The following is a 113276-nucleotide window of genomic DNA, read 5'->3' on the forward strand; positions in this document are numbered from 1 at the left end:
TCGAGGAGTCGTTCGGCATCCACCCGCAGGACTCGCTGTTCCTGCAGCGCGAGGTGTGGGACCTCGAGCACACGCCGGCGTCGCAGCGCCCCCTGCTGCTGCACTTCCACCCGCTCGTGATCTACCGCTTCCAGGTGCTCAAGCAGGCCGACGTCGTGCTGGCGCTGTTCCTGCAGGGCAACCACTTCTCGCCCGAGCAGAAGCTCGCCGACTTCGAGTACTACGACCCGCTGACCACCGGCGACTCGACGCTCTCGGCGGTCGTGCAGTCGATCCTCGCGGCCGAGGTCGGCTACCAGGACCTGGCGCGGGAGTACTTCGAGCACGCGCTCTACGTGGACCTCGCCGATCTGCACAACAACACCTCCGACGGCGTGCACGTGGCCTCGGCGGGCGGCGTGTGGACCGCGCTCGTGTGCGGCTTCGGCGGCATGCGCGATCACTTCGGCGAGCTCTCGTTCGACCCGCGCCTGCCCGTCGACTGGCCCGAGCTGTCGTTCCCGCTGCTGTGGCACGGCGCGCAGCTGCGCGTGACCGTCCGGCGCGACATCCTGCGGGTCGAGCACCAGCACGGTGACGAGGTCGAGTTCCGCGTGCGCGGCACGCTGTACTCGGTCTCGGCGGGCGAGGCCGTCGATGTCGCGCTGAACGGGCAGGGACCCGTGCGGCACGGCCGGCCCACGCTGCGCAAGTTCGAGGGGTTGCGCCGCGAGGACGGCACGGCGCTCGAGCCGGTCGTGCCCGCGGGCAACCAGGACCCCGTGCCGGTGATCACCACGGCGATCCCGGTGATCGTCGATCCCTCGCACGAGCGCATCAGCTGAGCGGCGGGCGCGGCGCCCGCCGCTCGGTCGCAATGTCGGTGGCACGCCGTAGGCTGGACGGGTGACCACAGCCCTCTACCGCCGCTACCGGCCCGAGACCTTCGCGGAGATGATCGGGCAGTCGCAGGTCACCGAGCCGCTCATGACGGCGCTGCGCGGCGATCGGATCGGCCACGCGTACCTGTTCTCGGGTCCGCGCGGCTGCGGCAAGACCACGTCGGCCCGCATCCTCGCGCGCTGCCTGAACTGCGCCGAGGGCCCCACCGACACCCCGTGCGGCGTGTGCGACAGCTGCGTCGAGCTCTCGCGCGCGGGCGGCGGATCGCTCGACGTCATCGAGATCGACGCCGCCAGCCACAACGGCGTCGACGACGCCCGCGACCTGCGCGAGCGGGCGATCTTCGCGCCCTCGCGCGATCGCTTCAAGATCTTCATCCTCGACGAGGCCCACATGGTCACGCCGCAGGGCTTCAACGCGCTGCTCAAGCTCGTGGAGGAGCCGCCGGCGCACGTGAAGTTCATCTTCGCGACGACCGAGCCCGACAAGGTGATCGGCACCATCCGCTCGCGCACGCACCACTACCCGTTCCGGCTCGTGCCGCCGGGGCCGATGCTCGAGTACATCGAGAAGCTCTGCGCCCAGGAGGGTGTGCAGGTCGAGCCGGGCGTGCTGCCGCTCGTCGTGCGCGCGGGCGGCGGTTCGCCCCGCGACACGCTGTCCATCCTCGACCAGCTGATCGCCGGCTCCGAGGAGGGCCACGTCGGCTACGAGCGGGCCGTGGCGCTGCTCGGCTACACGCACGGCGAGCTGCTCGACGGCGTCATCGACGCCTTCGCGGCGGGCGATGCCGCCGCGGCGTTCGGCGCCGTCGACCGCGTCGTGCAGACGGGCCAGGATCCGCGGCGCTTCGTCGACGACCTGCTCGAGCGGCTGCGCGACCTCATCGTGATCGCGGCCACGGGCCCGGCGGCCTCCGCCGTGCTGCGCGGCGTGCCGGCCGACGAGCTGGAGCGCATGGCCGCGCAGGCCGATCGCTTCGGCTCCGACCGCCTCTCGCGCACCGCCGACGTGGTCAGCGCCGCACTCGACGAGATGTCGGGAGCCACCTCGCCGCGCCTGCACCTCGAACTGCTCATCGCCCGCGTGCTCACGGTCGGCCGGGCCCCCGCCGCGGCCCCGACGACCGCGCCCGCGTCGGCCCCCGCGCGCCCGGCCGCGGCGGCTCCGGCCGCCTCGCAGGCTGCCGCGCCCGCGGCTTCTCCCGTTGCGGCGCCGGCGGCTGCTCCCGCTGCGGCGCCCGCCGCTTCTCCGGCCGCGGCGGCGCCGATTGCTTCTCCGGCCGCTGCGGCGCCGGCCGCGATGCCGGTTGCCCCGCCCGCCGCGCCCTCGGCGCCGATGCCCGCCGCCGAGCCGGCCGCGCCGTCCGCCCCGATGCCGTCGCCGGTGGCCGCCCCGGGCGCCCCCGCGCGCACCGAGGCCCCGGCCGCGCCGGCCCCCGCCGACGACGTGCCGGGCGCCGGCTGGGCCACGGTTGCCCCCGGCTCCGCCCCCGCGTCGCCGGCCGAGCTCGCAACGCCGGCCGAGCCCGCACCGCTCGTCGAGCGGAGCGGCGAAGCCGCGGAGTCGAGGCCGTCCGCCCCCGCACCCGCCCCCGCACCCACCCCCGCACCCGCCGCCCCCGCCCCCGAGTCGGAGGCCCCGGCGCCCGCGCCGCTGACGCTGTCGGCCCTGCGGTCGGCGTGGCCGCAGATCCTCGAGCGCCTGCGCGCGGACGCGCCGCAGAGCGCGCCGATCGTCGAGGCATCGCGCGTGGCCGAGGTGCAGCCGGGCGACGTGCTGATGATGTCGTTCCCGAACCAGGCGGCGATGGGCGCGTTCCGCGGCGCGGCGAGCGACGACCTGCGCTCGGCGATCCTCGGCGTGCTGGGCGTGCGCGTGAAGTACCGTGCCCGCGTCGACCCGCCGCGCACCGACGACGTGCCGCCGGCGCCGGACGACGACCCCGACCCGGGCCCGGACGACCCCGGCCCGCGCGACCCCGCCCCGGGCACCGATTCGTCCCGGGCGCAGCCGCCGCGCCAGATGGCGTACGCGGCGGCGACGGTGTCGGAGTGGGCGGTGGCCCCGATCCCGGGCGCCGCGGTGGCCCCTGCGGCCCCGATGGCGCCGCCGTCGCTCGCCGTCGACGACGACCCCGAGGAGGCCGTGGTCCCGCCCACCGCGCGGGTGCCCACGCTCGAGCGCGAAGGCGCGGTCCTGCCCACCGACGTGCCGGTCGACGAGGAGGAGCCGGACGAGCCCGCGGTCGTCCCGGAGCGCCCCACGGTGCAGCGGCGCCAGGTCGTCGTGCCCGACGGCGTCGAGCGCCGCGGCGAGGCCGTGGTGCGGCAGATCCTCGGCGCCCGTTTCCTGCACGAAGAGCCCTACGAGTCGCCGACTCGTTTCGCCTGATCAGAAGGATGATCCCGAAGAATGTATGACGGCATCGTCCAGGAGCTGATCGACGAGCTCGGCCGCCTTCCGGGCATCGGCCCCAAGTCGGCCCAGCGCATCGCGTTCCACATCCTGCAGACGCCCACGTTCGACGTCTCTCGCCTGTCGCAGCTGCTGGGCGAGGTGCGCGAGCGGGTGAAGTTCTGCGAGATCTGCGGCAACGTCTCGGAGCAGGAGCGGTGCGCGATCTGCCGCGACCCGCGGCGCAACCCCGAGATCATCTGCGTGGTCGAGGATGCCAAGGACGTCTCGGCGATCGAGCGGACCCGCGAGTTCCGCGGCCTGTATCACGTGCTCGGCGGCGCGATCAGCCCGATCGGCGGCGTCGGCCCCGACGACCTGCGCATCGCCCAGCTGATGCAGCGCCTCGCCGACGGCACGGTGCAGGAGGTCATCCTCGCCACCAACCCGAACCTCGAGGGAGAGGCCACCGCCGCGTACCTCAGCCGGCTGCTCACGACGATGCAGATCACCGTCTCGCGCCTCGCGTCGGGTCTGCCCGTCGGCGGCGATCTCGAGTACGCTGACGAGGTCACCCTCGGCCGCGCGTTCGAGGGTCGCCGCCGCCTCTAGCGCGACGGCGCGAGGGTCAGGACGCGCCGCCGTCGCCGCCGGTGATGCCGCCGAAGCCGCGCGACGCGTCGTTGGCCCGCAGCGACTCCATCCGCATCAGCTCGTGCCGGCGGCGGTCCTGCTCGGCGGTGCGCTCGTCGGCGCGAGAACCGGTGCGGCGGGCGAAGAAGGCCACCGCGACGAGGGCCGCGATGACGATGACCGCGATGACGATGAGCGTGTCCATGACGTCTCCTCCCGCTCGCTCCTCACCGTAGCGGCCGCGCCGACCGAGTGTCAGCACCGGGGCGGAACGCGCCTGACCCGGATCCTCATCACGATGACCGAATCCCGCCGTCGAATGTCGGTGGCCCGTGACACGATCGATCCCGTGTCAACCTCCGGTCCCATCACGGCCAAGGGCTGGGCGCTGTTCGCGGTGCTCTCCCTGCTGTGGGGCATCCCGTACCTGTTCATCGCCGAGGCCGTGCAGTCGCTGTCGCCGCCGGCCGTCGTCGCGATCCGCACGCTCGGCGCCGCGATCCTGCTGCTGCCGTTCGCGCTCCGGCAGAAGGCCCTGCGGCCCGCGCTCAAGAAGTGGCCGTGGGTGCTGGCGTTCGGCGCGGTCGAGATGGCCGGCCCGTTCGTGCTGCTCGCGCACGCGGAGCAGACCCTCGCCTCCGGCCTGACCGGCCTGCTCGTGGCTACGGTGCCGCTGTTCGCCACGATCATCGCGGTCGCGCGCGGCGACCGCGCCGCGCTCAAGCCGTCGCGCGCCATCGGGCTCGGTCTCGGCTTCGCGGGCGTGGCGATCGTGGCCATCGGCAGCGGGGGACTGCGCGGCGACGCGAACCCGCTCGCGATCGGCGAGGTCCTGCTGGTCGCGGTGCTCTACGCGATCGCGCCGTTCATCGTCGCCCGCCACCTCGGCGCGGTGCCGGCGCTCGGCGTGAGCACGCTCGCGCTCGGCGCCGTGGGGCTCGCGTACACACCCGTGGCGCTGTCGACGCCGTCGGAGCCGCCGACCGCCCGCAGCCTCATCGCCGTCGGGCTGCTCACGGTGTTCTGCACCGCGGTGGCCTTCATCGCGTTCTTCGCCCTCGTGGCCGAGGTCGGTCCCGTGCGGGCGCCGCTGATGACGTACGTGCATCCGGTGGTTGCGGTCGCCCTGGGCGTGATCGTGCGGGGCGAGCCGCTCACGCTGGGCCTGCTGATCGGCTTCCCGGTCGTGCTGCTGGGCTGCCTGCTGGCCGCCGGCGTGTTCACGCGCGCCGTCCGGCCGTCCGAGAGCCTGCCCGTGCACCCCTAGGATGGACGATCAGGCGCACCCGTCCGCGCCGGATCACCGGGAGTTACACGTGGCCCTGATCGTGCAGAAATTCGGCGGCTCGTCGGTCGCCGACGCCGAGAGCATCAAGCGCGTCGCCAAGCGCATCGTCGACACGCGCCGCGCGGGTCACGACGTGGTCGTCGCCGTGAGCGCGATGGGCGACACCACCGACGAGCTGCTCGACCTGGCCGGCCAGGTCGCGCCGGTGCCCGCGCCGCGCGAGCTCGACATGCTGCTCTCCAGCGGCGAGCGCATCTCGATGGCGCTGCTGGCGATGGCGATCCACTCGATGGGCTACGAGGCGCGCTCGTTCACGGGGAGCCAGGCCGGCATGATCACCACGGCCGACCACGGCTCGGCGCGCATCGTCGACGTCACGCCCGTGCGCCTGCGCGAGGCCCTCGACGACGGCGCCATCGTCATCGTCGCCGGCTTCCAGGGCTTCAACCGCGACACCCGCGACATCACCACGCTCGGCCGCGGGGGATCCGACACCACCGCCGTGGCTCTCGCCGCGGCGCTCGACGCCGACGTGTGCGAGATCTACAGCGACGTCGACGGCATCTTCACCGCCGACCCGCGCGTCGTCCCGCTGGCGCGCAAGCTCGAGCGCATCTCGGCCGAGGAGATGCTCGAGCTCGCCGCCAACGGCGCCAAGGTGCTCTACATCCGCGCCGTCGAGTACGCCCGTCGCCACGGCGTGCTCATCCACGCCCGGTCGACCTTCACCTCGAACGACGGCACCTACGTGCTGGGCGAGGGCATGACCGACCCCCGCCAGAACTCCGAAGGAGCAGAGATGTCCGACGCCATCGGCATGGAAGAGCCCGTCGTCGCCGGTGTGGCGATCGATCGCAGCCAGGCCAAGGTCGCGGTCGTCGGCGTGCCCGACGTCCCGGGCTCGGCCGCCGCGATCTTCACGCTCGTGGCCCGCACGGGCGCGAACATCGACATGATCGTCCAGAACGCCCAGTCGGCCCAGCCCGGCCGCACCGACATCTCGTTCACGCTGCCCAAGCAGGAGGCGGTCGAGGTCGTCAAGGTGCTCGCCGCCGAGCAGGAGTCGATCGGCTTCGAGAACCTCGTGCACGACGACCAGGTCGGCAAGCTCTCGGTCGTCGGCGCCGGCATGCGCACGCACTCGGGCGTCTCGGTGACGCTCTTCGAGGCGCTGAGCAAGAACGGCATCAACATCGACATGATCTCGACCAGCGAGATCCGCATCTCGGTGATCGTCGGCGAGAACGACCTCGACGAGGCCGCCCGCGCCGTGCACACCGCCTACGGTCTGGACGGCGACGTCGAGGCGACGGTCTACGCCGGCACCGGCCGCTGAGGATCGCCTGTCAGGGATCGCTCCGATCCTGCCAAGGTGCGTCACATCGCGCTGAGGGCCCTCGAGCCGTCGGTACAATCGACCAACCCCACCCGCCGCACCGAGGAATCGCCATGACCCGCATCTCCGACTCTGGTCTCTCCGTCGCCGTCGTCGGCGCCACCGGTCAGGTGGGCGGTGTGATGCGCCGGATCCTCGCCGAGCGCGCCTTCCCGATCCGCGAGCTGCGCTTCTTCGCCTCGCCGCGTTCGGCCGGCACGCCGCTGGAGTGGAACGGCCACACGATCGTGGTGGAGGACATCCACACCGACGACCTCACGGGCATCGACATCGCCCTGTTCTCGGCCGGCGGTGCCGCCTCGAAGGAGCACGCGCCGCGATTCGCGGCGGCGGGCGCGATCGTGATCGACAACTCCAGCGCGTGGCGCATGGACCCCGAGGTGCCGCTCGTGGTGGCCGAGGTCAACCCGCACGCGATCGCCGAGACGCCCAAGGGCATCATCGCCAACCCCAACTGCACCACCATGGCCGCCATGCCGGTGCTCAAGCCCCTCGCCGTCGAGGCCGGGCTGGAGCGTCTCGTCGTCACCACGTTCCAGGCCGTCTCCGGCTCGGGACTGGCCGGCGCGCAGGAGCTGCTCGGGCAGGCCGAGGCGGTGCTCGCGCAGGGCAACGCCATCGATCTCGTGCACGACGGCTCCGCGGTCGACTTCCCGGAGCCCGAGAAGTACGTCGCGCCGATCGCCTTCGACGTCGTGCCCCTGGCCGGGAGCGTCGTCGACGACGGCCTGAACGAGACCGACGAGGAGAAGAAGCTCCGCAACGAGAGCCGCAAGATCCTCGAGCTGCCCGAGCTGCGCGTGGCGGGCACGTGCGTGCGGGTGCCGGTGTTCACGGGCCACTCGCTGAGCATCAACGCGGAGTTCGCGCGCGAGCTCACGCCCGACCGCGCCCGCGAGATCCTCGCCTCGGCCCCCGGCGTCGTGCTCGAGGAGGTGCCGACCCCGCTGCAGGCCGCCGGTAACGACCCCAGCTACGTCGGTCGCATCCGCGCCGACCAGTCGGCGCCGGAGGGCAAGGGCCTCGTGCTGTTCGTCTCGAACGACAACCTCCGCAAGGGCGCCGCGCTCAACGCCGTGCAGATCGCGGAGCTCGTCGCCGAGCGCCTCGGCGTCGCGGCCTGACGCCCGCGGAGGCCCGGATCCGGAAGGAACCGCGCTTCTTTCGCTCAGGCGGTGGTCAGGCGCCGTCTTCCGACGGATCTAGGATTGTCGGGTGAGCGAAACGTACGATGTCGTGCTCATCGGCGGCGGAGTCATGTCCGCCACCCTGGGCACTCTCCTGAAGGAACTGCAGCCGGACTGGAAGGTCGCCGCGTTCGAGCGGCTGGGTGAGGTCGCGCAGGAGAGCTCCAACCCCTGGAACAACGCCGGCACCGGCCACGCCGCGCTGTGCGAGCTCAACTACATGCCCGACCCGGCGGATCCCGCCAAGGCGGTCAGCATCAACGAGCAGTTCCAGCTGAGCCGTCAGCTCTGGGCCTCGCTCGTGGAGCGCGGCATCCTCGACGCGCCGTCGACGTTCATCAACGCCACCCCGCACATGACCTTCGTGCAGGGCGAGAAGGACGTCGCCTACCTCAAGGCTCGCTACGAGACGCTCAAGGACCAGCCGCTGTTCGCCGGCATCGAGTACTCCGAGGACTCGCGCGTCATCCACCAGTGGGCGCCGCTGCTCATGGAGAAGCGCAAGAAGGGCGAGCCCTTCGCCGCCACGCGCGTGCCGTCGGGCACCGACGTCGACTTCGGCGCCGTCACCCGGCAGCTCTTCGACCACCTCGTCGAGGGCGGGCTCAACCTGCGCCTCGACACGGAGGTCCGGAAGCTCAAGCGGGGCAAGGACGGGCTGTGGGAGGTGCGCTACCGCAACCGCGTGGGCAAGACCCCCGGTGCGGTCAAGGCGCGCTTCGTGTTCGTCGGCGCCGGCGGCTGGGCGATCAAGGTGCTGCAGTCCTCGGGCATCAAGGAGATCCAGGGCTACGGCGTCTTCCCGATCGGCGGCCAGTTCCTGCGCACGACCAACCCGGCGCTCGTCGCCAAGCACAAGGCCAAGGTGTACTCGCAGGCCGCCGTGGGCGCCCCACCGATGTCGGTGCCGCACCTCGACGCGCGCATGGTCGACGGCGAGGGATCGGTCATGTTCGGCCCCTTCGCCACCTTCAGCCCGAAGTTCCTCAAGACCGGCAGCCTGCTCGACATCGTCACGCAGGTCCGCCTCAGCAACATCGGGTCGATGCTCAAGGTCGCGGTGACGAACCTCGACCTCGTGAAGTACCTCGTGGGCGAGCTGCTCAAGAGCCGCGCCAAGAAGATCGACGGGCTGCGTCAGTTCGTCCCCGACGTGGACGGCGCCGACTGGGAGCTCATCCAGGCCGGTCAGCGCGCCCAGGTGATGAAGGGCGGCAAGCTCCAGTTCGGCACCGAGGTCGTGGCCTCGGCCGACGGGTCGATCGCGGGCCTGCTCGGCGCCTCGCCGGGCGCCTCGACCGCCGCACCGATCATGCTCGACGTGCTGCAGAAGTGCTTCCCCCAGCAGTTCGACGCCTGGAAGCCGCGCCTGCAGGAGCTCATGCCCACGTTCGGCACGAAGCTGAACGGCGACCCGCAGGCCGCCGCCGCCGCGATCGCCACCACGTCGCAGAAGCTCGGCCTCTCCGCCTGACAACGGAGCCCGGGTTGAACCCCGGCGCTCTCGACTCCGCTTCGCTCCGCTCGAGCCGTCTCGGCTCCCTTCGGTCGCTCGACGAGCCCGTGTGGTGACGGCTCGTCGACCGGAGTCGAGACCAGGCGCGCGCTTACGCCGCGCGGCGGGCGGCCTGGGCGCGGGGGTCCGGCACGGGCGCGGCGTCGAGCAGGCGCCGCGTGTACTCCTGCTCGGGCGCCGACAGCACGCGGCGCCGATCGCCGCGCTCGACGATCCGCCCGCGGTGCATCACGGCGATCTCGTCGGCCAGCGCGTCGACCACCGCCAGGTCGTGGCTGATGAACAGGCACGCGAACGACAGCTCCCGCTGCAGCCGCCGCAGCAGCTCCAGCACGGTGGCCTGCACCGACACGTCGAGCGCGCTGGTGGGCTCGTCGGCGATGAGCAGCCGCGGCTCGAGCGCGATCGCGCGGGCGATCGAGATGCGCTGACGCTGGCCGCCCGACAGCTCGTGCGGGAAGCGGCCCCGCCAGTCGCCCGGCAGGTGCACCGCATCCAGCAGCTCGCGCACGCGCGCGTCGAGCGCCGCGCCCCGCAGCCCGCCGTGCACGCGCAGGGGCTCGGCGATCGCGTCGCCCACGCTCCAGCGGGGGTTGAGGGCGCCGCCCGGGTTCTGGAAGACGAAGCCGACGCGCCGGCGCACCTCGCGCAGCGCCTGCCGCGACGCGGTCGTCGTCTCGACGCCGTCCACGGCGATGCGGCCCGCCGACGCCTTCACGAGACCTACCACGGCGCGTCCGATCGTGGACTTGCCCGACCCGGACTCGCCCACGAGGGCCAGCATGCGGCCCTCCGCGACCGTGAGGTCGACGCCCTCGACCGCGCGGACGACATGCCCGCGGCGGCGATAGACCACGTCGAGCCCGGCGACCTCCAGCACGGGCGCCGTCGCCGGACGCTCGGGCCGGGCCTCGGCGGTGAGGCGGGGGACCGCGGCGAGGAGCTCGCGGGTGTAGGCGGCGGAGGGGCGATCGAACAGATCGACGACCGGCTGATCCTCCTGCACCGCGCCGCCGCGCATGACGACCACCCGATCGGCGATGTCGGCGACCACGCCCATGTCGTGCGTGATGAAGAGCACGCCCATGCCCGTGCGGTCGCGCAGGGAACGCAGCACGTCGAGGATGTCGCGCTGCACCGTCACGTCGAGCGCGGTGGTGGGCTCGTCGGCGATGAGCAGCTGCGGATCGCACGCGAGGGCCATGGCGATGACGACGCGCTGCGCCTGCCCGCCCGAGAGCTGGTGCGGGTAGGCGGCCACCCGCTGCTCGGGGTCGGGCATCTCGACCAGCCGCAGCAGCTCGACCGCGCGCTCGCGGCGCTCGGCGGCCGACATCTGCGGCCGGTGCCGGCGCAGCACCTCGCGGATCTGGTACCCGACGGTGAACACCGGGTCGAGGGCGCCGAACGGGTCCTGGAACACCATGGCGGCGGTCTCGCCGCGCACGGCCGACAGCTCGCGCTCGTCGGCGCCGAGCACCTCGCGGCCCGCGAGGCGGATCGATCCCGTCGCCACCGCGTTGGGCGGCAGCAGGCCGAGCACGCTCATGGCGGTGACGGACTTGCCCGATCCTGACTCGCCGACGACGGCCACGATCTCGCCGGGGTGCACGGCGAGCGAGACGCCGGCGACGGCGGGGATCACGCGCCGATCGGACGTGTGGAAGTCGACCCGCAGGTCCTCGATCTGCAGTACGGGGGTCATCCGTCCTCCTCCTCGGCGAAGGCGCTGTCGCGGTAGGCCCGCCAGTCCTCGACCATCTTGCGGTGGTAGTCGCCCAGCCAGAGCATGTAGCGCCGGCCGTTCTCCAGGCGCGCGCGGGTGCGCGGGTGGGTGCCGGCGGCCAGCGCGAGGCCGCCGTCCATCACGTCGAGCATGCGCCGCAGGTAATTTCGCTCGCCCTGCAGGAACGCGCCCCAGACGTCGTCCTCGGTGCGGAAGTAGTGCCGGCGGTCGCCGGGCAGCGTCACCCGCGTGATGAACCCGACCTCGGCCAGCGCGCGCGTCGACGTCGAGACCGCGCCGGTGCTCGCCGTCAGCAGCCGCGCGATGTCGGACGCCGCCAGGTGCGGCTCCTGCGTGATCATGAGCAGCGCCAGCACGCGGCCGTCCATGCGCTTGCCCTGTTGCGCCTCCCACGCGGTGGCGAACTTCTCGATCCAGGCCTGGGCCTCGGGATCGAGCGGGGGGTGCGAGGTCTCGGCGCTCATGGGGCTATTCTGTCGGTCCGCTCAGGCGCCGAGGAACGGCACGTGGGGTCGCGTCAGGTCGAAGCGATCGATCGGCCACGCCGTCATCGCCCCCAGCCGGATGCTCTCGATCGCGCCGTCCGCGCCGCGGGTGACGGTGACGGGCTCGCCGGCCTCCGCGAAGCTCGGCTCCTCCTCGAGGACGAGCCGGCCGTCGCGCGGGACCAGGCGGCTGGCGCCGCTGAACGGGTCGGGGGCCCGCAGGCTCAGCGCGTGCAGCGTGCCGCCCAGGTCGACGATGTCATACGCGCCCCAGGCGCCGGCGAAGCGGCCGGTGAAGCGCAGCTCGTCGGGCGTCTTCTCGCCCGCGTCCGCCGCGCGGGTGGCCAGCGTGATCAGCTGGAGCACACCCGCGGCGAGCGGGCCGGCGAGGCCGTCGAGGTCGTTGGTCAGCACCGTGACGACGAGCCCGTCGATCGGGTCGATCCAGGTGCGGGTGATGTGCCCGGGGTAGCCGCCCGAGTGCCCGACCACCTCGCGGTCGGCGATCTTCGACAGGTCCAGGCCGAGCCCGTACCGCGCCTCGGGGCGGTCGCGCGGCGTGAAGCGCGATTCCTCGCGCTGCAGCACGCGCTTGGACGCGTCGCTGAGCAGCGTCTCGTCGCCGAACACATGCGCGCCGCCGTAGCGGACGAGGTCGCGGGCGTTGGCGTACCAGCCCGTCGCCGAGGCCAGGGCGCGGGTGTCTACGTGGGGGATGACGGCCCGGGGCTGACCGGCCGCGAGGCGGGCCGTGTGCCCGGCGGCGTAGTCCGCCGCGCGCGCCGGGTCGTACTCGCTGCCCGTGTCGCTCAGGCCGAGCGGCTCGACGATGAGGCGGCGCGTGGCGGCGTCGTAGCTCTCGCCCGTGACGGCCTCGATGATGAGCCCGAGCAGCCCGTACCCGATGTTCGAGTACTTGAAGTGCTGGTTCGCCGCGAAGACGCGGCCCTCCTCGCGCAGGATGCGCAGCAGCTCCGCGCGATCCGGGAACGGAAAGGCGTGCTGCCAGAAGTCGCCGTCGGAGGAGTCGCGGATCGTGCCGGCCTGGTGGCCGAGCAGCTCCCGCACGGTGGCGGTGCCGATCGGCGTCCCGGCGAGCTCCGGCACGTGCGCGGCCGCGCGATCGTCGAGCCGCAGCTCGCCGCTTTCGACGAGCTGCATGATCGCCACGGCGGTGAACGTCTTGGAGTGCGAGGCGATGCGGAACAGATGATCGGTCGTGAGCGCCTCGCCGGTCTCGACGTTCGCCAGCCCCCACGCGTGCTCCCACACGAGCTCGCCGCGATAGCCGACGGCCACCTGCACGCCCGTGGCGCCGCGGCTGAGCGCCTGCCCCTCGATCCAGCGCACGATCGGCTCGCGCAGCGTGGTGAGCAGCTCGAGTCGGGAGGGGGGAGCGGAGGTCATGAGCGTCCTTTCGGATCGAGGGCGTCGCGCAGGATGTCGCCAGGGTGATGAGCGACACCACGGTGATGGTGAGGAAGAGGGCGGGGAAGAAGAGCATGTGGGGCGCGGTCTGGAAGAAGCTCTGGGCGCTGGCCAGCTGCAGGCCCCACGAGATGGAGGGCTGGACGAGGCCGACGCCGAGGTAGGTGAGGGTCGACTCGGCCACGATCACGGAGCCGACCATCGTCGTCGCGATCGCGAGCACCGGCCCCAGGTGTTGGGGAGCACGTGCGTGAGCACGATCCGGCCGTGGGTGAGGCCCATGGCGGTCGCGGCCTGCACGAACTCGCTGTCGCGCACGGCACGGACCGAGCCGCGCACGATGCGCGCCATGGTCGGCCACGAGAACAGGGCCAGCCGAGCAGAGAGCACGAGCGGCGAGCGGTCGGGCACGCTGTTGAGCACGACGATGGCCGCCAGCGGAACGGGAAGCCGAGGAACACATCGGTCAGGCGCGCGAATGAGCGCGTCGGCCCAGCCGCCTGTAGTAAGCCCGCGATCGTGCCGAGCACGAGGGCGATCGTCAGGCACACGACCGTCGTCATGAGCCCGATGAACAGCGAGGTTCCCGTGCCGAACAGCACGCCGCCAGACGTCGCAGCCCTGCACGTCGGTGCCGAAAAGGATGGCTGCCGCCGGGCGGCCTGGCGGCCCGGCGGCGAGGTCGCAGGCGCGGGGATCGGGATGCCCGAACAGCGCGGCGATCGGACCGGGCGCGACCGAGACGAGCACGAGCAGCAGGAGCATCGTGACCGACGACCAGAACAGCGGGCGGCGGCGCAGGGCGGGCCAGACCCCGCGGCGGGTGGGCCGGGCGGCCGGCAGCTCCATGCCCTGGGCGCGACGAACTGAGTCATGGGGTGCGCCTCACTCTCGGCGGATGCGCGGGTCGAGGAGCGAGGCGAGCACGTCGACGACCACGCTCGTGACGAGGAAGATCAGGATCAGCATCGTCGAGATGCCGACGATCGTCGGGCCCTCGTGCGTGCGGATCGCGTTGAACAGGAGCTGCCCGATGCCCGGCAGGTTGAAGATGCCCTCGATCACCACGGTCCCGCCGAGCAGGTAGCCGAGGTCGATCGCGAGGAAGGTCAGCACGGGGCCGGCGGCGTTGCGCAGGACGTGGATGCCGACGATGTCGCGGCGGGGGCATGCCTTGGCCACGAGGGTGCGGACGAAGTCGCTGCGCATGGTGTCGATGACGTTGCCGCGCATGAGCCGCGACGCTGGCCAGCCCGAACAGCGCGATGATCAGCGACGGCAGCAGATAGGCCAGCGGCCACCCGGCGCCGGTCCCGGCGATCGGCAGCCAGCCGAGCCACAGCCCGAAGATCAGCTGCAGCGAGACGCCCAGCACGAACACCGGGATGCTCGTGGCGAGATCGTGCCGGCCAGCACCGTGCGGTCGAACAGCCGGCCCTGACGCAGGCCGGCGAACAGGCCGAGCGCGACGCCGATGACGACCTCCATCGCCCAGGCGGTCAGCGCGAGCGTGATCGTGGCCGGCCAGCGGACGCCCATGCGGTCGCCAACCGCGCGCCCGTCGAAGGTCGTGCCGAGGTCGCCGGAGCACGCCGCCGATGTAGTGGAGGTACTGCACGATGAGCGGCTCGTCGAGCAGGTACTGCTCGCGCAGCTGCGCCACGACGTTGTCGGGAAGCGGGCGGTTGGCGCCGCCGAGCGAGGCGATCGGATCGCCCGGCAGCGCGAATACGCAGGCGTAGATGATGAAGGTGACGCCGAAGAAGACGAGCACGAGCTCGGCGCCGCGGCGCAGGAGGTAGCGCGTCATGCCACGGGCTCCCGCCGCCGCGCCAGCGCGGTGTGCGAGGCGGCCAGCACGGTGCCGAGTTGCACGCCCACGAGCTTCTCGATGGGGATGACCCGCAGCTCGCGCTGCGCCGCGCGCGCGGCCGCGTACCAGTCCTCGAGGTGGGGCTCGAGCTCGGCCAGCGCCTCGCGCACGGCGGGGGCGGCCGTGCCGGCGGTGACCTCGGCGCGCAGCGTGCGGGCGAGCATCGACCCGAACCGGAGCTGGAACATGCGCACGTGGTCCTCGTTCGAGAACACCTCGGCCACCGTGGCCTCGCGCGCGCTGGAGTCGAGCGCGGCCCGCTGGCGCGCCTCGTCGCCGGAGCCGGCCAGGAACCGGGCGAACGCGATCGAGGCGCGGCGCAGCTGCGATTCGATCGTCAGGTGCGGCTCGGCGCGCTCCACCGCGCGCAGCAGGACGGCCCCGACCGCGTCCAGGGCGTCGGCCTTGCGGCGCAGCACCTCGGCGTAGTCGACGCCGCCCGGGCTCGTGTCGTCGGCGGCCGGGTGCGCCCAGTACGGCAGCTCGGCGACGAAGGCGCTCGCCCCGAGGACGCGCGCGTAGTCGCCCGTGCCGCCGGCGGTGACGTGCGGGGCGGGGTCGATGCCCTCGGCCCGCAGCACGTCGATCATGTCGCTCGCCGTGAGCGCCCGGAACACCGCCTCGCCGAGCGGCTCGATCCCGGCGAACTCCGGCTCGCCCAGGTCGAGCGGCAGCCCCAGGTGCGCGGGGATCGCGTGCAGGGCGGGGATCGCCTCGGCGAGGTCGGGCGTGGCGTAGTAGTACACGCCGCCCAGCTCCGCGTTGTGCAGGCCGACGACGAGCGCCGGCCGCGTGGCGTCCATCAGCGACATGAGCGCGCGCGTCTCGGGGATGGGGGTGTCCCACACGATGCCGCCGTGGTCGAGCGGGAACGACCACTCCACCTGCTCGAGCGGCGCGGGGCGGTAGAACGCACGTCCGTACGAGACGCGGTCGCCCGGCTCGGCGAACCACCCCTCGTTGAGGCGGGTGCCGTCGGGATCGATGCACGGCACGATGTGCCAGCGGGCGCCGATCCCCGCCGCGGGGCCCCGCCCGTGGGCGAGGTCCCGCAGCAGCTCGAGCGCGGTGTGGAACCCGATCGGCTCGTTCGGGTGCACACCTCCGATGACCAGGATCGCGGGGCCCTCGCCGATCGCGTAGTCGACGATCTCCTCACCGAGGCGGCTGGTGCCGATCACGGTGCGGGCGATCGCCGCCGCGTGGTCGGCAGCGAGGCGATCGGCGGTGGCCCGGATCTCGTCGACGCCGGGGAACGCGTGCAGCGGGTCCAGGGCGTCGACGCGGTCGAGGATCTGCTCGAGCAGGGGATGGGTCACTCGGAGATCACGACCTCGTGCAGGATCGGGCTGCCGGCTGCGGCGGGCATCTCGGCGACGCGCTGCGACGTGACGTAGGGGTACGCCTCGCTGAACAGCGGCGGGACCGGGAAGTTGTCCTGGATGATCTCCTGCACCGCGGCGTAGGCGCTGCCGTCGGTCGACGGATTGGCGTCGGCCTCCTGCAGCCCCGCGGCCACCTCGTCCGAGTACCAGGCGACGCAGTTGTCGCAGCCGCCGGTCTCGAGGTACAGCTCGCGCATCGTGGCCTGCTGGCTCGGGTAGAGCGCGCCCCAGCGCGAGAAGAACGCGCCGGAGATGTCGCCCGCGGTGCGGCGCTCCGCGAACTCCGCCCAGTCGGCCGTGGGCGTCGCGACCGCGTCGATGCCGAGGTTCTGGCGCAGGTTGTTCGCGATCGCGTTGTACAGCTCGTCGAGCCCCGAGCCGCCGGGGTAGACGATCTCCAGCGGGCCCTCGAAGCCGCCCGCCTCCTCGAGCAGCGCGGCGGCCGCCTCGGGGTCGTACTCGCAGAACTCGCCGCACAGACCCTCGGGCGTGCCCGCCTCGACGACCGGCGTCCAGGCCGTCGCCGGTGTGTAGATGCCGGCGTAGAGCTGCTCGTTGATCGTCTCGCGATCGATCGCCATCGACAGCGCCTGACGCACGCGCACGTCCGAGAAGCGTTCCTCCCACAGCGAGAGGCCGAGGAAGGAGATGCCGGGGGCGTCGAACGCCATGAAGTGGTCGCCGAAGTCGGCCTCGGCCTGCGCCAGCCGGCTGGCCGGCACGAACACGATGTCGAGGTTGCCGGCCTGCACGTCGGTGTAGGCGGTGGCGGTGTCGACGTAGGGCACGAAGTCGATCTCGTCGACCGTGGGCTCCTCGCCGGCGAAGTCGTCGTACGCGGTGACGGTGACGGTCTCGGCCTCGACGTAGTCGGCCGCCATCTCGAACGGGCCGTTGCCGATCGGGTGGGCGTTGTACGCGTCCATGTCGTCGAAGGCGCTCGCCGGCATGGGGAAGGTCGCGGTCTGGCCCTGGCTCAGCTGGATCGGGAACTGCGAGTCGGGGACCTTGAGCGTGACCTCGAACGTGAGGTCGTCGATCACCTTCAGGCCCGACATGGTCTCGGCCGTGGGCTCCGGCGCGTTCACCTCGTCGAAGCCCTGGATGCCGACGAGCTGGCCGGAGTTCTCGGCCGCGTTCGGGCCGTAGGCGACCCAGTTCCACGAGTCGACGTAGTCCTGGGCGGTCACGGGGGTGCCGTCGTGGAAGGTCCAGCCGTCGCGGAGCGTGATCGTCCAGGTCTGCTGATCGTCGCTCTCGACGGACTCCGCCTGGACGTAGTCGAGGGTGCCGTCGTCGTGGATGAACGTGAGCGGCGACCACACCACGCCCGCGAACTCGAACGCGATGGTCTGGCGCCCGGGGATGAGGATGCCCGGGTCGGTGACGGCGATGCTGACGCTGGTGTCGCCGTCGGACGAGCCGGACGGCGAGGTGTCGTCGCCCCCGGCAGAGCAGCCGGCGAGGACGGTGATGCCGAGGGTCGCGAGCGCGGCGCCGGAGAGGAGGCTGCGTCGCAGGCGGGACGGGGTCATGTGATCTCCTTGGGAAGGGGGGAGGAGCGTTGCTCGAGGAAACCGCATCCGCCCACTCTCAGACAAGGGCTTAGACTCAGAAGTTTCACGAAGTAATGAAACTTTGATCTTTCTGAAACAATCCGCGCCGTCCCGCTGGGCGCGGCTCGGCTACCGTCGGACCATGCGCGACAACCCCCAGTACGCTCTGACCGACGCGCACGAGGTCGCCGAGCTCGTGCGCGCCCACCCGTGGTGCCGGATCGTGAGTCACGTGCCGGGGAGCGGGCTCGTCGCCTCGCACTACCCGATGCTCGTCGACGAGGATGCCGATGGGCTGACGCTGCTCAGCCACGTGGGCCGGCCCGACGAGCGCCTGCACCGGCTCGGCACCGGGGAGCTGCTCGTCATCGCCGAGGGGCCCCACGGGTACATCTCTCCGAGCTGGTACGGCCTCTCGCCCGCCGTGCCCACCTGGAACTTCACCGCCGCCCACCTCACCGGCACGCCGGAGATCCTCGGCGACGACGAGAACCTCGAGGTGCTCGCCCGGCTCGTGGCGCACTTCGAGGGCGAGGTGCCGCAGCCGCAGCTGCTGACCGGTGCCAACGCGGAATACGCCGAGCGGATCGTCGCCGGCACCGTCGGCTTCCGCATGCGCGTCGATCGCATCGTCGCCAAGCGCAAGCTGAGCCAGGACAAGCCCGCGGCGGTGCGCGAGCGCATCATCCGCGCGCTGCGAGAGCCCGGCCCCTACGCCAACCCCGCGCTCGCCGACGACATGGCGGCGCACGCCGGCGAGACGGCATGACCGGCGTCCTGCTCGCCGGCGCGCGGATCCCCGGCGCGGCCGACGCCGTCGACATCGCGATCGAGGGCGGCGCGATCACCGCGATCGTGCCGGCCGGGCGTGGCAACGCGGCGGGTGAGCGGATCGACCTCGACGGGCGCTGGGTGACGCCGGGCCTGTGGGACGCCCACATCCACGCCGTGCAGTGGGTCACCGCCGAGCGGCGCGTCGACCTCTCCGCCGCCGGCAGCGCCGCCGAGACCCTGCGGATCGCGGCCACGGCGCTGGCCGACGCCGCCGCCGGGCGACCGGTCATCGGGTATGGCTTCCGCGATGCGCTCTGGGGCGATGTGCCCACCGCGGCGGAGATCGACCGCGTGGCCGGGGAGCGCGTCGTGATCCTCATCAGCGGCGACCTGCACTGCGCGTGGATCAGTGCGGCCGCTGCGCGTGTGCTCGGGGTGGAGCGCGAGGCCGGCGGCTTCGTGCGCGAGGCCGCGTGGTTCGCCGTGCACGGCCGCCTCGATGAGCTCGATCCGCTCACGAGCGACGACTTCCGCCGCGCGACCGAGGCGGCCGCCCGCCGCGGCGTGGTGGGCGTGGTGGACTTCGAGAACGACGACAACCTGGCGCAGTGGCCCGCGCGCGTCGCCGCGGGGGTGACGAGCCTGCGCGTCAGCGCCGGCGTGTGGCCCGATCGCGTTGAGGCCGCGATCGCCGCGGGGCTGCGCACGGGCGACGCGCTGGAGCCGTCGGGCCTCGTGCGCATGGGGCCGCTGAAGATCGTCGTCGACGGCTCCCTGAACACGCGCACCGCCTGGTGCTGGGATCCGTACCCGGGGTTCGCGCCGGGTGCCCGCGGCGCGTGCGGTGAGGTGACGGTGCCGCCCGAGCGGCTCGTCGAGCTGCTGCGCCGCGCCAAGGAGGCCGGCATCGGCGCCGCCGTGCACGCGATCGGCGATCGGGCGAACACCGTCGTGCTCGACGCGTACGAGCGGGTCGGCATGACGGGCACGATCGAGCATGCCCAGCTCGTGCGCGACGAGGAGTTCGCCCGGTTCGCGGCCCTGGGTCTCATCGCGAGCGTGCAGCCCGAGCACGCGATGGACGATCGGGACGTCGCCGACCGGCACTGGGCCGGGCGCACGGGGCGCGCGTTCGCGTTCGGCTCGCTGCTGCGGGCCGGCGCCGAGCTGCGGCTCGGATCGGACGCGCCGGTCGCCCCGCTCGACCCGTGGCAGGCCATCGCCTCGGCCGTCGGGCGCGAGCGCGACGGACGCGAGGCGTGGCACCCGGAGCAGCGGATCCCCGTGGCCGACGCGCTGCGGGCGAGCATGCGGTCCGAGATCGCGGTGGGCGCGCCCGCCGACATCGCGGTCGTCGAGGCCGATCCGCTCACGGCGCCGCTCGACGTGCTGCGCGCCATGCCGGTCGCCGCGACGTTCCTCGCCGGCCGCGCCACGCACCGCGCACTCTGAGCCGGCCGCGCCCTCAGTCCTCGGTCGGGCGCAGGCGGGGGATCGGCTGGGTCTCGATCTGCGCGTGCGCGGCGGCCTCGCGCCGTTCGGCGAGCGGGAACGACACCCGGAACGTCGCCCCGCCGCCCGGGGTGTCGGCCACCGAGACGCTGCCGTGGTGGGCCTCGACGATCGACGCGACGATCGCCAGCCCCAGGCCGCTGCCGCCCGTCTCGCGGGCGCGCGAGGTGTCGGCGCGCCAGAACCGCTCGAAGATCTGCGTGCGGATGGCCTCCGGCACGCCCTCGCCGTGGTCGACCACGGCGATCCAGCCCATGTCGGACTCGACGTCGACGCCCACCTCGAGCTCGATCGGGGTGCCCTCCGGGCTGTAGCGGCGGGCGTTGCCCAGCAGGTTGGTGACGACCTGGCGCACCTTGTTCTCCTCGCCGAGCACGACGGGCGGGACCGGGGCGACCGCCGGCTGCGGCTCGGGAGTCCCGGCGGCGGGGACGTCCGTGCCGGCCTCGGCCGCGGCCTCGGCGGCCGCCCGGCGACGCCGGAACCGGTCCAGCGCCTGCGCGGTGACGCGCTCGATCGCCGAGGTGACGGGCCGCCGATCCCGGTCGTGCGCCGAGGCGGCGTCGGACGACTCCTCGCGCGGCGCGCGGGCCGTGGCGAGCGCCTCGAGCGTGTGATCGATCACCGTGACCGTGCGGGACGGGTCCGCTGCGCGGGTGTCGAGCGCGAGATCGCGCGCGACGCGGCGCAGATCGATCGGCACGATGTCGAGCTCGCGCCGCTCGTCGAGCCGGGCCAGGGCCAGGAGATCCTCGACGAGCGCCCCCATGCGCGTCGCCTCCTTCTCGATCCGCTCCATCGCCCGCGCGGTGTCCTCAGGCGTCTGGATGGCGCCCATGCGGTACAGCTCGGCGTAGCCGCGCACGCTCACGAGCGGGGTGCGCAGCTCGTGGCTCGCGTCGCCGATGAAGCGGCGCATCTGGCGAACGGTCGCGTCGCGCTGCGACAGCGAGATGTCGACGCGATCGAGCATCGTGTTGATCGCCACCTTGAGCCGGCCGATCTCGGTGCTCGGCTCGATGTCGGTCATGCGCTGATGGAAGTCGCCGTTCGCGATCGCCATCGCCGTGGCCTCCACCTGCCGGAACCGGCGGAAGGTGAGGGTCACGAGCCACCGCGTGCCGAAGGCGCCCGCGACGATCGTCATGAGGGCCACGAAGGTGAACACCGCGAAGTACGTGCGCACCACGCCGATCACCTCGGACTGCGGCATCGCGACGATCTGGCTGTAGAACGCGTTCGCGCCCGACGGCTCGACGATGCCGACGGAGATGCGGAACTCGGAGCCGTCCGCCGCGGTCAGGCCGGAGGCCCGCGAGGTCAGCGGCTGCGCCTGATCGAGGGTGAGCGTGCTCGGGAACTGCGGCCGCAGCGACTTGTCGTCGATCCCGCCCGCGGTGCCGAGGAGCGCGCCGTCGGGGCCGTACAGGGCGACGTAGTAGTCGGTGCCCAGATCGTCGAGGTTCTCGGAGCCCTCGGAGGCCTCGAGCATGCGCTCGGCGACCGCGTCGCTCTGCGCGAGCTGCACCACGGTGTCGTCGACGTTGATCAGCAGAGCGCTGTAGAGGACGAACGACGTGCCGATGCCGGCGACGAAGAGCCCGAGCGCGAGCACCGCGACCGTGACGCCGGTGACCTTCGCGCGGAGACTGATCCGCCGCCACCAGCGGGTCAGCGCATCGGGTTCGTGCGACAGGATGACCTCAGGAGACCTTGTCGACCTTGAGCATGTAGCCGAAGCCGCGCTTGGTCTGGATCAGCGACTCCGAGGCGTGCGGGTCGATCTTGCGGCGCAGGTACGAGATGTAGCTCTCGACGATGCCGGCGTCGCCGTTGAAGTCGTACTCCCACACGTGATCGAGGATCTGGGCCTTCGACAGCACGCGGTTGGGGTTGAGCATGAGGTAGCGCAGCAGCTTGAACTCGGTCGGGCTGAGTTCGATCTGGGTGTCGCCCACGTACACGTCGTGGGTGTCCTGATCCATCGTCAGCTCGCCGGCGTGGATGACCTGCTCCTCCTCCTCGCTCTGCATGGTGCGGCGGAGGATCGCCTGGATGCGCGCCACGATCTCGTCGAGGCTGAACGGCTTGGTGACGTAGTCGTCGCCGCCGGCGTTGAGGCCCTTGATCTTGTCCTCGGTGTCGTCCTTGGCGGTGAGGAAGAGGATCGGCGCGGTGTAGCCCGCGTCGCGCAGGCGCTTGGTGACGCTGAAGCCGTTCATGTCGGGCAGCATCACATCGAGCACGATCAGGTCGGGCTCCTCCTCGAGCACGGCCGAGATGGTCTGTGCGCCGTTGATGACGGTCCTGACCTGGAAGCCGGCGAAGCGCAGGCTCTGCGACAGGAGATCCCGGATGTTCGGCTCGTCATCGACAACGAGGATGCGCGGTGCGGTCATGTGCCCCATTATGTCGGCCGGATCGATGATCGGGCTGGAAATTGCGACGGATCGGCCGAAAGCGAACACGGGCGGTCTTGGTACGCTGGTCGCATGGGGACTCTGATCAGCGCGCCCGTGATGGCGTGCTCCGTGATGATCCGCGACCGCCGCGCCTGACGGCGCCCGTCGCGATCATCGCCTCCGCGCGCCGTCACTGAGATGCCCACGGCACCTCGGATGAGCGGCTTCTGCGCGCCGTCGCGCGCGCCCGCCCCCGCGGTGCTCCGGATCCTCTTCCTGGAGTGCGCTGATGCCCCGTTCCCCTTTCGGTGGCCGACATGAACTCGGCCAGAATTTCCTTCACCATCGCCCGACGATCGCGCGGATCGTCGACCTCGTACGGCCGACGACCGGCGCGATCCTCGAGATCGGCGCCGGCGACGGCGCGCTGACGCACGAACTCGCCCGGCTCGGGCGGCCACTCACGGCCATCGACATCGACCCGCGCCGCGTCCACGACCTCGGTCGGTCGCTGCGCGGCGTCCGCATCGAACACGCAGACGTGCTGCGCCACCCGCTCGAGGCACCCGTCGTGGTCGGCAACGTGCCGTTCCACCTGACCACGCCGATCCTGCGGCGCCTGTTTGCTCGACCCGCGTGGCGGCACGCGCTGCTGCTCACGCAATGGGAGGTGGCGCGCAAGCGCGCGGGCGTGGGCGGCGCCACCATGATGACGGCGCAGTCCGCGCCGTGGTTCGCGTTCCGGCTGGAGGGGCGCGTGCCCGCGTGGTGCTTCGCGCCGCGCCCGTCCGTGGATGGCGGCCTGCTGGCCATCGAGCGGCGGCGCCGGCCGCTCGTTCCCGCCACCGAGCGCGTCGGTTACGAGCGCTTCATCCGCGTGGCGTTCACCGGGCAGGGCGGGCGGATGCGCCCGATCGCGCGGCGGCTGGCGCGTGGCGATCGCGCGCTGGCCGATCGCGCGCTGGCAGCGGCGGGCATCGCCGGCGATGCGCTGCCGCGCGACCTCGGACCCGAGCAGTGGGCGGCGCTGTGGACGGCGCTGAAGCGCGCGTAGCGATCCGCGACGTCGGGGACCTCGTGGCTAGGCGGCGACGAGGTCCTTCACGTCGAGGATCGTGTAGCTGTAGCCCTGCTCGGCGAGGAAGCGCTGGCGGTTCTGCGCGAAGTCCTGATCGACGGTGTCGCGGGCGATCAGCGTGTAGAAGCTGGCGGTCTGGCCGTCGCTCTTGGGGCGCAGCAGGCGGCCCAGGCGCTGGGCCTCCTCCTGGCGGGAGCCGAACGAGCCGGAGACCTGGATCGCGACCGAGGCGTCGGGCAGGTCGACCGAGAAGTTGGCGACCTTCGACACGATCAGCACCGGGACCTTGGCCTCGCGGAAGGCCTGGAACAGCACCTCGCGCTCGTCCACGGGCGTCGCGCCGGTGATCTTCGGGGCGCCGAGGGCGTCGCTCAGCTCGTCGAGCTGGTCGAGGTACTGGCCGATCACGAGCACCTGCTCGCCGGGGTGGCGGGCGATGATGTCGCGGACCACGTCGATCTTGGCCGGTGCCGTCGCCGCCAGGCGGTAGCGGTCCTCGTCGGCGCTCGCCGCGTACTCCATGCGGTCATCGGCCGGCAGGTCCACGCGGACCTCGTAGCAGGCGGCGGGGGCGATGAAGCCCTGGGCCTCGATCTCCTTCCACGGCGCGTCGAAGCGCTTGGGGCCGATGAGGCTGAACACGTCGCCCTCGCGGCCGTCCTCGCGCACGAGCGTCGCCGTCAGTCCGAGCCGGCGGCGGGCCTGCAGGTCGGCGGTGAGCTTGAACACGGGGGCGGGCAGCAGGTGCACCTCGTCGTACACGATGAGGCCCCAGTCGAGCGCGTCGAGCACGTCGAGGTGCGCGTACTGGCCCTTCCGCTTCGACGTCAGGATCTGGTACGTCGCGATCGTGACGGGCTTGATCTCCTTGACCTGCCCCGAGTACTCGCCGATCTCCTCGGGCGTGAGCGTGGTGCGCTTGAGCAGCTCGTCGCGCCACTGCCGCGCCGAGACCGTGTTCGTCACCAGGATCAGCGTGGTCGTCTTCGTTGCCGCCATGGCGCCCGCACCCACGAGCGTCTTGCCCGCGCCGCACGGCAGCACCACCACGCCCGATCCGTCCGCGCGGAAGGTGTCGACGGCCTGCTGCTGGTAGGGGCGCAGCGCCCAGCCGTTCTCGTCGAGCGCGATCTCGTGCGGGGTGCCGGGCGTGTAGCCGGCGAGGTCCTCGGCCGGCCAGCCGATCTTGAGCAGCTCCTGCTTGATCTGGCCGCGCGCCCACGCGTCGATCACCCAGATGTCGGGGGTGGGGTGCGCGATCAGCAGCGGCTGGATGCGCTTGTTGCGCGAGACCTCGGCCAGCACGGCGCGATCGGTGGACTTGAAGATGAGCTGGCCCTCGTCGTCGCGCTCGATGGTGAGCCGGCCGTAGCGGTTCACCGTCTCCCGGATGTCGGTGGAGACCGACGGCGGCACGGGGAACCGGCTCCACTGGTCGAGCGTGCGCAGCATGTCGTCGGCGGTGTGACCGGCGGCGCGCGCGTTCCACAGGCCGAGCCGGGTGATCCGGTAGGTGTGGATGTGCTCCGGCGCGCGCTCCAGCTCCGCGAACACCGCGAGGTCATGGCGCGCCGACTCGGCGTCGGGGTGCGCGACCTCGAGGAGCACCGTGCGGTCGCTCTGGACGATCAGGGGGCCATCAGACATAGCGGTCCAGTCTATGCCCGCCCGGTGAACGGGGGCCCGGATCGTCGAAGTCAGGGCAGCAGGCGCTCCACGAGCGCATCGACGATCTCGTCGACCGGGGTGTCCGGATCGATCGGCACCGTCAGGCGGTCGAGCATGAGGCCGTCGACCGCGTAGTGGAACAGGGCGAGATCGGCGCGGGTGCCGGGCAGCCCATGGCGGGTGTTGAACGCCACGTCGGCGTCGAACCCGCGCCGGCGCCAGGCGCCGAGCGACTCGGCCACGTCCGGGCGGCGTGCGGCCTCGAGCCGGAGCTCGAACAGCGCGAGCGAGATGTCGGGGTCGGCGCGCAGGCGGGCGACGACGTCGCGGATGTACGCGGCGAAGAGCGCGCGGGTGGGCGGCTGCTGGGCCAGCGGACCATGCACGGCCGGGTCCGGGGTGAGGCGCTGCTCGATCCGCGCCACGAGCTCCGAGATCAGGGCGTCGCGGGTGGGGAAGTAGTTCGAGGCCGTGCCGCGCGGGGTGCCGGCGGCGGCATCGACGGCGCGGTGGGTGAGACCACGGGCGCCCTCGCGCGCCAGCACGCGGATGCCCGCGTCGGCTAGCGCCGCTCGTCGGTCGTCGTTTCGGGCCATGATCTGAGGCTAGCGCAACCACGACGGATGTCGTAGTGTGCTCGTAACTACAACAGATGTCGTGAATGGAGCATCCGATGCGTGAACTCGTCTACTACGTCGCCGTCAGCCTCGACGGCTTCATCGCCGACCCCGATGGGGGTGCCGACGCCTTCCTCGTCGAGGGCGACCACAGCCCCGTGCTGCTCGAGGAGTTCGGCGATGCGCTGCCCGGCCACGTGATGGCCGCCCTCGGCCTCGAGCCGCCGCGCGATCGATTCGACACGGTGCTGATGGGCTGGAACACGCTCATCCCGGGGCTCGAGATCGGGATCGACAGCCCGTACCCGCACCTGCGTCAGTACGTGGCGAGCCGCAGCGACAAGCCGGTCGCGCCGGACGTGACGCTGATGTCAGACCCCCTGGCCACCGTCCGCGAGCTCAAGCAGGAGTCGGGCCTCGACATCTGGCTGTGTGGCGGTGGGGAGCTCGCGGGCGTGCTGATCGACGAGATCGATCGCCTCGTCCTCAAGCGCAACCCGTTCGCGTTCGGGTCGGGCATTCCGCTCTTCGGCGCCGCGCCCTCCGCGCCGCGCCGCTTCGATCTCGTCTCGGCGCGTCCGTTCGCCTCGGGCGTCGTGGTGGAGGAGTACGTGGCACGGCGGGGGTGACCGCGCGGTGCGCTCAGTCCTCGCGATCGAAGAGACCGAGGGGGAGCTCGGCGGCCGGGCCCATCGGGTTGACGACGAGCCCGGCCATGCCGTCCTGGCGCGCGCTGGCGACGATCCGGTCGAGCGTCGTGGGCTGCGCCATGGCGCCGGGGTGCCACGCCCACAGCTCCGCGGGGCTCGTGAAGACGGCGTGCAGCACGCCCCCGTCGGGGCGCGTGGCGGTGGCGATGTTGTACCCGGCGACCTCGCCGTTCTCGCCCGACACGGGGATCCCGCCGACGTAGACGACGGCCTCGCGCAGCATCACGAGGAAGCGGTCCAGCGGCACGTCGCGCTGCACCAGCGCGGAGGCCAGGCGCGTCGCGTCGGCGGGGTTCGCGCCCAGCGCGCGCGTGATCTCCTCCTCGTACGCGATGAACGCGCCGGGAGTGCCGGCGTCGATCGCGATGCCCTCGTGGCGCCCGGCGGCGTCCTCGAGGGTGCCGGCGGCCGGCTGTCCGAGCGAGCGCGGGTTCTCGGCGCCCACGTAGGCGCGCAGGCGGTCGTTGTCGGTGAAGGCGAGCAGCAGATCCTTGCCGTTCGAATCGCGCACCGACGCGATCGCGAGCGTGTCGCCCTTCTGCATGGGATTGTCCGGGTCGGCGAACGTCGATGCGGTGATGTCGAGCAGGAGCTCGCCCGCCATCGCGCGGCGCAGCACGTCGCTGTGCGTCTGCGCATCCTTGCGCTCGGCCCACACGTCGAGCGCCTCCTGGAGGCGGGTGTGGTGGACGAGCGTCGGCTGTGCGGGATCCGTCATGCCGGCCACGCTACGCGACGCCCGGCGACCTCTCTAGGGCCGGCGGACCGAGGCGATCGATCGGATCGGCAGGGTGCGCTCCACGTCGGCGCCGCGGTCGAGGCCGCGCAGGCGGCCGCCGCCGAGGCCGGTCGCCTCGAGCGTGAACTCGCGCGTCGAGCCGTCGGGGAGCGAGACCGCCACGATGAGGGTGGCCTTCTCGCGCACGGCGGCGTCGAGCTCGCGTTCGAGCCACGCCGCATCGGCATCGCCCGACTCCGACTCGCGCAGGCGGGCGATGAGCGGCGCGTAGCGATCGGTCTCCGGGCGCTCGTCGCCGGCGAGGCGCTCGCGGCGCAGCGCCACGGTCTCGCCCTCGTCATCGATCACGACCACGGGGTAGCGCGCGTCGGCCAGCGCCCAGTACACGGCCGATCGCTCGGCGCGGGTGCGCAGCAGCCGGCCGTCGGGCACGAGCCCGATCGCGCGGAGCGCCTGGTCGACGGCGATCGTGTCGAGCAGCTGGTGGTCGCGGCTCGAGACGATGGTGTGGCCGGTGGCGGGATCGAGCGAGACGCGCACGAGTCCGTGCCGCTCGGCCGTGCGCTCGATGAGGTACGCCAGGGGCTGCGGCAGGCCCGTGAGCGAGAGCGCGGAGAGGAACTCGCGGATCCCCTCGGCGGTCTCGCCCGCCGACAGGGCCTGGCCGATCGACGCCTCGGTGAAGCGGTAGGTCGAGGCCTGGGCGTGCGACTCGCGCACGGCCATGCCCCGCAGCCGCACGTCGAGCGCGGGCGCGAGCGGCCCTGGTGAGATCGCCGTGAGATCGTTCTGCAGGAACACGCGATCGACCTCGTGCGGCAGCAGCGCCAGCAGGGCGGAGGGGTCCGGCTCGTCGCCGCGGCGCAGCGGGGCGGCCCACGCGGGCTCGCCGCCGTCCTCGGCCCGCAGCCCCACCAGGTGCCACAGCTGCGTCCAGCGCGCGGCCTGCGCGGGCCACTCGGGATCGAGCGGGTAGGCGTCGGCCCACAGCGCCGGATCGGCCCACCCGCGGCCGCGCCGCAGCCCGGCCGGCAGCGCCTCGCGCAGCCCCGCCGCCAGCGACGCCCACCGCTCACCGGTGGGCCGGGTGATCCATTCGGCGCCGGCGGACGTCACGAGCCAGCGGCGATCCTCGCCCCGCAGCAGGCCCGCCAGCTCGGCCGCGCGGACCAGGGCGTCGGCCTCGTCGACGTCGCGGGCGAGCTCCTCCTGCACGAGCCGCTTGCGCTCGGTGGCGGCCAGGCCCGAGGCGACGCGCCCCAGCGGTACGCGCAGGGCATCGATGAGCAGGTCGGCCAGCGCGGTCGTGGCGGTGAACGCGCGCTCGGCGGCATGGGCGGCCGCGTCGTCGGAGGCCGCGGCGGGCTCGCTGGGCGGCGTGGGAGAGGTCTCGGCGGGAAGCGCGGCCGCGACGGCGGCGAACGGGCGGCCGTCGGCGTCGGTCAGCCCGAGATGCTCGGGTCCGGTGCCGCCGCTCAGGGTGTGCAGGTCGTCACGCGGCAGAGCGCGCAGCGCGGCCGCGATCGAGGTGGGCTCGAGCAGCGCCTCGGCGGCATCGAACCAGCTGCGCCACGCCACGTGGCTCGAGACCCGGCGCGCCGCGAGCAGAGCGGCGATCTCCCCGTCCCCTCTGGCGGCGAGACGCTCCGCGAGCGTGCGCGCTTCGGCTACCACGCGATCCGGACCTCAGGACCGCTGGTCCGTCGCCCGTCCCTTTCGGATGATCGACATGATCAGCAGGGCGAAGATGAGGACGAATCCCACGGGGAGTCCGATCATCGGGACCGTGGCGACCACGGGCCACGCCCCTCGGCCGAAGTCCTCGGCCTCGAGGCCCGCGGCGTCGGCGATCAGCAGGGCGAAGAAGCATCCCACCGACAGCACGATGACGCCCAGGGACATGAACGTCAGGATCCGATCGATGCGACGGACCGGCGTCTCGTCGGGTTTCGCGCTGCTCATCGAGTACAGAATACGCGCCGCCGCGGGATGGGTACGCTTGAGGGAGCGGACGCGTCGATCGACGTCGTCCGCTCACGATTCCACGATCGCTTCGACAAGAGGTATTCCATGCCCACCGGCAAGGTCAGGTTCTACGACGAGGACAAGGGCTTCGGCTTCATCGCGTCCGACGACGGCCAGGACGTCTTCCTGCACGCGTCGGCGCTGCCCTCCGGCGCGGTCATGAAGCAGGGTGTGCGCGTGGAGTTCGGCGTCGCCGACGGCCGCAAGGGCCCCCAGGCGCTGTCGGTGCGGGTGCTCGACACGCCGCCGACGCGCGTCAAGCCGAACCGGAAGAAGCCCGAGGACATGGCGGTGATCCTGGAGGATCTCGTCAAGCTGCTCGACGGTGTGGGCGAGGATCTGCGTCGCGGCCACTACCCGTCGAACTCGCACGCTCGCAAGGCCGCCGCCGTGCTGCGGAAGGTCGCCGATGAGCTCGACGTCTGAGACCCCCGACGAGGCCGAGGTCGAGGTGACCGCGGCCGAGGCGCAGCCGACGGAGGCACCCGAGACCCCCGCCGCGGAGCCCGAGGCGTCCGCCGCCGACGCGGAGCCCGCCGCCGACGCGGAGCCGACCCGGGTTATCCCCGACGCGCGGCTGCTCGAGGCCCACGATCTCGCGCTCGAGGCGCTGCGCGAGATCACCCCGGCATCGTCGATCGGCGCGCCCGCGGGCCACCGCGTGGAGCCGGACGGCGTCGTCTCGCTGCTCTTCGAGAACACGATGCGCGGTTACCCGGGCTGGTACTGGACGGTGTCGCTGGCCGTGGTCGAGGACGCCGAGCCCACCGTGCTCGAGGCCGAGCTGCTGCCGGGCGAGGGCGCGCTCCTCGCGCCGGAGTGGGTGCCGTGGGCGGTGCGCCTGAAGGAGTACCAGGCGGCGCAGGCCGCGGCGGCCGAGGCCGAGGCGAACCGCGGCGACGACGAGACCGCGGACGATCTCGACGCCGACGAGGACGACGACGATCTCGACGAGGACGACCTCGACGACGAGCTGGACGACGAGGACTTCGACGCCGACGCCACGCCGATCCTGCACTCGGGAGACGTCGACGGCGTCGACATCGACGAGCTGGATGAGTCCGACGAGGACGACTCCGACGACGACGAGTCCAACGACGAGGACTCGGACGACGACGACTCGGACGACGAGTCCGATGACGACGAGTCCGACGACGAGGACGAGTGACCGCGTCGGGGAAGTGACCCCGCGCTCTCGGCTCCGCTTCGCTGCGCGCGAGCCGTCTCTGTTCGCTTTGCCCCGTCGACGAGCCCGTGGTGGTCGCGGCCCGCACCGGTTGCGGAACGGAGCGGCGAAGCCGCGGAGATGAAGCGACCAGCGAAACCCCGCGCGCCGCGGGTCAGCGCGCGGCGAGCACGAAGTCGAGGCTGCGGATGAGCTGGCGCACGTCGTCGGGCTCGACCGAGACGAACGTCGCGATGCGCAGTTGGTTGCGCCCGAGCTTGCGGTAGGGCTCGGTGTCGACGATGCCGTTGGCACGGAGCGTCTTGGCGACCGCGGCGGCGTCGACGGACTCGTCGAAGTCGATCGTGACCACCACGGGGGAGCGGTGCGCCGGATCGGTGACGAACGGCGTGGCCACGGGCGAGGCCTCGGCCCAGTCGTACAGCGCCTGCGACGACTCGCGCGTGCGGGCATCGGCCCACGTGAGGCCGCCGTTGTCGAGGATCCAGCCGAGCTGGCTGTCGAGCAGGTGCAGCGTCGACAGGGCCGGGGTGTTGTAGGTCTGGTTCAGGCGCGAGTTGCTCAGCGCGGTGACCAGGCTGAGCGACTCGGGGATGTAGCGGCCGCTCGCGCCGATGCGCTCGATGCGTTCGATCGCGGCGGGCGAGACCGCCGCCAGCCACAGTCCGCCGTCCGAACCGAGGTTCTTCTGCGGGGCGAAGTAGTAGACGTCGGCCTGCGTGGCGTCGAAGTCGATGCCGCCCGCGGCGCTCGTCGCGTCGATCACCGTGAGCGCGCCCTCATCGCCCGCGACGCGCGCGACGGGAGCGGTGGCACCCGTCGACGTCTCGTTGTGCGGCCACGCATACACGTCGACGCCCGCCACCGGCTCGGGGCTCGCGATCGTGCCCGGCTCGGCCTTGCGCACGTCGGGCGCCTCGAGCCACGGGGCGGCCGCGGCGGCGGCGAACTTGCCGCCGAACTCGCCGAAGGTGAGGTTCTGGCTGCGCTTCTCGATGAGGCCGAACGCCGCGGCGTCCCAGAACGCCGTCGAGCCGCCGTTGCCGAGGATGATCTCGTAGCCGTCGGGCAGGCGGAACAGCGCCGCGAGACGCTCGCGCACGCTGCCGACGAGGTCCTTCACGGGGGCCTGGCGATGCGAGGTCCCCAGCAGCGTCCGGCCGACCGCGGCGAGCGCGGCGACCTGCTCCTCGCGGACCTTCGACGGCCCGCACCCGAAGCGGCCGTCGGCGGGCAGGAGATCGGCGGGGATCGTGAGCGTCATGCCCCCCATCGTAGGACCGCCGGGCGGGGCCCGCCGACGCCGGACGAGGCGGGCGGGCGCGCCGGGGGAGGTGTGCCGGCCGGTAGGCTGGAGGGCAGAATCGCGCGCGCCGGAGGCCCCCACATGACCGACCTGATCGACACCACGGAGATGTACCTTCGCACCATCCTCGAGCTCGAGGAGGAGAACATCGTGCCGCTGCGCGCGCGCATCTCCGAGCGCCTCGGCCACTCGGGCCCCACGGTGTCGCAGACGATCGGCCGCATGGAGCGCGACGGGCTCGTGCACGTGGCGGAGGACCGCCACCTCGAGCTCTCGGAGGCGGGACGCCAGAAGGCGATCGACGTGATGCGCAAGCACCGTCTCGCCGAGCGCCTGCTCAGTGACGTCATCGGCCTCGACTGGGCGTACGTCCACGAGGAGGCGTGCCGCTGGGAGCACGTCATGAGCGAGCAGGTGGAGCGCCGGCTCATCGAGCTGCTCGGCAGCCCCACGGAGTCGCCGTACGGCAACCCGATCCCGGGCCTCGACCTGATCGGCGGCGAGCCGAGTCGCGACTTCGACGAGGGCGTCGTGGGCCTGGTGAAGGCGATGGACGCCAACGGCGGCGAGCTGCAGGGCACCGTCCGCCGGCTGGCGGAGCCCGCGCAGGTGGATCCGGAGCTGCTCGAGCAGCTGCGCAACGCGGGCGTGGTCCCGGGCGCGACCGGCGACTTCCGCTACTCCGAGGGCTACGTGCTGATGCAGATGGAGGGCAGCGAGCAGGCGCTCGAGCTGCCGGTGGAGCTCGCCTCGCACATCTTCCTCGTCGCCGCGCGGTGAGACCGTCGTCCCCACGTTGCGTGGGGACCCTGGGGACCCGACGGGGATCCTCTCAACCTGAGCGTGACAATTTCGTTATCTTCCCGTAGGGTGGGGGGATCCTGACGCGCACGTGTCGGGAGACGTACTGCAAGCAATCGCCCCCACGGCTCGTCCTTCTTGCAGTTCCACTGTTCGACGACCAGTGCTGACGAGCCGGCGCGCACCCTGAGCGCGGGGCGACGGAGGACCACGTCTTGACCCAGAAGCCCAACTCCGCGGACCTACCCGAGTCCTCGGACCTCAGCACCACGCCGAAGCGCGACACCGCACCGGTGAAGCGACTTCGGCGAAGCGACATCCGTCGCGCCGAGCGCGCCCTGCGCGGACCCCGCCCGAAGGTCCGCCCCCTGCGCGCCGCCGGCACGATGGCCGCCGTGCTTGCCCTGCTGGCCGGCGTCGCCATCCCGGCGTACGCCGCCACCCAGGCCGGCACCGAGCAGGTGACCGCCCACGAGGTCGCCGAGGCCGACGCCCAGACCCTCAAGGTCGACGACGCCGCGACCGCCTCGTCGCTCAGCGCCGGCGACTACTCGGCCACCACGATGGCCGAGATCGAAGAGAAGAAGGCCGCGGCCGAGGCCGCCGAGCGCGCCAAGCAGCTCGCGGCCATGGCGAGCACCGCGTCGGTGTACACCGGCGCCGCGCTGCCCGACAAGCCCACCGAGGGCGTCGTGTTCCCGCTCCCGGCCGGGTCGTACTCGGTCGGTCGTGGTCTCGGCGACTCCGGCTACCACCAGGGCCAGGACCTGCTGGCCGGCACGGGCACCCCGATCTTCGCGATCGCCGACGGCGTGGTCTCGTCCACCGCCTGCTGCGGCGCGTACGGCAACGTCGTCTTCGTGAACCACAACGTGGGCGGCAACGCCGTCGAGACGCGCTCGGCGCACATGTCGTCGATCGCCGTCGCTCCGGGCCAGGCCGTCACGGCCGGCCAGGTCATCGGCTACGTCGGCTCGACCGGCCGCTCGACCGCCCCGCACCTGCACATCGAGATCCGCGTCAACGGCGGGCTGGTCAGCCCGATCGCCTGGCTGCCCTGACCTCCGCGTCCGAGGCCCCGGCGGATCCGTCCGCCGGGGCCTCGTCGTCTGCGCGTGCCGACACGCCCGGGATCGTTCACGGTGCGGACGGCTCTCCCGTCACCTGCACGCGCTATCCTGACCCCGTCACCGCGCGAAAGCGAAGGGGAGAGCCGATGCAACGAATACCTCGCATCCGAACCGTGGATGCGCTCGGGCGTTACGTGCTTCGGCATCGTGTGCACACGATGCGCGGGTCGTCCGCGTGCCAAAGGCGCTGTCTATGAGACAGCGCCTTTTTTCGTGTCTGCACGCCGTCGCCGAGCGCGGTGTCGCGGATTCGAGTGCCCGGAAGCCGTCCGGGCCCTGCCGAAGGGACACTGCATGCGCACTCTGGTGTTGAACGCGGGCTACGAGCCGCTCGCCGTCGTCTCGTTCAAGCGGGCGCTCGTGCTCGTCATGAACGAGAAGGCGAGCATCGTCGAGCGGATCGAGGACGAGCCCGTGTGGGGCACGAGCGCGACCTACGAGCGGCCGGCGGTGATCGTGCTGAGCCGGTACGTGCGGGTGCCGGGAGGGCGCCGCGTGCCGGTCACCCGCCGGGGCGTGCTGCGCCGCGATGCCCACCGCTGCGGGTACTGCGGCAAGGCGGCCACGACGATCGACCACATCCTGCCGCGCTCGCGCGGCGGCGCCGACTCGTGGGAGAACCTCGTGGCGGCCTGCCTGCGCTGCAACAACATCAAGAGCGACCGCACTCCCCAGGAGATGGGCTGGGAGTTGCGCGTGACGCCGCGCCCGCCCCGTGGCGGCGCCTGGACCGTGCGCGGCGTCGAGCGCGGCGACCCGCGCTGGGAGCCGTACCTGGCCCTCGCCGCCTGATCCGGTTCACCCTCGCCCGGTAGAGTCTGCACCCGCGCCGTCGGGCGCGATCCGCGGACGAGAACGAGTGAGGCCGGCCCCGTGACCACCGACAACCCCGGTCCCTTCGATCGCAGCCGCGAGGCCCCGGACCCCCGCACGCTCATCGACGTGCTCGCCGCGACGACGGCGCGGCATCCCGATGCGTCGGCGATCGAGGACGAGGCCGGCGCGCTCAGCTACCGCGAGCTGCTGGCCCTCGTGTGGCGCACCGCCGCGCGGCTGCACGAGCAGGGCGTGCGCCGCGGCGATCGCGTCGGCGTGCGCATGCCGTCGGGCGGGCGCGAGCTGTATGTGGCGATCCTCGGGATCATGGCGGCGGGGGCCGCGTACGTGCCGGTCGACGCGGACGACCCGCAGGAGCGCGCCGACCTCGTCTTCGGCGAGGCGGGCGTGCGCGGCGTGATCGGCGCCGACGGCTTCGTGCCCGCCGACGCCGCGACGGCCTCGGGGCTCTTCGAGGGCGACGACCCGCACCCGGCGACCAATGCCCTGCCGATCGTGCCGCCGCCGACGGTCGACGACGACGCCTGGATCATCTTCACCTCCGGCTCCACCGGCGTGCCCAAGGGCGTGGCGGTCTCGCACCGATCGGCCGCGGCCTTCGTCGACGCCGAGGCGCGCCTGTTCCTGCAGGATGCCCCGCTCGGTCCCGGCGACCGCGTGCTGGCCGGCCTGTCGGTGGCCTTCGACGCCTCGTGCGAGGAGATGTGGCTCGCGTGGCGGCACGGTGCGTGTCTCGTGCCCGCGCCGCGCGCGCTCGTGCGCTCCGGCGAGGACCTCGGCCCGTGGCTGGTCGGCCATGGCATCACGGTGGTCTCGACCGTGCCGACCCTGGCGGCGCTGTGGCCGCAGGACGCGATCGAGAACCTGCGCCTGCTGATCTTCGGCGGCGAGGCGCTGCCGCCCGAGCTGGCCGTGCGCCTGGCGAGCGAGGAGCGCGAGGTCTGGAACACCTACGGCCCCACCGAGGCCACCGTCGTCGCCTGCGCCGCGCGGATGGACGGCGCGGCGCTGCGCGCGGGGGAGCCCGTGCGGATCGGCCTGCCGCTCGACGGCTGGGCCCTGGCGATCGTCGACGGCGAGGGCCTGCCGGTCGCGGAGGGCGAGGTCGGCGAGCTGATCATCGGCGGCGTCGGGCTGGCGCGGTACCTCGACCCCGCGAAGGACGCCGAGAAGTACGCGCCGATGCCCACGCTCGGCTGGGAGCGCGCGTATCGCTCCGGCGACCTCGTGCGCGCCGAGGCGGCGGGCATCGTGTTCCAGGGGCGCGCCGACGACCAGGTCAAGATCGGCGGCCGGCGCATCGAGCTCGGCGAGGTGGAGGCCGCCCTGCAGGGGCTCACCGCCGTGTCGGCCGCGACGGTGGTGGTGCAGCGCTCGGAGGGCGGCGTGCCGCTGCTCGTGGGCTACGTGGTGCCGACCGAGGGCTTCGACCGCCAGACCGCCCGCGCCGAGCTCGCGGAGACCCTGCCGGCACCGCTCATCCCCGTGCTGGCGGTGATGGACGAGCTGCCCGTGCGCACCTCGGGCAAGGTCGACAAGGCCGCCCTGCCGTGGCCGCTCGACGCGGGCGACCCGGCCGATTCGGGCCTGTCCGGCACGCCGGCCTGGCTCGCGGAGCAGTGGCTCGGCGTGCTCGGCGTGCGCCCGGTCGACGAGAAGGCCGACTTCTTCCAGCTCGGCGGCGGATCGCTCGCCGCCGCTCAGCTCGTCTCGCGGATCCGCACGCGGGCGCCCGAGTTCACCATGGCCGACGTCTACGACCTGCCGCGCCTGGGCCAGATGGCCGCCGCGGTCGAGGCCGCATCGGGCGATGCGGCGGAGCCGGCCGTTGCCGCCCCGCCCACGCCGCTGCGGATGCAGTGGGTGCAGACGCTGCTGGGGGCGCCCCTGCTGGCGCTCTCGGGCGCGCGCTGGATCGTGTGGCTCCTCGCCGCCAGCTGGGTGCTGCGGCGGTGGCCGGGCTTCGATGCCCTGCCCGACGCCCCGGGCTGGGCGATCCTCCTCGGCATCGTGCTGTTCGCCACGCCGTTCGGGCGCATGGCGATCGCCGCGCTCGCCGCCCGGCTGCTGCTGTCCGGCGTGCGGGCCGGGGACCATCCGCGGGGCGGCGCGGTGCATCTGCGGCTGTGGCTGGCCGAGCAGATCGCGCACCAGATCGATCCTGTCGGCATGGCCGGCGCGCCCTGGGTGACGTACTACGCCCGCGCGCTGGGCGCGAAGATCGGCGAGGGCGTCGACCTGCACACCATGCCGCCCGTCACGGGCATGCTCCAGGTGGGGGCGGGCGCCGCGATCGAGCCCGAGGTGGACCTGAGCGGGTACTGGATCGACGGCGACACCGTGCGCATCGGCGCCATCCGCATCGGCGCCGATGCCACGATCGGCTCGCGCAGCACGCTGGCGCCGGGCGCGCGCATCGGCCGCGGCGCCGAGGTCGCCCCGGGCTCGGCGGTGTTCGGGCGCGTCAAGGCCGGGCAGCGATGGGCGGGATCTCCCGCCGTGCGGGTGGGCGGAGCGTCCGCACCGCTCGCCGGCCACCGCCCGCCGGCACCGCGCCGCTGGCTCTGGGCGTATGCGGCGTCGTCGGCGGCCCTGGGCCTGCTGCCCCTGGTGGCGTTCGCGGCCGGCGCGCTCGTGCTCGCCGGCGGGTTCCGGGGCGCGGCGACGCTGGGCGAGGCCGTGCCGGGGCTGCTCGCCTGGCTCATCCCCGCCGTGCTCGTGACGGGCCTCGTGTTCGCCGGGGCCGTGGTGGTGCTCGTGCGCGTGCTGTCGATCGGCCTCACCGAGGGCGTGCATCCCGTCCGCAGCCGCGTGGCGTGGCAGGCCTGGACGATCGAGCGCCTGCTCGACTCGGCGCGCACCCTGCTGTTCCCGCTGTACTCGAGCCTGTTCACGCCCGTGTGGCTGCGGTTGCTGGGCGCCAAGGTGGGCCGCGAGGTCGAGGCGTCGACCGTGCTGCTCATCCCGTCCATGACCACGATCGACGACGGCGCGTTCCTCGCCGACGACACCATGGTCGCCACCTACGAGCTGCGCGGCGGCTGGATGCGACTGGCGGCGGCGCGGATCGGCAAGCGCGCGTTCCTGGGGAACTCCGGCCTCGCCGGCGCCGGCCACCGCGTGCCCAAGAACGCGCTCGTGGCCGTGCTGTCGGTCGCCCCCGAGAAGGCCAAGGCCGGCTCCTCGTGGCTCGGCTCGCCGGCCGTGCGGCTGCGCCGCGTCGTGAACGAGGCCGACCTGGAGCGCACGTACCGGCCCCGCACCTCGCTGCGCATCGCCCGCGCGCTGTGGGAGCTGTGCCGTGTCGTGCCCGTGGTGGTGACCTGCGGCCTCGGCGTGGCGGTGATGCTCGCCCTCGCCTGGGTGATCGAGCAGGCGGGCCTCGTCGTGGGAGTGCTCACCTCGGGCATCGTGCTGCTCGTGGCGGGCGCCGTCGCGGCGGCGATCACGACGGCCGCGAAGTGGATCATCGTCGGGCCGATCCGCGCGGGCGAGCACCCGCTGTGGTCGGGCTTCGTGTGGCGCACCGAGGTGTCCGACACCTTCACCGAGATGCTCGCGGCGCCGTGGTTCGCCAACGCCGCGTCGGGCACGCCGGCGCTCGCCGTGTGGCTGCGCTCGCTCGGCGCGCGGATCGGCCGGGGCGTGTGGACCGAGAGCTACTGGCTGCCCGAGCCCGACCTCGTGCGGCTCGGCGACGGCGCCACGGTGAACCGCGGCTGCGTGGTGCAGACGCATCTGTTCCATGATCGAGTGATGAGCACCGACACCGTCACCCTCGAACCCGGCGCCACGCTCGGCCCGCACAGTGTGATCCTGCCGGCCGCGACGATCGCCCAGGCGGCGACGGTGGGGCCGGCGTCGCTCGTCATGCGCGGCGAATCGGTGCCGGCCGGGAGCCGGTGGAGCGGCAATCCGATCGGGCCGTGGCGCGCCGTGAAGGTGCGCCCGTACCAGGCGGCGGCGCGCGCATGAAGCCCGACGCCTATACGCCGCAGAGCGGCGACGCGAACCTGCGGATCGATCACTACGACCTCTCGCTGGACTACAAGATCGGCACCAACCGCCTCAGCGGCGTCGCGACGATCACGGGCCGGGTGCGCGAGCGCACGAAGTCGGTCTCGTTCGACCTGGTGGGGCTGCACGTCAAGAAGGTGAAGGCGGCGCGGGGCCTGGGGGCGACCTTCCGCCAGACCGGGCTGAAGGTCAAGGTCACCTTCGGGCGCAGCCTGGAACCCGACGAGCCGTTCACGCTCACGGTGTCGTACTCGGGCTCGCCGCACCCCCGCGGATCGCGCTGGGGGACGATCGGCTGGGAGGAGCTCGAGGACGGCGTCCTCGTCGCCTCGCAGCCCACCGGCGCCCCCACCTGGTTCCCGTGCAACGACGTGCCGCGCGACAAGGCCACGTACCGGATCGAGATCACCACCGACCTCGACTACGTGGTCGTCGCGGCCGTTCCCGGCACGAGCCGGGCCTCGCGCGGCCGCCGCACATGGGCCTTCGACCTCGACGTGCCCACGGCCACCTACCTCGTCGCGCTCCACATCGGCCGCTATACGCGGCGCGAGATCACCCTCGGCGGCGTCCGCGGGGCGCTGGCGTACCCCCGGGCGCTCGAGGCGCGGGTGCAGGCCGACTTCGCCGAGCTGCCCCGCATGGTCGAGGTGTTCGAGCGCGCGTTCGGGCCGTACCCGCTGCCCGGCTACACGGTCGTGGTCACGCCCGACGAGCTGGAGATCCCGCTCGAGGCCCAGGGCATGGCGGTGTTCGGCGCGAATCACATCGATGGCGCGGGCGGGCTGGAGCGCCTGGTGGCGCACGAGCTCGCGCACCAGTGGTTCGGCAACAGCGTCGGGGTGCAGCGCTGGCGCGACATCTGGCTGAACGAGGGCTTCGCCTGCTACGCGGAGTGGATCTGGTCGGAGAGCTCCGGCGGTCCGGGCGCGCACGCCCTGGCGCTGGGCTACCGCGCGGAGCTGGCGCGGCAGCCGCGCGATCTCGTGCTCGCCGATCCCGGCCCCGACCGGATGTTCGACGACCGCGTCTACAAGCGAGGCGCGCTCGCACTCCACGCCCTGCGCCTCACCGTGGGCGATGACGCGTTCTTCGACATCCTGCGCGCATGGACGTCCCGCTGGCGCGGAGGCGCCGCCAAGACCGCCCACTTCCTCGCGCTGTGCGAGGAGCTCGCCGGCGAGGATGCCGTCGCGGTGCTGCGGCACTGGCTCGACGACACGGTGCTGCCGCGGCTGCCCGAGGGGCCGGAAGGCGTCGACGCGGCGGTGCTCAGCGAGTCGCTCGAGGCGGGCGGGCTGCGACAGCGAGGCTGACGACGAGCCCGGCGGGGGAGGGCACGTCGATGAGCGCGATCGGATCGGCCCGTCCCGGCACGCGGGCCGCGTCGCCGTCGAGCCGCACCGCGTCGGGCGGCACGCGCAGGCCGCGCCCGTCGGCCTTGAGGGCCGCCTCGATGCGGGTCCACTCGCGCAGCGAGGGCGGCGGGTCGACGAGATTCGACAGCTCCGTGAGGATCGTGCCGGCCGCGCCCGGCTCCGCGTCGATGCCGACCGCTGACACGCGCGCGCTCGGCGCGCCCGCCGCGACGACGAGACCGCCCGCGTAGGCGGCGCTCAGCACCACGGGGGCGCCGAGCGCGACGGGCGCGCCGTGATCGGTGCCGCCGCAGACCGCGCAGCGCCGGCCGACGCGCGCGTCGGCGCCGGGGGCCAGGCGCGCGATCAGGGCGCCAAGCAGCGCGTCGGCCGAGGCCGACCGGTCGGCCGACGCCTCGGCGTGCGCCACGAGGACCTCACCGATGCGCCGCATCCGCTCCCCGCTTCGCCGAAGGCCCGATGTGGTGCCCCTGACTGGACTCGAACCAGCGACGCACGGTTTAGGAAACCGACGCTCTATCCACTGAGCTACAGGGGCGTCGCCCTCCAGCCTAACCGGGAGCGGGTGGCGGCCGGGGCCGCAGACGACGAGGGGCGGGTGGAAGGATCCACCCGCCCCTCGGCTCTCGGTCGCCGTGGTTGTCCGGTCAGTGAGCGGCCTCGTAGGCCTCGAGCACATTGGCCGGCACGCGGCCCCGCTCGGAGACCGTGTAGCCGTTCGCCTTGGCCCACTCGCGGACGGGGCCGTAGTCGGTCTGGCCGCCGCGGCGGCGGGTCTTGGGGGCCGCCGAGGTCGCGGATCCACCCGCGCGGCGGCCGGCCGAGATATAGGGTTCGAGCGCCTCGCGAAGCGTCGCGGCGTTCTCGGCCGTCAGGTCGATTTCGTAGCTCTTTCCGTCGAGCGCGAAAAGCACCGTCTCACCCTCGCCGGGTTCCAGGACGGTGCCATCGAGATCGTCGACGAGCTGATGCACGATTTTGCGGGCCATGCACAGGAAGATATCACCGTATCGGTGGAATGCGCGTGCATTACGCGCGAATTGCCGCGTCGAAAGAGCCGGTGAATGCGATATCGCCTTTGCGCTCTTTCGGGCAATTGCCGCGGGCCGCGAATAGGGTCAGGGCAACAGGCCCGCGCGGCGCGCGCGTGCCACGGCCGCGTGGCGGGTGGAGGCGTCGAGCTTCGACATCGCCGAGCCGAGGTACGCCTTCACGGTGCCCTCCTTCAGGCCCAGGTGCTCGGCGATCTCCGCGTTCGTCTCGCCGAGCGCGGCGCGCGCGAGCACATCGGTCTCGCGCCGCGACAGCGTGACGCCGGCCGCGTCGCCGTCGGCCGGTCGCGCGACCCCGGACAGGCCCGCCAGGCGCCGTTCCACCTCCTCGAGCCGCGCGCGCAGCTCGGGGTCGCCCACGGCGGCCGAGATCCGCCGCAGCTCGGCGTAGCTCTCGCGCAGCTCCTCCTGGTGCGCGGGCGGCAGGGCCGGCGCCGGCGCCGGGGCCAGCGCGAGCCGCCGCTGCACCTCGTCGCGGATGCGCAGCTCGGCGGCGACCTCCTCGGCCACCTTCACGGCGGGCGCCGTGGCGACCCCGCCGATGTTCCACCGCCCCCACGCCCCGCCGTACAGCACGCCGCGGGCGCGGCCCTCGACGACGATCGGCACCGCGAGGAGGGTGCCGATGCCCTCGCCGAGGATCCAGCGGTCGTAGTCGTGGGTGATCTGCGTGGCGGTGCCGTAGTCGCCGGTCATGCGGGGCCGCAGCTCGCGCATGGCGCGGCCGCCGAGCCCCCGCTCGATGCGCACGGCCAGTCCGTCCAGCGCGTTCGTGTGCGCGCCGACGATGGAGCCCACGGCCGCGATGTCGTGGTCGATGAATCCGCCGAAGGCGATGGGGAATCGCGTGCGACGGGCCAGCTCCCGCACCGCGCGATCGAGCAGCTCGTCGCGGGGGGACGGTGTCTCGGTCTTCACGATGGCCTCGCTCTCGCGGCAGCAGCGCCGCGTACCGACTTTCGGGGGTGACGGCCGGGCCGCCGCCTTCGTAGCATCCGAAGCTACCACCGGCCGCGCGTGCGCGCGCCCGGGCGGCGGCATACCGACGTGCCGCCGCACACCCGACCATGTGGCAAGGAGGCCCCATGACCGACCCCTCGACCGGCGCACGAAGCGCCATCGACTACATCGCGGAGGAGAACTCCCCGCGATTCCGCGAACTGAAGCGCGCGCACCGCAGCTTCGTGTTCCCCCTCGCGGTGTTCTTTCTCGTCTGGTACTTCGTCTACGTGCTGCTCGCCGGCTGGGCGCCCGAGTTCATGGCGATCAAGCTCATCGGCGACTTCAACGTGGGCCTGCTGATCGGCCTGGGCCAGTTCGTGACGACGTTCGCGATCACCATGGCCTACGTCCGGTTCGCGAACCGCCGGCTCGACCCGATGTCGGCCGCCATCCGTGAGGACCTCGAGAAGCAGGAGGCCGGCGCATGAACGCGACCGCTCTGATCGTGCCCGCCGCCGTCACCCCCACCGCGTCGGACAACAATCCGGTGCTCAACATCTCGATCTTCGCGGCCTTCGTCGCGGTGACGCTGTTCATCGTGATCCGCGCCTCGCGCAACAACAAGTCGGCGGCGGATTTCTATGCCGGCGGCCGCGCGTTCTCGGGTCCGCAGAACGGTTTCGCGATCGCGGGCGATTACCTGTCGGCGGCGTCCTTCCTCGGAATCGTCGGCGCGATCGCGGTGAATGGATACGACGGATTCCTCTATTCGATCGGATTCCTCGTCGCGTGGCTTGTGGCGCTGCTGCTCGTGGCCGAGCTCATGCGCAATACCGGCAAGTTCACGATGGCCGATGTGCTCTCGTTCCGCCTCAAGCAGCGCCCCGTGCGCATGGCGGCGGCGATCTCGACCCTCGTGGTGTGCTTCTTCTACCTGCTGGCGCAGATGGCCGGCGCGGGCGGGCTCGTCTCGCTGCTGCTGGGCATCGACGACGAGGTCGGCACCGCCGTCGTGGTCACGGTGGTCGGCGTGCTCATGGTCGGCTACGTGCTGATCGGCGGCATGAAGGGAACCACCTGGGTGCAGATCGTCAAGGCGTTCCTGCTCATCGGCGGCGCCATCATCATGACCATCTGGGTGCTCGTCATCCACGGGTTCAACTTCAACGAGCTGCTCGGCGCGGCCGTGGCGGCGTCGCCGGACGGCGAGTCCGTGCTCAACCCGGGCCTGCAGTACACCAACCCGATCGACTTCCTCTCGCTGGGTCTCGCGCTGGTCCTCGGCACCGCGGGCCTGCCGCACGTGCTGATGCGCTTCTACACCGTGCCCACGGCGAAGGAGGCCCGTCGCTCGGTGGTGTGGGCGATCTGGCTGATCGGCCTGTTCTACCTGCTCACGCTGGTGCTCGGCTATGGCGCCGGCGCGCTCGTGGGCGAGGAGACGATCCTCGGCTCGCCCGGCGGCGTGAACTCGGCGGCGCCGCTGCTCGCGCAGGCGCTCGGCGGGTCGGTGCTCATGGGCATCATCTCGGCCGTCGCGTTCGCGACGATCCTCGCGGTCGTTGCGGGCCTGACGATCACCGCCGCGGCGTCGTTCTCGCACGACATCTACAACGGCGTGATCAAGCGCGGCACGGCGACCGAGCGGCAGGAGCGCAAGGTCGCCAACATCACGATCCTCGTGATCGGTGCCGTCGCGATCATCGGCGGCATCGCGGTGCTCGGCCAGAACGTGGCGTTCCTCGTGGCGCTGGCGTTCGCGATCGCGGCCTCGGCCAACCTGCCGACGATCCTGTACTCGCTGTTCTGGCGCGGCTTCACCACCCGCGGCGCCGTGTGGAGCATGTACGGCGGCCTCGGCACGGCGATCGTGCTGATCGCGCTGTCGCCCGTGTTCTGGGGCACGCCCACCAGCGTGTTCGGCGAGACGGGCGTGGCGATCTGGCCGCTGAGCAACCCGGGCATCGTGTCGATCCCGGTCGGCTTCCTGCTCGGCTGGATCGGTTCGATCACCTCGAGGGGTTCGGAGGACCCGCGCGTCGCCGCCGAGATGGAGGTGCGCTCGCTCACCGGCCACGGCGCCGAGAAGGCGGTGCACCACTAGTCACACGGACCAAGGCCCCGCGGAGCGACGCTTCGCGGGGCCTTGCCGTGCCCGGCCGCTCACCAGACGCCGCTGGTGCCCCGGCGGTGGCTGCCGACGAGGTGGGTGTCGACGATGCCGACGGCCTCCATGAGCGCGAACATCGTGGTCGGTCCGACGAAGCGGAAGCCGCGGCGCTTCAGCTCGCGCGAGAGGGCGATCGACTCGGGGGAGGACGAGGGGATGTCGGCGTAGGTGAGGGGCGCCGGGGTCTCGGCCGGTCGGTGACCCCAGATGAGCTCGACGAGGCCGCCGTCCTCACGCAGCGCCACGGTGGCGCGGGCGTTCCCGATCGTCGCCAGGATCTTCGCGCGGTTGCGGATGATCCGAGCATCGCCCAGCAGCCGGTCGACATCGTCCTCGCCGAACGCGGCCACCGCGTCGGGCTCGAAGTCGCGGAAGACCTCGCGGAACGCCTCGCGCTTGCGCAGGATCGTCGCCCACGACAGGCCCGACTGGAACGCCTCGAGGCTCAGCCGCTCGAACAGTCCCCGTTCGTCGCGGACGGGCATGCCCCATTCCGTGTCGTAGTACTCGCGCAGCAGGGCGTCGCGCGAGGCCCACAGCGGCCGCGCCAGGCCGTCGTCGCCGATGACGAGGTCGCTCATCGGATCGCCTCCCGCTCCAGCTCCACGAGGAAGCGCTTGTGCTCGGGGAACCCGCCGTACTCGCCGAGCTTGCCGTCCGATCGGATCACCCGGTGCACCGGCACCACCAGCGCGAACGGCGTGTCGCGGCAGGCGGTGCCGACGGCGCGGTGCGCGCGGGGGCGGCCGGCGAGCGCCGCGACCTCGCCGTACGACGCCGTCTCGCCGTAGGGGATCTCGCGCACCGCCTGCAGCGCGTCGCGCGCGAAGCCGGACACGAGGCTCCAGTCCAGCGTCACGTCGAAGGCGCGCAGGCGGCCGGCGAAGTACGCGTCGAGCTGCGGCGCGAGATCGGCCGCGACGTCGTCGTCGGGCTCGGGCACGATGCGGTGCGCGTGGGCGAGGGCGCCGAGCACGTGGCCGGGATCGTCGGCGACCCGCACGGCGACGAGGCCGTCGGGGGAGGCGACGGCCACGACGACGCCGAGGGGCGTGTCGACGGTGGCGTATCGGTGGTCCATGCCTCCATCCTGGGGTGCGGGTGCGACATCGACGCACCGTGGCCGCGATCGGTGGATCGTCGCCGGCCCTTTCGCCCCTGTGAGCGGGCGTTGCCCCCCTGCCCGGACAGCCGCGGCGGGGTGATCCCGCGAAACTCCGCGGATCGCCGGGGTGATCGGCCCGCTCGTGCTTACCCTGACTGCGTGTGGCCGGCCGAATCCAGAGCCGCGGTGGATGACATCGCGGCCGATGTGACCCCGAGCGACCTCGGCGTCGCGGAACCGGGGGTGCGCGTCGTGCACGCCGCCGACGCCGAGCGTCAGCGCCTGCGCATGGCCGCGGCGGACCTCGGCGGGCCCTCGCCGCTGCTGCACTACCGCGAGGCGCACGACTCGGGCATCGACATCACCAAGGCCCACCCCGGCAGCCTGCCGCAGTTCATCACGGGCAAGTCCACGCTGCTGTCGAACCTGTTCCGCGACGAGGTGGCGCTGCGCACGGCGCGGCTGGCCGCCGAGCGGATCACCGCCAAGAACATCGAGCTGCGCACCGTCCGGGCGATCGACGCCGTGCGCCTGGCGGTGGGCGTGGCGTCGTGGCGACTGGGCGCCGAGACCTTCAACGCGCCGGTGCTGCTGCGCCCGCTGGCGATCCGCCGGCACCACACCGACTTCGAGCTCAAGCTGCACGGCGCGTTCGTCGTGAACCCGGAGCTTGTCCGCGCCCTGCGCAGCCAGTTCGGGATCGAGCTCGACGGCCCGGCGCTGGCCTCGCTGGCGCACTCCGACGGCGTGTTCAAGCCGCAGCCGGTGATCGATCACCTGCGGGCGGCGACCGCCCGGATCGAGACCTTCACCGTGCGGCCGCGCCTCGTCGTCTCGACCTTCGCCGACGTCGGCGGCGTGATGGCGCGCGACCTGCACGACCTCGGCCACCCGGTGCTCGACGCGCTCGCCGGCCACGACGACGCCATCGCCAACCTGCGCGACCAGCGCGACGCGCCGCACGTCACCCACCCCGACGAGCGGGCGCCCGCCTCCGACACGCTGCTGCTCGACGCCGACGCGGAGCAGGAGCGCGTGCTCGCCCGCATCGCCGCCGGACAGTCGATCGTCGTGCACACGCTGCCCGGCACGGGCGGCACCCAGACGGTGATCAACGCCGTCGGCTCGCTCGTGCGCGCCGGCAAGCGCGTGCTCGTCGTGAGCCCGCGCCGGTCGACGCTCGACGGCGTCCGCCACCGCCTCGCCGCGGTCGGCCTCGACGCCCTGGCGGTCTCGCCGTCGTCGCTGCGCCGCGACCTCATCCGCGCGATCGGCCGCAACGAGAAGGCCGAGCAGCCGCGCGTCAGCGACATCGACGACGCCCTCGTGCGCCTGCGCACCGTGCTGCGTGATTACCGTCGCGCGCTCGTGAAGCCCCACCCGCAGCTGGGCGTCTCGGCGCTCGACGCCGCGCGCACGCTCACCAAGCTCGCGTCGCTGCCGCAGCCGCCGTCGACGACGGCCCGGCTCGGCATCCGCGCGCTTGAGCGGCTGGCGGGAGACCGCACCGACGCGGCCCGCACCCTCACGCTCGCCGCGCGCCTGGGCGAGTTCCGGATCGGCCCGAACGATTCGCCCTGGTACGGCGTCGCGTTCGCGACGACGCAGGAGGCGAAGGACGCGCACGCGCTCGCCGGCCGGCTGCAGAGCACCGATGTGCCGCAGCTGCTCGAGCGCGGCTATGAGCTCATCGCGCAGACGCGCATGCGCCCCTTCACGACGATCGACGAGCTCGGCGAGTACCTGCGCCTCCTGCACGGCATCCGCGACTCGCTCGACCGGTTCAGCCCCACGGTGTTCGAGCGGCCGCTCGCCGAGCTCATCAAGGCACACGGCCCGCGCCGCGAGGCCGAGAGCATGCCCGGCGCCACGCGCCGGCGGCTGAAGAAGCTCGCCAAGGAGTACGTGCGCCCCGGCGTGCACGTGGTCGACATGCACGGCGCGCTCGTGCGCATCCAGCACCAGCGCGCGCAGTGGCAGCAGCTCGTCGACACCGGCGTGGTGCCCGAGGTGCCGATCGGCATCGCCGAGGTCGAGAGCGCCTGGCAGCGCGTCGAGACCGACCTCGAGTCGCTCGATCGCGCACTGGGCCGCGGCACCCGCCTCGCCGCGATGCCGGTGCAGCGCCTCGTGCGCACGCTCGGCGGGCTCGCCGCCGACTCCGAGGTGTTCGACAACATCGTCGAGCGCGCCGAGCTGCGCACCCAGCTGGCGCGCCTGGGCCTGGAGCCGCTGCTGACCGAGCTGTCGGTGCGTCACGTCGACGAGGCGCGCGTGGCCGAGGAGCTCGAGTTCGCGTGGTGGCAGTCGGCGCTCGAGCACATGCTGCAGAGCGACCGGGCGCTGCTGGGGGCGAACACGTCGGTGGTCGATCGCCTGGAGCGCGACTTCCGCCTCGTGGACGAGGCTCACGCCTCGGCATCCGGGCCGCTGCTGGCCTGGCAGCTCGCCGCCCAGTGGAAGATCGGGATCGTCGACGAGCCCGACCAGTCCGCCTCGCTGCGCCGCGCGCTGATGCGCGGCGAGGTCGACCCCGAGGCCGTGCTGCGCGAGGCGCCCACCCTCATGCGCGTGCTCGCGCCGGTCTGGCTCGCCTCTCCCTACGAGGTGCCGTCGATCCCCGACACCGAGACGTTCGACACCGTGATCCTGGCCGACGCGGCCGCCGTGAGCGTCACCGAGGCGGCGCCGGCGATCCGCCGCGCGCAGCAGGTGGTGGCCTTCGGCGACCCGGTGACCCAGCGCCCGACGCCGTTCGTCGTGCAGACGGGGCGCGAGGTCGAGGCCGGGGCCGTGTTCGATGCGGGGAGCCTGTTCGAGGGCCTCGCGGAGATCGTGCCCGTCGAGACGCTCACCCGCAGCTACCGCGCCGGCGGCGAGGACCTGGCCGCGCTCGTCAACGACGCCTTCTACGGCGGCGAGATCGTCTCGCTGCCGTGGGCGGGCTCGTACCTGGGCCGAGGCAGCCTCACGGTCGACTACGTGGAGGGCGGCCACGGTGCGCCCGATCCCGTCACGGGAGCGGTCGAGAGCCCCGATCTCGAGGTCAACCGCGTGGTCTCGCTCGTGGTGGAGCACGCCGTCAACCGGCCCAACGAGTCGCTCATGGTCGTCAGCGTGAGCCGCAAGCATGCCGAGCGCGTGCGCGCCGCGATCAATGCGGCCTTCGCGGGGCGCAGCGACGTGGCCGACTTCGTCTCGCGCGACACCGGCGAGCCGCTCACGGTGCTCACGCTCGAGGAGGCCGCCGCCGAGAGCCGGGACCGCGTCATCCTCACCCTCGGCTACGGCCTCACCAAGCACGGCCGCGTGCTCAGCGAGTTCGGCGACCTGTCGACGCCCGACGGCGAGCGGCTGCTCACGATCGGCATGACCCGCGCCCGCCGCTCGATGGTGATCGTCTCGTCGATCCGGCCCTCGTCCTTCGACGACGGGCGCCTGCAGCACGGCGCCGCCACCCTGATGGGCATCCTCGGCGGGCTCGCCGCCCGCGGCCGCGACGCGCGCCTTGAGGATCTCGCCGACCCGCTCACGCTCGCCCTGGCCCGCGAGCTGCGCCGGCTCGGCGTGGCCGTCGACGTCGACTACCGCGGCATGCTGCCGCTGGTGGCGCAGCACGGCGGCAAGGCCGTGGTCGTCGAGCCCGATCCCGAGTCGCGTGCCGAGTCGCTGCGAGAGTCGCTGCGGCTGCGGCCGCACGTGCTGCGGCGCCTGGGATGGCATTACGTGCGCGTGCACGCGTTCGACCTGTACAGCGACCCGGCGGCCGTCGCCGAGCGGATCGCCGCCGTGCTCGGGATCACCCCGGGCACGCCCCGGGCCCAGGACGACACCCAGCCGCTCGATCTAACCTGATCGGGTGACGGAGAGCGGTCAGCGGCAGCGCGTCGAGCGGGTGGCGGGTTCCCGCCGCGCCCGCCTCACGCGCGTCGACGGCACCCTCTCGGACTCCGAGGCCGAGGCGACGCTGCGGGGCGAGCGGCCCGGCGCCGTCGCGCCCGCGGGGGAGCGGGGCGCCAACGACGACCGCCTCCGCCGCGACCGGCCGCCGCACTGGTGAGCTTCCCGGGAACGACGAAGGGCGCCGCCGGATCGAACCGGCGACGCCCCTCGAGATGACGCGTTACTGCTGCGGCCGGGCGGCGAGCAGGTCGCGGATCTGCGCGAGCAGCTCCTCCTGCGTGGGGGCCGGCTCGGCCTCCTCGTCGACCGCGAGCTTGGCGGCGCGGCGCTCGGCGATCTTGTTCATCGGCAGCACCAGGGCGAAGTAGACGACCGCCGCGATGGCGAGGAAGTTGATGATCGCCTGGATGATGGCGCCGATGCCGAAGTTCACCGGGGCGAAGATGCCCGGGAAGGTGATGACCCAGCCCGACAGGCTGCCGCTGGGCACGAATGCGCCGAGCAGCGGGTTGATGACGTAGTCGACGACGGCCGTGACGATCGCGCCGAACGCGCCGCCGATGACGACCGCGACCGCGAGATCGATGACGTTGCCGCGCATGATGAACTCTTTGAAGCCCTGCAGCATTTCGGTTCCTTCCCCCATCCGGCGACACGCCGGAATCATCGGGCGCCGATCAGGACGAGGCCGGCGCCGGAGCGGACGCTCCGGAAGACGATGATGCCGTGGACGTCGATGCGGCGCCAGACGCCGCGCCCGAATCGCCCGCAGTCGACCCCGACCGCGAATCGGTGCGGTAGAACCCCGAGCCGTTGAACGTGACGCCGATCGATCCGTACTGCTTGCGCAGCGGGCCGCCGCACGCGGGGCACTCGGTCAGCGACGGATCGCTGAAGGACTGGACGGCGTCGAAGGCGTGACCGCACGTCTTGCAGGCATAGGCGTAGGTAGGCAATGCGTCCTCGCAGGGTGACGTGATCAGCGACGCGGGCGCGGGAATGCGCGCGTCCGGGTGGGGGTGACGATGCCGGTGACCGGCTGATCGTGCACCTCGCGGGGAACCCGCTCCACCAACTCAGAATCATAGATGACCGCATACACCGGGGGACTGTGCTCCATGGAGCCCAGGGTCTTGTCGTAGTAGCCGCGGCCCCAGCCCAGCCGCCACCCCTCCTCGTCGATCGCGGCGGCGGGGATGACGAGCAGGTCGACGTCGTTCACCGCGATCGGCCCGAGCACCTCGCCGATCGGCTCCGGCACCCCGTATGCGCCCTCGATCTCCTCGCCGTCCGGCGTCGCCACCGCCCAGTCGAGCAAGCCGTCCTCGCGCGTGACGGGCAGCAGCACGCGCAGGCCGCGCGCGACTGCCGCGTTCAGGAACGGGCGGGTGCTCGGCTCGATCGTGGTCGACAGGTAGCAGGCGATCGAGGTGGCGCCGTGCTCGGCGACGAGCGCATCGAGCTGCCGCGCGATCCCCTCGGCCGCAGCCTGACGCTGGGCATCGGAGAGCATCTGCCGACGCTCCCGCATCTCGGCGCGCAGGGCGCGCTTCTCGTGCTCGACGGGCTCCGGCATGGCCCGATTCTACGGGCGAGGTGTAATCACGGGCCGGTCATCTAGTGTGGTTTGCATGGAACCCGCGAAGATCAAGGCGGTGATGCCCGTCGCAGGACTGGGCACGCGCTTCCTCCCCGCCACCAAGGCGACCCCCAAGGAGATGCTTCCGGTGGTCGACAAGCCGGCGATCCAGTACGTCGTGGAGGAGGCGGTTGCCGCCGGGATCCGCGACGTGCTCATGATCATCGGACGCAACAAGAACGCGATCGCCAACCACTTCGACTCCGTGCCGGAGCTCGAGGAGAAGCTCGAGGCCAAGGGCGACGAGGCCAAGCTCGGCCGCGTGCGCGCCTCGAGCGGCCTCGCCGACGTCCACCTGCTCCGCCAGGGCGAGCCCAAGGGCCTCGGCCACGCCGTCTCGCGTGCGCGGTCGCACGTGGGCGACGCGCCGTTCGTGGTGATGCTGGGCGACGACCTCATCGACGAGCGCGACCCGCTGCTTCCCACCATGATCGACGTCCACGAGAAGAAGGCCGCCATGGTCATCGCGCTCATGGAGGTCGACCCCGATCACATCCACCTGTACGGCTGCGCATCGGTCGAGCCGACCGACATGCCCGACGTCGTCAAGGTCGTCGACCTCGTGGAGAAGCCGTCCAAGGAGGACGCGCCGTCGAATCTCGCGATCATCGGCCGCTACCTGCTCACGCCGGCGATCTTCGAGGTGCTCGAGCACACGCAGCCGGGCAAGGGCGGCGAGATCCAGCTGACCGACGCCCTCAAGGAGTTCGCCACCGACCCCGAGAAGGTCGATGTGTACGGCGTCGTGTTCCGCGGCCGTCGCTACGACACCGGCGATAAGCTCGACTACATCAAGGCGATCATGCGGATCGCTGCGGATCGCGACGACCTCGGCCCCGAGCTGCGGCCCTGGATCAAGGAGTTCGCCGCTTCGCTCTGATCGCACGAAGGAGAGCCGGATGGAAGCGCTGCATTCCCGTCAGCACGGCGCGTATTCCGTCCGGCTCATCCGTCCCCGCGACGCGCGTGATCTGCAGCACGAGCTCATGACCAACCGCTCGTGGCTGCGGCCGTGGGAGGCGACGAACCCGCACGGGGCCGTCTCGCTCGACATGCGGTACGCGATCCGGCGGCTGCTGCAGCAGTACAAGGACGGCGCGGGACTGCCGCTCGTCATGGAGCACGAGGGGCGCCTGGCCGGTCAGCTCAACGTGTGGGGCATCGCCCGCGGCTCGCTCGAGTCGGCGACGATCGGGTACTGGGTGAGCGAGCGCTTCGCCGGCCTCGGCATCACGCCCACGTGCGTGGCCATGGCCACCGACATCTGCTTCGAGGAGCTCGGGCTGCACCGGATGGAGATCTGCATCCGGCCCGAGAACGTCGCCAGCCTGCGTGTGGTCGAGAAGCTCGGCTTCCGGTACGAGGGGCTCCGCCGCCGCTACATCCACATCGACGGCGACTGGCGCGATCACTACGCGTTCGCGCTGGTGCGCGAGGACGTTCCCGAGGGCGTGCTGAACCGCTGGATCAGCGGTCGGGTGCCCGCGGACGCGGCGCACGTGCCGCCGGTGGACCGCCAGACGCACTGACCGCAGGCCGCCGCCCGCGCCGATCCGCGCGACACACGCCGGCCGGTGCGGAATATTCCCGCGGCGTCGCCTACCGTTGCGAGCATGGATGGGGGCCAGGTACTCGGCGGCGGGGTCGTGATGCTCGTCGCCGTCGTGCTCTGGCTCGTCTACCTGCTGCCGACCTGGATCAACCGCTCGCGGTACGACGCCGCCGAGCGCAACGCCGTCCGGCTCGGGCGCGCGCTGCGCGTGCTGGCCGAGACCACCGAGTCGCCGGCCGAGGTGCGCGTGGAGCTCACCGCCCGCCAGGCGCACCTCCAGCAGAAGCTCGCGCGGCGCGCGCAGGCCGAGGTGGAGCGCCTGCAGCGGGAGCGCGAGAAGATCGCGGCACAGGAGCAGCGCCTCGAGCGCGACCGCGAGCGCCAGGAGCTCGAGCGCCGGCGCCGCGAGGTCCGTGCCGCCCAGCGCGCGCTCAACGCGGGCCGCCGCATGGCCCGCGCGCGGCGGATCGTGCGCCTGTCGGCGCTGGCCGCGGTCGTCTCGGGCATCGGCCTGACCGTGTGGGGCACGCTGGCGTTCGCCGCGGGCCCCGGCATGCTGCTCGGCGGCGTGGGGCTGTCGGTGCTCGGCATCGTGGTGCTCAACCGGATGGCGCACGTGGCGCGCCGCGTCCGCGCTCCGCGCCCCGTGCCGGCTCCCGTGGTCGCCCGCCGAGAGTCGTCGCCGCTGATCAACCCCGAGGACCGCGGCTGGACGCCCCGCACGCTGCCGGCGCCGCTCGTGGCGACCGCCGGCTCGCGCGCCGCGGGCGAGGTCGCGGCGCAGAGCGCGCGCGAGGCCCTGCTGCAGGCCGCCCGCGAGGAGGCCCTGCGCACCCGCGTCGAGGAGCGGACGCCCGCTCCGGTGCCGCTCACGGCGGCCGAGGAATCGCGCTATGCCCGCATGGGCTACGTCGACGACGCCGAGATCGAGAGCCACGTGCGCGAACTGCTCGCACGTCGCGCGGCGGGGTGAGCGTGGACGGAACGCCCCGCCGGATCTGGTAACGTATCTGAGGTTCACGGGCCTATGGCGCAGTTGGTAGCGCGTCTCGTTCGCAATGAGAAGGTCAGGGGTTCGAATCCCCTTAGGTCCACCAGAATCGATGTGCCCCGTCAGATGGCGGGGCACATCGCGTATCCGGGCGGCATCGCCGCTCGCGCGACGGGCACGCGGAGTCGGAGCATGCGGACAGGGCAGACGGATCGCGCGATCGAGGCCGCGATCGCGGCCGAGGCCCGGTCGGCGGGCATCGTGCTCGATGACGCGCAGAGCGTGGCCGCCTCTCGTCTGGCGCGACTGGCGGGCCCGATCGGCGATCCCGACGAGCGTCCGGTCGGCGTGTACCTGCACGGACCGGCCGGCCGCGGCAAGACCTGGCTCGCCGATGCGTTCCTGCGGGCGGTGCCCGATGCGCGCACGCGGCGCGTCCACTTCCACGGTTTCCTCGAGGAGCTGCATCGCGCGATCTTCGCGCGGCGGATCGACGCGGCGCCGGCGCAGGTCGATGCCGTCGCCGGCGCGATCGACGACACGATCGGCGATGCGGAGGTGCTGGTCTTCGACGAGTTCCACGTGCACGATCCGGGTGACGCGCGCCTGCTCACGCTGCTGCTGCAGCGGGTCGCCGATCGCGGCATCGCCGTGGTGGCCACGTCGAACTACGCGCCGGCGCAGCTGCTGCCCAACCCGATCTGGCACCACCTGTTCGAGCCGGGGATCGCCCTGATCGAGGAGCGGTTCGACATCGTGCCGCTCGAGGGCCCCCGGGACTACCGCGAGGGCGGGGTAGCCCGCGATGGGTTCGCGGCGGGACGCTGGATCGTCGCCGATGCCGCGCCGGGGGAGCCGACGACGCGGCTCGAGGTGCGCGGCAGGGAGTTCGAGGTCGTCGCCGCCGGCGACGGGGAGCTCACGATCACCTTCGCGCAGCTGTGCGAGGCACCGACCTCGGCGATCGAGTACCTCGACTGGGCGACCCGCTACCCGCGCTGGACGGTGCGCGATGTGCCGTCGCTCGCCGCCGTGCCGCCGCCGGCGCGGCAGCGCTTCGTCAACGCGATCGACGTCCTGGTCGATCGCGGGGTGCGCGCCGCGTTCACCTCGGCGCTGACCCTCGAGGCCTTCATCGCCTCGGCCCACGACGCGGGCCCCGACGCCCCGCGCCTCACGAGCCGGCTGCGGCTGCTGCGCGCGGAGCGGCCGCTCGCCGACGCGCGGGTGGCGGGCTAGGCGCGCTCGAAGACGAGCTGGAACTCGACGAAGCCCTCGGGCTCCACTCGCACGAAGCCGAGGTTCGGCGCCGTGACCCCGTAGTCCGCGAACGGGGCGGTGCCGTCGGCGGCCGGTCCCGCGACCGGCTCGGTCAGCCGGAACGTGGCCGCGGGATACTCGGCGGTCGAGAGCGCCTGATCGCGACATCGACGGTGAACTCCCCGCTCTGTAATCGGCGAATGGCACCGGCATCGCGCGCGAATTCGCGCGGCGTGGCACCATGTCGCGTAAGGGGATGGAGAAGCCGCGTGAAGGTGCCTTTCGTCACGGGCGAGTTCGTGGTGGTGGACGGGGTCGCGTACCCGCGCTACGACCCGGGATACGGCGTGAGCAACCGGCCGGGGGAGATCTCGCTCGGGGCACCGGGTGACCCCGCCACGTGGGCGATGCGCGTCGCGGCGGATGATCACCGCGTGGTCTCCGTCCAGCCCACGGCGAAGCTCCACGGGGTCCCGGTCTTCGACCTGCGGTACCACCCCGACATCCGCCGGGTCAGCTTCAAGGTGCTCAGCGAGTACGCGCCGGAGCTGCGCGCGGCAGGTCTGCAGCTGGACGTCGACCACGACTACAAGGGCCTTGAGCATCGGGGAACGGCCGCGGCCGCGGAGTTCACGGATTTCGAGGACGGCATTCCTGAGGAACTGCGCGGGCTGGTGTGAGCAGCTGCAGGGCCTTCACCGGCCGCGGCGGACACCGGGCGGTTCCGGGTGCGAGGGAGCGGTGCCCATCGCCGATCGTGCTTCGGCGCCCGTACGTTTGAGAACGTGAGCTTCATCCGCTCGGAGGTCAGGAGGACCCTCGCATGAGTTTTCCCGTGCCGTACACCGTCGCAGGTCCGGTCTCACAGGAGACGATCGAGCGCTTCGGGCACATCGTGTCGATCGATCTGGAGAACGTCTGGAAGGACGAGGGCCAGCTGATCACGGCGGACGGTTTCATCCGCGCGATCGATCCGGCGCCGCTGCTGCCGTTGATGGATCAGCTGCTGCCGGCGATCCCGGGGGCGGTGCCGTTGTTTGCGACGGCGTGGGGCGACCTCGTCGTCGCCCACAGCGACACCCCTGATCACGCGCTCGCGGAGAAGCACAAGCTGACGCTCGTTCTGTTCCGGTTCGGCTTCTACCGGCACTTCCTCAACGTCCCCGTTCTGGCGTTCGACTTGTTGGTGAGCGAGGACACCCAGGTCGGCCCCCTCGCCCGTGACTTCCATGGCCGCGGCGTCGCGTATGCCGACGCCGTCGCGGCGCTCGGCGTGCCCGAGATCGACGAGTGCTTCGGGTTCGTGCTGCCGTTGTCGGCGGGCGGTGCGAACGAGGTGTCGAACCTCACGCGTCGCAGACTCGTCGAGCACCTGGCGTTCCTGGTGCAGATGGGCGGGCCGCCGCGCGACCTGGACGAGCTGGACCCGCCGAAGACCGCTCCGGATCCCGACGATCTTCCGGAGCGTGTGCCGACTCCCGCCGAGTCGCAACTGATCGAGCAGGGCTCCGCTCTGCTGCTCAAGGTGAACCCGACCGAGGACTTCGACTTCCGTCCCCTCCCGGAGTTCGGGGCGGTGTACGTGTGGCAGCGCGGGTTCGGCACGGGCCAGATCATCGTCGCCCCGGGTGACGAGGTGCTCTACGGCAACTCGATGCTGTCGGACGCGCAGCTGATCGAGCTGTGGCGCCAGGGGCGGCGCACTCCGATCGAGAAGTTCGACGTCCGCCGATGAACGACATGGTCGAGACGGCGCTCAGAAGTGTCCGATCGGACGAGCGGCACCGGGCCGACCGCGCACACCTCGGTGCTGCCCCTCGAGGCCTTCATCGCCTCGGCCCACGACACGCGCCCGACGCCTCGCGCCTTACGAGCCGGCTGCGGCGGTCGCGCGCTAGGAGCGCTCGAACACCAGCTGGAACTCGACGAAGCCCTCGGGCTCCACGCTCACGAAGCCGAGGTTCGGCGCGGTGACGCCGTAGTCGGCGAACGTGATCGGGATGCTGCCGGCCACGTGAATCCGCTCCCCATCCGAGACGGCCTCGATCGGCACCGTGACGGCCTGGGTCACGCCGCGCAGCGTGAGCTCGCCGGCGGCATCGAACGCGGCGGTGCCGCCGGCGACCGGCCCCGTGACGGCGACCGGCTGGGTCAGGCGGAAGCTCGCCTCAGGGTACTCGTCCGTCGACAGCGCCTGGTCGCGGAAGTACGCGTCGCGCTCGGCGGCGTCGGTGGCGATGCTCGCGACGTCGACGGTGAACTCCGCCTGCTGCAGGGCGAGCCCGTCGATGACCGCCGTGCCCGAGACCTCCTCGGTGCGGCCGACCACCGTGACGTCCTCGCCGGCGAGCACCTCGTCGACGCGATACCCCGCGAACGAACCGTCGGCGACGGCCCAGGTGCCGGTGAGGTCCGACACCGCCGCGCCGGCCGAGGGCGTCGCGCCGTCGGACGGCACGGACGGGGCCGCCGGCTGCTCGCCCACGATCACGTCGCGATAGAACGCGGGACCCCAGATCAGGGCGACGGCCCCCACCACGACAAGCAGAGCGAGGGCGACGAGCAGGGCGATGACGCGGCGGCGACGGGGGCGCGAGGGGGAGGTCATGCCTCGAGTCTGAGGCACGAACCCGCACGGGACCAGGAGGTTTCGGTCGTATGAACGCTCCGTGACGACTGGGCGACACGCCCGGGTGCACGGCCCGGTTTGCCCGAACCCCCGCAACGGCGTAATGTTTTCTCTGTCGCCGCCAAGCGGTGAGGTTGAGCCGGAAGGTTCCCACCCCAAGCAAGCGACACAAACCCCCGATGAAGATCCTCGCAGGAGGGTGTCTGACTCGTGGGACGAATGCCCCGGAGGGCCACGGCGGGAGTCGTGGGGCTGGGTGCGTCCGATCCTTGAGAACTCAACAGCGTGCACTTGTCAAATGCCAAATAACCTCGTCGGCTGACTTTGGTCAGTCGTGAGATTCCTTTGGATCAATTTTTGGAAGTCAGTTTTGACATCCTTTTTTGGTCATGATTGAACTCGCTGCAGCAGTGATCGTTTTCCCGGTCGTGTTGTGGCTTTCGTTTTTTACGGAGAGTTTGATCCTGGCTCAGGATGAACGCTGGCGGCGTGCTTAACACATGCAAGTCGAACGGTGAAGCTCCAGCTTGCTGGAGTGGATCAGTGGCGAACGGGTGAGTAACACGTGAGCAACCTGCCCCTGACTCTGGGATAACAGTCGGAAACGACTGCTAATACCGGATACGCACCGCGGAGGCATCTCCTGTGGTGGGAAAGATTTTTCGGTTGGGGATGGGCTCGCGGCCTATCAGCTTGTTGGTGAGGTAATGGCTCACCAAGGCGTCGACGGGTAGCCGGCCTGAGAGGGTGACCGGCCACACTGGGACTGAGACACGGCCCAGACTCCTACGGGAGGCAGCAGTGGGGAATATTGCACAATGGGCGAAAGCCTGATGCAGCAACGCCGCGTGAGGGATGACGGCCTTCGGGTTGTAAACCTCTTTTAGCAGGGAAGAAGCGAAAGTGACGGTACCTGCAGAAAAAGCGCCGGCTAACTACGTGCCAGCAGCCGCGGTAATACGTAGGGCGCAAGCGTTATCCGGAATTATTGGGCGTAAAGAGCTCGTAGGCGGTTTGTCGCGTCTGCTGTGAAAACTGGAGGCTCAACCTCCAGCCTGCAGTGGGTACGGGCAGACTAGAGTGCGGTAGGGGAGATTGGAATTCCTGGTGTAGCGGTGGAATGCGCAGATATCAGGAGGAACACCGATGGCGAAGGCAGATCTCTGGGCCGTAACTGACGCTGAGGAGCGAAAGGGTGGGGAGCAAACAGGCTTAGATACCCTGGTAGTCCACCCCGTAAACGTTGGGAACTAGTTGTGGGGGCCTTTCCACGGTCTCCGTGACGCAGCTAACGCATTAAGTTCCCCGCCTGGGGAGTACGGCCGCAAGGCTAAAACTCAAAGGAATTGACGGGGACCCGCACAAGCGGCGGAGCATGCGGATTAATTCGATGCAACGCGAAGAACCTTACCAAGGCTTGACATATACGAGAACGGGCTAGAAATAGTCAACTCTTTGGACACTCGTATACAGGTGGTGCATGGTTGTCGTCAGCTCGTGTCGTGAGATGTTGGGTTAAGTCCCGCAACGAGCGCAACCCTCGTTCTCTGTTGCCAGCACGTAATGGTGGGAACTCAGGGGATACTGCCGGGGTCAACTCGGAGGAAGGTGGGGATGACGTCAAATCATCATGCCCCTTATGTCTTGGGCTTCACGCATGCTACAATGGCCGGTACAAAGGGCTGCAATACCGTGAGGTGGAGCGAATCCCAAAAAGCCGGTCCCAGTTCGGATTGAGGTCTGCAACTCGACCTCATGAAGTCGGAGTCGCTAGTAATCGCAGATCAGCAACGCTGCGGTGAATACGTTCCCGGGTCTTGTACACACCGCCCGTCAAGTCATGAAAGTCGGTAACACCTGAAGCCGGTGGCCTAACCCTTGTGGAGGGAGCCGTCGAAGGTGGGATCGGTAATTAGGACTAAGTCGTAACAAGGTAGCCGTACCGGAAGGTGCGGCTGGATCACCTCCTTTCTAAGGAGCATCTGGCACTCTTCGGGTGTCCAGGCGCCGGATCATCACCGAATGTGTGATGCCGGTTAGCTCATGGGTGGAACATTTGACATGCCGTCAGCGCAGCTGGCTGGCTCTAGTACGTCGCTTCGGTGGCTGGAACGGGTTGGTTGGTGAGCGGGGCGGCTGCACGCTGTTGGGTCCTGAAGGACCGGGCACATGACCTTTGGGTTGTGTGTGCGCCTCCTTCGGATGGACCTATCTTGAAGCCGTGTTTCGGTGGATGGGTGGGTGCCGCCCGTACTTTGAGAACTACACAGTGGACGCGAGCATCTTAAAGAAGCGAACATAGACATTTTTGTTTATGGCTCATGCGATTTTGTAAGTCTTTAAGAGCAAACGGTGGATGCCTTGGCATCTGGAGCCGAAGAAGGACGTAGCAATCTGCGATAAGCCTCGGGGAGCTGATAAGCGAGCTTTGATCCGTGGATGTCCGAATGGGGAAACCCCGCCAGGCGCACTTGTGTGACCTGGTGACTCCCGCCTGAATATATAGGGCGGGTAGAGGGAACGTGGGGAAGTGAAACATCTCAGTACCCACAGGAAGAGAAAACAACCGTGATTCCGTGAGTAGTGGCGAGCGAAAGCGGAAGAGGCTAAACCGGGTGTGTGTGATAGCCGGCAGGCGTTGCATGCCCGGGGTTGCGGGACCCACTTGAACCTTCTGCCGAGGGTTCGACGTGACAGAAGCGTGTAGACGAACGGTCTTGAATGGCCGGCCAGAGAAGGTGCCAGCCCTGTAGTCGAAATGCGTGTTCTGGCGTAGTGGGGATCCCAAGTAGCACGGGGCCCGAGAAATCCCGTGTGAATCTGTCAGGACCACCTGATAAGCCTAAATACTCCCAGATGACCGATAGCGGACAAGTACCGTGAGGGAAAGGTGAAAAGTACCCCGGGAGGGGAGTGAAATAGTACCTGAAACCGTTTGCTTACAAACCGTCGGAGCCACCCTGGTTGTGGTGACGGCGTGCCTTTTGAAGAATGAGCCTGCGAGTTAGTGATACGTGGCGAGGTTAACCCGTGTGGGGAAGCCGTAGCGAAAGCGAGTCTGAATAGGGCGATTCAGTCGCGTGTCCTAGACCCGAAGCGAAGTGATCTATCCATGGCCAGGTTGAAGCGACGGTAAGACGTCGTGGAGGACCGAACCCACTTAGGTTGAAAACTGAGGGGATGAGCTGTGGATAGGGGTGAAAGGCCAATCAAACTTCGTGATAGCTGGTTCTCTCCGAAATGCATTTAGGTGCAGCGTTGCGTGTTTCTTGCCGGAGGTAGAGCTACTGGATGGCCGATGGGCCTCACCAGGTTACTGACGTCAGCCAAACTCCGAATGCCGGTAAGTGAGAGCGCAGCAGTGAGACTGTGGGGGATAAGCTTCATAGTCGAGAGGGAAACAACCCAGATCGCCAACTAAGGTCCCAAAGCGTGTGCTAAGTGGGAAAGGATGTGGAGTTGCTTAGACAACCAGGAGGTTGGCTTAGAAGCAGCCACCCTTGAAAGAGTGCGTAATAGCTCACTGGTCAAGTGATTCCGCGCCGACAATGTAACGGGGCTCAAGCACACCACCGAAGTTGCGGCATTGACACTTTTGGTAGGCCTTCGTGGTCCAGCCGTGTTGATGGGTAGGAGAGCGTCGTGTGGCCAGCGAAGCGGCGGAGTGATCCAGCCGTGGAGGCCACACGAGTGAGAATGCAGGCATGAGTAGCGAATGACGTGTGAGAAACACGTCCTCCGAAAGACCAAGGGTTCCAGGGTCAAGCTAATCTTCCCTGGGTAAGTCGGGACCTAAGGCGAGGCCGACAGGCGTAGTCGATGGACAACGGGTTGATATTCCCGTACCGGCGAAGAACCGCCCAAGCCAATCCAGTGGTGCTAAGCGCCCGAATCCATCCACCGTCACCTTCGGGTGACACCGGGTGGCCTAGCGCGCGACCCCATGCTGGTGCGGTTAGCGTATTAACAGGTGTGACGCAGGAAGGTAGCCCAAGCCAGGCGATGGTTGTCCTGGTGCAAGTGCGTAGGCCGAGAGGTAGGCAAATCCGCCTCTCATACAGGCTGAGACACGATGCGGATAAAAAGTGGGTGATCCTCTGCTGCCAAGAAAAGCATCGACGCGAGGTTCCAGCCGCCCGTACCCCAAACCGACTCAGGTGGTCAGGTAGAGAATACCAAGGAGATCGAGATAATCGTGGTTAAGGAACTCGGCAAAATGCCCCCGTAACTTCGGGAGAAGGGGGGCCCAGCGCGTATTAGGACTTGCTCCGAAAGCGTGTGTGGGCCGCAGAGACCAGTGGGTAGCGACTGTTTATTAAAAACACAGGTCCGTGCCAAGTCGCAAGACGATGTATACGGACTGACGCCTGCCCGGTGCCGGAAGGTTAAGAGGATGGGTTAGCCGCAAGGCGAAGCTCGGAATTTAAGCCCCGGTAAACGGCGGTGGTAACTATAACCATCCTAAGGTAGCGAAATTCCTTGTCGGGTAAGTTCCGACCTGCACGAATGGCGTAACGACTTCCCAACTGTCTCAACCACGAACTCGGCGAAATTGCATTACGAGTAAAGATGCTCGTTACGCGCAGCAGGACGGAAAGACCCCGTGACCTTTACTACAGCTTGGTATTGGTGTTCGGTGTGGCTTGTGTAGGATAGGTGGGAGACTGTGAAGCAGACACGCCAGTGTTTGTGGAGTCGTTGTTGAAATACCACTCTGGTCACTCTGGATGTCTAACTTCGAACCGTAATCCGGTTCAGGGACAGTGCCTGGTGGGTAGTTTAACTGGGGCGGTTGCCTCCCAAAGAGTAACGGAGGCGCCCAAAGGTTCCCTCAACCTGGTTGGCAATCAGGTGGCGAGTGTAAGTGCACAAGGGAGCTTGACTGTGAGACTGACAGGTCGAGCAGGGACGAAAGTCGGGACTAGTGATCCGGCAGTGGCTTGTGGAAGCGCTGTCGCTCAACGGATAAAAGGTACCTCGGGGATAACAGGCTGATCTTGCCCAAGAGTCCATATCGACGGCATGGTTTGGCACCTCGATGTCGGCTCGTCGCATCCTGGGGCTGGAGTAGGTCCCAAGGGTTGGGCTGTTCGCCCATTAAAGCGGTACGCGAGCTGGGTTTAGAACGTCGTGAGACAGTTCGGTCCCTATCCGCTGCGCGCGTAGGAAGTTTGAGAGGATCTGACCCTAGTACGAGAGGACCGGGTTGGACGAACCTCTGGTGTGACAGTTGTCCTGCCAAGGGCACCGCTGTTTGGCTACGTTCGGGATGGATAACCGCTGAAAGCATCTAAGCGGGAAGCCGGCCTCAAGATGAGACTTCCATGCCCCTTGCGGGCGAGAGGCTCCCAGCAGACTACTGGGTTGATAGGCCAGACGTGGAAGCACAGCAATGTGTGTAGCTGACTGGTACTAATAAGCCGACGACTTACAACTTCTTCTTTCCGAGAGATAACTCGCGTCCACTATGTGGTTCCCGATGTACGGGCAACCACACCAACACGAATCGTGTTGATGTGCTGAAACATCGAAAGAGTTTCGGCGGTCATAGCGAGAGGGAAACGCCCGGTCACATTCCGAACCCGGAAGCTAAGCCTCTCAGCGCCGATGGTACTGCAAGGGGGACCTTGTGGGAGAGTAGGACACCGCCGGACACCACTTCACGAAAGGCCGCCCAACGCAGGGCGGCCTTTCGGCTTTCAGGCCCCTCTTCGGAGGGGCCTTTTTGCGTTTCCGGAAGGGGGCGCTCAGCCCAGCAGTGCGTGCGCGATCGCGTAGATCACCACGCCGGCCAGGGCGCCGACCACGGTGCCGTTGAGGCGGATGTACTGGAGGTCGCGGCCCACCATCAGCTCGATCTTCTCCGTCGTCTCGTCGGCGTCCCACCTCTCCACCGTGTCGGTGATGAGCGACGCGATGTCGTGCCGGTATCGATCGACGAGGAACACCGCCGCCTCGGTGAGGAAGCCGTCCACGCGCTTCTGCAGGGCGTCGTCGGTGGACAGGCGCGCACCGAGATCCGCGATGACATCGCGGATGCGCTGGCGCAGCGCGCTGTCCGCGTCCTCCAGCGAGCGGATCAGCCCGTCCTTGGCGGTGCCCCAGGCGGCGCCGGCGAGCTCGCGGACGCGCGGGCTGTCGAACACCGTCTCCTTGGCGCCCGACAGGCGCGCGCGGGTGACAGGATCGTGCTGCAGGTTCTGTGCGAGCTTGGCGAGGTAGTCGGTCACCGCGCCGCGCGCCGGGTGAGCGGGATCGGCCCGTACCGCATCGACGAACGCCACCGCCTCGCGGTACACGGTCTCGTCGACGAAGCGATGTGCGAGCGAGGGCACCCATGAGGGCAGCCGGCGCGAGACGAGCCCGTCGAACGCCGCGCGGTTGCCCGCCAGCCACGTCGCGATGCTGTCGGCGGCCAGATCCACCGCGCTGCGGTGCGCGTCGGCCTCGACCAGCTTCTCGAGCCACGCACCGAGGGGACCGCCCCAGTCGGGCGCGATGAGGTGCTCGCGGGCGAGCGACTCGATCACGTCCTGCACGTCGTCGTCGCTCAGCGCGGACAGCACCCCGCGCGCCATCGCGGCGCCCTCCGAGGCGACGCGCTCCGCGTGCGCCGGCTCGGCCAGCCACGCGCCCAGCCGCGCGGAGATCGCGGTGGCCTCGAGCTTGGTGCGCACCACCGGCTCGGAGAGGAAGTTCGTCTCCACGAACTCGCCCAGCGACCGGCCGATCTCGTCCTTGCGAGTGGGGATGATGGCCGTGTGCGGGATGGGCAGACCCAGCGGCCGGCGGAAGAGCGCCGTCACCGCGAACCAGTCGGCCAGCGCACCGACCATGCCGCCCTCGCCCGCCGCGCGCACATAGGCGAGGGCGGGGATCCGCTCCTGCCCCACGAAGCCGATCACGAACAGCGCGGCGGTGGCCAGCAGGGCGCCGATCGCCACGGCCTTCATGCCCGCCAGCGCGCGGCGGCGATCCTGGTCGGCGGGCGAGAGCAGCTCGGTCGGGGTGCGCGCCATGGGGCCATCCTGACACGCCGGACGCGGAGGCTGCCGGAGTACAGTGACTGCGTGATCGAAGACATCCAGAAGCGCGCGCTGCACCGCACCCGGATCCTCGAGGGCCAGCTGCGCGGGCTCGGGCGGATGATCGAGAACGAGGACTACTGCATGGACATCATCACGCAGTCCCGTGCCATCCAGCGCTCGCTCGAGTCGCTCAACCGCCTGCTGCTCGAGAACCACCTGCGCACCCACGTCACCCACATGTTCGAGCACGGGGGAGACGACCGCGAGCAGGCCGTCGAGGAGCTGCTGCGCGCGTTCGACTTCGACGGGCGCTGAGCCTCAGGCCTCGAGCGGCCCCAGCCAGTACGACGCCGCCGTGGCGTGCGCCGACTCGGGGTCGGAGGGATGGAACCCGCCCGCGAGCACGTCGCGGTACAGGCGCGACAGCTCGTTCGCGGCGAAGTACGACGATCCGCCGGCCACGAGCATCGCGTCGTCGACGATCGCCTTGGCCGCCGCCGTCGCGCGGTGCTTCACGCCCGACAGCAGCGTGAACCAGCGCGCGCCGTGGTCGGCGAGCTCGTCGACATCGCGCGCGAGGGCGGCGATCTGCGGCGGCAGGGCGTCGTAGGCCAGGCCCATCGCGGCCACGCGGCGGCGGACGTCGGGGTCCTGGCTCTGCGGCAGGCCCGTCCTCTTCGAGGTGCGCCGGCGCGCGGAGTCGACGGCGAGATCCAGTGAACGGCGCGCGATCCCGGTATAGACCGAGGCGAGCAGCAGCTCGAAGGCGGCGAAGATCCCGAACACGAGCGGATCGGCCGACGGGCCCGGCGGCACGCGGCGCACGACGCGATCCGCGGGGGCGATGGCGCCGCGCAGCTCGGTGGTGCGACTCTGCGTGCCGCGCATGCCGAGGGTGTCCCAATCATCGCGCGTGACCACGGCCTCCGATCGCGGCACGAAGGCGAACACGAGCGTCGGATCGTCGGGGTCGGAGGCGTCCAGCCCGTGCAGGCCCAGCTGGGTCCACACCGGCGCGAGCGAGGTGAAGATCTTCGTGCCCGTGAAGGCGTACGAGCCATCGGGGTTCGGCACGGCATCGGTGTCGCTGCCGAAGAGCACGAGGTCGTTGCCGGCCTCGCTGATCCCGAACGCGAACACCTCGCCGGCCGCGGCGCCGTGCTGCACGAACGCGAGGTCGTCGATGCCGCGATCGCGCAGGATCTTCGCCACGCCGGTCCACACGAGATGCATGTTGACCGCGAGCGCCGTGGCGGGCGCCGCCGTGGCGAGCCGCTGCTGCAGCACGGCGGCCTGCGCGAGGTTCAGTCCGGCGCCGCCCCGGTCGGCGGGCACGAGGATCGCGAGGTACCCGGCCTCGCGCAGCTCGGCGAGGTCCTCCTCGGGGAACGCGTTCGCCGCATCCACCCCGGCCGCGCGGGAGCGGATGCGCTCGAGCAGGTCGTCGGGGAGGTGGGCGGCAGGGTCGAATGTCATCGCGCCGCGCTCCGCGCGCCGAGCTCCGCATCGCCGAGCTCCTCGTCGTCCGCGAAGGCGTCCGAGGCGAGTACCTCGCGCAGTCGCGCGATCGTCTCCTCCGGGCGATCGCGGTGCGGCGAGTGCCCGGCGCGGGGGATCACCGACATCGTGATGCGCGGGTTGGCGGCGAGCACTTCGCGGGCCAGCGCGCCGTCGAAGATGCTGTACACCTCGGGATCGGCACCGATCACGTGCGTCGGCACCGCCAGCCGGGCCGCGTCGGCCCGCACGTCCCAGGCGTCGAGGTTCTGGGCGCCGGTCTGCTCCACTGCCCAGCGGCTCGCGCGGGCGACGGCGTCGACCTTGAGCTCGACGTCCTGCTCGTGCCAGTGCGGGTGCTCCTCGCGCACCTGCTCGGCGCGGTTGTCGTCGAAGGCCCGCTGCTGGCTCGCGCGGATGACCTCGGCATCGCGGTCGACGAGGTGGATCGCGGGATCGATCAGCACGAGGCGGCGGGTCCACTCGGGATCCTGCGCGGACGCGGAGGTCGACGCGGCGCCGCCCAGCGAGTGGCCGATGACGAGGTCCCACGGCCAGCCGTCCTCGCGGCCCGTGGCCACGAGGTCGGCGGCGTAGGCCGCGATCGAGTAGTCCAGCGCGCGCGGTGCGTCGCCGTGACCGCGCAGGTCCACCGCGGTGGCGCACCAGCCGTCCTCGGCCAGGGCGACGCCGTAGCGCCACATCAGGGCGGCCGACGACCCCAGTCCGTGCACGAGCAGCGCGTGGCGGGGAGCATCCGGCGCGCCCCACGTCAGACGGGGCAGGGCGACGGGAAAGATCATGCCGTCAGCCTATGACGCAGGCACGGCACCGGCGCGGGTCAGGGCGTGCGGAAGCTGCCGGTGACCGTCTGGATCATGCCGGTGTCGGGCTGCGGGCTCGCGTCGCGGCCCCGCAGGTCGGGGAAGCCGCGCACGCACGCCGCGGCCACGAGCACCGCCAGCGCCGCGAACCCGGTGGCGACCCAGAACGCCGCCGACGGGCCGACCCCGTCGATCACGAAGCCCGCGACCGCCGAGCCGAGCGCCGCCCCGATGAGCTGGCCGGTGTTGAGCCAGCCGTAGGCCTCGGCCGTCTCGCTGAAGCGCACGCTCGCCGAGACGATCGAGAACGTCAGCGCGAACACGGGCGCGATGCCCATGCCCGCCACGAGCACCGAGACGCCGAGCCACCAGGCGTTGAGCGAGATGAGGGTGAGCGCGATGCCGAACGCCATGATCGCCAGGCGCCGCGCGGCCGACCACGGGCCCATGGGCAGGTGACCGAAGCCGAGGCCGCCCACCAGGCTGCCGGCCGCGAACACCGCGAGGATGAGGCCGGACTCCAGCCCGCCCTCGCCGTAGGCGGCGACGATGCCGGTCTCGAGCGACGAGATCGCCGCGAGCATGATGGCACCCACCACGGTCGAGAGGATGACGGCGGGCTTGCGCAGCACGCGCCCGAGGGCGTGGCGGCTGCGCGGGATGCGCACCCGGCCGACCTCGGGGGAGAAGATGAACCACGCGCCGCCCGCGAGCAGGAACGCGACGATGAGCAGCAGCGCGAGCACCGTGCTGATCTGGATGGCCACGAACGTCGTCAGCACGGGGGCGACGACCCAGATGATCTCCTGCAGCGAGGCATCGAGCGAGAACAGGCGCGTGAGGCGCGAGGCGTTGACCATCTTCGGATAGATGGTGCGCACGGCCGGCTGCACCGGCGGGGTCGACAGGCCGATCACGACGCCACACACGACGAGCGCGGGAACGGGCAGCCCGGCGAGGGCGAGCACGAGCAGCGCCACGGCCTGCACGGCGGTGGTGAGGATGAGCACCGGCCGCATGCCCCACGCGCCCATCCAGCGGCTCGTGAGCGGGCCGGCCACCGCCTGGCCGATCGACACGGCCGCGAGCACGGTGCCGGCGGCCCCGTAGGAGTGCGTCAGGTGCTCGATGTGCAGCAGCACGGCGAGCGTCAGCATGCCGCCCGGGAACCGTGCGGTCAGCTGCGCTGCGATGATGCGCGCGACGCCCCGCGTGCGCAGAAGATCCCGGTACCCCGCCACGTCACCACGCTACCGCCCGGGGGCTGGGCGGATGCTCGGCAGGCGCGCTCACGACACGCCGCGACACGCCGTCGACGGATCTCCACAGGGGCGCGCGTGTCGGAGGCCCCTCGTATCGTCCGAACTGTGGAGAGCGGTCCGCCGCGGCGGGCGAATGCCCGTGGATCAGGCGATTCCCGACGGTCGCGTGGGGGCGCCGACTGTGGACGGATCGGTGGAGAAACCTGTGGGCGGGTGGTGGAGAGCGGTGGAAAATGACACGCTTGTAACTACTAGTCCTTGTGGTGCGCCGGAATGTCGGCACCCATATGTAGTATTGAGGTCCCGGTGGGGGAACGCCGGGCACACAGCGATTCAAGGGGAAGAGATCATGGCGATCACGGTTTACACCAAGCCCTCCTGCGTCCAGTGCACGGCCACCTACCGTGCCCTCGACTCCAAGGGCATCGAGTACGAAGTCACCGACCTCTCGCAGGACCCGAACGCCCTCGAGCAGGTCAAGGCGCTCGGCTACCTGCAGGCGCCCGTCGTCGTCACCGACGAGGACCACTGGTCGGGGTTCCGTCCCGACAAGATCGACGAGCTCGCCGCTCGTCTGGCCTGACGCACCCGCGTCCGGTCGACTCATCCTTCGGCGGATCTCGGGAACGGGGTGAACGATGATCGCGACGGCCACCGCCGCCGAGGTGCCCCTGCTCGTGTTCTTCTCGAGCGTGTCGGGCAACACGGCGCGCTTCATCGAGAAGCTCGGCATGCGTGCCGAGCGGATCCCGCTCCATCGCTCGGATGAGCCGCTCCACGTGGACGAGCCGTTCGTTCTCGTCACACCGACCTATGGCGGAGGTGACGGCAACGGCGCCGTCCCGAAGCAGGTCATCCGCTTCCTCAACGAGGAAGGCAACCGGCGCTGGATCCGCGGCGTCATCTCGGCAGGCAACACCAACTTCGGCGAGGGCTTCTGCATCGCCGGCGACATCATCAGCCGCAAGTGCGACGTGCCGCACCTGTATCGGCTTGAACTCTTCGGCACGGCAGACGACGTCGATCGCGTGAGCGACGGATTGGAACGATGGTGGAAGCTGCAGCACTGACAACCGACATGGACTTCAAGCACAACGTCAAGTTCGACGGCATGGACTACCACGCCCTGAACGCGATGCTGAACCTGTACGACGAGAACGGGAAGATCCAGTTCGACGCCGACAAGCGCGCCGCACGGGAGTACTTCCTGCAGCACGTCAACCAGAACACGGTGTTCTTCCACTCCCTCAAGGAGCGTCTCGACTACCTGGTCGAGAAGGAGTACTACGAGGGCGCAGTCCTCGAGAAGTACCCGTTCGAGTTCATCCAGAAGCTCAACGACTTCACCTACGCGCAGAAGTTCCGCTTCGAGACCTTCCTCGGCGCGTTCAAGTACTACACGAGCTACACGCTGAAGACCTTCGACGGCAAGCGCTACCTCGAGCGCTTCGAGGACCGCGTGGTCATGACCGCGCTCGCCCTCGCCGACGGCGACCAGGACCTGGCCATGAAGCTCGCGGCCGAGATCATCTCGGGTCGCTTCCAGCCGGCCACCCCCACGTTCCTCAACGCCGGCAAGGCGCAGCGCGGCGAGCTCGTCAGCTGCTTCCTGCTGCGCATCGAGGACAACATGGAGTCGATCGCCCGCGGCATCAACTCCGCGCTGCAGCTGTCCAAGCGCGGCGGCGGCGTGGCGCTGCTGCTGTCGAACATCCGCGAGGCGGGCGCTCCGATCAAGCAGATCGAGAACCAGTCCAGCGGCATCATCCCCGTCATGAAGCTGCTCGAGGACTCGTTCAGCTACGCCAACCAGCTCGGCGCGCGTCAGGGCGCGGGCGCGGTGTACCTCTCGGCGCACCACCCCGACATCATGAAGTTCCTCGACACCAAGCGCGAGAACGCCGACGAGAAGATCCGCATCAAGACGCTCTCGCTGGGCGTCGTGATCCCGGACATCACGTTCGAGCTCGCCAAGAACGACGAGGACATGTACCTGTTCTCGCCGTACGACGTCGAGCGCGTCTACGGCGTGCCGTTCGGCGACATCTCGGTCACCGAGAAGTACCGCGAGATGGTCGACGACCCGCGCATCAAGAAGACGAAGATCAACGCGCGCAAGTTCTTCCAGACCCTCGCCGAGATCCAGTTCGAGTCGGGCTACCCGTACATCATGTTCGAGGACACGGTGAACGCGGCCAACCCGATCAAGGGCCGGATCAACATGTCCAACCTCTGCAGCGAGATCCTGCAGGTGAACACGCCGACCACGCTGAACGAGGACCTCTCGTACGACCAGATCGGCAAGGACATCTCGTGCAACCTCGGGTCGCTGAACATCGCGCTGGCGATGGACTCGCCCGACTTCGGCCTCACGGTCGAGACGGCCATCCGCGCCCTCACCGCGGTCAGCGACCAGAGCCACATCCGCTCGGTGCGCTCGATCGAGGACGGCAACGACCGCTCGCACGCCATCGGCCTGGGCCAGATGAACCTGCACGGCTACCTCGCTCGCGAGCGCGTGTTCTACGGCTCCGAAGAGGGCATCGACTTCACGAACATCTACTTCTACACGGTGCTGTTCCACGCGCTGCGCGCCTCGAACAACATCGCGAAGGAGCGCGGGGTCGCGTTCGAGGGCTTCGAGGACTCGACCTACGCCTCGGGCGAGTTCTTCGACAAGTACATCGACCAGGTGTGGGAGCCGAAGACCGCCAAGGTCAAGGAGATGTTCGCCGGTCACCACATCCCCACGCAGGACGACTGGCGCGAGCTGAAGGCCTCGATCCAGCAGTACGGCATCTACAACCAGAACCTGCAGGCGGTGCCGCCGACCGGATCGATCTCGTACATCAACAACTCGACGGCGTCGATCCACCCGATCACGTCGAAGATCGAGATCCGCAAGGAAGGCAAGCTCGGTCGCGTCTACTACCCGGCGCCGTTCATGACGAACGACAACCTCGAGTACTACCAGGACGCGTACGAGATCGGCTACGAGAAGGTCATCGACACCTACGCCGCGGCGACCCAGCACGTGGACCAGGGCCTGTCGCTGACGCTGTTCTTCAAGGACACCGCCACCACCCGCGACATCAACAAGGCCCAGATCTACGCCTGGCGCAAGGGCATCAAGACGATCTACTACATCCGCCTGCGCCAGATGGCCCTCGAGGGCACCGAGGTCGAGGGCTGCGTCAGCTGCACGCTCTGAGCGGCTGATCAGGGATTTCCGAGAGAAGAAAGAACGATGACGGAGACGCTCAAGCTCCTGGATCACGTCCAGGCCATCAACTGGAACCGCATCCAGGACGAGAAGGACGTCGAGGTGTGGAACCGCCTCACGGGCAACTTCTGGCTGCCGGAGAAGATCCCGCTGTCCAACGACATCCAGTCGTGGAACACCCTCACGCCCGAGGAGCAGCAGCTCACGATGCGCGTGTTCACGGGCCTCACGCTGCTCGACACCGTACAGGCCACGGTCGGCGCGGTCTCGCTCATCCCCGACGCGGTGACCCCGCACGAGGAGGCCGTCTACACGAACATCGCGTTCATGGAGTCGGTGCACGCCAAGAGCTACTCGTCGATCTTCTCGACCCTGTGCTCGACGCAGGAGATCGACGAGGCGTTCCGCTGGTCGGTGGAGAACCCCAACCTGCAGAAGAAGGCCCAGATCGTCATGGAGTACTACCGTGGCGACGAGCCGCTCAAGCGCAAGGTCGCCTCGACCCTGCTCGAGAGCTTCCTGTTCTACTCGGGCTTCTACCTGCCGATGCACTGGTCTTCGCGGGCGAAGCTGACGAACACGGCCGACCTGATCCGCCTCATCATCCGCGACGAGGCCGTGCACGGCTACTACATCGGCTACAAGTTCCAGAAGGGGCTCGAGCAGGTCGACCAGGCCAAGCGCGACGAGATCAAGGACTACACGTTCTCGCTGCTCTACGAGCTCTACGACAACGAGGTGCAGTACACGCAGGACCTCTACGACCAGGTCGGCCTGACCGAGGACGTCAAGAAGTTCCTGCACTACAACGCCAACAAGGCCCTCATGAACCTGGGCTACGAGGCGATGTTCCCCTCGAGCGTCACCGACGTGAACCCGGCGATCCTGTCGGCCCTGTCGCCCAACGCCGACGAGAACCACGACTTCTTCAGCGGCTCGGGCTCGTCGTACGTCATCGGCAAGGCCGTCGCCACCGAGGACGACGACTGGGACTTCTGAGAATCCCGATCGCGTGAACGGGCCTCCTTTGGGAGGCCCGTTTCGCGTTTCCGGGCGGTGATCCCGGGGCCGCGGTTCGCCGCTGGCGAGGGGATCCCGGTTCGCGAGGAGGTCGGGCCGCGCGATCCTCCTCTCGAGCCGAGAGCTCCTCGATCGCCGGAATCAGGCGCGGGCGATCACCTCGAAGCGGTGCCAGTGCTTGGGCCCCCGGCCGCTCGGCCCGTCGAACTCCCGCTCCTCGAGGAGCACGATCTCGATGGCGGCGGTCAGCCCCTCGACGTCCGCCCGGCTGTGGAACGTCATGCCGGGGTCGCCGGCCCACGAGTCGCGATCGCCGAAGAGCTCGACGGCGAGGATCCCGCCGGGGCGCACGGCGCCGCGGATGCGCGCCCACGCGTCGTCGAAGCGGTCGGGCGGGATGAAGGGGAGCGCGGCGCACGCCAGCACGAGGTCGGCGGCCGGTGGCGTGTAGTTGGCGAGATCCGCGCATTCGACGGCGGCTCGGCCAGCCGTGCGGTGCGTCACCCGTCGGATCGCCTCCTCCTCGCGGTCGACGGCGAGGACGCGCCATCCCTGCTCGACGAGCCACTGGCTCTCGGTGCCGTCGCCGCATCCGAGGTCGACCGCGAAGCCGGGCGACGTGGCGGCCGCCGCGCGCACGGCGAAGGGGCGCACGGCGCGCCCCGCGACGCGTCGGTAGTACGCCGGCCAGTCCGCCTCGGTCACGCTCCGAGTCTGCCAGCCATGGGCGCGGGAATGACCGCGCGATCCATGCGGTTGAAAGGATCGTGGGGGAGAACGCAGGCCGGCGCGCGAGCGTCGTCGTGATCGGCGCCGGGCAGGCGGGGCTCTCCGCCGCGTTCCACCTGCGGCGCGCCGGGTTCGTGAGCGCGATCGATGACCCGGGCGCGGACCGCACATACGTCGTGCTCGACGCGAACCCGGCACCCGGCGGCGCGTGGCGGCACCGGTGGGCGTCTCTCACCGTCTCCGGCCTGAACCGCATCTTCGACCTGCCCGGGCTCGCGCAGCCCGACATGGATCCGGACGAGCCCAGCCGCGACGCCGTGCCCCGCTACTTCGCCGCCTTCGAGCAGCGGTTCGATCTTCCGATCCTGCGGCCCGTGCGGGTCGAGAGCGTCGACTTCGCGGACGACGAGGAGGACGGGGACCTCGTCGTGCGCACCGACGGCGGCACGTGGATCGCCCGAGTCCTCATCAACGCCACCGGCACATGGGACAACCCGGTGCGGCCGGCGTATCCGGGCCAGGAGACGTTCCGCGGGCGCCAGCTGCACACGCGTGAGTACGGATCGCTCGACGAGTTCGCGGGGCAGCGCGTCGCGATCGTGGGCGGCGGGATCTCGGCGGTGCAGCACCTCGAGGAGATCTCGCGCGTCGCGCAGACGTTCTGGTACACGCGGCGCGAGCCGGTGTTCATCGAGGGGGAGTTCGATCCCGAGACCACCGGCCGGAGCACGATCGAGAAGGTCACGGCCGACGTCGAGGCGGGGCGGCCCACGGGTAGCATCGTGGGCTACACCGGGCTGGGGTGGTCGAGCTCCGCCCGCGCGGCACGCGATCGCGGCGCTCTCGTCCGCCGCCCGATGTTCACGCGCATCGAGCCGGACGGCGTGCGCGAGGCCGACGGCACCTTCACTCCGCTCGACGCGATCGTGTGGGCCACGGGCTTCCGCCCCGACGTGCGTCACCTCGATCCGCTGTACCTGCGCAACGAGCTCGGCGGCATCGCGATGCGCGGCACGCAGGTGGCCGGCGAGCCGCGCGTGCACCTGATCGGCTTCGGCCCGTCGCAGTCGACCGTGGGTGCGAACCGTGCCGGGCGCGAGGCCGTCACGCGGGCCGTGCGGTACCTCGACCGCATCGGCTCGCGCAAGGTCGAGCCGATCCGGTCGTGAGGACCGGCAGAATGGCGCCATGAGCGTTCCGCTGATCACCGAGATGCCCGAGCCGCAGTTCGTGATGTCGCAGGAGGGGCATCGCGTCGCGACCTACACGTGGGGGTGGGAGAACGAGGACGCACCGGTCGCCCTGTGCGTGCACGGGTTCGCGTCGAGCTGCAAGGACAACTGGGTCGACACCGGGTGGGTGCGCGATCTGCAGCGCGCCGGCTTCCGCGTCCTCGGGATCGATCAGCGCGGCCACGGGGCGAGCGATCGGCCGCACACGGCGATCGAGTACGCGATGGACGCGTTTGTGTCCGATCTGACGATCGTCCTCGAGACCTACCTCGTCGACACCGCCCGCTACGTCGGCTACTCGCTCGGCGCGCGGGTCGGCTGGCACGCCGCCGTCGCCCTCGGGGACCGGATCGAGCGGGCGGTGCTGGGCGGCATCCCCGACGGCCGTCCGCTGGGGCGGCTCGACATCGCGCAGGCGCGCGCCTTCGCCGAGCGCGGCGAGGAGGTGACCGATCCGGTCACCCGCGACTACGTCACGCTCGCCGAGCGGGTGCCGGGCAACGACCTCCTCGCGCTCGTCGCGCTCGCCGAGGGCATGCGCTTCGGCGACGCGGACCCGGACCTGGGGCACCCGCCGCAGCAGCCGATCCTGTTCGCGACCGGATCGGACGACGCGATCCTCGAGGACTCGAAGCACCTCGCGGCCGCGACGCCCCACGGGCGCTTCGTCGAGGTGCCCGGCCGCCACCACTTCAACGCCCCGGGTTCGAGGGACTTCCGCGCGGCGGGTGTCGCGTTCCTCGCCGAGGACTGAACCCGGCGAGGAACGCGACGGCTCAGGCGAACGGGATCGATCCGACCAGCACGCCGACGACGAGCATCACGAGCGAGACCACGAGCGCGCGCCACAGCACCTTGCGGTGGTGATCGCCGAGGTTGACGCTCGCCAGCGAGACGAGCAGCAGGATCGCCGGCACGAGCGGGCTCTGCAGGTGCACCGGCTGGCCCACGATCGAGGCCCGCGCCATCTCGACCGGCGAGATGCCGTAGGCGGCCGCGCTCTCGGCGAGCACCGGCAGGATGCCGTAGTAGAACGCGTCGTTCGACATGAAGAACGTCATGGGGATCGACAGCAGCCCGGTGATCACGGCGAAGAACGGGCCGAGCGACGACGGCACCACCTGCACCACCCAGTCGGCCATCGCCGTGACCATGCCGGTGCCGTCCAGGACGCCCACGAGCACGCCGGCGGCCAGCACCATCGACACGACGCCGACGATGCTCGGCGCGTGGGCGACGATCGCGGCGGTCTGACCCTTCAGGCGCGGGAAGTTGATGAGCATCGCGACGCCCGTGCCGATCATGAACACGTACGGCAGCGGCAGCACGTCGATGATCAGCAGCACCATCACGACGATGGTCAGCGCGAGGTTCACCCAGATCAGCCGCGGGCGCAGGGTGGCGCGCTCGGGGTTGAGCACCGTGTCGGCCATGGCGGTGTCGCGCTCGTCCTCGGCCAGGCGCACCGTCGAGGTGGAGCCGGCGCCCTTGACCGTGACGACGTTGCGGGTGGCCAGCGCGGCGCGCGCGCCGGGGAGGCCGCCGGAGCCCTCCAGCAGCTGCGGCGGGCGCAGGCCCGAGCCCGCGCGGCGGTCGTCGCCCGCGCGCTCGAGGTCGATGCGGCCGATCCGGCGGCGCTCGGCCAGGCCGAGGTACCACGCCAGGCCGAAGGCGACGAGCAGGCCGGCGGCCAGCGAGGGCAGCATCGGCACGAACACGTCACCGGGCTCCACGCCCAGGGCGGTGGCCGCGCGGACGGTCGGGCCGCCCCACGGCACGATGTTCATGGTGCCGTTGACGAGCCCCGCCACGCACGTGAGCACCACGGGGCTCATGCCGAGGCGCAGATACACGGGCAGCAGGGCGGAGGTCGTGATGATGAACGTCGTCGACCCGTCGCCGTCGAGCGAGACGGCACCGGCCAGCAGCGCCGTGCCGAGCACCACCTTGGCGGGGTCGTCGCCCACGAGGCGCGTGATGAAGCGGATGAGCGGATCGAACAGGCCGACGTCGATCATGAGCCCGAAGAACATGATCGCGAACATCAGCAGCGCCGCCGTCGGCGCCATGTCGGAGATCGCGCCGAGGATCATGTCGCCCATGCCGAGACCCGCGCCGGCGAACAGGCCGAACACGGTGGGCACGAGGATGAGGGCGACCATCGGCGTGAGCCGCTTGGTCATGATGAGGGCCATGAAGGTGAGGATCATGGCGAATCCGAGAATCACGAGCATGTGACGTCCTTGTCTGCAGTAGGGTGCGTTCCCTCGTAGGGACGTTAGGAGCGGCCCGGCGAGCAGACCGGGGTAACGCGCATTGCGCGACTTCTGCGCGTTATGCGCACGGCGCGCGAGGGCGCATACTGGCCCGTATGCGGTTCGCGACCCGGGTGCTCCTCATGCAGCTCGGGGCGGCGTTTCTCATCGTGCTCGTGTGCCTGGCGGCCTTCGCCGCGTTCGCCGTGGGGCAGCTGCGGGCCGAGGCGGAGTCGACGGCGCTGGGGATCGCCCGCTCCGTCGCGAGCGACCCGGACGTGCGCGCGCAGGCGGCCGCCTACGCCGGCCGCGCGGGGCTCGACGCCGCGGCGCTGGAGGCCGGTGACCTGCAGCGCCAGGCGGCCGAGGTGGCCGACCGCACGGGCGCGCTGTTCGTCGTGATCGCCAACGACCGCGGCCTGCGCCTGGCACACCCCGACCCCGCCGAGCTCGGCCGCGAGCTCAGCACCGCCTACGCGCCGGTGCTGCGGGGGAGCGAGACCATCGACTGGGCCCACGGCACGCTGGGCGACTCGGCCCGCGCGAAGGTGCCCGTGACCGATCCCGCCTCGGGTGAGGTGATCGGCCTCGTCAGCGTGGGCTTCGCGCCGTCGCGCGTGTACGGCGACGTGCCGGCCGTGCTGGGTGTGGTCGCGGGCGTCGCGCTCGTGGCGGTCGCGGCCGCCGTGGGGGTCGCGCTGCTCATCCGGCGGCGCCTGGAGGCCCTCACCCGCGGGGTGCAGCCAGACGAGCTCGAGGCGCTGCTGCAGAGCCGGGCGGCCGTGCTCGACGGCGTGCACGACGGGGTCCTCGCCATCGGTCCCGATCGCGTCGTGCGCGCCTGCAATCCGTCGGCCGTGCGCGTGTTCGGAGGGATCGACCCCACGGGCAGCGACGTTGGGGCGGCCGGGCTGCCCCGCCGGCTGGTGCGGGCGGTTGAGCGCGTGCTGGCGGGCGAGGCGCGCGTCGAGGAGCAGCTGGTGCTCGAGGATCGCGTGGCTTACGTCGACGTGCGCCGCGCCCGCAACGGGGCCGACGACCTCGGGGCGGTCGCCGTGCTGCGCGATCGCACCGACGTGCTCGCCCTCGCCGAGCGCCTGGAGGCCGTGCGGGCGGCCACGAGCGCCCTGCGGGTGCAGCGGCACGAGTTCGCGAACCGGATGCATGCCGCGGCCGGCATGCTCGCCGCGGGTCGGGTGGACGAGGCCGAGCGGATGATCGCGGAGTTCGCCGAGCGCGGTGCGATCCCCGACGAGGGCGCGCTCGAGGTCGACGAGCCGTTCCTCGCCTCGTTCCTCGCGGCGAAGGCCGCCGAGGCGTCCGAGCGCGGCGTGGAGCTGCGCATCGCCGACGACACGCTGCTCGTGGGCGTCGTCGCCCAGCCGGAGGACGTCGCCGCCGTGCTGGGCAACCTCGTCGACAACGCGATCTCCGCCGCCGTCGCGGGCGCGGAGCCCCGGTGGGTGTCGGTGTCGCTGCTGGACGACGGCGACACGCTCGCGCTGACGGTGACCGATTCGGGCCGGGGCGTGGACGACCCCAACCACGTGTTCGAGAACGCCCGCCGTCAGGAGGACGCCGCGCCGGCCGATGCGGTGCACGGCCGCGGCATCGGGCTGCCGCTGGCGCGCCGCTTCGCCCGCCGTCGCGGCGGCGCGCTCTGGCTCGTCGAGGCCCGCGGCGAGGGCCACGGCGCCGTCTTCGCCGCCCGCCTGCCGGGCGCGATGTCCCCCCGATCCGCGCCCGAGGAGGCGATCGCCCCGTGACCGATCCGATCAGGACGCTGATCGTCGACGACGACTTCCGCGTGAGCGGGATCCACCGCGACCTCGTCGACGCGCACCCCGGCTTCCAGGCGCTGCCCCCGGTGCGCGACGCCGCCTCCGCGCGGCGCGCGATCGCCGAGATGGAGCCGCAGCTGCTGCTGCTCGACGTGTACCTGCCCGACGGCGACGGCATCGAGGTCGGCCGGGAGTCCGGCGTCGACCGCTTCGTGCTCAGCGCCGCCGCCGATGCCGCCACCGTGCGCCGGGCGATCGGGTCCGGCGCGCTGCAGGTGATCCTGAAGCCCTTCCCGCCGAACGCGCTGCACGACCGGCTCAGCGCGTACGCCCGGTTCCGCAACCTGCTCGCGCGCGACGAGACGGCCCTGGCTCAGGACGACGTCGATCGCGCGCTCGCCGCGGCGCGCGGGGGCATCGAGCAGGGGCCGGCGCGCGACGAGACCCGGCGGCTCGTGCTCGCGGCGCTGGCGGGCGGCGAGGCCTCGGCGGCGGAGGCCGCGGAGCGCGCCGGCGTCTCGCGCGCCACGGCGCAGCGGCATCTCGCGGCGCTCGCGGCCCAGGGCGCGGTGGCGGTGTCGCTGCGCTACGGCAGCGCGGGCCGCCCCGAGCACCGCTACCGCCGCCCCTGATCGCGATGTCCCCCGAACGACCGGTATTCCGCGGGGCGTTTCGGGGCTACCGTCGAGGCATGGGGCTGTTCATCTACGACAACGCCGATCCGCCGATCCGCATCGATGACCGCACCCTGTGGCACCTGCGGGCGGTGATCCTCACGAAGCTGCGCCGCAACGAGACCTTCAGCGTCTCGTGGGCGCACCCCGAGGGGGACGAAGCGGGCTACACGACCATCTGGCTGCACCCCAGCATCCCGCTGCGTTTCCTCTTCGACAGCAGCGAGCGCCCGGAGCTCAACCGCGACTGGCTCGCCCGCCTCACGGTGTCGGCGGTCGAGCACGGCGGCATCGAGCTCACGCAGGAAGAGGTGCACGAGACCACCACGGAGGAGTCGGCGCCCTCGGCCGTCCTCGGGCACCGGGACGCCGAGCCCGCCGCCGCACACGGCGGCAGGTCGCGCGGCCGCACCGGCCGGCCGCTCTCGCGAGGGCGGACGCCGATCGCGGGGCGCGGGCGCCGCCGCTAGACCCGCCTTAGTCGATGCCGAGCTCGCGGCGCAGGCGCGCCACGTGGCCCGTGGCCTTGACGTTGTAGAGCGCCTTGGCGATCACGCCCTGCTCGTCGATGACGAACGTGGAGCGGATCACCCCGACGTACACCTTGCCGTAGTTCTTCTTCTCGCCCCAGGTGCCGTACGCCTGGTGGACGGCGGCGTCGGGGTCGCTCAGCAGCGGGAAGGTCAGCCCGTCGCGCTCCGCGAACGCCTTAAGCTTCTCGGGCTCGTCGGGCGAGACGCCCAGCACCGCGTAGCCGGCGCCCGCGAGCGAGCCGATCGAGTCGCGGAAGTCGCACGCCTCGGTGGTGCAGCCCGGGGTCATCGCCGCCGGGTAGAAGTACAGCACCACCTTGCGGCCGCGGAAGTCGGCGAGCGACACGGGCGAGCCGTCCTGGTCGCCCAGCGCGAAGTCGGGGGCGGGGGTACCGGGTTCGAGGCGCTCAGTCATCGCCTCCAGCGTAGTTCGTTCATCTCCGCGGCCTGCGGCCGCTGCGCTCAGCAGCCGATCGGGTGGCCCCTGTCGGTTGCTGAACGGAGGACGCGGAGCGGCCGGAGAGGAAGCGACCACGCCAAGCCGGGCGTCACCAGTCCTGCTTGTCCTTGAAGGTCCCCAGCAGACGCTGCAGGGAGTCCAGGCGGCCCGGGGCGAGCGTTCCGGCCGCGACCGCCTCGTTCAGCGCGCAGTCGGGCGCGTCGGGCAGGTGGGTGCAGCCGCGCGGGCACTCCGCGGCGATCTCGAGCAGGTCGGGGTACGCACGCAGGATGTTGTCGGGATCGACGTGCCCCAGCCCGAACGAGCGGACACCCGGGGTGTCGATCACCCACCCCGACCCGGCGGGGCCGTGATAGCGCAGCGACACCGTCGACGACGACGTGTGCCGCCCGCGGCCGGTCACCTGGTTCACGTGCCCCGTGGCCCGGCGGGCGGTGGGGACGAGCGCGTTCACGAGCGTCGACTTGCCCACGCCCGAGTGCCCGACGAACACCGTGGTGTGTCCGACGAGCGCCTCGCCGATCGCGTCGAGCGGGGCCTCGTCGCGAGCGGACCGGAACACGCGCAGCTCGTCGAGCCCGGCGAAGTGCTCGAGGAACCCGGTGGGATCGGCCAGGTCGGTCTTCGTGACCACCATGAGCGGGCGGATCCCCGCGTCCAGCGCCGCCACGAGGTAGCGGTCGACCAGCCGGGGGCGCGGCTCCGGATCGGCGGCCGCGACGACCACGAGCATCTGATCGGCGTTGGCGACGATCACGCGCTCGACCTGGTCGGTGTCGTCGGCGCTGCGCCGCAGCAGCGAGCTGCGCTCCTCGATGCCGACGATGCGGGCAAGCGTGCCCTCGCGGCCCGAGGTGTCGCCGACGATCCGCGCCCGGTCGCCCGTGACGATCGGCATCTTGCGCAGCTCGCGCGCCCGCGCCGCCGTCACCTCGCGCTCGGTGGGCAGGTCCTCGTCGACGAGCACCGCGTAGCGGCCGCGGTCCACGCCCAGCACGCGCGCGATCTCCGCGCTCTCGTGCGCGGGGCGGCGCTTGGTGCGCGGACGGTTGCCCTTGGGGTTGGGCCGGACGCGCACGTCGCTCTCGTCGAACTCCGGCTCGTCGTCGAGGTCGTCGCTCAGCCAGCTCAACGGCGTCCGACTCCCGCGAGCATGCGATCCCACAGCCCGGTGAACTGGGGGAGGGTCTTGGCGGTGGCGCCGATCTCGTCGACCACCACGCCCGGCACGGCGAGCCCCACGAGCGCGCCGGTCGTGGCGATCCGGTGGTCGTGGAACGCGCGCCACGTGCCGCCGTGGAGCGGGCCCGGCTCGATGCGGATGCCGTCGGGCAGCTCCTCGGCGTGGCCGCCGAGGGCGGCGATGTTCTGCGCGAGCGCGGCGATCCGGTCGGTCTCGTGCCCGCGGATGTGGCCGATGCCGCGGAAGGTCGAGGGCCCGTCGGCGAACAGCGCGAGCCCCGCGAACGTGGGCGTGAGCTCGCTCACCGCCGACAGGTCGAGGTCGACGCCGTGGATGGCGCGGCCGGCGGCCACGGTGAGCGCCCCCGACCGGCGCGACACCCGCGCGCCCATGAGCGAGAGCAGGTCGGTGAGCTGGGCGCCCGGCTGCGTGGAGTGGGGCGGCCAGTCGGTCACCGTCACGCTGCCGCCGGCGATCATCGCCGCGGCCAGGAACGGGGCGGCGTTGGACAGGTCGGGCTCGACGTGCACGTCCTTGGCGCGGATCGACGTGGGCGGCACGATCCACTCGCCCGGCGCCGGGCGCTCGACCTGCACGCCGCGGCGCGCGAGCGTCTCGATCGTCATGTCGATGTGCGGCAGGCTCGGCAGGCGCTCGCCGGTGTGGCGCAGGTGCATGCCCACGTCGAACCGCGGCGCGGCCAGCAGCAGGCCCGAGACGAACTGGCTGGAGGCCGAGGCGTCGATCTCGACCTCGCCGCCGCGGACGTGGCCGCGCCCGTGCACGCGGAAGGGCAGCGACCAGCGGCCGTCGTCGTCCACGTCGACGCCGAGGTCGCGCAGCGCGCGGATCATCTCGCCCATCGGCCGGTGCAGCGCGTTCTCGTGCGCCGTGAGCAGCACCTCGCCGTCGACGAGGCCCGCCAGCGGCGCGATGAAGCGCATCACCGTGCCGGCCTGGCCCGCGTCGACCGTGGCGCCGCTGAGCGGGCCCGGTGTCACGACGAGGTCGGGGCCGTAGGCGCTCTGCCCGGCGGCCTGCTCCACCCGCACGCCCAGCGCCGTGAGCGCCTCGACCATGCGCGAGGAGTCCTCGCTGGGAAGCGGCGCGCCGATGCGGCTGGGCCCCTCGGCCAGCGCCGCCAGCACGAGCTCGCGGTTGGTGAGCGACTTGGAACCGGGGATCGTCAGGGTCGCGTTCAGCTCGCCCGTGACCGTGGGCGCGGCGTACTCGCCGCGCGCCGGGGGGAGCGCCGTCTCGCCGGGGGAATACGCGTTCGCCGTCATCGGTTTCCACCTTAGCCGGGGCATTATGTCGCGATCCCGGCTCGCGGAGAGGAAGGGCATGATCATCGCACTGGACCATCCGCAGACGACCCTCCAGGACATCCCGGAGTTCGCGAGCCTAAACTGGCCCGCAATGGACGATCAGGATGCCCCCGAGACGACTGCGGTCGCCGATGCGCGCACGCAGTTCGAGGAGCAGGCGCTGCCCTTCATGGACCAGCTCTACGGCGCCGCGATGCGCATGACCCGCAATCCCGCCGATGCGGCGGACCTGGTGCAGGAGACGTTCGTGAAGGCGTTCGCGTCGTGGGCGTCGTTCACGCAGGGGACCAACCTCAAAGCGTGGCTGTACCGGATCCTGACGAACACCTACATCAACACGTATCGCAAGAAGCAGCGCGAGCCGTACCAGGGCACGATCGACGAGCTCGAGGACTGGCAGCTGGGCGGCGCGGAGTCGACCACCGCCACGAGCAGCCGATCGGCCGAGGCGGAGGCGATCGACCGCATGCCCGCGTCGGTCGTCAAGGACGCGCTGCAGTCGATCCCCGACGACTTCCGGATGGCGGTGTACCTCGCCGACGTCGAGGGCTTCGCCTACCAGGAGATCGCCGACATCATGAAGACCCCGATCGGCACGGTCATGAGCCGCCTGCACCGCGGCAGGCGCATGCTCCGTGACCTGCTGAAGGACTACGCGGCCGAGCGAGGCATCCAGGCCGCCACGACAGGAGCACGGAAATGACCGACTGCGGTTGCGAGAGGGCGAGGGCCGACCTCGAGGAGTACCTGCGGAACGAGATCTGCAAGACCGAGCAGAGCGACATCCGCGAGCACCTCGAGAACTGCCCCGCGTGCCAGGACGAGGCCCACGTGGCCCGCACCCTGACCGAGGCCGTGCAGCGCGCGTGCCACGAGCAGGCGCCCGAGCAGGTGCGCCTGCAGGTGCTGGCGCGGCTGCGCGAGGTCCAGGCCGCGCACTGAGCCGATCGCCGCGGGCGGTCAGGCGCTGAGCTGACCGATCGTCCGCGGGCGCACGACGAGCCACAGGGCGACGATGCCGAGGATCGCGCATCCGATCATGATCGACGCCATCGATCCGGCGCTGATCCCGGCCCCCGCCGAGATGAGGCCCACCAGCGGCGAGATCACGCCCGCGACCGAGTTGTTCACGGCGCCCAGCAGCGAGGCGGCGGTGCCGGCGGCGTCGGGGTGACGGTCGAGGGCGAGCACCTGCGCGCACGGGAACGTGAAGCCGCAGGCCGTCATGAACAGGAACAGCGGCACGAGCACCGCCCACACGCTCGGCGACAGCGCGGCGCATACGGGGATCGCGATCGCGGCCGCCAGCAGCGCGGCCGTCGACCACGCCAGCACCCATTGCGGGCCCACGCGCGCGGCCAGGCGCGCCGCGATCTGGTTGCCCGCGATGAGGCCCATCGAGTTCACGGCGAAGAGGGTGCCGTACTGCACGGGCGTGAAGCCGAAGAACTCCTGGAACAGGAACGGCGACGACGACAGGTACGAGAACAGCCCCGAGAACGTCATCGCGCCGATGATCATCACGCCGAGGAACACGCGATCGGTCAGCACGACGCGATAGCGGTGGCGCACCGACACGGTGTCGGCCGTGATGCGGTCGGTCGCCGGGCGCGTCTCGGGCAGCAGGAAGAACGAGCAGGCCAGGATCGCCACGCCGTACGCGGCGAGCACGGCGAAGATCCCGCGCCAGTCGATCACGCTCAGCAGCGCCGAGCCGATCAGGGGCGCGATCACCGGCGCCACGCCGGTGACGAGCGCCAGGCGCGAGAGCATGATCACGAGCCGGCGGCCGCTGAACAGGTCGCGCACGATCGCCATCGCCACGACGCTGCCGCCCGCGGCGCCCATGCCCATGAGCACGCGCGTGATGGCGAGCAGCTCGAGCGACGGCGCGAACACGGCGGCCAGGCTCGCCACGATGTGCAGCGCGGTGGCGATGAGCAGCGGCGTCCGGCGGCCGACCTTGTCGCTGAGCGGGCCGACCACGAGCTGGCCCAGCGCGAAGCCGACCATCGTGCCCGTGAGCGTGAGCTGGATTGCGCCGCTGGTGGTGTGGAAGTCGCGCTCGAGCAGCGGGAACGCCGGCAGGTACAGGTCGACGGTGAACGGGCCCAGCGCCGTGAGCGCGCCCAGCAGCAGCACGTAGACGAGGCGGCGGGCGCTGGAGAGCCGGTCTCCCGGGTGCACGTGGGCGGTCTCGCCCGCGGCCTCCTGGATGCGCTCGGGCACCGCCATGGCGCCGCCCGGCACCGGGATCATGCCCGTGGAGGTGGGGATGATGCCCGTGTCGATGCTCTTGTACTCGTCTCGGGCGTCGTCCTCAGTCACTGAGCGATTCTCCCACCTCTGGGATCAGGCGTGTGCGCCGGCGGGGGTCTCGCCGCCCTCGGTGAAGGTCGGGCGCTTGCCGAGCAGGCGGCCGATCAGCAGCACGACGCCGACGACGACGAGGCCGACGAGGAACCCGGCGATCGCCGACACCAGCGTGTCGCCGAGCCACACCACCACGCCGCCGGCCGGCTCGAGCAGGTGCTCGACGCCGTGCAGCAGGTCGGTGGTGAGGGTGAAGCCGACCTCGCCGAGGTTGGCGAGCACGAGGTGGCCGCCCACCCACAGCATCGCCACGGTGCCGACCACGCTGATCACCCGGAAGACGGCGGGCATGGCGAGCACGATGCGGGTGCCGGTGTGGCGCACGCGCTGCGAGGGGTTCTTCGCCATGCCCAGCCCGATGTCGTCGATCTTCACGAGCAGCGCCACCGCGCCGTAGACGAGTGCCGTCATGAGGAGGGCGATCACCACGAGCGAGCCGAGCGTCATCCAGAAGCTCATGTCGGTGGGCAGGTTCGACAGCGAGATGAGCATGATCTCGGTCGACAGGATGAGGTCGGTGCGGATCGCGCCCCACACGAGCTTGTTCTCCTCGCGGGCGGTCTCGTCGACGTGACCGTGGTGGAAGCCGAACCACTCGAGCGCCTTCTCGGCGCCCTCGAAGCACAGGTACGTGCCCCCGACGATGAGCAGGTAGGGCAGCACCCATGGGGCGAACTGCGTCAGCAGCAGCGCGATCGGGATGATGATGAGGAACTTGTTGGCGATCGAGCCCAGCGCGATCTTCGCGACCACGGGGATCTCCCGCGCGGGCGTGAGGCCCTGCACGTACTGCGGCGTGACGGCGGCGTCGTCGATGACGACACCGGCGGCCTTCGACGAGGCCTTGAGCGCGGCGCTCAGGATGTCGTCGACGACGGCGAGCAGACCAACCGACATGCGTCCCCCTCGTGTGCGGCGTTGCCTCGAATCTATCGTGTCCGCGGGGCCGAATACGCTGTGAGGCATGACCTCGATCGATGCCCGCGACGTTCCCGCTGACCCGATCTCGCGCGAGCGGCTCGCCGAGCGCGGGCTCGACTACCGGGTGGTCGCGGCCGACGGCGACGACTTCCTGCCGTTCTACCGCGCCATCCGCCGCGGATTCCTCGACGCCGAGCCGACGGCCGAGCAGGAGGAGAACGCGGCCCGCACGATCGCCGAGCGGCGCATGATCGGCGTCTTCGGCCCGGCCGCCGAGCCGGGGGCGATGCCCGTGGCCACGATCGACTCGTGGGTGACCCCGCTCACGCTGCCGGGCGCCGCGGGCCGGCCCGGGGCGCTGCCCGAGCTCGAGATGTGGGCGATCAGCGGCGTGACCGTGGCGTCCACGCACCGGCGCCGCGGCATCGCGCGGGCGCTGCTGGAGGGCGAGCTGCGCGCGGCGTCGGCGGCGGGGCTCGCGATCGCGGGGCTCACGGTGACCGAGTCGACGATCTACGGCCGCTACGGCTTCGGGATGGCGGTGCCCGTCGAGAACATCGCGATCGAGACGAAGCGGGCCGGATGGATCGGCCCCGCGACCGACGTGACGCTCGCGTACGTCGAGCGGCCGCGCCTGGTCGAGGTGCTCGGCGAGCTGCACGAGCGCGTCCGCACGCAGCGGCCCGGCAACGTCGGCGGCTTTCCGTTCCGCTGGGAGACGATCGCCGGCACCGCGCCCGGCAGCACCGACGGCGCCAAGACGCGCGGCGTGATCGCGCGCGACGCCGCGGGCGAGATCCGCGGCGCCCTGGTGTTCGTACTGAGCGAGGGCGCCCACCACGCCCACCACGTGCTCGACGTGCGACACCTCGTGGCCGAGACGCCCGACGCTCGCGCCGCCCTGTGGCGCTTCGCGATCGAGCACGACCTCGTCGGCACGGTCAAGGCTGACCTGCAGCCGGTCGACGACGCGCTGCCGTGGCTGGTCACCGATCCGCGCGCCGTGGAGCGCACCGTGTTCGACCATGGCTGGCTGCGCGTGCTCGACGTGCCGCGCGTGCTGCGGGCGCGGGGGTACGCGGCCGACGCCGACGCGACGGTGACGGTCCGCGACGACCTCGGCATCGCCGACGGCACCTGGCGCGTCGCGATCACCGGCGGCGCCGCCGCGGTCACGCCGGACGAGGGCGCGGCCGACGTGGAGCTCGGGGTCTCGGAGCTGTCGAGCGTCGTCGTCGGCGGGGTGTCGCTCGGCTCGCTCGCCGCGGCCGGGCGCGTGACGGGCGATGCCGCCGCGATCGCCGCGCTCGACGCCGCGCTGCGCTCGGGTCCGGCCCCGCACCTGAGCATCTGGTACTGACGCGGTTCGCGCGGTCGATACGCTCGGAGGGTGGCCACCCTCCTCTCCGTCTGCGTCGTCCACCAGCTGCTGCCCGATCCCGGCACCGTCGGCACCACCGCGATCGACAAGCGGCCCGTCGACGGCCCCGTGAAGGTCGGCCGGTTCGGGCTCTACGCCGACGTGCAGGCCGACCGCAAGCATCACGGCGGCGAGCGGCAGGCCGTGTACGCCTATGCGCAGGAGGACGCCGACTGGTGGGCGGCGCAGCTGGGCCGCGAGATCCCCGCCGGCCGGCTGTTCGGCGAGAACCTGCGCACGCAGGGCATCGAGGTCTCGGACGCCCGGGTGGGGGAGCAGTGGCGCATCGGCTCCGTGCTGCTCGAGGCCACGGCGCCGCGGAATCCCTGCATGACGTTCGCGCGGCACATGGGGCTCGAGAACGACGGCTGGGTCAAGCGCTTCGCCGACGCCGGGCGCCTGGGCACCTACTTCCGCGTGCTCAAGACCGGCACGATCCGCGCCGGCGACGCGATCGAGCGCGTGCATGTGCCCGCCGACGCTCCCACGGTCCGCGCCGCCCTCGCCGGCCCGGGCCGCGCGGCCGACTGACCGGAGCCTGTCCCGCGAGACAGCATCTGCGCGCCGACGGCATGCCGTTTCGCCGCCGTCTCGGCGCGAAGATGCGGTTTCGGCGCGCAGATGCGGTCTCGGCGCAGGCCCGGCGGGGTGAATGCGGAAGCGCCCGGCCTCCCGTGGGAGGGCCGGGCGCTCGCGTGAGGATCAGGCCAGGGCGCGGGCCATGAGGTCGGCGTGCTCGACGGCGTGGATCTTGCTCGATCCCGTGGCCGGCGAGGCCGAGGCCGCGCGGCTGACGACGCTCATGCCGCGACCGAGGTGCTTGACGACCTCGAGCGCCATGAACGGCCAGGCGCCCTGGTTCTCGGGCTCGTCCTGCACCCACACCAGCTCGGCGTTCGGGTACTGCGCCAGCACCTTCGTCAGCTCCGCGATGGGCGCCGGGTAGAACTGCTCCACCCGCACGAGCGCGATCTGCGGGTTCGGCGACTTCTCGAGCTCGCCACGCAGATCCCAGTGGATCTTGCCCGAGTGCAGCAGCACCTTGGTCACCGCCGACTTGTCGATGCCGCGGTCGTCGTCGAGCACCGGCTCGAACCGGCCCGAGGTGAAGTCCGCGACCTCGCTCGTGGCGCCGCGCAGGCGCAGCATCGCCTTCGGCGTGAACACGACCAGCGGGCGGCGGGGCCGGGCGTAGGCCTGGCGGCGCAGCAGGTGGAAGTACGACGCCGGGGTCGACGGGCGCGCCACCGTCATGTTGTCCTGCGCGCACAGCTGCAGGAAGCGCTCGATGCGTGCCGACGAGTGGTCGGGGCCCTGGCCCTCGTAGCCGTGGGGGAGCGCCAGCACGACGCTCGACTGCTGGCCCCACTTCTGGTCGGCCGACGAGATGAACTCGTCGATCACCGACTGGGCGCCGTTGACGAAGTCGCCGAACTGCGCCTCCCACATCACCAGCGCGTTGGGGTTCTCGACCGAGTAGCCGTACTCGAACGCGAGCGCGGCATACTCGCTCAGCAGCGAGTCGTACACCCAGAAGCGGCCCTGGCCCTCGGCCAGGTTCTGCAGCGGGATCCACTCCTTGCCGTTCACGCGGTCGTGGAAGACGGCGTGACGCTGGGCGAAGGTGCCGCGGCGCGAGTCCTGGCCGGCCAGGCGCACCGGGGTGCCCTCGAGCAGCAGCGAGCCGAAGGCCAGCAGCTCGCCGAAGCCCCAGTCGATCTTGCCCTCGCGGCTCATCTGAGCGCGCTTGTCGAGCAGCGACTGCAGCTTGCTGTGCACGGTGAAGCCCTCGGGCTTGTTCGCGTGCGCGTCGCCGATCTGCTCGACCACCGCGGCCGGCACGCCGGTCGTCTCGGGCTCGCCGGCGGCCTCGTCCACGCCGTTGCCGGTGATGACGGGGTTCGAGCCCGTCTCGGCGGCGTGCGTCTCGGCGAAGGCGACCTCGAGGCGGTTCTGGAAGTCCGCCTTGGCCTGCTCGTACTCCTCCTCGGTGATGTCGCCGCGGCCCACGAGCGCCTCGGTGTAGAGGCGGCGGGTCGAGCGCTTCGCCTCGATGAGGTTCGTCATGAGCGGCTGCGTCATCGACGGGTCATCGCCCTCGTTGTGACCGCGGCGGCGGTAGCAGACGAGGTCGATCACGATGTCGCGGTGGAACCGCTCGCGGTACGCGAACGCCAGCTCCGCGGCGCGGACGACGGCCTCGGGGTCGTCGCCGTTGACGTGCAGGATCGGGGCCTGGATCGTCTTGGCCGGGTCGGTCGCGTACGTCGAGGAGCGCGAGTCGACCGGGAGGGTGGTGAAGCCCACCTGGTTGTTGACCACCACGTGGATGGTGCCGCCGGTGCGGTAGCCCCGCAGCTGCGACATCTGCAGCGTCTCCATGACGACGCCCTGGCCCGAGAACGCGGCGTCGCCGTGCACGAGCACCGGCAGCCATCCGAACTCGCCCGGGCCCTTGCGGTCCTGCTTGGCGCGGACGACGCCCTCGAGGACGCCGTCGACGGTCTCGAGGTGCGAGGGGTTGGCCGCCAGGTAGACGGGAAGCTCCTCGCCGCTCTCGCTCACGAAGGTGCCCTGCGTGCCGAGGTGGTACTTCACGTCGCCCGAGCCGCGCTTGTTGCCGGGCAGCGCGCCCTCGAACTCCTGGAACACCTGGCCGTAGGTCTTGCCGGCGATGTTGGTCAGCACGTTGAGGCGGCCGCGGTGCGCCATCGCGATGGCGGCGCCGTCGAGGCCCTTCCCGGCCGCGCCCGAGAGGATGCGGTCGAGCAGCGGGATCAGCGACTCGCCGCCCTCGAGCGAGAACCGCTTCTGGCCGACGTACTTGGTCTGCAGGAAGGTCTCGAAGGCCTCGGCCTCGTTGAGCTTGCGCAGGATCCGCAGCTGGTCGTCGTGGTCGGGCTTCTCGTAGGGGCGCTCGAGGCGCTCCTGGAACCACTCGCGCTGCTCGTGGTCGGCGATGTGCATGTACTCGTAGCCGGTCGTGCGGCAGTACGAGTCGCGCAGCACGCCGAGCACGTCGCGCAGCTTGGCCTGGCGGCGGCCGCCGAAGCCGTTGGTGACGAACTCGCGCTCGAGGTCCCAGAACGTCAGGCTGTGCGACTCGATCTCGAGGTCGTGGTGCGAGCGCTGCACGTACTCGAGCGGGTCGATGTCGGCCATGAGGTGGCCGCGCACGCGGTAGGCGTTGATGAGCTCCTGCACGCGGGCCGTCTTGTCGACGCGCTCCGACAGGTCGACCGACACGTCGGCGTTCCAGCGGATCGGCGCGTACGGGATGCGCAGCGCGGCGAACAGCTCCTCGTAGAAGCCGTTCTTGCCGATCAGCAGCTCGTGCACGATCTTCAGGAACTCGCCCGATCCGGCACCCTGGATGACGCGGTGGTCGTAGGTGCTCGTGAGCGTGATCGTCTTGCCGATCGCGAGCTCGTTGAGCGTCTTGGGGCTCGCACCCGCGAACTCGGCCGGGTAGTCGAGGGCACCGGCGCCGATGATGCAGCCCTGGCCCTTCATGAGGCGCGGCACCGAGTGGACGGTGCCGATGCCGCCCGGGTTGGTGAGCGAGACGGTGGTGCCGGCGAAGTCGGCCGCCGTGAGCTTGTTGGCGCGTGCCCGCTTGACGAGGTCCTCGTAGGCGGCGAGGTACTCGGTGAACGTGAGCGACTCGGCGTTCTTGATGCTCGGCACCATGAGCGCGCGCGTGCCGTCGGGCTTGGGCAGGTCGATCGCGATGCCCAGGTTGATGTGGGCGGGCGCCACGACGCTGGGCTTGCCGTCGATCTCGGCGTAGTAGACGTTCTGGCTGGGGAAGATCTTCAGCGCCTGGATGAGCGCCCAGCCGATGATGTGGGTGAAGCTGACCTTGCCGCCGCGGGTGCGGGCCATGTGGTTGTTGATGACGATGCGGTTGTCGATCATCAGCTTGGCCGGGACCGTGCGGACGCTGGTCGCGGTCGGGACGGTCAGCGACTCGTCCATGTTCTTCGCGAGCGTCTTGGTCATGCCCTTGAGGACCGTGACGGTGTCCTCGGCCTGCTCGGCCGGGGCCGACGACGAGGTCTGGGCCGACTTCACCGGCGCCTCGGCCGGGATCGGCGCGGGGGCGGCGGGCTTGCTCGTGGTGCGGGCGACCGGCTGCTGGCCCACGACGGGGATCGGCGCGGTCGGCGGGTTCGACGCCTGCGGCTGGGCGGGGGCCGGCTGAGTGGTGGTCGGCTGGGCGGGCTGCGCCGGTGCGGCGGGCTGGGCCGGTGCGGCCGCGGGGGTGCCGTCGGCGGGCTGGTAGGCCTCGAGAATCGGCCACCACTCCTTGTCGACTGCATTCCTGTCCGACAGGAACTGCTGGTAGAGCTCATCGACGAGCCACTGGTTGGCTCCGAACTCTCCTTCGCCCGTCGCTCCGACGCCCGTCACCTGATTCGACACGGCTCGTTGCCCACTTTCATCGCTGATCGGTTGTGCGCGGCTCATCCCTGCGCGTCCGGGGTTCAAGCCTAGTCGACACGGGCGGCCGAGGAACGCCCCGTGGGGCATTCGGCGGAGGGGTTGACAGCCTCTCGCCGTATGATGGAGTGCACTATGGACGACCCTCCCAGTAGACATACGCCCCACCGTCCCTTCTCCGCGTGCGCACGCGGAGGTGATCTGTCGTGAGCGACTGGATCCTGATGGGGGTGGGGCTCCTTCTGACAGTGGGCACCGGCCTCTTCGTGGCCAGTGAGTTCGCCCTGGTCAACCTCGATCGTGCCGAGCTGGAGGCCAGGCAGGAACGCGGCGGGCCGAAGCTCGTCCTGACGATCCGCGCGCTGCGCCACACCTCGACGCACCTCTCCAGCGCACAGCTGGGCATCACGCTCACGACGCTGCTGACCGGTTACACCCTCGAGCCGGCGTTCTCGCGCCTCATGGCGCCGCTGTTCGACGCGGCGGGCGTGCCGACCGAGGTGAGCGTGCCGATCGCGACGGTGGTCGCCATGGCGATCGCGACGATCCTGTCGATGATCCTCGGCGAGCTCGTGCCCAAGAACTTCGCGCTCGCGCTGCCGCTGGCCACCGCGAAGCTCGTCGCGCCGTTCCAGATCGCCTTCACGGCCGTGTTCCGGCCCGTGGTCGCGCTGCTGAACGGCTCGGCCAACGCGGTGCTGCGCTCGATGGGCATCGAGCCCAAGGAGGAGCTGTCGGGCGCCCGCACGGCCGAGGAGCTGTCGTCGCTCGTGCGCCGCTCGGCCACGGCCGGCGTGCTCGAGGAGGACACCGCGAGCCTGCTCGACCGGAGCCTGACCTTCTCGCGCCTGAACGCGTCGGACGTGATGACCCCCCGGCCCCGCATGCACGCGATCGCCGCGGGCGACTCGGCCGAGGACGTCGTCCAGCTCGCCCGCCAGACCGGCCACAGCCGGTTCCCGGTGTACGGCGACTCGCTCGATGACATCCAGGGCATCGTGCACCTCAAGGCGGCCGTCGGCGTGCCGCGGCACAAGCGCGCCGAGGTGCCGGCGGGCGCGCTGTCGACCGAGCCGCTGCGCGTGCCCGAGACCGTGCACCTCGACGCCCTCATCGCCGAGCTGCGCGCCCGCGGCTACCAGATGGCCGTCGTCGTGGACGAGTACGGCGGCACGGCGGGCGTGGTCACGCTCGAGGACCTCGTGGAGGAGATCGTCGGCGAGGTGTCGGACGAGCACGACCGCCGCCTGGCCGGCGTCGTGCGCCACCGCGACTCGCTCACCTTCCCCGGCCAGCTGCGCCCCGACGAGCTGCGCGATCGCGCCGCCGTCGAGGTGCCCGAGGACGACGCCTACGACACCGTCGGCGGCTACATCATGAGCGTGCTCGAGCGCATCCCCGCCGTCGGCGACACCGTGCGCGTGGAGGAAGGCACCCTGACCGTGGAGCGCATGGACGGGCGCCGCGTGGATCGCGTGCGCTTCACGCCCGACCCGCTGCCGCAGGGCGCCGAGCTCGAGGAAGGGGCGCAGCGATGAACGACTGGGCAGGACTCGTCTGGCTGGTCGTGCTGCTGCTGGCCAACGCCTTCTTCGTCGGCGCGGAGTTCGCCGTCATCTCGGCCCGCCGCTCGCAGATCGAGCCGCTCGCCGAGAAGGGCAACCGCGCCGCGCGCACCGCGCTGTACGCCATGGAGCACGCCACGCTCATGCTCGCGACCTCGCAGCTGGGCATCACGATCTGCTCGCTGCTGATCCTGAACGTCTCGGAGCCGGCGATCCACCACCTGCTGGCGGCGCCGCTGGGGCTCACAGGCTGGTCGGAGGCGATCGTCGACACGGTGGCGTTCGTCATCGCGCTGCTGTTCGTGTCGTACCTGCACGTGGTGTTCGGCGAGATGGTGGCGAAGAACATCGCCTTCTCGATCCCCGACCGCGCGGTGCTGCTCCTCGCGACGCCGCTGGTGTGGGTCTCGAAGGTCTTCCACCCCGTGATCTTCGTGCTCAACTGGCTCGCCAATGCCGTGCTGCGGCTGTTCCGCGTGGAGCCGAAGGACGAGGCGAACTCGACCTTCACGCTCGACGAGGTGGCCACGATCGTGAGCCAGTCGCGCCGCGAGGGCGTGCTGGACGACGCGGCCGGCACGGTCGCGGCCGTGGTGGAGTTCACCGACAAGGACGCGATCGACATCGCCGTGCCGCTCGATCGGATCGTCACCCTCCGCGAGGACACCACGCCCGAGCAGATCGAGGCGGCCGTGGCCAAGCACGGCTACTCCCGCTACGTGATCGTCGACGACGAGGGCGAGCCGGTCGGCTACGTCCACCTCAAGGACGTGCTGCGCGCGGCCGAAGGGGACGACGCCGACGAGAAGGTGCGCGTGCCGATCCCGCAGAAGCGCATCCACCACATGGTGCCGGTGCAGGAGACGACCGATCTCGAGGACGCCCTCGCGATCATGCGTCGCGCCGGCCGCCACCTGGCCCGCGTGCGCAACGATCGCGGCGAGACCACCGCGGTGCTGTTCCTGGAGGACATCATCGAGGAGCTCGTCGGCGAGGTCCACGACGCGACCGAGCGCGCTCGCCGCCGCTGACACCGAGCGCGCCGAGCCCGGGGCCCCGCGCCTCGGTCTCGGCGCGCTTCGCGTGCTCGACCCGTTCCGGCCGACGAGCCGGCATGGTGGCCTTGGTCTCGACTCCGCCGCTTCGCGGCTGAGCTCGACCCGTCTCCGCTTCGTTCGCTTCGCTCACTCCGGTCGACGAGCCGCAACCCCGCACGGCTCGTCGACCGAGCGAAGCGAGCGGAGACGGCTCGAGCGGAGCGAAGCGGAGTCGAGAGCGGGCGCTGACGCGGCGCCGACTGTCAGGCGTGTCCCGTGGCCCGAAACCTCGGCGAAACCGCCCTGCGACGGGAATGTTCACGTATCGCAACGCGACCGACACGGGCGGACACGGTCATGTAACCGCACCTCGACAGCATTGCCCCGTCGATACAGAACGACTCCGCGTCGGCCATCCGGTGCGGACCCGATGAGTGGCAGGGGAGAGTCTCGCTCCGGCGAGCGCCGAAGGGGCAAGCACCCGCAATCTCTCAGGCACAAGGACTCTGCCGCTCGGGAACTCTGGAGAGCGTCCGCGTGGCGGGCCGCCGAAGGGGAACGTGCCTACAGGCGCGACACTCTCAGGCATCAGGACAGAGTGGGATCCGACTACCCGCGTGCGCGCGGAGACGTCAAGGAGCTGCTGTGGATCCCCAATCGCTTAACGTCCTCGGTGCCGCAATGCACCCCGTCCTCTGGGTATCGGCCGTCGCGGTGTTCGCCGTCATCGGCATCCAGACCGTCATCTACGTACGAGCCGCACGCGCGGCTGCCCCCGCCGCCGAGATGACGAGCGGCGAGGTGACCCGCGCCTTCCGCGCCGGCGCCATCGCCTCCATCGGTCCATCGCTCGCCGTGTGTCTCATCGCGATGACGCTGATCGGAGTGCTCGGCACGCCGGGAGTGCTCGTGCGGATCGGACTCATCGGATCAGCCCCATACGAACTCACCAGCGCCGGCCTCGTCGCCGGCAGCGTCGGCGCGGAGATGGGCGGCGACGGCTGGACGCAGCGCGTCTTCGCGGCCGCGCTCCTCGCGATGGGGATCGGCGGTGCCGGGTGGATGGTGGTGACGCTCATCCTCACCCCGGTGCTCAAGCGCAGCCAGACCCGCCTCGAGTCCTCGAGGAAGGGTGGCGCCGCCGTGATGGGCATCGTCACCGCCGCGGCGATGTTCGGCGCCTTCGGCGCCTTCGGCATCCAGCAGGTGGCGGCCGGACTCGCGCCGACGCTCGTCGCGCTGACCAGCGCCCTCGTGATGGCGGTGCTCATGCTCCTCGCTCGCCGAGCGGGCCTCGCCTGGCTCCGGGAATGGGCCCTCGGAATCGCCCTCATCGCCGGCCTCGTGGCCGCCGTCGTCTTGACCACGCTCGGCGTCGGCGCCTGAGCCGGCCGCAGAACAGGAGACCGCGCATGTCTTTCCTCACCAAGCCGGCCCGTGATCGCGTGGCGGCTGCGCCGCCCGACCTCGCATGGAGCGCGTTCGATCGCACCACCTCGCGCTGGGGAGCGCTCACCATGCTCTCCGCCCTCGTCATCATGATCGTGGGCCCCGCCATCGTCGCCATCCTGCTCGGGGTGCCGCCCGGCTGGGTGGTCGGCGGCGTGGCCGTGATCGCGGTGACATTCGGGACCATCTGGGTCATCGAGCCGCTGTCGTACTACCCGATCCTGGGTCCGGCGTCGATGTACCAGGCGTTCATGATCGGCAACATCTCGAACAAGCTCCTCCCGGCGGCCATCGTGGCGCAGTCCGCCGTCGGGGCGAAGCCCGGCACGCGTAAGGGCCAGCTCGCGGCCGTTCTCGCGATCTGCGGCGCAGCGACGACCCACCTGGTCTCGCTCCTCGTGCTCGTCGGGATCTTCGGGACGCTGCTCGTCTCACTGATCCCTGCCGATTTGGTCGCAGTGATCCAGGCATACGTGCTGCCGGCGATCATGGGCGCCGTCATCGTGCAAATGGTGACATCCAACCCGAACTGGACAGTGCTCGGCATCGCGCTCGTCATCGGCGCCATTGCCGTGTTCGGGCTGCCGCTGATCGCTCCCGCCCTATCGGGCTTCGCCGTGGCGATCTCGGTAGTCCTGACGATCGGCGTTGCGCTGCTGCTGCCACGCACCCCGCGAACCGGACACGAACAGGAAACGACCCCGAAGGAGCACATCGCATGACCGACACAACCCTGCGCATCTCGAGCGAGACCCTCACGCCGTCCGTCGCCGAACTCGCCCCGGAGTTCGTCGCCCTCTCCGACGCCATCTGGGATGAGCCGGAGCTGCGCTGGGAGGAGCACGCCTCGGTCGCCAAGCAGATCGCCGTCGCGGAACGCCACGGCGGCAGGATCACCACGAACGTGGCCGGCATTCCCACCGCGTTCACCGCGGAGTGGGGACAGGGCGGGCCGGTGATCGCCGTGCTCGGAGAATTCGATGCGCTCGCGGGTCTCAGCCAGGAGAACGGCTCGACGGTCCGTCAGCCCGCACCGGGGAACACCTCGGGCAACGGACACGGTTGTGGCCACAACCTGCTCGGCGCGGGCTCCCTGCTCGCCGCGGTGGCGCTCGCCAAGACGCTCGAGCGGGAGGGCAGGGCCGGCACCGTGCGCTATTACGGCTGCCCCGCCGAGGAGGGCGCGGCCGGGAAGTCCTTCATGGTGGCGGGCGGTGCGTTCGAGGACGTCGATGCGGCCGTGAGCTGGCACCCCGGAGCGGGCGTCGCGACCGCGCAGTGGAAGTCGCTGGCCTACACCCAGGCTTACTTCCGCTTTCGCGGTGTCGCGGCGCACGCCGGAGCCAACCCGCAGCACGGACGGAGTGCGCTCGACGCCGCCGAACTCATGAACGTCGGCGTCAACTTCCTCCGCGAGCACATGGACGACACCGATCGTGTGCACTATGCGTTCGTGGACGCGGGCGGTGCGTCGCCGAACGTGGTGCAGCCGACGGCCGAGCTGTACTACCTCGTCCGATCGGCGACCACGGCGGGCATGCGCGCGCTTTACGAGCGTGTGTGCAAGATCGCGCGCGGCGCGGCGATGATGACCGAGACCGAGGTCGAGATCGAGTTCGACGGAGCGAGCGCGGAGATCCTTCCCAATCTGGTGCTCGAGAGTCACCTCCACGCCGTGGTCGAGGCGATGGGAGGCGTGCCGTACGACGACGATGACCTCGCGTACGGACGCGAGCTGCTCACCACGGTTCCCGCCGACGCGGTCACACACACGAAGACGACCATGGGAATGAGCGCCGACGACGACTCGCCGTACTTCCTGGGCGTGCCGCCGAAGCCCGACCCGGTGCACCGCCCGCAGATGACGGGGTCCACGGACGTCGGCGATGTGAGCTGGGTCGTTCCCACGGTGCAGATCGCCGGTGCCACGGCGGTACTGGGCACGCCGGGTCACTCGTGGCAGATGGTCGCTCAGGGCAAGACCGCCGCCGCCCACAAGGGCATGGTCTACTGCGCCACCGCCATCGGCGCCGTCGCCTACGACCTTCTCACCGATCCGGACCTCCTCGAGGCGGCGCAGGCCGAGCATCGCGCCACCCTGGCGGTCACGCCGTACGACTGCCCCATCCCCGAGGGGGTCATCGCTCCGCCGGTGCGCCCTGGATACCGCGTGCGGTGAGCTGCTGAACAGGGTGGTCGCGACTCGGAGCGCGCCGAGCCGGGGCCCGACGCCTCGGTCTCGGCGCGCTTCGCATGCTCGATCCGTTCCGGCTGACGAGCCGTCATCTCGCGCGGTCGTCGAACGAGTGAAGCGAGTCGCGGCCGCGGGGTCGGTGGCGTTGGTCTCGACTCCGCCGCTGCGCGGCTGCGCTCGACCCGTCTCCGCTTCGTTCGCTTCGCTCACTCCGGTCGACGAGCCTGGGTCGCGTGCGGCCGGCTCCGCGCGCGGTCGTCGGAGGTGCGGCGCGCGTGGTCGGATCGGTGGGGCCAGTGTGAACCCGTGGGGCGGATGAGGAGGCGCCGGCGCATCCGCTCCGACGAGCCGCAACCCCGCACGGCTCGTCGACCGAGCGAAGCGAGCGGAGACGGCTCGAGCGGAGCGGAGCGGAGTCGAGAGCTCGGGCCGAAGCCGCGTCAGGCCTTGGGGGCGCGGTAGGCGCGGAGGTACTGGTCGGGCCAGAGGCCGCGGGGGAGCTCGCCGAGCTCGGTCGCGGCGCGCAGGCCGAAGTGCGGGTCGCGCAGCCACTCGCGGGCCGCGAGCACCACGTCGGCGGCGCCGTCGGCGAGCACCTGCTCGGCCTGTGCGCCCGTAGTGATGATCCCGACCGCGCCGACCGGGGCACCGGTCACCTCGCGGATGCGGGCGGCGAAGGGCACCTGGTAGCCGGGGTGGACGTCGATGCGCTGATGGGCGACGAGCCCGCTCGACGAGACGTCGAAGAAGTCGGCGCCCGCCTCCTGGGCCCACCGCGCCACGGTCGCGACGTCGTCGACGACGAGGCCGCCCGGGGCGGAGTCCTGGGCCGAGAAGCGCACGAGCACGGGCACGCCCTCGCCGACCTCGGCGCGCACCGCGCGCACCACGTCGAGGGTGAGGCGCGCGCGGTTCTCGAGCGAGCCGCCGTACGCGTCGGTGCGCTGGTTCGACAGCGGCGAGAGGAACTGGTGCAGCAGGTAGCCGTGGGCCGCGTGGATCTCGACGGCGTCGAAGCCCGCGTCGATCGCCCGGCGCGCGGCCGAGGCGAAGGCGGCGACGATCTCGGCGATGCGCTCGCCGGTGAGCTCGACCGGCTCGGCGTAGCCCTCATACGCGATCGCCGAGGGCGCCTCGGCGACCCAGCCGCCGTCATCGAGGGGGACGGATCCGCGGTGCTCGGTGCTCGAGCCCGGGGCGAACGGCCACCACGTCGAGGCCTTGCGGCCGGCGTGGCCGAGCTGGATGCCGGCGCGGCCGCCGCGGGCGTGGATCGACTCCACGATCGGCCGCCAGGCGTCGCGCTGCGCGTCGTTCCAGATCCCGGCGTCGCGCGGCGAGATCCGCCCCTCCGGCACGACCGCCGTCGCCTCCGCGATCACCAGGCCCGCGCCGCCCGATGCGAACTGCGCCAGGTGCACGTGGTGCCAGTCGTTCACCACGCCGTCTTCGGCGCTGTACATGCACATCGGCGCCACCCAGAGGCGATTGCGGAACTCGACGTCGCGGATCGTGAGCGGGCTGAACAGCAGGGACATGCGGGTCCTTCCGGGTCGTGCGGCGACGTGTCGGGAGCGGCACGTCGTAATCTGGCGGCATGCCAGGGGGATACGCGCGGCCGGACGACGAGATGTTCGGGTGGGGTCCCGCCGACGCCGCACAGGTCCTCCGTGTGCCAACCTCCGCCGACCACAAGTATTCCCGGGGCGTCGTGCTGCTCGAGACCGGATCGCCCACGTATCCCGGAGCCGCGGCGCTCACGGTGGAGGGCGCCTGGCGCGCCGGCGTGGGCATGGTGCGCTGGACCGGCGATCCCGACGTGGCGCGGCTCGTGGTGCAGCGCCGGCCCGAGACCCTTGTGAACGCGGGCGAGCGCGCGGACGCCGTCGTGCTGGGATCGGGCATCTCCGGCCGCGACCGCGACGACGACGTCACCGCCCGCTTCCGCGGGATCCTGCACAGCGACCTCCCGGCCGTGATCGACGCGGGCGCGCTCGACCTCGTCACCGACGTGCGCGCGCCCGTGGTCGTCACGCCGCACGACGCCGAGCTCGCCGACGTGCGCATCCCGCTCGGCTTGGGGATCGACGATCTGGACGGCGATCCCCTCGAGCGCCGCCTGCGGGCGGGCTTCGCCGAGCGCCTGCTCGTGGTGCGCGAGACGGCGGTCGCCCTCGGCGGCGCGGTGCTGCTCAAGGGCGCCGACACGATCGTGGCCACCCCCGGCGGCTGGTGGACCGTCGTGCGCACGGGCACGCCGTGGCTGGCCACCGCCGGCACCGGCGACGTGCTCGCGGGCGCCCTCGGCGCGCTCGTGGCGGTCGCCTCGGCCGGCGCGCGGCGATCGGGCGGCGCACTCGATGTCGAGGCGCTCGGACCGCTCGCGGCGACGGCCGCCTGGCTGCACGGCACCGCCGCGCGCCTCGCCGCCGGCGTCGAGGGCGGGGCCCCGGGCCGGCCGATCACCGCGCTCGACGTGGCCGATCATCTGCCCGCCGCCTTCGAGCGGGCGGTCGCGCGTGCGTAGCCCGCGCGCGGCGCGGATCGCGCTGTGGCTCGCGTTCGCGGCGGTGCACGCCCTCGTGGCGTGGCTGGGATGGGCGCTGCCCAACCAGCCGATGGGCGACGTCTACCTCGTCTACGAGCCCTGGTCGGATCGGGCGCTCGCCGGGGAGCGGATCGTCGGCATCACCGAGCCCTGGGTGTACCCGATCCTCGCCCTCGCCCCCATGCTCCTCACGCAGGCGCTCGGCTTCCTCGGGCCGTATGCGATCGGCTGGGCGGTGCTCGTGACGGCGTGCGACGCGGTGGCGTTCTGGCTGCTCGTGGGCCGGGCGCGCTCGCGCCCGCGCGTGATCGCCGCCGCGTTCTGGCTCGGCTACGCGCTGCTGCTCGGGCCGATCGGGATGTACCGCATCGACGCCGTCACGGTGCCGCTGGCGGTCGCGGGCGTGCTGTGGCTCGCGGGGCGCCCGTCGGTCGCCGGCGCGCTGCTGGCCGCCGCGACCTGGATCAAGGTGTGGCCGGCCGCGCTGCTGGGATCGGTCGCCGTGGCGTCGTGGTGGCGCGCGCGGCGCCGCGCCACCGGGGTCGTCGCCGGGGCGCTCGTGCTCACCGGCGTGCTGGTGGGCGCCGTGGCGATCGCCGGCGGGGCGCGCCACCTGCTCGGCTTCGTCGCGACGCAGCAGGGCCGCGGCCTGCAGATCGAGGCGCCGGCGGCCACGCCGTACCTGTGGGGAGCGGTCGCGGGCCTCGACGGCTGGTACCCGTACTACGACCGCACGATCCTCACCTTCCAGGTCGCCGGCCCGGGCGCCGACGCGATCGCCGCGCTGATGAACCCGCTGCTCGCGCTCGCCGCGGTCGCGATCCTCGGCGTCGCGGCGTGGAAGGCGCGCCGCGGCGCCGCGGCCGCGCGGCTCGTCCCGCCCGCGGCGCTCGCGCTGACCCTCGCGATGATCGTGTGCAACAAGGTGGGCTCGCCGCAGTTCCACGCCTGGCTCATCGCCCCGCTCGTGCTGTGGCTCCTGTGGGACCGGCGCCGGGCCTGGCCGCTCGCGATCGGGGGGCTCGCGTGCGCGGCGCTCACGCACCTGGTGTACCCGATCCTGTACGGATCGGTGCTGGCCGTGTCGCCGCTCGGCATCGCCGTGCTCACCGCCCGCAACGTCTGCCTCGTGGCGCTGCTGGCATGGGCGATCGTGCGCCTGGCGCGCGTGCCGGCCGGGGCACGAGGGGCGGCCCCGCGGCGGCGGGCGGACCCGCGGCGCGCCGCGGCCGAGCGCGCCTGATCGCACCCGCGCCATGGCCGCGCGGCGCCGCGCGCGGTAGCCTCGGCTCATGCTCATCGCCTTCTCCGTCGCCCCCAGCGGCGCGCCCTCCGGCGGCGCCGAGAACCCCGACGGCTCGGTACACGACGCCGTCGCCGCGGCCGTGCGCGTGGTGCGCGAGTCGGGCCTGCCCAACCGCACCTCGAGCATGTTCACCGAGGTCGAGGGGGAGTGGGACGAGGTCATGGATGTGGTGCGCCGCGCCACCGAGGCCGTGATGCCGTTCGGCTCGCGCGTCTCGCTCGTGCTCAAGGCCGACATCCGCCCCGGCCGCACCGGCGAGATCGACGGCAAGGTGGAGCGCCTCGAGCGCGCGCTCGAGGCCGAATGACTCCGTAGACTTCTCTGGTGACCACCTCGACTTCTGAGTCGAGGGGTGCGGCGACGATGGCGCTCCTCTCCCTCGCCATCGGTGCATTCGGCATCGGCATGACCGAGTTCGTGTCCATGGGCCTGCTGCCCGGGATCGCCTCGGACCTGCTGCCCGCGCTCTACGCCTCCGACACGGAGGAGGCGATCGCGCGCGCCGGCATGCTGATCAGCCTCTACGCGCTGGGCGTCGTGATCGGCGCGCCCACGATCGCGGGCTTCGCCTCGCGCTTCCCGCGCCACCGCGTGGTGCTGGTGCTCGTCGCCGCCCTCCTCGTGTTCAACGGCCTCACCGTGATCGCCCCGACCTTCGAGCTCGTTGCGATCTCGCGCTTCCTCTCGGGCGTGCCGCACGGGGCGTACTTCGGCATGGGCGCCCTCGTCGCCAGCGAGCTGCTCGGGCCCGCCAAGCGGGGCCGGGCCGTGTCGCTCATGATGACCGGCCTCACGGTCGCCAACGTGGTGGGCGTGCCGGCCGGCACGTTCCTCGGCCAGGCGGTCGGATGGCGCGCCGCGTACATCGTGGTCGCGCTCGTGTTCGCGGCCGCGCTCGTGATGTGCGGGCGGTTCCTGCCGGCGCAGCCGGGCGATCCCGGCCGCACCTTCCGGCACGAGCTGCGCGTGTTCCTCATCCCGCAGGTGTGGTTCGCGATCGGGATCGGCGCCATCGGCTTCGGCGCGTTCTTCGCGATCTACAGCTACGTCGCCACGCTCGTGACGGAGGCGGCCGGCGCGCCCGAGTGGCTCGTGCCGTTCGCGCTCATGGCCCTGGGCCTGGGGATGGTCGTCGGCAACCTCTTCGGCGGGCGCCTGGCCGACGCCAGCGTCACCCGCACGCTCCTCGTCGGCCTGGCGGGCATGTCGCTGGTCTCCGTGGTGGTGGCGGTCCTGTCGAGCTGGAGCGTCGCGCTCATCGCGGCGCTGTTCGTGTTCGGCCTCATCGCCCAGCTGATCAACCCCGCCATCCAGCTGCGCCTGTTCGACGTGGCGCACGAGCACCAGGCGCTCGCGGGCGCGCTGAACCACTCGGCGCTGAACATCGGCAACAGCGTGGGCGCCGCCGTCGGCGGTGCCGTGATCGCGGCCGGCTTCGGCTACGTCGCGCCTGCGTGGGCGGGCGCCGTGCTGGCGGCCGCGGGCGCGGTGATCGCCGTGGCGTCGCTGGCGGTCGATCGCCGCGCGGTGCGCGTCGCGGCCTGACCTCGGACGCGCCCCGGCGAGCGGGCCGCGCGCCGTAGACTCGCGGTGATGACGGAGCTCCCCGCGCCCTACGAGCCGATTCGCGGCCTGCATCCGTATCTCGACGTGTACGGATCCCACCCGTGGGCGATGCCGGAGGGCTGGTGGCGGCGCACCGAGGCCCGCATCGCCGACGTCATGGCCGAGGCGGCCCGGACGGGCCTGACGGCCGGCGCGCGCGAGATGCACGCGATGTACCGCCGCGATGCGCCCGCCGCGGCGTGGCCCGTCTGGCTGACGTGGCGGATGCTGCCGAGCGCGGCGCCGATCTGGGCGGGGACGAACCCGGATCTGGGGCTCGAGCTCGCGCAGCCGTGGCTCGACCCCGATAACCCCGAGGCCCGCGTCTCGGCCGACAGCCCGCGCCTGTACCGGTGGGAGAGCCTGTGCTGGCCCCTCGCCTTCTTCCGGCACACGGCGTTCTCGGGCAACCGGTCGTGGCGCGTCGCGGCCCTGGAGCAGACGCGCGAGATCATCGCGATCTACCGCGAGGTGCCGATGCTGCGCCAGCGCGGCGACGCGCTCGTGACGCTCTTCGATCACGTGCGCGGCGACCGCAGCCTGCTGCGGCGGCACGAGCGCGAGACGCCGTTCGCGATCGAGCGGCTGTGGGGCGAGCTGGCCGGGCCGGACTACCGGGCCCTGCTGCCGGAGCTGGGCGGACCGGTGAGCGACCTCGCGTGGGCGGTGCAGGGCTTCGACGCCGTGCACGAGCGGCTCACGGCCGGCGCCGACTGGATCGACGCGGATCGGGTGATCGCCACGATCGCGGTGATCGACGATCTCGGCCCGCTCGCCGGGCGATCGGAGATCGCCCTCGCCCTCGGTGCCGATCGCGTGGCCCGCATCGACCGGATCCGCGCCGAGCTCTCCGACGGCTTCGAGCGAGACGCGTGGTGGCGCGAGAGCTCGGCCTGGCGGCGCGAGAACGTGCTGCGCGGCGAGATCGACGCGGCGCGCGCGTGGGCGTGGCTCGCCTGGTACGTCGAGGCGGCGATCGGCCGCATCTGCGTGGGCACGACCCGCCGGCTGCTGCAGACCCCTCCCGAGCGCGAGGCCCTCGAGCTGCTCGCCGCCACACCCGTGGCCGCCCCGAACCGTGTGGTGTCGTGGCTGTCGGGCCTGCCGGCCCCCGTCCCGCGGCCCCACGCGGCCGCCGAGGGCGACGACGAGGACGAGCCGATCGCGCCGGGCGCGGGGTTCGCCCCGGCGGCGCCGGTCGAGATCGGCGACCCGATGGCCGAGCTCGATGCGCTCATCGGACTCGACGAGGTCAAGGAGCAGGTGGCGCTGCTCGTGGCCGAGCAGCGCGCCGCCGAGCTGCGCCGCGAGGTCGGCATGGACGTCGCGCCGCGCGCCCGCCACATGGTGTTCACTGGCAGCCCCGGCACCGCCAAGACGACCGTCGCGCGGCTCATCGCGCGCATCTTCGCCCAGCTGGGCTACCTCGAGAAGGGGCACCTCGTCGAGACAAGCCGCGCGGGGCTGGTGGCCAAGTGGATCGGCCACACCGCGATCAAGACGGAGGAGACGTTCCGCCGCGCGCTCGGCGGGGTGCTGTTCATCGACGAGGCCTACGCGCTGGCGCCCGAGGACCCGGGGCGCGACACCGGCCCCGAGGCGATCTCGACCCTGCTCAAGCTCATGGAGGATCACCGCGACGACGTGATCGTCGTGGTCGCCGGCTACCCCGACGAGATGCGGCGCTTCCTGGACTCCAACCCCGGCCTGGCCTCGCGATTCCCCACGCACATCGCCTTCCCCGACTACGACGCCGACGAGCTCGTGCGCATCTTCGAGCTCCAGGCTGGCCACGCCGGCTTCCGGCTGGCGCCGGGCGTGACCGATCGGGTGCGCGCGCTGATCCCCGCCGAGCGGCGGCGCGACTTCGGCAACGGCCGCTGGGCGCGCAACCTCTTCGAGGCGGCCACCGCCGCCCAGGCCCTGCGGATCACGGGCTCGCTGACCGCCGACGGGCCCGATCCGAGCGAGGACGCGATCCGCACCCTGCTGCCGGACGACCTGGACTGAGTCAGGACGCGAGCAGGCGCCGCAGGTGCCGGCCCACGGCGGCGGTCTCGATGAGGAAGCCGTCGTGGCCGAACTCGCTCGGCAGCACCACGGCCTCGTCGCCGTCGAGCGTGCGGGGGATGCCGCGGGCGATCCGGTGCTGGCCCTCGATGGGGAAGAGCCGGTCCGAGTCGACGCCGAGCACGAGCGTGCGGGCGGTGACGCGCGCGAGCGCGGCCTCCACGCCGCCGCGGTCGCGGCCCACGTCGTGCGAGTCCATCGCCTCGACCAGGCGCACGTAGGTGTTGGCGTCGAAGCGGCGCGTGAACTTGTTGCCGTGGAAGTCGAGGTACGACTCCACCGCGAACCGCCCGCCGTGCCCGAGGGGGCTCACCCCCGACTGCCAGGAGCGCTGGAAGCGCTGGTTGAGCTCGGTGGGGCTGCGGTAGTTCAGCAGCGCCATGCGCCGGGCGAGGGCGAGGCCGCGGTGCGGGCCCTCGCCGTCGGGCGCGTCGTAGTACTCGCCGCCGCGGAAGCGCGGATCGATCTCGATCGCCTGCAGCTGCACCGAGTTCAGGGCGATCTGATCGGCGGTGTTCAGGGGCGGCGCCGAGATCACGGCGAGCCGCTCGAGCCGATCAGGGAACGTCGCGCCCCACTCCAGCGCGTGCATGCCGCCCATGGACCCGCCGATCACGGCCGCCCACACCTCGATGCCGAGGTGGTCGGCCAGCCGCCGCTGCGCCTCGACCTGGTCGCGGATCGTGAGGTACGGGAACCGCGAGGCCCACGGGTCGCCGTCGGGGTGCACGCTCGCCGGTCCCGTCGATCCCTGGCAGCCGCCCAGCACGTTCGGTGCGACGACGAACCAGCGATCCGTGTCGATCGCGAGCCCCGGCCCGACGATGTCGTCCCACCAGCCGGCGGTGGGGTGGCCGGGTCCCGCGGGGCCGGCGACGTGGCTGTCGCCGGTGAGGGCGTGGGGGATGAGGATCGCGTTGTCGCGGGCGGGGCTCAGCTCGCCCCAGGTCTCGTACGAGAGGCGGAACGACGGCAGTCGCCGGCCGCTCTCGGTGACGAGCTCGCCGAACGACGCGAAGCGGCGATCGCCGACGGGATCGCCCTCCCGCCAGGCGCCCGTCGCCGGGGGACGGCCCACCATCGACCGTGCGTCCGCCTCGGTGACGAGCTCGGACGGCACGGTGTCCTCGGAGATCTGCCAGTCCATCCGCCCCATTCTGCCGTGCGCGGGCGCCCGCGCGCCGACGTGTTACGCCCCATGGCGGCGGCCCACGGTCCGGTTGCGCTGGTCGCTTCATCTGCGCCCGCTGCGATCAGCAACCGGTGGGCGGGCGCCCGGGCGGTCGCCGAACGGAGCGCCCGCGCGATCAGGCGGTGGCCGCGAGCGCCGTGGCCTTGGCCGCCTCGAGGGCCTGCTCAAGGTCGGCGGTGAGGTCGTCGACGTTCTCGAGGCCGACCGACAGGCGCACGAGGCCCGGCGTGACGCCGGCGGTGAGCTGCTGCTCGGGCGTGAGCTGCGAGTGGGTGGTGGAGGCGGGGTGGATGACGAGCGAGCGCACGTCGCCGATGTTGGCCAGGTGGCTGAACAGCTTCAGCGAGTTGACGAACGCGCGCCCCGCGTCCACGCCGCCCTTGAGCTCGAACGACAGCACGGCGCCCACGCCCTTGGGGGCGTACTTCTGCGCGGCCGCGTGCCAGGGCGACGAGGCCAGGCCCGAGTAGCTCACCGACGCCACGTCGTCGCGGGCCTCGAGCCACTCGGCCACCGCCTGCGCGTTCTGCACGTGGCGCTCGATGCGCAGCGACAGGGTCTCGATGCCCTGGATGAGCTGCCAGGCGTTGTTGGGCGAGATCGCGGCGCCGAGGTCGCGCAGCAGCTGCACGCGCGCCTTGGTGATGTAGGCCACGGCGTCGCCGAGCACGCCGGTGTAGCTGACGCCGTGGTACGACGGGTCGGGCTCGGTGAGGCCGGGGAAGCGATCGGCGTGCTGCGACCACGGGAACGTGCCGCCGTCCACGATCGCACCGGCCACGACGGTGCCGTGGCCCGCGAGGAACTTGGTCGCCGAGTGCACGACGATGTCGGCGCCGTGCTCGAACGGGCGGATCAGCCAGGGCGTGGCGATCGTGTTGTCGACGATGAGCGGCACGCCGGCCTCGTGCGCGATGTCGGCCACGGTGCGGATGTCGAGCACGTTGGCCTGCGGGTTGCCGACCGTCTCGGCGAAGAACAGCTTCGTGTTCGGGCGGACGGCGGCGCGCCAGGCCTCGGGGTCGTCCTGGTTCTCGACGAACGTCGTCTCGATGCCGAGCTTGGCGAGGGTGTACTTGAAGAGGTTGTAGGTGCCGCCGTAGATCGAGCTCGACGAGACGATGTGGTCGCCCGCCTGCGCGATGTTCAGCACCGCGAAGGTCTCGGCCGCCTGGCCGCTCGCCAGCAGCAGCGCCGCGGTGCCGCCCTCGAGCGCCGCGATGCGCTGCTCGGCGACGTCCTGCGTCGGGTTCATGATGCGGGTGTAGATGTTGCCGGTCTCGGCGAGCGCGAAGAGGTTGGCCGCGTGGTCCGCGTCGCGGAAGACGTACGCGGTGGTCTGGTACAGCGGCGTCGCCCGCGCGCCGGTGGTCGGGTCGGGCTGCGCGCCGGAGTGGATCTGCTTGGTCTCGAAGCGCCAGTTCTCGGTCATGGTGTTTCCTCCGCCGGGTGGGTCTGCGCGGCCACGCACCGGGTCGCAGGGGCGACGCTACGCGCGGCCGCGGGGGCGGGCAACGGGCGCGGAAACACGCCGTCACATTCGCGGCGTTACGGTTGTTGCATGACGAACAGGCGAGCGGTCGTGACGGGTGCGAGTTCGGGGATCGGGGCAGCCACGGTGCGCGCGCTGCGCGCGGCCGGCTGGGACGTGGTGGGCGTGGCCCGCCGGGCCGAGCGGCTCGAGGCGCTCGCCGCCGAGACCGGCGCCGCGGCGTTCGCCGCCGACCTCACGAGCGACGCCGACGTCGACCGCCTCGCCGTGCACCTGGCCGAGACCGGCCCGCTGCACGCGCTCGTGCACGTGGCCGGCGGCGCCAAGGGCACCGATCGCGTCGAGGACGGCAGCGTCGCGGACTGGACGTGGATGTACGAGGTGAACGTGCTCTCCGCGCAGCGACTCGTGGCGCGGCTGCTGCCGCAGCTGCGCCGGGCCGCGGCCGACGGCGGCACCCACGCCGATCTGCTCTTCGTGACCTCCACCGCGGCGCAGGTGGCCTACCCGGGCGGTGGCGGCTACAACGCCGCGAAGGCCGGCGAGGCGATGCTCGTGCACGCGCTGCGCCAGGAGCTCAACGGCGAGCCGCTGCGCGTGGTCGAGATCGCGCCCGGCATGGTGCACACCGAGGAGTTCACGCTCAACCGCACGGGCGATCCGGGCGCGGTGGACGCCCTGTACGCCGACGTCGACCACCCGCTCGTGGCCGAGGACGTCGCCGACGTGATCGCCTACGCCCTCGGGGCGCCGGGGCACGTGAACCTCGATCTCGTCACGATGCGGCCGGTGGCCCAGGCGGCGCAGCACCTGCTGCACCGCGGGCCGCTCGCGGTGCGCGGGGAGGCCCGCGCGTGACCGCCGAGCGCGAGACGCTCACCTGGCAGGGCTTCGGCGACGCGACCCGCGAGCTGTCCCGCCGCATCGTCGACAGCGGATTCGTCCCGGAGGTGGTCGTCGCGATCGCCCGCGGCGGGCTGCTGCCGGCCGGCGCGATCGCCTACGGCCTGGGGGTGAAGAACTGCGGCGCGATCAACATGGAGTTCTACACCGGCATCGGCACGGTGCTCGACGCGCCCGAGGTGCTCCCGCCCGCCCTCGACATGGAGTACCTCGACGGCCGGCGCGTGCTGCTCGTCGATGACGTGGCCGACTCGGGGCGCACCCTGCGCATGGCCGTCGACATGCTGCGGGAGCGCGGCGCCGACGTGCGATCCGTGACGATCTACACCAAGCCCGCCACGATCATCCAGCCCGACTACGCCTGGCGCGACACCGACCTGTGGATCGACTTCCCGTGGTCGTTCCAGGGCTCGGTGATCGAGCAGGACGCCGGCCTGGCACCGAGCGCCTGATGCCGGGCAGGTCCCTTATCGAGCTCGCGGCGGGCGGCCTCATCGACGCCGGCTGGGCCGAGGCGCTCGCGCCGGTGGCGGGCGACATCGCGGCGATCGGGGATCGGCTGCGCGCCGAGGTGGCCGCAGGCGGCTCGTACCTGCCGGCCGGCGACAGGGTGCTGCGCGCGTTCCAGCGGCCGCTCGCGGGCGTGCGCGTGCTCGTCGTCGGCCAGGACCCCTACCCCACGCCGGGTCACCCGATCGGCCTGTCGTTCGCCGTCGAGCGCCACGTGCGGCCGCTGCCGCGCAGCCTCGCGAACATCTACCGGGAGCTGCAGACCGATCTCGGCATCGCCCCGGCCGAGCACGGCGACCTGTCGGCGTGGGCCGACCAGGGCGTGATGCTCCTGAACCGCGTGCTCACGGTGCGGCCGGGCGCGCCTGCCTCGCACCAGGGGTGGGGATGGGAGCGCGTCACCGAGCACGCCATCCGCACCCTCGCCGCGCGCGGCGGCCCGCTCGTGGCGATCCTGTGGGGCAACCAGGCCCGGAGCCTCGCGACGCTCCTGCCCGACGTGCCGCGGATCGAATCGGCGCACCCGTCGCCGCTGTCGGCCAGCCGCGGCTTCTTCGGCTCGCGGCCGTTCTCGCGAGCCAACGAGCTGCTGCGGGCGCAGGGCGCGGAGCCCATCGACTGGCGCGTAGTCTGATCGTCATGCTGGACGGGTCCTACGAGCGCCGCCGCCGCAAGCATCTGCGCACCCGGCAGGTGAGCGAGGAGCGCCCCTTCGCCTACGAGATCCGCCCCGCCACGCTCGAGGACATCCCCGACATCCGCGAGATCTACAACTACTACGTCATGAACTCCGTCGTGACGTTCGATGAGAAGCGGTGGACCCACAAGAAGTGGGTCGAGAAGTTCCAGCACCTGCAGAAGCTCGAGCTGCCGTTCCTCGTGGCCGTCTCGCCGAGCGGCCAGGTGCTCGGCTACGCGCTCGTCTCGCCCTGGGCCAGCAAGTCGGCCTTCCGCTACACCGTCGAGGTCTCGATCTACCTCGGCCAGGCCGCCACCGGCAAGGGGCTTGGGCGCGCGCTGCTGGAAGCCCTCATCGAGGCCTGCGAGGAGATCGGGCTGCGCCAGCTCGTGGCCGTGATCAGCGACCGCGGGGCCGAGGCGTCGCTCGCGCTGCACGAGAAGCTCGGCTTCGTCGAGGTGGGCCGCATGGGCCGGGTGGGCTTCAAGTTCGGCCGCTGGCTCGGCACCGTGTACCTGCAGAAGCAGCTGCGGCCCAAGAAGAAGCCGGGCGTGCTGTCGCGGCTGCTGGGCCGGTCCGAGCCGGAGATCGCGCAGGCCGAGGGCGCCTGAGGCGGCGGCTCAGCGCCGGGGCTGCACGGCCGCGCGCGGGGCGATCGGCGCCGGCTGCGTCAGCAGCGTCGGCAGGTACGCCAGCGGCATCGCGGGGCTCACGAGCTGCTCCCACGGCCAGCGCTCGCGCGCGTCGGCGAGGTAGGCGATCGCCTCGGTGAGGTGCCGCGGCTCCGATCCGTGCACCCCCGCGACGACGAGCCAGCGATCGGCCAGGCGGCGGGGGTCGACGGTCAGCGCCTCGAGCGCGGCGCTCTTGGTGCCCACCACGACGAGGCGGCCGCCGATCGCGAGGGCGTCGAGGGCCGGGGCCGCCGACGTGGAGAAGACGAGGGCGACGTCGACGTCGGGGAGCGCGGCGCCGGGCGCCACCGACTCGGTCGCGCCGAACGAGCGCGCCATCGACCGGCGCGAGGCGTCGCGGTCGACGGCGATCACCGTGGAGGCGCCGCGATCGGTCGCCACGGCGGCCGCGGTCAGGCCGAGCATTCCGGCGCCGCACACGAGCACGCGGGCGCCGCGCAGGGGGCCGGCCGCGTCGAGGGCCGCCATGACGGTCGCCGTCGCGCAGCCCGCGGGCGCGGCGATCGCGTCGCACATCTCGTCGGGCACGCGCGCGATCGCGGCGCCGCGGGGGAGCAGGATGTGCGCGGCGAAGCTTCCGGAGAGGTCCCAGCCGGTCTCGAGCGGCTCGGCGCCGATGCGGCGCAGCTTGCGGCACGCGGCCGAGCGCCCGCCGCGGCAGCGGTCGCAGCGGCCGCACGAGACCCCGGGGGCCCACACCACGCGGTCGCGCAGGCGCGCCGGCGCGCCCGAGCCAGCGGCCACGACGCGTCCGACGCCCTCATGGCCGAGCACGTGCGGTGCGCCGCCGGCCGCGACCGACAGGCGGTCGGAGGCGCAGACGGTGGCCAGGTCGACGGCGACGAGTAGCTCTCCGGGGCCGGGTTCGGGCAGCGCGAGGCGCTCGATCGAGACGGCGGCGCCGCGCAGCACGGCGGCGGCGGTGGTCGCCGCCGGCGCCACCGTGGCCACGATGCTCTCGCTCACGCTCATCGCCCCTCCGCGTTCGACCGACCGATCTCCAGACAGACAGACTCACCCCCCGCGCGGAATACCGGCCGTCCGCAAGGTGAACGGCGGGTGAATGACACGCGTCGGATTCGACGGCCGGTTCGCGCCCGCCGCCTCGGCAGACTGGAGGCATGTCACCGACCCCGCGCTACCGCGAGATCGCCGAGCGGATCGGAGCGCGCATCGCGGCGGGGGAGTTCCCCGTCGGATCGCTGCTGCCGGGGGAGCACGCGCTGGCGCGCGAGCACGGCGCCGCGCGCGGCACGATCCGCAACGCGCTGGCCCAGCTCGGCCGGCGGGGCATCGTGGCGCCGCGGCCCGGGGCGGGGTGGATCGTCCAGTCGTCGCTGCACACCCAGGGGCTCTCGGCGTTCGGGTCGTTCGCGCAGTGGGCGGCCGGGCGCGGCATGGTGCCGGGCGGCCGGGTGGTCGACGAGCGCGAGACCCCCGCGACGGCCGAGGAGGCGCGCCTGCTCCGCACGGCCCAGGGCCGGCCCGTGCTGCGGATCACGCGGCTGCGCAGCCTCGACGGGCACACGGTCATGGTGGAGCGCTCGCTCTACCCGGAGTGGGTGGCGCCCGCGATCCGCGATCTCGATCCCCACACGCCCTCCTACGCCGCCGTGCTGAGCGCGGCGGGGCACGCCGAGGCGTTCGGCTCGCACCGCATCGACGCGGTGGCCGCCTCGAGCGAGGACGCCCGCCTGCTGGGCGTGCGCCGCTCGAGCCCGCTGCTGCGCGTGCACCGCCAGGCGTTCGCCCGCGACGGCCGCCCCATCGACCTCTCCGAGGACCGCTATCTGCCGGGATCGGTGTCGTTCGAGGCCGTCTCGTCGCCCTCCCTCGGCGGCGCGGGCGGGGCCTGGTCGCGCACGATCGGCTAGCCGCGGGCGGACAGCTGTGCACAGCCGTCCGGGCCGATCGGCCGGATCGGCCGATCCGTCGCGCCGCGTTGGCGCGGTGTTCATCGGCCGTTTCCGGAGCGCTCGAAGACTCGGCAGCGCGCCGCGTCGGCGCCCCTGTGAAAGGAACACGATGCACGCTCCGACCCCCCGACCCCACCTGCGCCGAGCGGCGATCGCCGTCACGGCGTTCGGCCTCATCGCCCTCCCCGCCCTGCCCGCCGTCGCCACCGAGGGCGACGCGGCGGTCGTCGCCCCCGCGGCGAGCTCGTCGCTGACGATCGCCGACACCGCCCTCGTCGAGGGCGAGCCGCTCGTCGTGCAGTGGCAGACGGACGCCCCGCACGCGCTCAACTGGATCGGCGTCTACCCGCCCAGCGCGGGCGTGCCCGACGGCAACCCCGGATCGACGCAGTGGCAGTACGCGCCGGACGCCACCGGCACCGCGACCTTCACCGGCCTGCCCGCCGGCGAGTGGGATGTCTACTTCCTCGCCCAGGACGGGTACGCCCCGCTGGCCGCGCCCGTGCGCGTGACCGTGTCGGCCGATCCCGATCGCCCCGCCCCCGGCGACCCGGCCGCACCGGTCGAGATCGATCCGGTCGTCACCACGAACGAGACCGACGAGGTCATCGCCCGCGAGGGCTTCGCGCCCGGCGGCGCGGAGGGCTGGAGCGTCGCGTTCGCCGACGAGGACGCCGCGTACGGCGGCTGGACCTTCACCACCGAGGACGCCTGGGTCGGGGCCACCGACGA

At 71.5% G+C, this 113276-nt stretch carries 101 protein-coding genes, 2 tRNA genes, 3 rRNA genes, 1 pseudogene and 2 riboswitches (2 of these 109 only partly in view); of the genes and pseudogenes, 63 read left to right on the plus strand and 44 right to left on the minus strand.

Annotated features, from left to right (window positions below; translation table 11 throughout):
- The 3 genes from E3O41_RS03015 to recR form a co-directional block, all read left to right on the plus strand.
- Positions 1-824, plus strand: partial view of a glycoside hydrolase family 65 protein gene (locus E3O41_RS03015; RefSeq protein WP_135011998.1) — the 3' end only. It extends 1708 nt beyond the left edge of the window; only the last 824 of its 2532 coding nucleotides appear in the window; the start codon falls outside the window, past its left edge; its stop codon occupies positions 822-824.
- Between the two features lie 61 nt (positions 825-885).
- On the plus strand, positions 886-3276 hold the full coding sequence (locus E3O41_RS03020; RefSeq protein WP_067027509.1) for a DNA polymerase III subunit gamma and tau: 2391 nt from the start codon (positions 886-888) through the stop codon (positions 3274-3276).
- A 21-nt stretch (positions 3277-3297) separates the two neighbouring features.
- Positions 3298-3891, plus strand: a complete 594-nt coding sequence (gene recR / locus E3O41_RS03025) for a recombination mediator RecR (protein WP_067027507.1) — start codon at positions 3298-3300, stop codon at positions 3889-3891.
- Between the two features lie 16 nt (positions 3892-3907).
- Here recR and E3O41_RS03030 read toward each other — a convergent pair whose 3' ends face one another.
- Positions 3908-4117, minus strand: a complete 210-nt coding sequence (locus tag E3O41_RS03030) for a hypothetical protein (protein WP_067027505.1) — start codon at positions 4115-4117, stop codon at positions 3908-3910.
- A 93-nt stretch (positions 4118-4210) separates the two neighbouring features.
- On the opposite strand from E3O41_RS03030, the gene E3O41_RS03035 reads away from it, so the two are divergent.
- The 4 genes from E3O41_RS03035 to mqo all read left to right on the plus strand — a co-directional run bounded on the left by E3O41_RS03035 (position 4211) and on the right by mqo (position 9257).
- Positions 4211-5179, plus strand: coding sequence for a DMT family transporter (locus tag E3O41_RS03035; RefSeq protein WP_240482470.1), 969 nt, complete (start codon positions 4211-4213; stop codon positions 5177-5179).
- A gap of 49 nt (positions 5180-5228) precedes the next feature.
- Positions 5229-6536, plus strand: a complete 1308-nt coding sequence (locus tag E3O41_RS03040) for an aspartate kinase (RefSeq protein WP_067027638.1) — start codon at positions 5229-5231, stop codon at positions 6534-6536.
- A 113-nt stretch (positions 6537-6649) separates the two neighbouring features.
- Positions 6650-7720: an aspartate-semialdehyde dehydrogenase gene (locus tag E3O41_RS03045; RefSeq protein ID WP_067027503.1), complete on the plus strand. Its 1071-nt coding sequence runs from the start codon at positions 6650-6652 to the stop codon at positions 7718-7720.
- 133 nt (positions 7721-7853) lie between these two features.
- Positions 7854-9257 (plus strand): malate dehydrogenase (quinone), encoded by a 1404-nt coding sequence (mqo, locus tag E3O41_RS03050; RefSeq protein ID WP_240482476.1) that lies wholly within the window; start codon positions 7854-7856, stop codon positions 9255-9257.
- Positions 9258-9390: 133 nt separating this feature from the next.
- On the opposite strand, the gene E3O41_RS03055 is transcribed toward mqo, so the two are convergent.
- The 3 genes from E3O41_RS03055 to E3O41_RS03065 are packed head-to-tail and all read right to left on the minus strand — an operon-like array spanning position 9391 to position 12938.
- Positions 9391-11004, minus strand: a complete 1614-nt coding sequence (locus E3O41_RS03055) for an ABC transporter ATP-binding protein (protein ID WP_067027498.1) — start codon at positions 11002-11004, stop codon at positions 9391-9393.
- The gene (locus E3O41_RS03060; protein WP_067027496.1) at positions 11001-11510 is read right to left on the minus strand and encodes a GbsR/MarR family transcriptional regulator; all 510 of its coding nucleotides are present in this window, start codon (positions 11508-11510) and stop codon (positions 11001-11003) included. Before E3O41_RS03060 ends, E3O41_RS03055 begins: the two co-directional genes overlap by 4 nt.
- 21 nt (positions 11511-11531) lie before the next feature.
- On the minus strand, positions 11532-12938 hold the full coding sequence (locus E3O41_RS03065; protein WP_135012000.1) for a serine hydrolase domain-containing protein: 1407 nt from the start codon (positions 12936-12938) through the stop codon (positions 11532-11534).
- A gap of 47 nt (positions 12939-12985) precedes the next feature.
- Here E3O41_RS03065 and E3O41_RS14100 point away from each other — a divergent pair, with 47 nt between their 5' ends.
- Entirely contained in the window at positions 12986-13123 is a 138-nt protein-coding gene (locus tag E3O41_RS14100) for a hypothetical protein (protein WP_162303965.1), read from the plus strand.
- Between the two features lie 22 nt (positions 13124-13145).
- Here E3O41_RS14100 and E3O41_RS03070 read toward each other — a convergent pair whose 3' ends face one another.
- The 6 genes and pseudogenes from E3O41_RS03070 to E3O41_RS03085 form a co-directional block, all read right to left on the minus strand.
- Positions 13146-13808 carry an ABC transporter permease subunit gene (locus E3O41_RS03070; RefSeq protein WP_135012002.1) on the minus strand — a complete coding sequence of 221 codons (663 nt, stop codon included), beginning with the start codon at positions 13806-13808 and terminating at the stop codon, positions 13146-13148.
- Positions 13809-13844: 36 nt separating this feature from the next.
- The gene (locus E3O41_RS14385) at positions 13845-14192 is read right to left on the minus strand and encodes an ABC transporter permease subunit (RefSeq protein WP_244927263.1); all 348 of its coding nucleotides are present in this window, start codon (positions 14190-14192) and stop codon (positions 13845-13847) included.
- Between the two features lie 117 nt (positions 14193-14309).
- Positions 14310-14498: a hypothetical protein gene (locus tag E3O41_RS14390; protein WP_244927264.1), complete on the minus strand. Its 189-nt coding sequence runs from the start codon at positions 14496-14498 to the stop codon at positions 14310-14312.
- 106 nt (positions 14499-14604) lie between these two features.
- A pseudogene (locus E3O41_RS14395) lies at positions 14605-14769 on the minus strand (ABC transporter permease); the annotation flags it as partial.
- Entirely contained in the window at positions 14766-16151 is a 1386-nt protein-coding gene (locus tag E3O41_RS03080) for a M14 family zinc carboxypeptidase (protein ID WP_135012004.1), read from the minus strand. The pseudogene E3O41_RS14395 and the gene E3O41_RS03080, both read right to left, overlap by 4 nt.
- Positions 16148-17752, minus strand: a complete 1605-nt coding sequence (locus E3O41_RS03085) for a peptide ABC transporter substrate-binding protein (protein ID WP_083991018.1) — start codon at positions 17750-17752, stop codon at positions 16148-16150. The genes E3O41_RS03080 and E3O41_RS03085 overlap by 4 nt, the downstream gene beginning before the upstream one ends.
- 163 nt (positions 17753-17915) lie before the next feature.
- Here E3O41_RS03085 and E3O41_RS03090 point away from each other — a divergent pair, with 163 nt between their 5' ends.
- Together E3O41_RS03090 and E3O41_RS03095 are read left to right on the plus strand one after the other, a co-directional pair.
- Positions 17916-18542 (plus strand): FMN-binding negative transcriptional regulator, encoded by a 627-nt coding sequence (locus E3O41_RS03090; RefSeq protein WP_067027490.1) that lies wholly within the window; start codon positions 17916-17918, stop codon positions 18540-18542.
- Entirely contained in the window at positions 18539-19999 is a 1461-nt protein-coding gene (locus E3O41_RS03095; RefSeq protein ID WP_135012006.1) for an amidohydrolase, read from the plus strand. The genes E3O41_RS03090 and E3O41_RS03095 overlap by 4 nt, the downstream gene beginning before the upstream one ends.
- A gap of 13 nt (positions 20000-20012) precedes the next feature.
- Here the strand turns inward: E3O41_RS03095 and E3O41_RS03100 are convergent, their stop codons facing one another.
- Both E3O41_RS03100 and E3O41_RS03105 read right to left on the minus strand, forming a co-directional pair.
- The gene (locus E3O41_RS03100; RefSeq protein WP_240482469.1) at positions 20013-21674 is read right to left on the minus strand and encodes a sensor histidine kinase; all 1662 of its coding nucleotides are present in this window, start codon (positions 21672-21674) and stop codon (positions 20013-20015) included.
- A gap of 88 nt (positions 21675-21762) precedes the next feature.
- A complete protein-coding gene (locus E3O41_RS03105) occupies positions 21763-22458 on the minus strand; it encodes a response regulator transcription factor (protein WP_067027484.1) in 696 nt (231 codons plus the stop codon).
- A 292-nt stretch (positions 22459-22750) separates the two neighbouring features.
- On the opposite strand from E3O41_RS03105, the gene erm reads away from it, so the two are divergent.
- Positions 22751-23515, plus strand: a complete 765-nt coding sequence (gene erm, locus E3O41_RS03110) for a 23S ribosomal RNA methyltransferase Erm (RefSeq protein WP_067027482.1) — start codon at positions 22751-22753, stop codon at positions 23513-23515.
- A gap of 27 nt (positions 23516-23542) precedes the next feature.
- Here the strand turns inward: erm and E3O41_RS03115 are convergent, their stop codons facing one another.
- Together E3O41_RS03115 and E3O41_RS03120 are read right to left on the minus strand one after the other, a co-directional pair.
- Positions 23543-25186, minus strand: coding sequence for a DNA repair helicase XPB (locus E3O41_RS03115; protein WP_135012008.1), 1644 nt, complete (start codon positions 25184-25186; stop codon positions 23543-23545).
- Positions 25187-25236: 50 nt separating this feature from the next.
- Positions 25237-25803 (minus strand): TetR/AcrR family transcriptional regulator, encoded by a 567-nt coding sequence (locus E3O41_RS03120; RefSeq protein ID WP_135012011.1) that lies wholly within the window; start codon positions 25801-25803, stop codon positions 25237-25239.
- 77 nt (positions 25804-25880) lie between these two features.
- Here E3O41_RS03120 and E3O41_RS03125 point away from each other — a divergent pair, with 77 nt between their 5' ends.
- Positions 25881-26453, plus strand: a complete 573-nt coding sequence (locus E3O41_RS03125) for a dihydrofolate reductase family protein (RefSeq protein WP_067027630.1) — start codon at positions 25881-25883, stop codon at positions 26451-26453.
- Positions 26454-26466: 13 nt separating this feature from the next.
- On the opposite strand, the gene E3O41_RS03130 is transcribed toward E3O41_RS03125, so the two are convergent.
- Genes E3O41_RS03130 through E3O41_RS03140 form a run of 3 tightly spaced genes read right to left on the minus strand, consistent with a single transcriptional unit; the run spans position 26467 to position 29235 of the window.
- Positions 26467-27252 carry an SseB family protein gene (locus E3O41_RS03130; protein ID WP_067027476.1) on the minus strand — a complete coding sequence of 262 codons (786 nt, stop codon included), beginning with the start codon at positions 27250-27252 and terminating at the stop codon, positions 26467-26469.
- Between the two features lie 33 nt (positions 27253-27285).
- Positions 27286-28947: a helicase-associated domain-containing protein gene (locus tag E3O41_RS03135; RefSeq protein WP_067027474.1), complete on the minus strand. Its 1662-nt coding sequence runs from the start codon at positions 28945-28947 to the stop codon at positions 27286-27288.
- Between the two features lie 12 nt (positions 28948-28959).
- A complete protein-coding gene (locus E3O41_RS03140) occupies positions 28960-29235 on the minus strand; it encodes a multidrug ABC transporter ATPase (RefSeq protein ID WP_067027471.1) in 276 nt (91 codons plus the stop codon).
- A 108-nt stretch (positions 29236-29343) separates the two neighbouring features.
- Here E3O41_RS03140 and E3O41_RS03145 point away from each other — a divergent pair, with 108 nt between their 5' ends.
- Positions 29344-29724, plus strand: a complete 381-nt coding sequence (locus tag E3O41_RS03145) for a cold-shock protein (protein ID WP_067027469.1) — start codon at positions 29344-29346, stop codon at positions 29722-29724.
- Positions 29708-30466, plus strand: a complete 759-nt coding sequence (locus tag E3O41_RS03150) for a DUF3027 domain-containing protein (protein WP_083991016.1) — start codon at positions 29708-29710, stop codon at positions 30464-30466. Before E3O41_RS03145 ends, E3O41_RS03150 begins: the two co-directional genes overlap by 17 nt.
- 172 nt (positions 30467-30638) lie before the next feature.
- Here E3O41_RS03150 and serC read toward each other — a convergent pair whose 3' ends face one another.
- The gene (gene serC, locus E3O41_RS03155) at positions 30639-31748 is read right to left on the minus strand and encodes a phosphoserine transaminase (protein WP_067027467.1); all 1110 of its coding nucleotides are present in this window, start codon (positions 31746-31748) and stop codon (positions 30639-30641) included.
- Between the two features lie 123 nt (positions 31749-31871).
- On the opposite strand from serC, the gene E3O41_RS03160 reads away from it, so the two are divergent.
- The 5 genes from E3O41_RS03160 (at position 31872) to E3O41_RS03180 (ending at position 39891) form a co-directional block, all read left to right on the plus strand.
- Positions 31872-32570: an iron-dependent transcriptional repressor DtxR gene (locus tag E3O41_RS03160; RefSeq protein WP_067027465.1), complete on the plus strand. Its 699-nt coding sequence runs from the start codon at positions 31872-31874 to the stop codon at positions 32568-32570.
- A gap of 236 nt (positions 32571-32806) precedes the next feature.
- On the plus strand, positions 32807-33652 hold the full coding sequence (locus E3O41_RS03165; protein ID WP_067027463.1) for a M23 family metallopeptidase: 846 nt from the start codon (positions 32807-32809) through the stop codon (positions 33650-33652).
- A 363-nt stretch (positions 33653-34015) separates the two neighbouring features.
- Positions 34016-34513, plus strand: a complete 498-nt coding sequence (locus tag E3O41_RS03170) for an HNH endonuclease (protein ID WP_067027460.1) — start codon at positions 34016-34018, stop codon at positions 34511-34513.
- A gap of 81 nt (positions 34514-34594) precedes the next feature.
- On the plus strand, positions 34595-38533 hold the full coding sequence (locus E3O41_RS03175; RefSeq protein ID WP_135012013.1) for a Pls/PosA family non-ribosomal peptide synthetase: 3939 nt from the start codon (positions 34595-34597) through the stop codon (positions 38531-38533).
- The gene (locus E3O41_RS03180; RefSeq protein ID WP_244927265.1) at positions 38485-39891 is read left to right on the plus strand and encodes a M1 family metallopeptidase; all 1407 of its coding nucleotides are present in this window, start codon (positions 38485-38487) and stop codon (positions 39889-39891) included. The genes E3O41_RS03175 and E3O41_RS03180 overlap by 49 nt, the downstream gene beginning before the upstream one ends.
- Here the strand turns inward: E3O41_RS03180 and E3O41_RS03185 are convergent.
- The 4 genes from E3O41_RS03185 to E3O41_RS03200 all read right to left on the minus strand — a co-directional run bounded on the left by E3O41_RS03185 (position 39848) and on the right by E3O41_RS03200 (position 41924).
- Positions 39848-40387 (minus strand): 4'-phosphopantetheinyl transferase family protein, encoded by a 540-nt coding sequence (locus E3O41_RS03185; protein WP_067027456.1) that lies wholly within the window; start codon positions 40385-40387, stop codon positions 39848-39850. The genes E3O41_RS03180 and E3O41_RS03185 overlap by 44 nt on opposite strands.
- 29 nt (positions 40388-40416) lie before the next feature.
- Positions 40417-40492: transfer RNA gene (locus E3O41_RS03190), tRNA-Arg, on the minus strand.
- Positions 40493-40601: 109 nt separating this feature from the next.
- Positions 40602-40943 (minus strand): histone-like nucleoid-structuring protein Lsr2, encoded by a 342-nt coding sequence (locus E3O41_RS03195; protein ID WP_067027454.1) that lies wholly within the window; start codon positions 40941-40943, stop codon positions 40602-40604.
- A 129-nt stretch (positions 40944-41072) separates the two neighbouring features.
- The gene (locus E3O41_RS03200; RefSeq protein ID WP_067027452.1) at positions 41073-41924 is read right to left on the minus strand and encodes a LuxR C-terminal-related transcriptional regulator; all 852 of its coding nucleotides are present in this window, start codon (positions 41922-41924) and stop codon (positions 41073-41075) included.
- Positions 41925-42091: 167 nt separating this feature from the next.
- Here E3O41_RS03200 and E3O41_RS03205 point away from each other — a divergent pair, with 167 nt between their 5' ends.
- On the plus strand, positions 42092-42436 hold the full coding sequence (locus E3O41_RS03205; protein ID WP_067027450.1) for a DUF485 domain-containing protein: 345 nt from the start codon (positions 42092-42094) through the stop codon (positions 42434-42436).
- A complete protein-coding gene (locus tag E3O41_RS03210; RefSeq protein ID WP_067027448.1) occupies positions 42433-44052 on the plus strand; it encodes a solute symporter family protein in 1620 nt (539 codons plus the stop codon). Before E3O41_RS03205 ends, E3O41_RS03210 begins: the two co-directional genes overlap by 4 nt.
- A 59-nt stretch (positions 44053-44111) precedes the next feature.
- Here E3O41_RS03210 and E3O41_RS03215 read toward each other — a convergent pair whose 3' ends face one another.
- Together E3O41_RS03215 and E3O41_RS03220 are read right to left on the minus strand one after the other, a co-directional pair.
- Complete coding sequence (locus E3O41_RS03215) at positions 44112-44699, minus strand: DNA-3-methyladenine glycosylase I (RefSeq protein ID WP_067027446.1); 588 nt, start codon at positions 44697-44699, stop codon at positions 44112-44114.
- Entirely contained in the window at positions 44696-45199 is a 504-nt protein-coding gene (locus E3O41_RS03220) for a methylated-DNA--[protein]-cysteine S-methyltransferase (RefSeq protein WP_067027444.1), read from the minus strand. Before E3O41_RS03220 ends, E3O41_RS03215 begins: the two co-directional genes overlap by 4 nt.
- A gap of 210 nt (positions 45200-45409) precedes the next feature.
- Here E3O41_RS03220 and E3O41_RS03225 point away from each other — a divergent pair, with 210 nt between their 5' ends.
- Complete coding sequence (locus E3O41_RS03225; RefSeq protein WP_099566321.1) at positions 45410-49078, plus strand: ATP-binding protein; 3669 nt, start codon at positions 45410-45412, stop codon at positions 49076-49078.
- A gap of 4 nt (positions 49079-49082) precedes the next feature.
- The gene (locus E3O41_RS03230) at positions 49083-49283 is read left to right on the plus strand and encodes a hypothetical protein (protein WP_067027439.1); all 201 of its coding nucleotides are present in this window, start codon (positions 49083-49085) and stop codon (positions 49281-49283) included.
- A gap of 63 nt (positions 49284-49346) precedes the next feature.
- Here E3O41_RS03230 and mscL read toward each other — a convergent pair whose 3' ends face one another.
- The 3 genes from mscL to E3O41_RS03245 are packed head-to-tail and all read right to left on the minus strand — an operon-like array spanning position 49347 to position 50702.
- Complete coding sequence (gene mscL / locus E3O41_RS03235; RefSeq protein ID WP_067027437.1) at positions 49347-49754, minus strand: large conductance mechanosensitive channel protein MscL; 408 nt, start codon at positions 49752-49754, stop codon at positions 49347-49349.
- A gap of 49 nt (positions 49755-49803) precedes the next feature.
- On the minus strand, positions 49804-50082 hold the full coding sequence (locus E3O41_RS03240) for an FmdB family zinc ribbon protein (RefSeq protein WP_083991014.1): 279 nt from the start codon (positions 50080-50082) through the stop codon (positions 49804-49806).
- A gap of 23 nt (positions 50083-50105) precedes the next feature.
- Positions 50106-50702 (minus strand): 5-formyltetrahydrofolate cyclo-ligase, encoded by a 597-nt coding sequence (locus E3O41_RS03245; RefSeq protein WP_067027435.1) that lies wholly within the window; start codon positions 50700-50702, stop codon positions 50106-50108.
- A gap of 55 nt (positions 50703-50757) precedes the next feature.
- Between E3O41_RS03245 and galU the strand changes: the two genes are divergently transcribed.
- The 7 genes from galU (at position 50758) to E3O41_RS03280 (ending at position 56303) form a co-directional block, all read left to right on the plus strand.
- On the plus strand, positions 50758-51645 hold the full coding sequence (galU, locus tag E3O41_RS03250) for a UTP--glucose-1-phosphate uridylyltransferase GalU (protein ID WP_067027433.1): 888 nt from the start codon (positions 50758-50760) through the stop codon (positions 51643-51645).
- Between the two features lie 19 nt (positions 51646-51664).
- Complete coding sequence (locus E3O41_RS03255; protein ID WP_067027430.1) at positions 51665-52294, plus strand: GNAT family N-acetyltransferase; 630 nt, start codon at positions 51665-51667, stop codon at positions 52292-52294.
- Positions 52295-52378: 84 nt separating this feature from the next.
- The gene (locus E3O41_RS03260) at positions 52379-53290 is read left to right on the plus strand and encodes a hypothetical protein (RefSeq protein ID WP_067027428.1); all 912 of its coding nucleotides are present in this window, start codon (positions 52379-52381) and stop codon (positions 53288-53290) included.
- A gap of 48 nt (positions 53291-53338) precedes the next feature.
- Positions 53339-53414, plus strand: a tRNA-Ala gene (locus tag E3O41_RS03265).
- An 86-nt stretch (positions 53415-53500) separates the two neighbouring features.
- The gene (zapE, locus tag E3O41_RS03270; protein ID WP_067027625.1) at positions 53501-54547 is read left to right on the plus strand and encodes a cell division protein ZapE; all 1047 of its coding nucleotides are present in this window, start codon (positions 53501-53503) and stop codon (positions 54545-54547) included.
- 290 nt (positions 54548-54837) lie between these two features.
- Complete coding sequence (locus E3O41_RS03275; RefSeq protein ID WP_067027426.1) at positions 54838-55248, plus strand: hypothetical protein; 411 nt, start codon at positions 54838-54840, stop codon at positions 55246-55248.
- Between the two features lie 143 nt (positions 55249-55391).
- Positions 55392-56303 carry a T6SS immunity protein Tdi1 domain-containing protein gene (locus tag E3O41_RS03280; RefSeq protein ID WP_083991012.1) on the plus strand — a complete coding sequence of 304 codons (912 nt, stop codon included), beginning with the start codon at positions 55392-55394 and terminating at the stop codon, positions 56301-56303.
- A 159-nt stretch (positions 56304-56462) separates the two neighbouring features.
- On the opposite strand, the gene E3O41_RS03285 is transcribed toward E3O41_RS03280, so the two are convergent.
- The gene (locus E3O41_RS03285) at positions 56463-57176 is read right to left on the minus strand and encodes a YceI family protein (protein WP_067027422.1); all 714 of its coding nucleotides are present in this window, start codon (positions 57174-57176) and stop codon (positions 56463-56465) included.
- Between the two features lie 467 nt (positions 57177-57643).
- Here E3O41_RS03285 and E3O41_RS03290 point away from each other — a divergent pair.
- The 3 genes from E3O41_RS03290 to rrf all read left to right on the plus strand — a co-directional run bounded on the left by E3O41_RS03290 (position 57644) and on the right by rrf (position 62851).
- Positions 57644-59168: ribosomal RNA gene (locus tag E3O41_RS03290) — 16S ribosomal RNA — on the plus strand.
- A 358-nt stretch (positions 59169-59526) separates the two neighbouring features.
- Positions 59527-62633: ribosomal RNA gene (locus E3O41_RS03295) — 23S ribosomal RNA — on the plus strand.
- A gap of 101 nt (positions 62634-62734) precedes the next feature.
- Positions 62735-62851 (plus strand): 5S ribosomal RNA (rrf, locus tag E3O41_RS03300).
- The 16S, 23S and 5S rRNA genes sit together here, the layout of an rRNA operon.
- Before the next feature lie 93 nt (positions 62852-62944).
- On the opposite strand, the gene E3O41_RS03305 is transcribed toward rrf, so the two are convergent.
- Positions 62945-64216 carry a DUF445 domain-containing protein gene (locus E3O41_RS03305; RefSeq protein ID WP_067025400.1) on the minus strand — a complete coding sequence of 424 codons (1272 nt, stop codon included), beginning with the start codon at positions 64214-64216 and terminating at the stop codon, positions 62945-62947.
- A 51-nt stretch (positions 64217-64267) separates the two neighbouring features.
- Here E3O41_RS03305 and E3O41_RS03310 point away from each other — a divergent pair, with 51 nt between their 5' ends.
- On the plus strand, positions 64268-64540 hold the full coding sequence (locus tag E3O41_RS03310) for a metal-sensitive transcriptional regulator (RefSeq protein WP_067025406.1): 273 nt from the start codon (positions 64268-64270) through the stop codon (positions 64538-64540).
- A gap of 3 nt (positions 64541-64543) precedes the next feature.
- Here E3O41_RS03310 and E3O41_RS03315 read toward each other — a convergent pair whose 3' ends face one another.
- Genes E3O41_RS03315 through E3O41_RS03325 form a run of 3 tightly spaced genes read right to left on the minus strand, consistent with a single transcriptional unit; the run spans position 64544 to position 67787 of the window.
- Positions 64544-65701 (minus strand): acyl-CoA dehydrogenase family protein, encoded by a 1158-nt coding sequence (locus E3O41_RS03315; RefSeq protein WP_067025409.1) that lies wholly within the window; start codon positions 65699-65701, stop codon positions 64544-64546.
- Positions 65698-66525 carry an alpha/beta fold hydrolase gene (locus E3O41_RS03320; RefSeq protein ID WP_135012017.1) on the minus strand — a complete coding sequence of 276 codons (828 nt, stop codon included), beginning with the start codon at positions 66523-66525 and terminating at the stop codon, positions 65698-65700. The genes E3O41_RS03315 and E3O41_RS03320 overlap by 4 nt, the downstream gene beginning before the upstream one ends.
- A gap of 38 nt (positions 66526-66563) precedes the next feature.
- The gene (locus E3O41_RS03325) at positions 66564-67787 is read right to left on the minus strand and encodes an MFS transporter (RefSeq protein WP_067025412.1); all 1224 of its coding nucleotides are present in this window, start codon (positions 67785-67787) and stop codon (positions 66564-66566) included.
- 370 nt (positions 67788-68157) lie between these two features.
- Here E3O41_RS03325 and nrdH point away from each other — a divergent pair, with 370 nt between their 5' ends.
- Genes nrdH through nrdF form a run of 4 tightly spaced genes read left to right on the plus strand, consistent with a single transcriptional unit; the run spans position 68158 to position 72030 of the window.
- Positions 68158-68391 (plus strand): glutaredoxin-like protein NrdH, encoded by a 234-nt coding sequence (gene nrdH / locus E3O41_RS03330; RefSeq protein ID WP_067025415.1) that lies wholly within the window; start codon positions 68158-68160, stop codon positions 68389-68391.
- Positions 68392-68446: 55 nt separating this feature from the next.
- On the plus strand, positions 68447-68878 hold the full coding sequence (gene nrdI, locus E3O41_RS03335; protein ID WP_067025418.1) for a class Ib ribonucleoside-diphosphate reductase assembly flavoprotein NrdI: 432 nt from the start codon (positions 68447-68449) through the stop codon (positions 68876-68878).
- A gap of 8 nt (positions 68879-68886) precedes the next feature.
- Positions 68887-71019 (plus strand): class 1b ribonucleoside-diphosphate reductase subunit alpha, encoded by a 2133-nt coding sequence (gene nrdE, locus E3O41_RS03340; protein WP_099566287.1) that lies wholly within the window; start codon positions 68887-68889, stop codon positions 71017-71019.
- A gap of 36 nt (positions 71020-71055) precedes the next feature.
- Entirely contained in the window at positions 71056-72030 is a 975-nt protein-coding gene (gene nrdF / locus E3O41_RS03345; RefSeq protein WP_067025424.1) for a class 1b ribonucleoside-diphosphate reductase subunit beta, read from the plus strand.
- Between the two features lie 162 nt (positions 72031-72192).
- Here nrdF and E3O41_RS03350 read toward each other — a convergent pair whose 3' ends face one another.
- On the minus strand, positions 72193-72756 hold the full coding sequence (locus E3O41_RS03350) for a class I SAM-dependent methyltransferase (RefSeq protein ID WP_067025427.1): 564 nt from the start codon (positions 72754-72756) through the stop codon (positions 72193-72195).
- Positions 72757-72818: 62 nt separating this feature from the next.
- Here E3O41_RS03350 and E3O41_RS03355 point away from each other — a divergent pair, with 62 nt between their 5' ends.
- Entirely contained in the window at positions 72819-73949 is a 1131-nt protein-coding gene (locus tag E3O41_RS03355) for an NAD(P)-binding domain-containing protein (RefSeq protein WP_067025430.1), read from the plus strand.
- 19 nt (positions 73950-73968) lie between these two features.
- Positions 73969-74766, plus strand: a complete 798-nt coding sequence (locus E3O41_RS03360) for an alpha/beta fold hydrolase (protein ID WP_067025433.1) — start codon at positions 73969-73971, stop codon at positions 74764-74766.
- Positions 74767-74788: 22 nt separating this feature from the next.
- On the opposite strand, the gene E3O41_RS03365 is transcribed toward E3O41_RS03360, so the two are convergent.
- Positions 74789-76246, minus strand: a complete 1458-nt coding sequence (locus tag E3O41_RS03365; protein WP_135012019.1) for a CitMHS family transporter — start codon at positions 76244-76246, stop codon at positions 74789-74791.
- 137 nt (positions 76247-76383) lie between these two features.
- Here E3O41_RS03365 and E3O41_RS03370 point away from each other — a divergent pair, with 137 nt between their 5' ends.
- The 3 genes from E3O41_RS03370 to E3O41_RS03380 are packed head-to-tail and all read left to right on the plus strand — an operon-like array spanning position 76384 to position 79192.
- Positions 76384-78033, plus strand: a complete 1650-nt coding sequence (locus E3O41_RS03370) for a sensor histidine kinase (protein WP_099566288.1) — start codon at positions 76384-76386, stop codon at positions 78031-78033.
- On the plus strand, positions 78030-78680 hold the full coding sequence (locus E3O41_RS03375) for a response regulator (protein ID WP_067025439.1): 651 nt from the start codon (positions 78030-78032) through the stop codon (positions 78678-78680). The genes E3O41_RS03370 and E3O41_RS03375 overlap by 4 nt, the downstream gene beginning before the upstream one ends.
- 59 nt (positions 78681-78739) lie before the next feature.
- Positions 78740-79192 (plus strand): DUF7882 family protein, encoded by a 453-nt coding sequence (locus E3O41_RS03380; RefSeq protein ID WP_067025442.1) that lies wholly within the window; start codon positions 78740-78742, stop codon positions 79190-79192.
- Between the two features lie 7 nt (positions 79193-79199).
- Here E3O41_RS03380 and bcp read toward each other — a convergent pair whose 3' ends face one another.
- From bcp to aroA, 3 genes are all read right to left on the minus strand, one after another.
- Entirely contained in the window at positions 79200-79670 is a 471-nt protein-coding gene (gene bcp / locus E3O41_RS03385) for a thioredoxin-dependent thiol peroxidase (RefSeq protein WP_067025445.1), read from the minus strand.
- Between the two features lie 133 nt (positions 79671-79803).
- Positions 79804-80847, minus strand: coding sequence for a ribosome small subunit-dependent GTPase A (rsgA, locus tag E3O41_RS03390; protein WP_067025448.1), 1044 nt, complete (start codon positions 80845-80847; stop codon positions 79804-79806).
- Positions 80844-82184 (minus strand): 3-phosphoshikimate 1-carboxyvinyltransferase, encoded by a 1341-nt coding sequence (gene aroA, locus E3O41_RS03395; protein ID WP_067025451.1) that lies wholly within the window; start codon positions 82182-82184, stop codon positions 80844-80846. Before aroA ends, rsgA begins: the two co-directional genes overlap by 4 nt.
- Positions 82185-82242: 58 nt before the next feature.
- Here aroA and E3O41_RS03400 point away from each other — a divergent pair, with 58 nt between their 5' ends.
- Together E3O41_RS03400 and E3O41_RS03405 are read left to right on the plus strand one after the other, a co-directional pair.
- On the plus strand, positions 82243-82929 hold the full coding sequence (locus tag E3O41_RS03400; protein ID WP_067025454.1) for a sigma-70 family RNA polymerase sigma factor: 687 nt from the start codon (positions 82243-82245) through the stop codon (positions 82927-82929).
- Positions 82926-83168: an anti-sigma factor family protein gene (locus E3O41_RS03405; RefSeq protein WP_067025457.1), complete on the plus strand. Its 243-nt coding sequence runs from the start codon at positions 82926-82928 to the stop codon at positions 83166-83168. Before E3O41_RS03400 ends, E3O41_RS03405 begins: the two co-directional genes overlap by 4 nt.
- A gap of 18 nt (positions 83169-83186) precedes the next feature.
- Here the strand turns inward: E3O41_RS03405 and E3O41_RS03410 are convergent, their stop codons facing one another.
- Together E3O41_RS03410 and E3O41_RS03415 are read right to left on the minus strand one after the other, a co-directional pair.
- Positions 83187-84461: a multidrug effflux MFS transporter gene (locus tag E3O41_RS03410; protein ID WP_170180899.1), complete on the minus strand. Its 1275-nt coding sequence runs from the start codon at positions 84459-84461 to the stop codon at positions 83187-83189.
- A 117-nt stretch (positions 84462-84578) separates the two neighbouring features.
- Positions 84579-85496: a DUF808 family protein gene (locus E3O41_RS03415; RefSeq protein WP_067025460.1), complete on the minus strand. Its 918-nt coding sequence runs from the start codon at positions 85494-85496 to the stop codon at positions 84579-84581.
- Positions 85497-85563: 67 nt separating this feature from the next.
- Between E3O41_RS03415 and E3O41_RS03420 the strand changes: the two genes are divergently transcribed.
- Both E3O41_RS03420 and E3O41_RS03425 read left to right on the plus strand, forming a co-directional pair.
- Positions 85564-86880, plus strand: a complete 1317-nt coding sequence (locus E3O41_RS03420; protein ID WP_067025463.1) for a GNAT family N-acetyltransferase — start codon at positions 85564-85566, stop codon at positions 86878-86880.
- 30 nt (positions 86881-86910) lie between these two features.
- A complete protein-coding gene (locus tag E3O41_RS03425; RefSeq protein WP_067025466.1) occupies positions 86911-87471 on the plus strand; it encodes an MOSC domain-containing protein in 561 nt (186 codons plus the stop codon).
- A gap of 171 nt (positions 87472-87642) precedes the next feature.
- Here the strand turns inward: E3O41_RS03425 and E3O41_RS03430 are convergent, their stop codons facing one another.
- Entirely contained in the window at positions 87643-91365 is a 3723-nt protein-coding gene (locus E3O41_RS03430) for a multifunctional oxoglutarate decarboxylase/oxoglutarate dehydrogenase thiamine pyrophosphate-binding subunit/dihydrolipoyllysine-residue succinyltransferase subunit (RefSeq protein ID WP_067025469.1), read from the minus strand.
- A gap of 242 nt (positions 91366-91607) precedes the next feature.
- Between E3O41_RS03430 and E3O41_RS03435 the strand changes: the two genes are divergently transcribed.
- The 5 genes from E3O41_RS03435 (at position 91608) to E3O41_RS03455 (ending at position 97613) form a co-directional block, all read left to right on the plus strand.
- Complete coding sequence (locus E3O41_RS03435) at positions 91608-92921, plus strand: hemolysin family protein (RefSeq protein ID WP_067025987.1); 1314 nt, start codon at positions 91608-91610, stop codon at positions 92919-92921.
- Positions 92918-93979, plus strand: coding sequence for a hemolysin family protein (locus tag E3O41_RS03440; RefSeq protein ID WP_067025471.1), 1062 nt, complete (start codon positions 92918-92920; stop codon positions 93977-93979). The genes E3O41_RS03435 and E3O41_RS03440 overlap by 4 nt, the downstream gene beginning before the upstream one ends.
- A 436-nt stretch (positions 93980-94415) precedes the next feature.
- Positions 94416-94502, plus strand: a riboswitch (glycine riboswitch).
- 2 nt (positions 94503-94504) lie between these two features.
- Positions 94505-94585, plus strand: a riboswitch (glycine riboswitch).
- A gap of 81 nt (positions 94586-94666) precedes the next feature.
- Positions 94667-95371, plus strand: a complete 705-nt coding sequence (locus E3O41_RS03445; RefSeq protein WP_083990886.1) for a DUF5058 family protein — start codon at positions 94667-94669, stop codon at positions 95369-95371.
- Positions 95372-95502: 131 nt separating this feature from the next.
- Positions 95503-96156: a hypothetical protein gene (locus E3O41_RS03450; protein ID WP_244927266.1), complete on the plus strand. Its 654-nt coding sequence runs from the start codon at positions 95503-95505 to the stop codon at positions 96154-96156.
- Entirely contained in the window at positions 96153-97613 is a 1461-nt protein-coding gene (locus tag E3O41_RS03455; RefSeq protein WP_083990887.1) for an amidohydrolase, read from the plus strand. Before E3O41_RS03450 ends, E3O41_RS03455 begins: the two co-directional genes overlap by 4 nt.
- 455 nt (positions 97614-98068) lie before the next feature.
- On the opposite strand, the gene E3O41_RS03460 is transcribed toward E3O41_RS03455, so the two are convergent.
- Complete coding sequence (locus E3O41_RS03460; protein WP_067025476.1) at positions 98069-99166, minus strand: NADH:flavin oxidoreductase/NADH oxidase; 1098 nt, start codon at positions 99164-99166, stop codon at positions 98069-98071.
- Between the two features lie 59 nt (positions 99167-99225).
- Here E3O41_RS03460 and E3O41_RS03465 point away from each other — a divergent pair, with 59 nt between their 5' ends.
- From E3O41_RS03465 to E3O41_RS03485, 5 genes are read left to right on the plus strand one after another with little or no spacing between them, the layout of a single operon-like run.
- The gene (locus tag E3O41_RS03465) at positions 99226-100155 is read left to right on the plus strand and encodes an ADP-dependent NAD(P)H-hydrate dehydratase (protein ID WP_240482327.1); all 930 of its coding nucleotides are present in this window, start codon (positions 99226-99228) and stop codon (positions 100153-100155) included.
- Positions 100148-101419, plus strand: a complete 1272-nt coding sequence (locus E3O41_RS03470; protein ID WP_067025482.1) for a glycosyltransferase 87 family protein — start codon at positions 100148-100150, stop codon at positions 101417-101419. Before E3O41_RS03465 ends, E3O41_RS03470 begins: the two co-directional genes overlap by 8 nt.
- A gap of 49 nt (positions 101420-101468) precedes the next feature.
- Complete coding sequence (locus tag E3O41_RS03475; protein ID WP_067025485.1) at positions 101469-101789, plus strand: thiamine-binding protein; 321 nt, start codon at positions 101469-101471, stop codon at positions 101787-101789.
- A gap of 17 nt (positions 101790-101806) precedes the next feature.
- Positions 101807-103027 carry an MFS transporter gene (locus tag E3O41_RS03480; RefSeq protein ID WP_338060475.1) on the plus strand — a complete coding sequence of 407 codons (1221 nt, stop codon included), beginning with the start codon at positions 101807-101809 and terminating at the stop codon, positions 103025-103027.
- A gap of 48 nt (positions 103028-103075) precedes the next feature.
- Positions 103076-105097 carry an AAA family ATPase gene (locus E3O41_RS03485; RefSeq protein ID WP_067025491.1) on the plus strand — a complete coding sequence of 674 codons (2022 nt, stop codon included), beginning with the start codon at positions 103076-103078 and terminating at the stop codon, positions 105095-105097.
- A gap of 1 nt (position 105098) precedes the next feature.
- Here the strand turns inward: E3O41_RS03485 and metX are convergent, their stop codons facing one another.
- Together metX and E3O41_RS03495 are read right to left on the minus strand one after the other, a co-directional pair.
- Positions 105099-106304 carry a homoserine O-acetyltransferase MetX gene (gene metX / locus E3O41_RS03490; RefSeq protein ID WP_067025494.1) on the minus strand — a complete coding sequence of 402 codons (1206 nt, stop codon included), beginning with the start codon at positions 106302-106304 and terminating at the stop codon, positions 105099-105101.
- 160 nt (positions 106305-106464) lie between these two features.
- Positions 106465-107781: a bifunctional o-acetylhomoserine/o-acetylserine sulfhydrylase gene (locus tag E3O41_RS03495; protein WP_067025498.1), complete on the minus strand. Its 1317-nt coding sequence runs from the start codon at positions 107779-107781 to the stop codon at positions 106465-106467.
- Between the two features lie 129 nt (positions 107782-107910).
- Here E3O41_RS03495 and E3O41_RS03500 point away from each other — a divergent pair, with 129 nt between their 5' ends.
- From E3O41_RS03500 to E3O41_RS03515, 4 genes are read left to right on the plus strand one after another with little or no spacing between them, the layout of a single operon-like run.
- Positions 107911-108699: an SDR family oxidoreductase gene (locus E3O41_RS03500; RefSeq protein WP_067025502.1), complete on the plus strand. Its 789-nt coding sequence runs from the start codon at positions 107911-107913 to the stop codon at positions 108697-108699.
- On the plus strand, positions 108696-109196 hold the full coding sequence (locus tag E3O41_RS03505) for a phosphoribosyltransferase (protein WP_067025506.1): 501 nt from the start codon (positions 108696-108698) through the stop codon (positions 109194-109196). The genes E3O41_RS03500 and E3O41_RS03505 overlap by 4 nt, the downstream gene beginning before the upstream one ends.
- A complete protein-coding gene (locus E3O41_RS03510; protein ID WP_067025515.1) occupies positions 109196-109888 on the plus strand; it encodes a uracil-DNA glycosylase in 693 nt (230 codons plus the stop codon). Before E3O41_RS03505 ends, E3O41_RS03510 begins: the two co-directional genes overlap by 1 nt.
- 5 nt (positions 109889-109893) lie before the next feature.
- Positions 109894-110544 carry a GNAT family N-acetyltransferase gene (locus E3O41_RS03515; protein WP_067025518.1) on the plus strand — a complete coding sequence of 217 codons (651 nt, stop codon included), beginning with the start codon at positions 109894-109896 and terminating at the stop codon, positions 110542-110544.
- 9 nt (positions 110545-110553) lie between these two features.
- On the opposite strand, the gene E3O41_RS03520 is transcribed toward E3O41_RS03515, so the two are convergent.
- Positions 110554-111594: an alcohol dehydrogenase catalytic domain-containing protein gene (locus E3O41_RS03520; protein ID WP_205631747.1), complete on the minus strand. Its 1041-nt coding sequence runs from the start codon at positions 111592-111594 to the stop codon at positions 110554-110556.
- Positions 111595-111749: 155 nt separating this feature from the next.
- On the opposite strand from E3O41_RS03520, the gene E3O41_RS03525 reads away from it, so the two are divergent.
- Together E3O41_RS03525 and E3O41_RS03530 are read left to right on the plus strand one after the other, a co-directional pair.
- On the plus strand, positions 111750-112502 hold the full coding sequence (locus tag E3O41_RS03525) for a GntR family transcriptional regulator (RefSeq protein ID WP_067025524.1): 753 nt from the start codon (positions 111750-111752) through the stop codon (positions 112500-112502).
- Between the two features lie 151 nt (positions 112503-112653).
- Positions 112654-113276, plus strand: the beginning of a protein-coding gene (locus E3O41_RS03530) for a DUF4073 domain-containing protein (RefSeq protein WP_067025527.1). It continues 1594 nt past the right edge of the window; the window shows 623 of its 2217 coding nt (coding positions 1-623); its start codon is at positions 112654-112656; the stop codon falls past the right edge of the window.

This window comes from Microbacterium sediminis (genome assembly GCF_004564075.1).
GTDB classification, from domain to species: domain Bacteria; phylum Actinomycetota; class Actinomycetes; order Actinomycetales; family Microbacteriaceae; genus Microbacterium; species Microbacterium sediminis.

Coding starts and splice junctions, on each gene's coding strand:
- recR (WP_067027507.1), top strand. CDS start 3,298: ATGTATGACGGCATCGTCCAGGAGCTGATCGACGAGCTCGGCCGCCTT.
- E3O41_RS03030 (WP_067027505.1), bottom strand. CDS start 4,117: ATGGACACGCTCATCGTCATCGCGGTCATCGTCATCGCGGCCCTCGTC.
- E3O41_RS03035 (WP_240482470.1), top strand. CDS start 4,211: ATGACCGAATCCCGCCGTCGAATGTCGGTGGCCCGTGACACGATCGAT.
- E3O41_RS03045 (WP_067027503.1), top strand. CDS start 6,650: ATGACCCGCATCTCCGACTCTGGTCTCTCCGTCGCCGTCGTCGGCGCC.
- mqo (WP_240482476.1), top strand. CDS start 7,854: ATGTCCGCCACCCTGGGCACTCTCCTGAAGGAACTGCAGCCGGACTGG.
- E3O41_RS03055 (WP_067027498.1), bottom strand. CDS start 11,004: ATGACCCCCGTACTGCAGATCGAGGACCTGCGGGTCGACTTCCACACG.
- E3O41_RS03060 (WP_067027496.1), bottom strand. CDS start 11,510: ATGAGCGCCGAGACCTCGCACCCCCCGCTCGATCCCGAGGCCCAGGCC.
- E3O41_RS03065 (WP_135012000.1), bottom strand. CDS start 12,938: ATGACCTCCGCTCCCCCCTCCCGACTCGAGCTGCTCACCACGCTGCGC.
- E3O41_RS14100 (WP_162303965.1), top strand. CDS start 12,986: ATGAGCGACACCACGGTGATGGTGAGGAAGAGGGCGGGGAAGAAGAGC.
- E3O41_RS03070 (WP_135012002.1), bottom strand. CDS start 13,808: ATGGAGCTGCCGGCCGCCCGGCCCACCCGCCGCGGGGTCTGGCCCGCC.
- E3O41_RS14385 (WP_244927263.1), bottom strand. CDS start 14,192: ATGCGCGGCAACGTCATCGACACCATGCGCAGCGACTTCGTCCGCACC.
- E3O41_RS14390 (WP_244927264.1), bottom strand. CDS start 14,498: ATGGGCGTCCGCTGGCCGGCCACGATCACGCTCGCGCTGACCGCCTGG.
- E3O41_RS03085 (WP_083991018.1), bottom strand. CDS start 17,752: ATGACCCCGTCCCGCCTGCGACGCAGCCTCCTCTCCGGCGCCGCGCTC.
- E3O41_RS03090 (WP_067027490.1), top strand. CDS start 17,916: ATGCGCGACAACCCCCAGTACGCTCTGACCGACGCGCACGAGGTCGCC.
- E3O41_RS03095 (WP_135012006.1), top strand. CDS start 18,539: ATGACCGGCGTCCTGCTCGCCGGCGCGCGGATCCCCGGCGCGGCCGAC.
- E3O41_RS03105 (WP_067027484.1), bottom strand. CDS start 22,458: ATGACCGCACCGCGCATCCTCGTTGTCGATGACGAGCCGAACATCCGG.
- erm (WP_067027482.1), top strand. CDS start 22,751: ATGCCCCGTTCCCCTTTCGGTGGCCGACATGAACTCGGCCAGAATTTC.
- E3O41_RS03115 (WP_135012008.1), bottom strand. CDS start 25,186: ATGTCTGATGGCCCCCTGATCGTCCAGAGCGACCGCACGGTGCTCCTC.
- E3O41_RS03120 (WP_135012011.1), bottom strand. CDS start 25,803: ATGGCCCGAAACGACGACCGACGAGCGGCGCTAGCCGACGCGGGCATC.
- E3O41_RS03125 (WP_067027630.1), top strand. CDS start 25,881: ATGCGTGAACTCGTCTACTACGTCGCCGTCAGCCTCGACGGCTTCATC.
- E3O41_RS03130 (WP_067027476.1), bottom strand. CDS start 27,252: ATGACGGATCCCGCACAGCCGACGCTCGTCCACCACACCCGCCTCCAG.
- E3O41_RS03140 (WP_067027471.1), bottom strand. CDS start 29,235: ATGAGCAGCGCGAAACCCGACGAGACGCCGGTCCGTCGCATCGATCGG.
- E3O41_RS03145 (WP_067027469.1), top strand. CDS start 29,344: ATGCCCACCGGCAAGGTCAGGTTCTACGACGAGGACAAGGGCTTCGGC.
- E3O41_RS03150 (WP_083991016.1), top strand. CDS start 29,708: ATGAGCTCGACGTCTGAGACCCCCGACGAGGCCGAGGTCGAGGTGACC.
- serC (WP_067027467.1), bottom strand. CDS start 31,748: ATGACGCTCACGATCCCCGCCGATCTCCTGCCCGCCGACGGCCGCTTC.
- E3O41_RS03160 (WP_067027465.1), top strand. CDS start 31,872: ATGACCGACCTGATCGACACCACGGAGATGTACCTTCGCACCATCCTC.
- E3O41_RS03170 (WP_067027460.1), top strand. CDS start 34,016: ATGCGCACTCTGGTGTTGAACGCGGGCTACGAGCCGCTCGCCGTCGTC.
- E3O41_RS03185 (WP_067027456.1), bottom strand. CDS start 40,387: ATGCGGCGCATCGGTGAGGTCCTCGTGGCGCACGCCGAGGCGTCGGCC.
- E3O41_RS03195 (WP_067027454.1), bottom strand. CDS start 40,943: ATGGCCCGCAAAATCGTGCATCAGCTCGTCGACGATCTCGATGGCACC.
- E3O41_RS03205 (WP_067027450.1), top strand. CDS start 42,092: ATGACCGACCCCTCGACCGGCGCACGAAGCGCCATCGACTACATCGCG.
- E3O41_RS03210 (WP_067027448.1), top strand. CDS start 42,433: ATGAACGCGACCGCTCTGATCGTGCCCGCCGCCGTCACCCCCACCGCG.
- E3O41_RS03215 (WP_067027446.1), bottom strand. CDS start 44,699: ATGAGCGACCTCGTCATCGGCGACGACGGCCTGGCGCGGCCGCTGTGG.
- E3O41_RS03220 (WP_067027444.1), bottom strand. CDS start 45,199: ATGGACCACCGATACGCCACCGTCGACACGCCCCTCGGCGTCGTCGTG.
- mscL (WP_067027437.1), bottom strand. CDS start 49,754: ATGCTGCAGGGCTTCAAAGAGTTCATCATGCGCGGCAACGTCATCGAT.
- E3O41_RS03245 (WP_067027435.1), bottom strand. CDS start 50,702: ATGCCGGAGCCCGTCGAGCACGAGAAGCGCGCCCTGCGCGCCGAGATG.
- galU (WP_067027433.1), top strand. CDS start 50,758: ATGGAACCCGCGAAGATCAAGGCGGTGATGCCCGTCGCAGGACTGGGC.
- E3O41_RS03255 (WP_067027430.1), top strand. CDS start 51,665: ATGGAAGCGCTGCATTCCCGTCAGCACGGCGCGTATTCCGTCCGGCTC.
- E3O41_RS03260 (WP_067027428.1), top strand. CDS start 52,379: ATGGATGGGGGCCAGGTACTCGGCGGCGGGGTCGTGATGCTCGTCGCC.
- zapE (WP_067027625.1), top strand. CDS start 53,501: ATGCGGACAGGGCAGACGGATCGCGCGATCGAGGCCGCGATCGCGGCC.
- E3O41_RS03280 (WP_083991012.1), top strand. CDS start 55,392: ATGAGTTTTCCCGTGCCGTACACCGTCGCAGGTCCGGTCTCACAGGAG.
- E3O41_RS03285 (WP_067027422.1), bottom strand. CDS start 57,176: ATGACCTCCCCCTCGCGCCCCCGTCGCCGCCGCGTCATCGCCCTGCTC.
- E3O41_RS03305 (WP_067025400.1), bottom strand. CDS start 64,216: ATGGCGCGCACCCCGACCGAGCTGCTCTCGCCCGCCGACCAGGATCGC.
- E3O41_RS03315 (WP_067025409.1), bottom strand. CDS start 65,701: ATGACATTCGACCCTGCCGCCCACCTCCCCGACGACCTGCTCGAGCGC.
- E3O41_RS03320 (WP_135012017.1), bottom strand. CDS start 66,525: ATGATCTTTCCCGTCGCCCTGCCCCGTCTGACGTGGGGCGCGCCGGAT.
- nrdH (WP_067025415.1), top strand. CDS start 68,158: ATGGCGATCACGGTTTACACCAAGCCCTCCTGCGTCCAGTGCACGGCC.
- nrdI (WP_067025418.1), top strand. CDS start 68,447: ATGATCGCGACGGCCACCGCCGCCGAGGTGCCCCTGCTCGTGTTCTTC.
- nrdE (WP_099566287.1), top strand. CDS start 68,887: ATGGACTTCAAGCACAACGTCAAGTTCGACGGCATGGACTACCACGCC.
- nrdF (WP_067025424.1), top strand. CDS start 71,056: ATGACGGAGACGCTCAAGCTCCTGGATCACGTCCAGGCCATCAACTGG.
- E3O41_RS03360 (WP_067025433.1), top strand. CDS start 73,969: ATGAGCGTTCCGCTGATCACCGAGATGCCCGAGCCGCAGTTCGTGATG.
- E3O41_RS03365 (WP_135012019.1), bottom strand. CDS start 76,246: ATGCTCGTGATTCTCGGATTCGCCATGATCCTCACCTTCATGGCCCTC.
- E3O41_RS03370 (WP_099566288.1), top strand. CDS start 76,384: ATGCGGTTCGCGACCCGGGTGCTCCTCATGCAGCTCGGGGCGGCGTTT.
- E3O41_RS03380 (WP_067025442.1), top strand. CDS start 78,740: ATGGGGCTGTTCATCTACGACAACGCCGATCCGCCGATCCGCATCGAT.
- bcp (WP_067025445.1), bottom strand. CDS start 79,670: ATGACTGAGCGCCTCGAACCCGGTACCCCCGCCCCCGACTTCGCGCTG.
- aroA (WP_067025451.1), bottom strand. CDS start 82,184: ATGACGGCGAACGCGTATTCCCCCGGCGAGACGGCGCTCCCCCCGGCG.
- E3O41_RS03400 (WP_067025454.1), top strand. CDS start 82,243: ATGATCATCGCACTGGACCATCCGCAGACGACCCTCCAGGACATCCCG.
- E3O41_RS03405 (WP_067025457.1), top strand. CDS start 82,926: ATGACCGACTGCGGTTGCGAGAGGGCGAGGGCCGACCTCGAGGAGTAC.
- E3O41_RS03410 (WP_170180899.1), bottom strand. CDS start 84,461: ATGGCGGTGCCCGAGCGCATCCAGGAGGCCGCGGGCGAGACCGCCCAC.
- E3O41_RS03415 (WP_067025460.1), bottom strand. CDS start 85,496: ATGTCGGTTGGTCTGCTCGCCGTCGTCGACGACATCCTGAGCGCCGCG.
- E3O41_RS03420 (WP_067025463.1), top strand. CDS start 85,564: ATGACCTCGATCGATGCCCGCGACGTTCCCGCTGACCCGATCTCGCGC.
- E3O41_RS03435 (WP_067025987.1), top strand. CDS start 91,608: ATGGGGGTGGGGCTCCTTCTGACAGTGGGCACCGGCCTCTTCGTGGCC.
- E3O41_RS03440 (WP_067025471.1), top strand. CDS start 92,918: ATGAACGACTGGGCAGGACTCGTCTGGCTGGTCGTGCTGCTGCTGGCC.
- E3O41_RS03445 (WP_083990886.1), top strand. CDS start 94,667: ATGCACCCCGTCCTCTGGGTATCGGCCGTCGCGGTGTTCGCCGTCATC.
- E3O41_RS03450 (WP_244927266.1), top strand. CDS start 95,503: ATGCTCTCCGCCCTCGTCATCATGATCGTGGGCCCCGCCATCGTCGCC.
- E3O41_RS03455 (WP_083990887.1), top strand. CDS start 96,153: ATGACCGACACAACCCTGCGCATCTCGAGCGAGACCCTCACGCCGTCC.
- E3O41_RS03460 (WP_067025476.1), bottom strand. CDS start 99,166: ATGTCCCTGCTGTTCAGCCCGCTCACGATCCGCGACGTCGAGTTCCGC.
- E3O41_RS03465 (WP_240482327.1), top strand. CDS start 99,226: ATGCCAGGGGGATACGCGCGGCCGGACGACGAGATGTTCGGGTGGGGT.
- E3O41_RS03475 (WP_067025485.1), top strand. CDS start 101,469: ATGCTCATCGCCTTCTCCGTCGCCCCCAGCGGCGCGCCCTCCGGCGGC.
- E3O41_RS03485 (WP_067025491.1), top strand. CDS start 103,076: ATGACGGAGCTCCCCGCGCCCTACGAGCCGATTCGCGGCCTGCATCCG.
- metX (WP_067025494.1), bottom strand. CDS start 106,304: ATGGACTGGCAGATCTCCGAGGACACCGTGCCGTCCGAGCTCGTCACC.
- E3O41_RS03495 (WP_067025498.1), bottom strand. CDS start 107,781: ATGACCGAGAACTGGCGCTTCGAGACCAAGCAGATCCACTCCGGCGCG.
- E3O41_RS03500 (WP_067025502.1), top strand. CDS start 107,911: ATGACGAACAGGCGAGCGGTCGTGACGGGTGCGAGTTCGGGGATCGGG.
- E3O41_RS03510 (WP_067025515.1), top strand. CDS start 109,196: ATGCCGGGCAGGTCCCTTATCGAGCTCGCGGCGGGCGGCCTCATCGAC.
- E3O41_RS03515 (WP_067025518.1), top strand. CDS start 109,894: ATGCTGGACGGGTCCTACGAGCGCCGCCGCCGCAAGCATCTGCGCACC.
- E3O41_RS03525 (WP_067025524.1), top strand. CDS start 111,750: ATGTCACCGACCCCGCGCTACCGCGAGATCGCCGAGCGGATCGGAGCG.